The 115,343-nt window shown below is 33.4% G+C and carries 93 protein-coding genes, 1 tRNA gene and 1 pseudogene (1 of these 95 running past the window's edge); 5 read left to right on the top strand and 90 right to left on the bottom strand.

Translation table 11 applies throughout. The features are described from left to right. Both KQI85_RS05255 and KQI85_RS05250 read left to right on the top strand, forming a co-directional pair. Positions 1 to 1,365 carry the 3' portion of an ABC transporter ATP-binding protein gene (locus tag KQI85_RS05255; protein ID WP_216575050.1) on the top strand. The gene continues 477 nt to the left of window position 1, outside the view, so only the last 1,365 of its 1,842 coding nucleotides appear in the window; the start codon falls outside the window, past its left edge; it ends in the stop codon at positions 1,363 to 1,365. Positions 1,366 to 1,442: 77 nt separating this feature from the next. Then, positions 1,443 to 1,820 carry a hypothetical protein gene (locus KQI85_RS05250; protein WP_216575049.1) on the top strand — a complete coding sequence of 126 codons (378 nt, stop codon included), beginning with the start codon at positions 1,443 to 1,445 and terminating at the stop codon, positions 1,818 to 1,820. Positions 1,821 to 1,933: 113 nt separating this feature from the next. Here KQI85_RS05250 and KQI85_RS05245 read toward each other — a convergent pair whose 3' ends face one another. The 11 genes from KQI85_RS05245 to KQI85_RS05195 form a co-directional block, all read right to left on the bottom strand. Then, positions 1,934 to 3,091, bottom strand: coding sequence for an amidohydrolase (locus KQI85_RS05245; protein WP_371820552.1), 1,158 nt, complete (start codon positions 3,089 to 3,091; stop codon positions 1,934 to 1,936). Between the two features lie 96 nt (positions 3,092 to 3,187). Beyond that, positions 3,188 to 4,807 carry a tetratricopeptide repeat-containing diguanylate cyclase gene (locus KQI85_RS05240; RefSeq protein WP_216575047.1) on the bottom strand — a complete coding sequence of 540 codons (1,620 nt, stop codon included), beginning with the start codon at positions 4,805 to 4,807 and terminating at the stop codon, positions 3,188 to 3,190. 141 nt (positions 4,808 to 4,948) lie between these two features. Further along, complete coding sequence (locus KQI85_RS05235) at positions 4,949 to 6,568, bottom strand: bifunctional diguanylate cyclase/phosphodiesterase (protein WP_216575046.1); 1,620 nt, start codon at positions 6,566 to 6,568, stop codon at positions 4,949 to 4,951. A gap of 119 nt (positions 6,569 to 6,687) precedes the next feature. After that, positions 6,688 to 8,592, bottom strand: coding sequence for a GGDEF domain-containing phosphodiesterase (locus KQI85_RS05230; RefSeq protein WP_216575045.1), 1,905 nt, complete (start codon positions 8,590 to 8,592; stop codon positions 6,688 to 6,690). 43 nt (positions 8,593 to 8,635) lie between these two features. Further along, positions 8,636 to 9,454 carry a glycerophosphodiester phosphodiesterase family protein gene (locus KQI85_RS05225; RefSeq protein ID WP_216575044.1) on the bottom strand — a complete coding sequence of 273 codons (819 nt, stop codon included), beginning with the start codon at positions 9,452 to 9,454 and terminating at the stop codon, positions 8,636 to 8,638. Between the two features lie 25 nt (positions 9,455 to 9,479). Continuing rightward, positions 9,480 to 10,619, bottom strand: a complete 1,140-nt coding sequence (gene rlmD / locus KQI85_RS05220) for a 23S rRNA (uracil(1939)-C(5))-methyltransferase RlmD (protein WP_253293755.1) — start codon at positions 10,617 to 10,619, stop codon at positions 9,480 to 9,482. 434 nt (positions 10,620 to 11,053) lie between these two features. Next, positions 11,054 to 12,028 (bottom strand): family 43 glycosylhydrolase, encoded by a 975-nt coding sequence (locus KQI85_RS05215; protein ID WP_253293754.1) that lies wholly within the window; start codon positions 12,026 to 12,028, stop codon positions 11,054 to 11,056. A gap of 118 nt (positions 12,029 to 12,146) precedes the next feature. After that, the gene (locus KQI85_RS05210; RefSeq protein WP_216575042.1) at positions 12,147 to 12,779 is read right to left on the bottom strand and encodes a hypothetical protein; all 633 of its coding nucleotides are present in this window, start codon (positions 12,777 to 12,779) and stop codon (positions 12,147 to 12,149) included. Further along, positions 12,754 to 13,611, bottom strand: coding sequence for a phosphatidylserine decarboxylase (locus KQI85_RS05205; protein ID WP_216575041.1), 858 nt, complete (start codon positions 13,609 to 13,611; stop codon positions 12,754 to 12,756). The genes KQI85_RS05210 and KQI85_RS05205 overlap by 26 nt, the downstream gene beginning before the upstream one ends. Positions 13,612 to 13,613: 2 nt before the next feature. Next, positions 13,614 to 14,246, bottom strand: coding sequence for a phosphatidylcholine/phosphatidylserine synthase (locus tag KQI85_RS05200; RefSeq protein WP_216575040.1), 633 nt, complete (start codon positions 14,244 to 14,246; stop codon positions 13,614 to 13,616). 99 nt (positions 14,247 to 14,345) lie between these two features. Then, on the bottom strand, positions 14,346 to 15,968 hold the full coding sequence (locus tag KQI85_RS05195; protein WP_216575039.1) for a L,D-transpeptidase family protein: 1,623 nt from the start codon (positions 15,966 to 15,968) through the stop codon (positions 14,346 to 14,348). Positions 15,969 to 16,409: 441 nt separating this feature from the next. Here KQI85_RS05195 and KQI85_RS05190 point away from each other — a divergent pair, with 441 nt between their 5' ends. After that, positions 16,410 to 18,332: a cellulase family glycosylhydrolase gene (locus tag KQI85_RS05190; RefSeq protein WP_216575038.1), complete on the top strand. Its 1,923-nt coding sequence runs from the start codon at positions 16,410 to 16,412 to the stop codon at positions 18,330 to 18,332. 220 nt (positions 18,333 to 18,552) lie between these two features. On the opposite strand, the gene KQI85_RS05185 is transcribed toward KQI85_RS05190, so the two are convergent. The 13 genes from KQI85_RS05185 to KQI85_RS05125 form a co-directional block, all read right to left on the bottom strand. Beyond that, on the bottom strand, positions 18,553 to 19,332 hold the full coding sequence (locus tag KQI85_RS05185) for a hypothetical protein (protein ID WP_216575037.1): 780 nt from the start codon (positions 19,330 to 19,332) through the stop codon (positions 18,553 to 18,555). A gap of 9 nt (positions 19,333 to 19,341) precedes the next feature. Beyond that, positions 19,342 to 20,103 carry a hypothetical protein gene (locus KQI85_RS05180; RefSeq protein WP_216575036.1) on the bottom strand — a complete coding sequence of 254 codons (762 nt, stop codon included), beginning with the start codon at positions 20,101 to 20,103 and terminating at the stop codon, positions 19,342 to 19,344. Further along, complete coding sequence (locus KQI85_RS05175) at positions 20,103 to 21,011, bottom strand: ABC transporter ATP-binding protein (RefSeq protein WP_216575035.1); 909 nt, start codon at positions 21,009 to 21,011, stop codon at positions 20,103 to 20,105. Before KQI85_RS05175 ends, KQI85_RS05180 begins: the two co-directional genes overlap by 1 nt. A gap of 171 nt (positions 21,012 to 21,182) precedes the next feature. Beyond that, the gene (locus KQI85_RS05170; RefSeq protein WP_216575034.1) at positions 21,183 to 22,472 is read right to left on the bottom strand and encodes a sensor histidine kinase; all 1,290 of its coding nucleotides are present in this window, start codon (positions 22,470 to 22,472) and stop codon (positions 21,183 to 21,185) included. Then, a complete protein-coding gene (locus tag KQI85_RS05165; RefSeq protein WP_216575033.1) occupies positions 22,463 to 23,215 on the bottom strand; it encodes a LytTR family DNA-binding domain-containing protein in 753 nt (250 codons plus the stop codon). The genes KQI85_RS05170 and KQI85_RS05165 overlap by 10 nt, the downstream gene beginning before the upstream one ends. Positions 23,216 to 23,556: 341 nt before the next feature. Further along, positions 23,557 to 23,775: a PD-(D/E)XK nuclease domain-containing protein gene (locus tag KQI85_RS05160; protein ID WP_216575032.1), complete on the bottom strand. Its 219-nt coding sequence runs from the start codon at positions 23,773 to 23,775 to the stop codon at positions 23,557 to 23,559. Continuing rightward, positions 23,772 to 23,996, bottom strand: coding sequence for an AAA family ATPase (locus KQI85_RS05155; protein WP_216575031.1), 225 nt, complete (start codon positions 23,994 to 23,996; stop codon positions 23,772 to 23,774). The genes KQI85_RS05160 and KQI85_RS05155 overlap by 4 nt, the downstream gene beginning before the upstream one ends. Before the next feature lie 337 nt (positions 23,997 to 24,333). Beyond that, a complete protein-coding gene (gene eno / locus KQI85_RS05150) occupies positions 24,334 to 25,629 on the bottom strand; it encodes a phosphopyruvate hydratase (RefSeq protein ID WP_216575030.1) in 1,296 nt (431 codons plus the stop codon). Between the two features lie 419 nt (positions 25,630 to 26,048). Further along, entirely contained in the window at positions 26,049 to 26,969 is a 921-nt protein-coding gene (nadA, locus tag KQI85_RS05145; RefSeq protein ID WP_253293753.1) for a quinolinate synthase NadA, read from the bottom strand. A gap of 94 nt (positions 26,970 to 27,063) precedes the next feature. After that, the gene (locus KQI85_RS05140; RefSeq protein ID WP_216575028.1) at positions 27,064 to 27,852 is read right to left on the bottom strand and encodes a lysophospholipid acyltransferase family protein; all 789 of its coding nucleotides are present in this window, start codon (positions 27,850 to 27,852) and stop codon (positions 27,064 to 27,066) included. A gap of 147 nt (positions 27,853 to 27,999) precedes the next feature. Then, positions 28,000 to 28,878: a lysophospholipid acyltransferase family protein gene (locus tag KQI85_RS05135; RefSeq protein ID WP_216575027.1), complete on the bottom strand. Its 879-nt coding sequence runs from the start codon at positions 28,876 to 28,878 to the stop codon at positions 28,000 to 28,002. 17 nt (positions 28,879 to 28,895) lie between these two features. Then, positions 28,896 to 29,819, bottom strand: coding sequence for a glycosyltransferase family 8 protein (locus tag KQI85_RS05130; RefSeq protein ID WP_216575026.1), 924 nt, complete (start codon positions 29,817 to 29,819; stop codon positions 28,896 to 28,898). A 118-nt stretch (positions 29,820 to 29,937) separates the two neighbouring features. Further along, positions 29,938 to 30,774, bottom strand: coding sequence for a glycosyltransferase (locus KQI85_RS05125; protein ID WP_216575025.1), 837 nt, complete (start codon positions 30,772 to 30,774; stop codon positions 29,938 to 29,940). Positions 30,775 to 31,036: 262 nt separating this feature from the next. On the opposite strand from KQI85_RS05125, the gene KQI85_RS05120 reads away from it, so the two are divergent. Further along, positions 31,037 to 31,987, top strand: coding sequence for a glycoside hydrolase family 43 protein (locus KQI85_RS05120; protein WP_216575024.1), 951 nt, complete (start codon positions 31,037 to 31,039; stop codon positions 31,985 to 31,987). A gap of 119 nt (positions 31,988 to 32,106) precedes the next feature. Here KQI85_RS05120 and thrS read toward each other — a convergent pair whose 3' ends face one another. The 56 genes from thrS to KQI85_RS04840 form a co-directional block, all read right to left on the bottom strand. Continuing rightward, a complete protein-coding gene (gene thrS / locus KQI85_RS05115) occupies positions 32,107 to 33,873 on the bottom strand; it encodes a threonine--tRNA ligase (RefSeq protein ID WP_216575023.1) in 1,767 nt (588 codons plus the stop codon). A gap of 480 nt (positions 33,874 to 34,353) precedes the next feature. Beyond that, positions 34,354 to 35,190 carry a PRD domain-containing protein gene (locus tag KQI85_RS05110; protein WP_216575022.1) on the bottom strand — a complete coding sequence of 279 codons (837 nt, stop codon included), beginning with the start codon at positions 35,188 to 35,190 and terminating at the stop codon, positions 34,354 to 34,356. A gap of 32 nt (positions 35,191 to 35,222) precedes the next feature. After that, a complete protein-coding gene (locus KQI85_RS05105) occupies positions 35,223 to 37,472 on the bottom strand; it encodes a PTS transporter subunit IIABC (RefSeq protein WP_216575021.1) in 2,250 nt (749 codons plus the stop codon). A 275-nt stretch (positions 37,473 to 37,747) separates the two neighbouring features. Beyond that, a complete protein-coding gene (locus KQI85_RS05100) occupies positions 37,748 to 39,082 on the bottom strand; it encodes an MATE family efflux transporter (protein WP_216575020.1) in 1,335 nt (444 codons plus the stop codon). A 152-nt stretch (positions 39,083 to 39,234) separates the two neighbouring features. Then, positions 39,235 to 41,448, bottom strand: coding sequence for a radical SAM protein (locus KQI85_RS05095; RefSeq protein WP_216575019.1), 2,214 nt, complete (start codon positions 41,446 to 41,448; stop codon positions 39,235 to 39,237). A 245-nt stretch (positions 41,449 to 41,693) separates the two neighbouring features. Then, entirely contained in the window at positions 41,694 to 42,341 is a 648-nt protein-coding gene (locus KQI85_RS05090) for a cupin domain-containing protein (protein ID WP_216575018.1), read from the bottom strand. A 131-nt stretch (positions 42,342 to 42,472) separates the two neighbouring features. Beyond that, positions 42,473 to 43,261: an ABC transporter ATP-binding protein gene (locus KQI85_RS05085; RefSeq protein ID WP_216575017.1), complete on the bottom strand. Its 789-nt coding sequence runs from the start codon at positions 43,259 to 43,261 to the stop codon at positions 42,473 to 42,475. Beyond that, a complete protein-coding gene (locus KQI85_RS05080; RefSeq protein ID WP_216575016.1) occupies positions 43,258 to 44,286 on the bottom strand; it encodes an iron ABC transporter permease in 1,029 nt (342 codons plus the stop codon). The genes KQI85_RS05085 and KQI85_RS05080 overlap by 4 nt, the downstream gene beginning before the upstream one ends. Then, complete coding sequence (locus tag KQI85_RS05075; RefSeq protein WP_216575015.1) at positions 44,286 to 45,467, bottom strand: ABC transporter substrate-binding protein; 1,182 nt, start codon at positions 45,465 to 45,467, stop codon at positions 44,286 to 44,288. Before KQI85_RS05075 ends, KQI85_RS05080 begins: the two co-directional genes overlap by 1 nt. A 343-nt stretch (positions 45,468 to 45,810) precedes the next feature. Next, complete coding sequence (locus tag KQI85_RS05070) at positions 45,811 to 48,429, bottom strand: RICIN domain-containing protein (protein WP_216575014.1); 2,619 nt, start codon at positions 48,427 to 48,429, stop codon at positions 45,811 to 45,813. A gap of 339 nt (positions 48,430 to 48,768) precedes the next feature. Further along, positions 48,769 to 49,452, bottom strand: a complete 684-nt coding sequence (locus KQI85_RS05065; protein ID WP_216575013.1) for a Crp/Fnr family transcriptional regulator — start codon at positions 49,450 to 49,452, stop codon at positions 48,769 to 48,771. Positions 49,453 to 49,571: 119 nt separating this feature from the next. After that, the gene (locus KQI85_RS05060; protein WP_216575012.1) at positions 49,572 to 50,723 is read right to left on the bottom strand and encodes an AI-2E family transporter; all 1,152 of its coding nucleotides are present in this window, start codon (positions 50,721 to 50,723) and stop codon (positions 49,572 to 49,574) included. 196 nt (positions 50,724 to 50,919) lie between these two features. Further along, a complete protein-coding gene (locus KQI85_RS05055) occupies positions 50,920 to 51,618 on the bottom strand; it encodes a response regulator transcription factor (RefSeq protein ID WP_216575011.1) in 699 nt (232 codons plus the stop codon). 74 nt (positions 51,619 to 51,692) lie between these two features. Then, complete coding sequence (locus KQI85_RS05050; RefSeq protein ID WP_216575010.1) at positions 51,693 to 52,790, bottom strand: ATP-binding protein; 1,098 nt, start codon at positions 52,788 to 52,790, stop codon at positions 51,693 to 51,695. Positions 52,791 to 52,940: 150 nt separating this feature from the next. Further along, on the bottom strand, positions 52,941 to 53,588 hold the full coding sequence (locus KQI85_RS05045; protein WP_216575009.1) for a TrkA family potassium uptake protein: 648 nt from the start codon (positions 53,586 to 53,588) through the stop codon (positions 52,941 to 52,943). Positions 53,589 to 53,708: 120 nt separating this feature from the next. Further along, positions 53,709 to 55,064 carry a TrkH family potassium uptake protein gene (locus tag KQI85_RS05040; RefSeq protein WP_216575008.1) on the bottom strand — a complete coding sequence of 452 codons (1,356 nt, stop codon included), beginning with the start codon at positions 55,062 to 55,064 and terminating at the stop codon, positions 53,709 to 53,711. 278 nt (positions 55,065 to 55,342) lie between these two features. Next, on the bottom strand, positions 55,343 to 56,242 hold the full coding sequence (locus KQI85_RS05035) for a hypothetical protein (protein WP_216575007.1): 900 nt from the start codon (positions 56,240 to 56,242) through the stop codon (positions 55,343 to 55,345). A gap of 285 nt (positions 56,243 to 56,527) precedes the next feature. Further along, positions 56,528 to 57,859: an NYN domain-containing protein gene (locus KQI85_RS05030; protein WP_216575006.1), complete on the bottom strand. Its 1,332-nt coding sequence runs from the start codon at positions 57,857 to 57,859 to the stop codon at positions 56,528 to 56,530. A gap of 239 nt (positions 57,860 to 58,098) precedes the next feature. Beyond that, the gene (locus KQI85_RS05025) at positions 58,099 to 58,560 is read right to left on the bottom strand and encodes an Hsp20/alpha crystallin family protein (protein WP_216575005.1); all 462 of its coding nucleotides are present in this window, start codon (positions 58,558 to 58,560) and stop codon (positions 58,099 to 58,101) included. Positions 58,561 to 58,845: 285 nt separating this feature from the next. Beyond that, entirely contained in the window at positions 58,846 to 60,426 is a 1,581-nt protein-coding gene (locus tag KQI85_RS05020; protein WP_216575004.1) for an ABC transporter ATP-binding protein, read from the bottom strand. 33 nt (positions 60,427 to 60,459) lie between these two features. Further along, entirely contained in the window at positions 60,460 to 61,101 is a 642-nt protein-coding gene (locus tag KQI85_RS05015; RefSeq protein WP_216575003.1) for a hypothetical protein, read from the bottom strand. 18 nt (positions 61,102 to 61,119) lie between these two features. Further along, on the bottom strand, positions 61,120 to 61,602 hold the full coding sequence (locus KQI85_RS05010) for a hypothetical protein (protein ID WP_216575002.1): 483 nt from the start codon (positions 61,600 to 61,602) through the stop codon (positions 61,120 to 61,122). A 1,144-nt stretch (positions 61,603 to 62,746) separates the two neighbouring features. After that, positions 62,747 to 64,573, bottom strand: a complete 1,827-nt coding sequence (locus KQI85_RS05005; protein WP_216575001.1) for a helix-turn-helix transcriptional regulator — start codon at positions 64,571 to 64,573, stop codon at positions 62,747 to 62,749. Between the two features lie 179 nt (positions 64,574 to 64,752). Next, on the bottom strand, positions 64,753 to 66,042 hold the full coding sequence (locus KQI85_RS05000) for a nitrogenase component 1 (RefSeq protein WP_216575000.1): 1,290 nt from the start codon (positions 66,040 to 66,042) through the stop codon (positions 64,753 to 64,755). A 27-nt stretch (positions 66,043 to 66,069) separates the two neighbouring features. Then, on the bottom strand, positions 66,070 to 67,515 hold the full coding sequence (locus KQI85_RS04995) for a nitrogenase component 1 (protein WP_216574999.1): 1,446 nt from the start codon (positions 67,513 to 67,515) through the stop codon (positions 66,070 to 66,072). Positions 67,516 to 67,633: 118 nt separating this feature from the next. Further along, positions 67,634 to 68,617 (bottom strand): PLP-dependent cysteine synthase family protein, encoded by a 984-nt coding sequence (locus KQI85_RS04990; RefSeq protein WP_216574998.1) that lies wholly within the window; start codon positions 68,615 to 68,617, stop codon positions 67,634 to 67,636. 12 nt (positions 68,618 to 68,629) lie between these two features. Continuing rightward, a complete protein-coding gene (gene nifH, locus KQI85_RS04985; RefSeq protein ID WP_216574997.1) occupies positions 68,630 to 69,478 on the bottom strand; it encodes a nitrogenase iron protein in 849 nt (282 codons plus the stop codon). Between the two features lie 31 nt (positions 69,479 to 69,509). Next, positions 69,510 to 69,872 (bottom strand): NifB/NifX family molybdenum-iron cluster-binding protein, encoded by a 363-nt coding sequence (locus KQI85_RS04980; RefSeq protein WP_216574996.1) that lies wholly within the window; start codon positions 69,870 to 69,872, stop codon positions 69,510 to 69,512. Further along, on the bottom strand, positions 69,865 to 70,737 hold the full coding sequence (locus KQI85_RS04975) for a radical SAM protein (protein ID WP_216574995.1): 873 nt from the start codon (positions 70,735 to 70,737) through the stop codon (positions 69,865 to 69,867). Before KQI85_RS04975 ends, KQI85_RS04980 begins: the two co-directional genes overlap by 8 nt. Before the next feature lie 31 nt (positions 70,738 to 70,768). Next, positions 70,769 to 70,838, bottom strand: a tRNA-Cys gene (locus KQI85_RS04970). 237 nt (positions 70,839 to 71,075) lie between these two features. Then, a complete protein-coding gene (locus KQI85_RS04965) occupies positions 71,076 to 71,225 on the bottom strand; it encodes a YezD family protein (protein ID WP_216574994.1) in 150 nt (49 codons plus the stop codon). Positions 71,226 to 71,297: 72 nt separating this feature from the next. Continuing rightward, positions 71,298 to 72,236: a cysteine synthase A gene (gene cysK / locus KQI85_RS04960; RefSeq protein ID WP_216574993.1), complete on the bottom strand. Its 939-nt coding sequence runs from the start codon at positions 72,234 to 72,236 to the stop codon at positions 71,298 to 71,300. A 312-nt stretch (positions 72,237 to 72,548) separates the two neighbouring features. Next, positions 72,549 to 74,237 carry an ABC transporter ATP-binding protein gene (locus KQI85_RS04955; protein WP_216574992.1) on the bottom strand — a complete coding sequence of 563 codons (1,689 nt, stop codon included), beginning with the start codon at positions 74,235 to 74,237 and terminating at the stop codon, positions 72,549 to 72,551. Positions 74,238 to 74,752: 515 nt separating this feature from the next. Beyond that, positions 74,753 to 76,582 (bottom strand): helix-turn-helix transcriptional regulator, encoded by a 1,830-nt coding sequence (locus tag KQI85_RS04950; protein ID WP_216574991.1) that lies wholly within the window; start codon positions 76,580 to 76,582, stop codon positions 74,753 to 74,755. A gap of 185 nt (positions 76,583 to 76,767) precedes the next feature. Continuing rightward, positions 76,768 to 77,337 (bottom strand): accessory gene regulator B family protein, encoded by a 570-nt coding sequence (locus KQI85_RS04945; RefSeq protein WP_216574990.1) that lies wholly within the window; start codon positions 77,335 to 77,337, stop codon positions 76,768 to 76,770. Positions 77,338 to 77,339: 2 nt separating this feature from the next. Beyond that, positions 77,340 to 77,480 (bottom strand): cyclic lactone autoinducer peptide, encoded by a 141-nt coding sequence (locus KQI85_RS04940; protein ID WP_216574989.1) that lies wholly within the window; start codon positions 77,478 to 77,480, stop codon positions 77,340 to 77,342. Positions 77,481 to 77,959: 479 nt separating this feature from the next. Next, the gene (locus KQI85_RS04935; RefSeq protein ID WP_216574988.1) at positions 77,960 to 79,585 is read right to left on the bottom strand and encodes an ABC transporter ATP-binding protein; all 1,626 of its coding nucleotides are present in this window, start codon (positions 79,583 to 79,585) and stop codon (positions 77,960 to 77,962) included. Positions 79,586 to 79,968: 383 nt separating this feature from the next. Further along, entirely contained in the window at positions 79,969 to 83,424 is a 3,456-nt protein-coding gene (locus tag KQI85_RS04930; RefSeq protein ID WP_216574987.1) for a GLUG motif-containing protein, read from the bottom strand. After that, entirely contained in the window at positions 83,408 to 85,930 is a 2,523-nt protein-coding gene (locus KQI85_RS04925) for an RND family transporter (RefSeq protein WP_371820555.1), read from the bottom strand. The genes KQI85_RS04930 and KQI85_RS04925 overlap by 17 nt, the downstream gene beginning before the upstream one ends. Before the next feature lie 337 nt (positions 85,931 to 86,267). After that, complete coding sequence (locus KQI85_RS04920; protein ID WP_216574985.1) at positions 86,268 to 88,031, bottom strand: acetyl-CoA carboxylase carboxyltransferase subunit alpha; 1,764 nt, start codon at positions 88,029 to 88,031, stop codon at positions 86,268 to 86,270. After that, positions 88,021 to 89,364: an acetyl-CoA carboxylase biotin carboxylase subunit gene (locus KQI85_RS04915; RefSeq protein ID WP_216574984.1), complete on the bottom strand. Its 1,344-nt coding sequence runs from the start codon at positions 89,362 to 89,364 to the stop codon at positions 88,021 to 88,023. Before KQI85_RS04915 ends, KQI85_RS04920 begins: the two co-directional genes overlap by 11 nt. Positions 89,365 to 89,473: 109 nt before the next feature. After that, entirely contained in the window at positions 89,474 to 89,896 is a 423-nt protein-coding gene (gene fabZ / locus KQI85_RS04910; RefSeq protein ID WP_216574983.1) for a 3-hydroxyacyl-ACP dehydratase FabZ, read from the bottom strand. Between the two features lie 40 nt (positions 89,897 to 89,936). Then, positions 89,937 to 90,446 (bottom strand): acetyl-CoA carboxylase biotin carboxyl carrier protein, encoded by a 510-nt coding sequence (gene accB, locus KQI85_RS04905; RefSeq protein WP_216574982.1) that lies wholly within the window; start codon positions 90,444 to 90,446, stop codon positions 89,937 to 89,939. Positions 90,447 to 90,469: 23 nt separating this feature from the next. Beyond that, positions 90,470 to 91,708 carry a beta-ketoacyl-ACP synthase II gene (fabF, locus tag KQI85_RS04900; protein ID WP_216575124.1) on the bottom strand — a complete coding sequence of 413 codons (1,239 nt, stop codon included), beginning with the start codon at positions 91,706 to 91,708 and terminating at the stop codon, positions 90,470 to 90,472. Next, the gene (fabG, locus tag KQI85_RS04895) at positions 91,705 to 92,451 is read right to left on the bottom strand and encodes a 3-oxoacyl-[acyl-carrier-protein] reductase (RefSeq protein ID WP_216574981.1); all 747 of its coding nucleotides are present in this window, start codon (positions 92,449 to 92,451) and stop codon (positions 91,705 to 91,707) included. The genes fabF and fabG overlap by 4 nt, the downstream gene beginning before the upstream one ends. Before the next feature lies 1 nt (position 92,452). Next, the gene (fabD, locus tag KQI85_RS04890) at positions 92,453 to 93,391 is read right to left on the bottom strand and encodes an ACP S-malonyltransferase (RefSeq protein ID WP_216574980.1); all 939 of its coding nucleotides are present in this window, start codon (positions 93,389 to 93,391) and stop codon (positions 92,453 to 92,455) included. Beyond that, positions 93,376 to 94,323 carry an enoyl-[acyl-carrier-protein] reductase FabK gene (fabK, locus tag KQI85_RS04885; protein ID WP_216574979.1) on the bottom strand — a complete coding sequence of 316 codons (948 nt, stop codon included), beginning with the start codon at positions 94,321 to 94,323 and terminating at the stop codon, positions 93,376 to 93,378. Before fabK ends, fabD begins: the two co-directional genes overlap by 16 nt. Before the next feature lie 57 nt (positions 94,324 to 94,380). Beyond that, the gene (gene acpP, locus KQI85_RS04880; protein ID WP_216574978.1) at positions 94,381 to 94,611 is read right to left on the bottom strand and encodes an acyl carrier protein; all 231 of its coding nucleotides are present in this window, start codon (positions 94,609 to 94,611) and stop codon (positions 94,381 to 94,383) included. A gap of 91 nt (positions 94,612 to 94,702) precedes the next feature. Further along, positions 94,703 to 95,626 carry a beta-ketoacyl-ACP synthase III gene (locus KQI85_RS04875; protein ID WP_216574977.1) on the bottom strand — a complete coding sequence of 308 codons (924 nt, stop codon included), beginning with the start codon at positions 95,624 to 95,626 and terminating at the stop codon, positions 94,703 to 94,705. A gap of 206 nt (positions 95,627 to 95,832) precedes the next feature. Continuing rightward, positions 95,833 to 96,705 (bottom strand): hypothetical protein, encoded by an 873-nt coding sequence (locus KQI85_RS04870; RefSeq protein WP_216574976.1) that lies wholly within the window; start codon positions 96,703 to 96,705, stop codon positions 95,833 to 95,835. 187 nt (positions 96,706 to 96,892) lie between these two features. Then, entirely contained in the window at positions 96,893 to 97,402 is a 510-nt protein-coding gene (locus KQI85_RS04865; protein WP_216574975.1) for a GNAT family N-acetyltransferase, read from the bottom strand. Positions 97,403 to 97,457: 55 nt separating this feature from the next. Next, on the bottom strand, positions 97,458 to 97,889 hold the full coding sequence (locus tag KQI85_RS04860) for an N-acetyltransferase (protein WP_216574974.1): 432 nt from the start codon (positions 97,887 to 97,889) through the stop codon (positions 97,458 to 97,460). Between the two features lie 24 nt (positions 97,890 to 97,913). Continuing rightward, positions 97,914 to 98,471 carry a prolyl-tRNA synthetase associated domain-containing protein gene (locus KQI85_RS04855; protein WP_371820551.1) on the bottom strand — a complete coding sequence of 186 codons (558 nt, stop codon included), beginning with the start codon at positions 98,469 to 98,471 and terminating at the stop codon, positions 97,914 to 97,916. A 15-nt stretch (positions 98,472 to 98,486) separates the two neighbouring features. After that, a complete protein-coding gene (locus KQI85_RS04850) occupies positions 98,487 to 100,082 on the bottom strand; it encodes an AAA family ATPase (RefSeq protein ID WP_216574973.1) in 1,596 nt (531 codons plus the stop codon). A gap of 302 nt (positions 100,083 to 100,384) precedes the next feature. Then, the gene (locus KQI85_RS04845) at positions 100,385 to 102,685 is read right to left on the bottom strand and encodes a hypothetical protein (RefSeq protein ID WP_216574972.1); all 2,301 of its coding nucleotides are present in this window, start codon (positions 102,683 to 102,685) and stop codon (positions 100,385 to 100,387) included. Positions 102,686 to 103,101: 416 nt separating this feature from the next. Further along, complete coding sequence (locus tag KQI85_RS04840) at positions 103,102 to 103,728, bottom strand: lactate utilization protein (RefSeq protein ID WP_216574971.1); 627 nt, start codon at positions 103,726 to 103,728, stop codon at positions 103,102 to 103,104. Between the two features lie 107 nt (positions 103,729 to 103,835). On the opposite strand from KQI85_RS04840, the pseudogene KQI85_RS04835 reads away from it, so the two are divergent. Continuing rightward, positions 103,836 to 103,991, top strand: a pseudogene (locus KQI85_RS04835) (dihydroxy-acid dehydratase); the annotation flags it as partial. A gap of 7 nt (positions 103,992 to 103,998) precedes the next feature. Here KQI85_RS04835 and KQI85_RS04830 read toward each other — a convergent pair. The 10 genes from KQI85_RS04830 to KQI85_RS04785 all read right to left on the bottom strand — a co-directional run bounded on the left by KQI85_RS04830 (position 103,999) and on the right by KQI85_RS04785 (position 115,053). Further along, the gene (locus KQI85_RS04830) at positions 103,999 to 105,279 is read right to left on the bottom strand and encodes a cell wall metabolism sensor histidine kinase WalK (RefSeq protein ID WP_216574970.1); all 1,281 of its coding nucleotides are present in this window, start codon (positions 105,277 to 105,279) and stop codon (positions 103,999 to 104,001) included. 9 nt (positions 105,280 to 105,288) lie between these two features. Next, entirely contained in the window at positions 105,289 to 105,984 is a 696-nt protein-coding gene (locus KQI85_RS04825; RefSeq protein ID WP_216574969.1) for a response regulator transcription factor, read from the bottom strand. Positions 105,985 to 106,136: 152 nt separating this feature from the next. After that, the gene (locus KQI85_RS04820) at positions 106,137 to 106,706 is read right to left on the bottom strand and encodes a DUF4342 domain-containing protein (RefSeq protein WP_216574968.1); all 570 of its coding nucleotides are present in this window, start codon (positions 106,704 to 106,706) and stop codon (positions 106,137 to 106,139) included. 379 nt (positions 106,707 to 107,085) lie between these two features. After that, positions 107,086 to 108,405 (bottom strand): MFS transporter, encoded by a 1,320-nt coding sequence (locus tag KQI85_RS04815; RefSeq protein ID WP_216574967.1) that lies wholly within the window; start codon positions 108,403 to 108,405, stop codon positions 107,086 to 107,088. Positions 108,406 to 109,031: 626 nt separating this feature from the next. Beyond that, complete coding sequence (locus KQI85_RS04810; RefSeq protein WP_216574966.1) at positions 109,032 to 110,363, bottom strand: MATE family efflux transporter; 1,332 nt, start codon at positions 110,361 to 110,363, stop codon at positions 109,032 to 109,034. Further along, the gene (locus KQI85_RS04805; RefSeq protein WP_216574965.1) at positions 110,363 to 111,373 is read right to left on the bottom strand and encodes a LacI family DNA-binding transcriptional regulator; all 1,011 of its coding nucleotides are present in this window, start codon (positions 111,371 to 111,373) and stop codon (positions 110,363 to 110,365) included. The genes KQI85_RS04810 and KQI85_RS04805 overlap by 1 nt, the downstream gene beginning before the upstream one ends. A gap of 148 nt (positions 111,374 to 111,521) precedes the next feature. Next, positions 111,522 to 112,313 carry a hypothetical protein gene (locus tag KQI85_RS04800; protein WP_216574964.1) on the bottom strand — a complete coding sequence of 264 codons (792 nt, stop codon included), beginning with the start codon at positions 112,311 to 112,313 and terminating at the stop codon, positions 111,522 to 111,524. A gap of 50 nt (positions 112,314 to 112,363) precedes the next feature. Continuing rightward, complete coding sequence (locus KQI85_RS04795) at positions 112,364 to 113,617, bottom strand: ATP-binding protein (protein ID WP_216574963.1); 1,254 nt, start codon at positions 113,615 to 113,617, stop codon at positions 112,364 to 112,366. 204 nt (positions 113,618 to 113,821) lie between these two features. Then, positions 113,822 to 114,670, bottom strand: coding sequence for an amidohydrolase family protein (locus tag KQI85_RS04790; RefSeq protein WP_216574962.1), 849 nt, complete (start codon positions 114,668 to 114,670; stop codon positions 113,822 to 113,824). A gap of 44 nt (positions 114,671 to 114,714) precedes the next feature. Further along, on the bottom strand, positions 114,715 to 115,053 hold the full coding sequence (locus tag KQI85_RS04785; protein WP_253293750.1) for an alpha/beta fold hydrolase: 339 nt from the start codon (positions 115,051 to 115,053) through the stop codon (positions 114,715 to 114,717). Positions 115,054 to 115,343 lie beyond the last annotated feature (290 nt).

Here is a 115,343-nt window from a genome sequence, read left to right as displayed (position 1 = left end):
GTAACTAATGATGTCGAAGCCTTAAGTGAGATGTTCTCTGGTATCCTTGTAAAACTTTTCAAAAACTTTATAAAGATTATAGGACTTGCAACAGTTATGTTGTCAATCAATGTAAAACTTGCTCTGCTTGCATTTATTGTACTTCCTTTCGTTGTTATAATTACTATAATATTTAAGAAAATATCAAGAGCTACTTATCGTGTCACAAGAAGCAAAATAGCAATGCTTAATGCTTACCTGTCAGAACATATATCTGGTATGAAAGTAATTCAGATATTTGCAAAAGAAGTTTCAAAATATGATGAGTTCGAGAAAAAAAGTCTTGAATTATATAATGCCAATTACAGAGAAATGATGGTATTTGCAGTATTCAGACCTATCATATACTTTATATCAATAATCGCTCTTGTTACTGTTATTGGAACCGGCAGCCATGCATTTCTTAATGGAACTATTACAATAGGTACTTTATATATCTTTATTCAATATATAAGTTCATTCTTTGATCCAATTCAGGAACTGGCTGAACAGTTTGGTACACTTCAGTCTTCTATAGCTTCTGCTGAGAAGATATTCACACTTCTTGATGAGAAGCCTCAGATTGTTAATCCTTCTAACCCTATTCCGGTTAAAGAAGGTATTAACAAGATTGAATTTAAGCATGTATGGTTTGCTTATGATAATGAGAATTATATTCTAAGAGATGTAAGCTTTACTATCAATCCCGGTGAAAAGGTAGCTTTTGTCGGTGCAACAGGTGCTGGTAAGTCATCAATTCTTAACCTTATCGGAAGATATTATGATATTCAAAAAGGTGAGATCCTGATTGATGGAATTAATATAAAAGACATTGATAAAGATGCACTTAGAAAAAGAATTGGACAAGTTCAGCAGGATGTATTCATCTTCTCAGGTGATATTAAGAGCAATATCAGCCTTAACAATCCTGACATAAGTTATGAAGATGTTGTTAATGCAGCCAAATATGTCAATGCAGATCATTTTATAAGTAAACTTCCAGGCGGATATGATGAGCCTGTCACAGAACGTGGTCAGACATTATCACAAGGTGAGCGACAGCTTCTGTCATTCGCAAGAACACTTGCTTACAATCCTTCAATTCTTGTTATGGACGAAGCAACTGCCAATATCGATACAGAAACTGAGATTCTTATCGAAGAAGCTCTTAAGAAACTTATGTCAGGCCGTACAACTATTATGGTTGCACACAGACTCTCTACAATACAACATGCTGATAAGATTATGGTAATGCACAAAGGTAAGATTCGTGAATCAGGTACTCATCAGGAGTTGCTTGCAGCAGGTGGACTTTATAAAAAATTATATGAACTTCAGCAAAAATAATTTATATTATTTTAAGTTTCATTTTACTTTTTTAAGTTTTCGTCCGATATTCCTTCTATATAAAGGAGGGATACGCTTTGGGTAAGATTATCAAGCTGGAGTGTCCTGCCTGTCACCACTACGAGGAGATTATATTTAACAATGATAACAGTGATAAGGAACTTGGACAGATTATATCCAGATTATCAGATTATGAATTTGATATTGCACAGCAATGGCTTAAAGAGAATGAAATTAAATCCTACAAATCAGTTTCAGTTTTAACTTTTTGTCCAATATGCAAAAAACTTGAGACTTCAAATATACTAGAAATTACATCATTTAGTGGTAACAGAAAATCATTCGGTCTTAGGTGTGATACATGTCATACCGAAAAAGATATCATAGATATCGACAATTATATTCCATGTCCCGAATGTGAGAATAAAATGAAAATCGTGGAGATGGGCTATTAAAGCCTGTCTCCACGATTTTTTATTTTATCAAAAGTTCCATATTAAGAAATCAATATTGGTATGCCTGATGTTGCTACTTTTTCTATCTTCTTATATTTCTTATTCTACTTCTACTATCTTTTATATACAATCTCACTGCCTATAATTGTATATCTGACTTTTGTCTCGATATTAAATGGCACTCCATCTGTAATTACAAAGTCAGCATCTTTACCGACACTAATACTTCCAACTCTGTCTTCAATTCCAAGATGCCTTGCCGGATTAATTGTTATCGCTTTTAATGCATCAAATGGATCCATTCCCGATTCTACTGCAAGTCCTGCACATAATGGAAGATATTGAAGTGGAATTACAGGACAATCTGTTATTATTGATACATTAAGTCCGGCTTTTGACAATACTCCAGGTGTCTTAAAAGTCTTATTTTTAAGTTCTACTTTTGTAGCCTGACCAAATGAAGGTCCAACAGCAACCGGATAATTATCTTTTACAAGTTCATCTACAATAAGATGTCCTTCTGTACAATGCTCAAGTGTAAGATTAACATCAAGATCTTTTGCAATTCTTATTGCTGTAAATATATCATCTGCTCTATGTGCATGTGCTTTTAATGGAATCTCTTTATTAACAACCGGAAGAAGTGCCTCTAGCTTGTAATCAAATGCCGGCTTTTTACTTATATCTTCTCCTGCTTCTTTTATCTTAGCATTATACTCTTTTGCTTTATATAACATCTCTCTAAGTTTTGCTGCTGTTGTCATTCTTGAATATATACTCTTTGTCTTATAACATCTTTTTGGATTCTCACCAAATGCACATTTCATCGCAACTTTATCTTTGACAATCATATTATCAATACGCTTGCCATAAGTCTTAATCGCTGTGAATGTACCACCAATAACATTAGAACTTCCCGGACCTGTTGCTACAGTTGTAACTCCTGCTTCTCTTGCATATTCAAAAGCCTCATCAAAAGGATTAATTCCATCAATCGCATTAAGCTGTGGTGTTATAGGATCATTAAGTTCATTATAATCCTGACCTTCGTATCCTATTCCATACCCATCAAGTCCAATATGCCCATGTGCTTCAACAAATCCCGGATATATATGAAGACCTGTCGCATCAATAACTTCTACTTCTTTGCTATCTGCTACATCTACATTGCCCGAAATTGATATAATCTTTCCATTCTCACAGACAATATCTGCTGTATATGGTGTCTTATTAACCGCATCATGTACAAGTCCATTCTTAATAACTAACATAGCTTTCATCCTCTTTTCATGTCATTTATTATCAAAGTATACTACACTCAAAGCAAACGCCTTGGTGTTTATTGCTTAAATAGCATCTTATACTACTTAATTCTTCTTAAAATCATCTACAACTCTATAGCTGTTTTTGCCATATTTCTTAACTCTATATAATACATCATCTGCTTTACTCATAAAATCCCATAATTTATTCTGGCCATTAGGAACTTTTACGAATGCTCCCTGTGATAATGTAATATATTCATTAACTTTTGAATCTTCATTAACTATTGCAAGATCAGCTACTTTTTGTTTTATTCTTCTTACAACTTCTCTTATCTGACGTTGTTCCATTCCTGTAAATACTATTACAAATTCATCACCGCCATACCTCGCCGGATATACATGCTCATTCTTCTCTCCAAGAAGCACATGTGCAATAGATTTTAAGCATTCATCACCTTTTAGATGTCCATATCTGTCATTATACTGTTTAAAAAAGTCTACGTCTATAAGTGCAACACCATACAATGATTTTTCACTATATGCTTTTTCAAACGTCATCTCCGAATAATTATTATATCCCGTTCTGTTAGCAAGACCTGTAAGTTCGTCTGTCTCTGCTTTGATACGCATCTTCTCACTATATTCTTTAATCTCGTCTATCTCAACAATCGTATCATTAAGATTAGTTCTAAGATTAATTATATTCTTAATATCTTTGTTATGATTTTTAATCTTATTATCATAACTTGCAAGAAAAGCTTCTGAACATCCTATATACTCAGGAAACTTTTCCATCTTAAGATAGTATTTCATAAGAATTCTCTGCACACTCATCATACCATCCTGGAATTCTTCATCTTTACAATCTTTATAATAACTCATTATGTTCTCGAATTCATCATATCTATTTATTTCAAGAAGCATATCGCAGAACTTAAGTGAAGTTTCATATATCTCAATAACATATTCTTCAGTTTTCATTGCTTCAACAGCTAATGCTATATATCTGTCACGCTCTGCATCTTTACCTATCTTATGATCATATATTGATGCAAACATATATATTGGCACTTCATCAACACTTCTGTAACCATCTTCATGCACAGATATTAATTCAAGCAGCTCTTTTACTATTCTTCCTGCATCATCATATTCGCCCTGCAGCACATGAATCTCTGCTAATGACTGTAATACTGTAGCTTTGTTAAAATAGTAAAATTGATTCTGTTTTGCATACTCATAATATGCGAAACTCTCTTTGTAATATGACATTGACTTTTCATAATCCTGAATCTCAAAAAATAAAAGAGCAATATTACCTGTTACCATAGCATATTCATAAAAAAGTCCGGCTTTTTTGGCATATTCTGCTGACTTTAAGTAATTTTCAATAGCATAAGCATAATTCTCATCACTTCTATAGAGTATTCCCATAATATTATATGCTCTTGCTACTATATCTTTTGCATCAGCTCTTGTACCATACAATAGGCTTTTTCTTCCATATTCCATTGACTTTTCATAATTAGCCATATGATAATAATATTCACTCATATAATAATTACCATAAGCTAACAGCTTATCATCTTTTAATTTTTCTCCGATCATAATAAGACTGGAACAACTAGTGTTAACCCGGTCGTATGCTGATACTCTATCTTCCATTATCTTTTTGACTAAGTTTCGGACTTCTTTGTCGTAGTTTTCAAATCCTGATATCATTAAATCACCCTTTGTCTTTGTGTTTGAAATAATATTATGTCTTTAATTACGATGTAAATGTCCTATTAAAAACTTTTTATCCAATCTAAATAGTATTTATCAATTCTAGATATTATACAATTACATCTCATGTAATCTATTTTACAACATATTCTCAAACCTGTCAGTAGGAATTGGTTCACTAAAGAACATTCCCTGTCCTATCTTGCAATTCATATTTGATATAAATTCAATCTGTTCTCTTGTCTCAACACCTTCAACTACGACTTCCATATTAAGCGCATCTGCAAGATTAACTACATTGCGCATTACCATTGTATTTCTCTCAGCAAAATATTCTCCAAGAAGAAATTCTCTGTCAATCTTAAGCACATCAAAATTCAAATCTGTGAGAAGGTTAAGAGATGAATAACCTGTTCCAAAATCATCAATTGCAGTTGTAATATTATTATTCTTCAACTGGTTGATAGTCTCCCTAAGTCTCTCATATTCAGCAATATATGCTGTCTCTGTAAATTCTATCTCGATAAGGTTAAATGGTACATCGTATTTCCTCACTATATCAATTATCTTATCGGCAGTATCTGTATTTAATAAATGCTGTTTAGAAAAATTTACTGCAATTCGCACAAGTTTTTTACCTTCATGCTGCCATCTCTTTATATTACGACATACCTGCTCTAACATAAAAAAGTCTGTTGAACATACAAATCCATTACTCTCAAATAGTGGAATAAATTCTGCAGGTGTAAGTATTCTGCCTTCATATCTCCAACGAATAAGTGCTTCTGCTCCTACAAGTTCATTATCAGCAAGTCCTACTTTGGGCTGATAATATACCAGAAAATCTCCATGTTCAAGTGCTTTTTTCATGCTTCTCTCAAGCTCTGCAAGTATAAGATTCTTATGTCGTTCTTCTTCGCTATAATAAAATGCTTTTATGTTCTTATGTGCTTTAGCTACACTAAATGCATCAAGTACTTTTTCCATAATATCTGTAAAACTTGTATCATCTTTTTCAATATTACATATTCCTATATATGTTCCTATTGTAACAGTCTCTCCGTCAAGATTAACATCATACGCTTCAAGCATCTTAATATAATGTTCAAGATTATCTTTTTTTACAACTGCACAGAAGCTGTCACCACCTGTTCGGCAAAACATCTCTCCATCTCGCATCTTGTCTGACATCTCTGTTGCAAATTCTGCTATAATCTCTGTTCCTCTGTCATAACCATACATTCTATTAACTACTTTAAATCCACGAAGATTAATATATAATACTGCAAATTCAGTTCTAAGGCTTTCTTCATCTTTTAAAAGTCGGGTTAAGAATCTCTTAAAGCCATTATAATTAAATATACCTGTATCTAGATCAAGTACTATCGAATTCTCATATATGAGTTCAGCACGAAGTTTTGTTATAAGCCAGGCTGCGTATGCATCACATAGAAGATTAATAGTATCTGTATCTGGTAATCTGTCATCTTCCATATATGTTCTGAATATAACTTTTCTCAAATCTGTTACTTTATATTCTTTTGCAAACACTTGCTTTACTCCATCACTTTCGTAAAGTTCTCCATTATATATAAGATATTCTGCTGTATCCGTTTCTGATATAACATAACTTGCAACAATGCTCCTCACTCCTGCGTCTTCTGCCATTGTATTAAGTTTAAGCTTTAATCCATCTGTTAATGTTCCATCATCTAGTAATGTATCTAGCAGTGAAGTTGTTACTTTTCTTTTCTTCATATTACATCTCCATAATTTTATACGAATTATTCTACCCTTAGGGCAGAGTTTATACAAGGGGAAATATTTCCCATTTTTCAAGACGAATATGAGTTTTTAGAACTATATATGTATAACTACTATGCCTGCCTGCTTATAATTTCGATAAACTTGTATGTATCAACCGGTTTTGAATAATAATATCCCTGAATATCATCAACTCCCAGTTCATACATCTTCTCAGCCTGATCTTTTTCTTCTATTCCCTCTGCTACTATCTTAAGATTCATACTATGTAACATAGAAACTGCAAATTCAAATGCAATTTTTGCTTTTTCACTTTTAAAATAAGACCATACAAAATATTTATCAATCTTAACTATTGATATTGGTAATCCGATAACATAATTCATATTTGAGTATCCAGAACCATAATCATCTATTGTAAATGATGAACCTGCAGCTATAAGTTCATCCATATTCCTTATGAATATCTTTTCTGATTTTATCGCCGCTGTTTCTGTTATCTCAAGATTGATAAAAGAAGGTGATATACCATATTCATTCATTATATCAATCAATATTTTTGCAAGATTCTCCTGCATACACTGCACAACAGACAAGTTAACTTCAATATATTCTATTCCATACTTTGCCGGATTATAATCTCTTATCATCTGGCATACTTTTTCAAATACTACTTTGCCAATCTCAAGTATTCTTCCATTCTGTTCTGCTATCGGAATGAACAACTCAGGAGATACAAATCTGCCTTCCTCATCTCTTATCCTTACAAGAGCTTCTGCTGATATATATCTTTTTTTGGCATTGGAATAGATAGGCTGATAATATACATCTATACTTCGTTCTTCTATCGCCTTTTTCACTGCATACTCTGCCTTTGTTATCTCTCGTTTTTCTTTTAATTTTTCATCATCGATCTCGATTATGTTCTTATTACCGTCTTTTTTACATTTCATCAAAAAGTAGTTAAGTGTATCTGATATTACATCAGAATTGTCACAACGTTTTACATAGAGATAACATGCATTAAAATATACTTTTAATGATACTTCGTTTATCTTCCATGACTTTTCAAAGCGTTCTTTAATCACTTTAAGATGCTCTGTTAACATCTCCATATTGTCGTATACTATTGTAAATTCATTTTCCGTTCGTTTAAAAACTGTACAATTCTTATTTTTACATAAAAAATCTACTATCTTCTTTAGCATAATGCTGGCATTCCTGTATCCAAATGTCTCATTTATAAAGCTATAATCATCTATTGCAAATACAAGTACTGCCATTCCCTTATCTTCTCTATTTATCCTATTTGCAATATATGTATATAATGCATTTCTATTAAATGCACCGGTGTCTTTATCTATATTGCGCTCTGGATTCTCTATCTTCATATACATATAGACAAGTGAGACACTCATTGAATATCCAACAAGAAGCCTCTCGTTGTTAAAAAACTGTACTGTCGCAGTTACAACCCATACTACTATCAAAAAAAAGATAGAATATCTCTTATAATCCGGCATCATCTTCATATATTTTATCATATATGCTACTACTATACCTACATATACTATTACTGCCAAATATGTAAGCATAACTGCCGGTCCATACGTATATACTGTATTAATATCCTTATGATACTGTATTGGAAGGATACACTCTAATACTATATATATGATAAGAAATAATATATATACCATTTTTAATGTATTTTTTACATTTTTAAGTGTTCCAAACACTGAATATATTGTATACAAAAGCACAGATACTGCTACTGTTACTACTGATACAAGATACATCTTGCATATTATATCAGTAACTATATAAGGCATAGACTGCCTGTAATTAATTGCTATTACCGACAATATATCAAGGCACAAGCTTATATAGACTGAAGCAAAAAGTCGTAAAAAATATCCTTCACCCAAAAGATTGAGTGCTCTTTGTCTTGCATACATAATAAGTATTACTGTTAGTAAAATTATCCCTGCTATCTGAAACTGTATATTAAATACCATTTCTTCCTCCACTCATTCTCCGATTCTTATATAAAAAATTGTTCTATACCGGTCTAAAACCTTCAAATATAAACAAAGCAAATTTGTCTTTCACTTCATCAAGTTTCTGTTGTGAACGTATCGTCCATGCTACCGGAAGACTCTTGAATAACTTTTTGCATATTCTTCCTGACAATTCATCCGGATATTGACAGTCATAAGATATAAAATCCGGTCTTCCAAGAAAATTGAACATAAGATGTCCAAGCACAAACATATATGGTCTTTTATCTCCTGACTTATAAAAATCACTAGCAAGCTGACCTCTTAAAATATGTGGCACATTCTTCTTAAACCATCTCACTGCAAGTGGATGAAAAGATTCTATACAATATACTCCTTTATAATCTTTTAGTACTCTATATGCTTCTTCACATACTTTTGTATTACCATTTTCACACTTTATCTCGACTATAAGTGGTACTTTAGCATCAACTATATCTAATACTTCCTTAAGTTTTGGTATCCTTTCCTTAGAATTAAAAAGTTCAAATTGCATAAGTTCATCATATGTATAATCCCATATATATCCCGGCTGTTTAAGACCTCTTTGTATCTTCTCATCATGATATACAACCGGAATATTATCTTTAGTAATAAGCACATCTAATTCTATTCCATAACCATTTGCAACAGCAGCCTTAAATGCCGGTTTTGAATTCTCCGGTGCATCTGTATTATTGTCATGAAACCCTCTGTGTGCATAATAATGCTCCATAAATGGACTTCTGTCCGGTCCACCATTCACTCTTGGCATTATAAGTAACAGATATGAACCTGATAACATAAGCAATATCATAATTATGATTAATATTGTCTTCATAACTTTCTCCCATTCTCATACCATACTATTTCGTTAATATACATACAACTTCAACATGTTTTGTAAAACCGAACATATCTACCGGTGTACATTCCTTAACTCTGTAACCTTTTATTGTAAAATAATTAAGATCTCTTGCTAATGTCTCTGGATTGCATGATATATAAGCTATCTTATCTGGAGACATTCGTACTACTGAATCCATAAACTGTGTAGTACTGCCACTTCTTGGTGGATCCATTATCACTGCATCAATCCTCTTTCCCTCGCTTGCAAGCTCAAGCATATAATCACCTGCATCATCGCAGAAGAAACTGACATTCTTAATATTGTTTCGCTTTGCATTCTCTTTAGCATCTTTAACAGCTTCTAAGTTAAGTTCAACACCTATTACATATCTTGCATTCTTACTTACTGCCAGTGATATAGTTCCTATTCCACAATATGCGTCAATTACTGATTCTTTTCCTGTAAGACCAAGCCCATTAATAGCTGTCTTGTATAGCATCTCTGTCTGAGATTTGTTAACCTGATAAAAAGATCTCGCTGAGATTCTAAATGTATATCCCATAAGCGTATCTTCTATATATCCTTTTCCGTACAACACTTTCTCATAATTACCAAGTACCATACTTGTAGCTGCAGGATTAATACTCTGTATAACCGTTGTTATATCCGGATGTAATTCAAGCAGTTTGGCTACAAAATTTTTTCTTGAAGGGAAATTCTCTGTCGGTGTAACAAGAACTACCATTATCTGCCTGCTTGACGCACCACGTCTTACCATGACATGTCTTAAAAGACCTGTATGTCTGTCTTCATCATACGCCTGCATCTTGAATTCATTAGCTAAATTTCTGATTGTAAGAATTATTTCATCTGCCTTTTTATCATTAATAAGACACTTATCAATGGGAACAATCTCATGTGTTCCTTCCTTGTATATACCGGTTGTAATACCACCCTTTTGTGTTTTTCCAAAAGTTGAATGAACCTTGTTCCTGTAATTATAAGGATAGTACATTGATGAAATCTCATTTACTTTACAGAATTTTGATAAAAGTTCTTCTATATACTTCTTTTTCTCTCTGAGTGTCTGTTCGTATGACTTCTCACACATCATACATCCACCACATTTATCATATGTACATCTTCTTTGTTCCATAACTCTTAAATCTCCATTTCTAAAAGGCTTAGCCATGTAAAAAAATGTTATTTATTCCTTTTTTTTACAAAATAATTATTTCTAGGACAAGATTAACATATTGTTAAACGATTTGCAACTCATTGGTACTTCCAATTTTTTACATTTTAAGATTTTTGTATACTTTAGCAGAAATTTTTAACTTATAATACAATTCATAGGCTTTGAGCTTTTAGCAATTAACAGATATAAGCCAAAGCATAGACAAAATAATATGAAATTATATAAAATCGCATAAGTTCTATATTAATTGCGTCCGGATTGGTATATATCAACAAAAGTAATATAGCAGGCGTGTTTTTGTTGGCACATATCAATCCGGACGCAATTTTCAGATTACATTATTAAATTTTCAAATATATGTTTTAATAACTACAATAATTATATTGGATATATTATATCTGCATTATTATATTATCATAATCAAATACCGGACCTCTATCAGTCCACTCTACTCTCATAAGCATTGCATGTCTATTCGGATCTCTTAATGGATCTCCTTTTATCTCTTCGTATGTTCTTGCATGGAATATACATATATCATCACCATTCTCATCTTTAACAAATGAATTATGGCCAGGTCCATATATTCCTCTGTCATAATCAGTCTTAAGAACCGGATATCTTTCTTTTCTCCATATATGTGGATCTAACAGATCATCATTAATATCAGCACTTAATAAGCCCATACAATAGCAGGCACCTGTTGCACTTGCAGAGAACGTAAGATATATTTTATCATCTTTTATAAGTACTGCCGGACCTTCATTAACCCAGAATCCAACTCGCTCCCAATCATAATCAGGTGTTGTAAGAAGCACTTGTACTGTCTTAAGTTTATTAGGAGTATCCATCTTAGCAATATATAGATTAGATACCATCTTGCCTACGCCAGTCTTCTCTGCCCATACAAAATATCTCTCACCTTTTACTTCAAAAGTTGTCGCATCAAGTGAAAATGCCTTAAATGAAAACTCATCTTCATCAGCAGGCTGCATCATTCCTAGTTCTTCAAATTCATCCTTCATAGGATCTCCCTTACAACACAGTACATAAGGTCTTATCTCCCATATATCTTCAGCTTTACCTGCTGCAAAATATATATAGTAGCATCCATTAATATAATGAAGTTCCGGTGCCCATATATGTTCGCTCATTGGTCCGCTTACATGCTTCTCCCATATAACTCTTTCACCCGCATCTTTTAACCCATTAAGAGTATCTGAACATCTTAATATGATCTTATCATACGCCGGCACAGATGCTGTAAAATAATACTTTCCATTTATTCTTGTGACAAAGGGATCTGCTCTTTGGATAATAAAAGGTGTATTCCATTTATTCAATTCCCCATTAATATGTGCTTGCATAAAAATACCTCCGAATTCAATTATTTAACTAAATACTTAATTATTAAACATTTGTCTAAACTATAAGTATAGAATAATATTCGAAGGTACTATTGTCAATATGTTTTTTAGCTTTATTTTAATTATTATGTTTTTTTCTCAAATAAGCTAGTGGATATAGGCATATAACCATAATTAATGCTACTACAAAATCAATCACCGAATGTTGCTTTATAAAAAATGTTGAAAGGCATATACTAAATGCAAGAATAGTTGACGCTGTCTTTATTATAATCCCTTTTACACCTGTTATATATTGCGTCTTTAAAATTGCAAGATTCATAACAAGTGACACATAACAGTGAAGACTCGGACATACATTAACAGGTCTGTCATTCATATATATCACTCTTACAAGTTCTAAAAGTGCACCACTGCCTTCTATTGTATCCGGTCTAAAATCAATCGCAGTCGGATATATTATATATATCATAAGACTTAGTATATCACCCATAAGAAATAATAATGTAGCTTTCTTAAACTCCTCAGTTGATACTATTAACAGATATAAAAATACAACAACCACATATACATACCATAATACATAAGGTATTACAAAAAACTTCACAAAAGGAATCTTATAATCTATTGGCAGACTTATATAATTCCATCTTGTTACAAACTTCTGTAGCAAAAAATATATTACAGAATGTCCTATTAAAAAACTTAAAAGAAATATACCATATTTATACTTTTTCTTTAACTCTCCCAATTCTCTCCCCCGCTTTTACAACAGTCTCTATATTACTGTTACTATTATTAACTATTTCCTCATCAATTATTACTGTATCTTTTTTAACAAGAAGAACTATTGTCGAACCTCCAAACTCGAACTTTCCCTTCTCATAACCTCTTAACTGTTTACCACCACTATGAATGTTACTTATCTTACCTACTAACAATGCACCGACTTCAACCTGAATAATCGTTCCAAAGTTCTCTGTAAGAAGAACTGTATACTCTCTTGCATTTCTCTTATATACATTATAATGTTCAAAAGCTATCGGCTGTACTGTATGAAGTTCACCTTTTATAAATCTGTAACCATCTTCATAACAGTCATCTACATAAAAATATCTGTGATAATCATCTACACATAGTCTGAATATCATACATAGGCCACCTTCATATTCTGGCGCTGATATATCGCCATCTAGCAGATCATCTACTGTATAATATGAATCTTTAATCTTAAATACACTCTTTTCATCTATATTATATACAGATAATTTTGCATCACATGGGCTTACAAAACTTTTTGGTTCCCTATCAAATTCTCTGTTTGATCTTTTTATTTTTCTTGTAAAAAAATCATTAAAAGATTCATATTTCTTATCTTCATATTCAGAAAGATCTATATTGTTACGCTTTACCATACCAGGTATCAGGCACACAGAAAGCGGTGAATCTAAAATATGACCCACCGCTCTTGATATAATAGGAAGTGTAAGTATCTTCAATATACCTCTGCCTATAAATGTACCATATAAAAATCTAAGTATGGGATTAGCTTTATGTTGTGAAACTGTCTGTCTTTTTTGCATGATTAAATCCCTTTCTGTCTCATAATTGTCTTGATTATAAATACTACTGCACATATACCAACAGCAACCATTATTTTCATCATCTTCATATCCGGTTTTCTTATCTTAATCGGACTTATAAATGCAATCGCAATCATTCCAAGAACTATTGTATATGCAAGTGTAAAATGTATAAAATAGATTCTCAAGCAGAACAATAATGGAATTATAAGTGCTGATGCTGTAACAGGAAGCCCTTCATAATATTCTCTTACTTCACTTGTATTAGCTTGTCTCTCTTCTTCTGTAACATTATAATATGCAAGTCTTATAAGTGCATTAAGTACATATACGCACAGAACAAGTATCTGTATCGGTCTTCTCATTCCTATTGCATATCCTACCATTGCAGGCAATACACCAAAGCATACCAGATCACTTAATGAATCTATCTGAATTCCGAACTTTTTTTCTGCATCTGTTCTGTCTTTTTTAGTTCTTGCAACCTTACCATCGAACATATCACAAAAACCTGAAAAAAGCAGACATATTATCGAAATTACAGGATTACCTGATGCAGCCATACATATTCCCATAACTGCTGACACAAAACCTGCATAAGTTAATACTACCGTATAATTATAAAAACCAATCATCTTATTACCCTTTCATTCTCTCATTCTCCCGAATCATCGTACAATCCTAACAAACTATATCTATTTTGTAAATAGTCCTTTAGTCCGCAGTTAATATTATTACTGTGCGGGAGTCTCTTTAAGTGCTTTTAACTGTTCTTCTGCATTAACAAGTGTATCAATATTAGTTACATACTTCTTCGCAGTATCTGAAAGTGCATCATATTTGCTTCTTGCTGTCTTAATATCATTCTCACTCTCAAGAGTCACTTCTCCGATTGCCTTAATAAGTGCGATAACACTCTTTGCATTCTCTTGTGCAAGTGCTTCTTTATTCTCTGTTCCAGGAAGTCTATATACGATTACAGGATCTCCTTTTTCTATATATTGGAAAATCGTCTTTGCAACATCCGGTGGCAGATTGATACATCCATGTGAACCACTCTTCTGATATATAAATCCTCCAAACTTACTTCTCCATCCTGCATCATGAAGACCAATATCCATATTAAATGGCATCCAATATGATACTGGTGTTGAATAATTCTCACCATTAAGTGTTGCATCACGTTCCTTGTATGTTATCGAATATGTACCTGATGGAGTTGCATGTCCATTCGTCTCTGTTCCTGATACAAAATCTGACTCTATAATAAGCTTTCCATCAACATAAAAATATAAATGCTGTGCTGTTATATTAATCTCAACATATGTACTGCCATAATCTTTGTCACCATGTGACTCGGCTGTCTGCTTGTATTCCGGCTCTCTTGTAACCTGTTCTCCTGCTATTATAGAATCTTTGAGTTTCTGTGATTCAGTTATCTGATCCATCCACCAGCCATAATCTCCGCCTTCTACAGTTACAGTCTGTCCATAAGATGTCTTAAATTTTCTATTTGTAAATATTGTATTATATTTGCTTGCAAGACTCTGAATATAATTAGCAATCGCAGTATCATTAAGTGTAACATTGCCATCTTCATAAGATACCCACTCACTAATCATATCGCCATTAACTTCCTCTATCTTATCACCAAAAGTATATCTGATATCTGCTGATACATATTTATTAAGTATATCACATATATTCTTAAGATTCTCATCTTCTGATGTAATCTGTGGTGCTTCATAACAGCCTGCTGCATCAATATCAACTTCCTCACTAAGTGACAAAATCGCTGAATCAAGTGTCTCTTTAAGCCTGTCTTTATTAACAAGTGAACCCTGTTCTTGTGGTACGACTGTATACTGCCCATCAGAATAATCCGATATATGTGCATCTACAGGCTGTACTATTCTGCTCTCATCACTAAGGCACATAAGTCCTGATACAACATCTTCATATTTCATCTTATCATATACAATGAGTTTTTCAAGTTCTACATCCTTCTTCTTGAATAATGATACAATCCATCCTATTGTATTCTGCTTTTTAACATAATTACTAAGTGTATCATCGAATGTATTCTCAAGACCTATATCAGAACCAAATATCACTTCACTATTATCATTACGTTCATTAATCTTAATTGAATAATCAAGCAGCTGGCTGCTAATCATATCTTCAACCTGTTTAACTGTCTTACATGATACTTTCATTCCATTAACCTTTGTTCCAAATAAAAAACGATCTTTGAAATATACAGCTACCATTGAATATGCAAGCAATACAAATAATATTGCAATTGTAACTACTACTGTTATTATCTTGGTTTTATTATTCTTACCTTCCTTAACCATTACACTAATCCCCATTTCTATTTTATCTTCTCTATTTTCTTACAATATGCGTATAGTGTCAATCCATTTTTTTCTTAAGATTTCTTACAATTTTTTACAAAAAACACAATATTCATCATTTACAGGTTTACATAATCCGATATATGATATGATTATGTAAATTAAACTATCGTAACATCTCACTAAGCGTTTTTTTATAGCTTAGGAATTTAGCACCGTAAAAACCAGGAAACCGGTACTAGTTTTTTAGTACTTATTGACTATATCATTTAAATTTGCTTTTTGGGATAATGTTATAGAAGTGTGTCATATTTTTGTAATATTTCTGTAACATTCATGAAACTCGCAGACATTTGATATTGATATCAGTATGCGTAGCATGTTCGTTATGCTATTACTTACATCAATATTCACGTTATTCAAAATATGGAGGTTATAAACATGGTTGCAAAACTCAAAAAATTTCGTGCACTCATCGCTTTAGCCGTTGCATTAATTGTTATTACAGGTGTTGCTGTATCAACTAATGTATTCGCCGGTTCAGGTAATACAACTCTTCCGGATGGCGTAAGTGCAAGCGTAACTCAGGTTGGCGGCTGGGAATCTAATGGTGAGAATTACTATCAGTTACAGCTTACAATCAAGAATAGCTCATCTAAGAATATTAACAGTTGGGAATTCAATATTGATCTTCCAGATGGTGCTAAGATTAATCAGGACTGGTGCGGAAAAGGCTCAATTGAAGGTAACAGACTTACTGTAGCACCACTTGACTACAATAAGACAATATATACTAATAATGAAATAGTATATGGCTGTATTATCTCTTCAAAGAAAGCATATACACCAACTTATGAAGCTGTCAAATTAGACGGCAAAACTTATGTATTATGTGGTAAAGGTGAAGTAACAACAGAACCTGCCGGCACAGATACTGCTGAAGAAGTAACAACTGAAGCTGCTACAGAAGCACCTACATCATCATCAGGCGAGACACTTCCTGACGGACTTACATATTCACTCAATGTTACAGGTAGATGGCAGTCAGGTAATGATTATTTCTATCAGATGCAGTTAGTTATAGATAACAAATCTAACACTACAGTTAACAATTGGTCATTAGACATTACTATTCCAGGAAAAGGCAGCTTTTCACAGGGATGGTGTGCTAACTATACATATAATAATGGTATACTTAACGTAACACCTTTTGATTATAACAAATCAATCTCAGTTAATTCTAAGATTGACAACATTGGTTTCATTATCTCATCAGACAAAGAAGTTAAAAGCTTTGAATCAGCTTTAACTGTTGATGGTAAAAAATATGAAGCAGATGAAAAAGTAACAGAAGCTACTACTACAGCTTCTTCAACTGAAGCTACTACTGAAGCTAAAAAAGATGAACCTACACAGGCTCCAACAGAAGCTCCAACAGCTGCACCTGCAGTAAAACCTACAACTGGTACACCTGTTGCTAACCATGGTAAATTAAGTGTAAAAGGAACTTCAATCGTTGATAAAAACGGTGACAAATTCCAGCTTCGTGGTGTAAGTACACATGGTCTTGCATGGTTCCCACAGTATGATAACAAAGATGCTTTTGCATCATGGGAAGACTTCGGTGCTAATGTTGTAAGACTTGCTATGTACAGTGACAAGAATGCAGGCTTCTCAACATCTAACTATCAGTTAATCTACGATGGTGTTGACTATGCTACACAGCTTGGCATGTATGCAATAATCGACTGGCATATCTTAGGTGATGGTAACCCTAATACTAACAAAGCTGATGCAGTTAATTTCTTCAAGACAATGTCAGCTAAATATGCTAACTATGACAACGTAATCTATGAAATCTGTAATGAACCTAACGGATGTTCATGGAATAACGATATCAAACCTTATGCAGAAGATATAATTGATATTATTCGTGCTAATGATAAAGATGCTATCATCATCGTAGGTACACCAACATGGTCACAGGATGTTGATGAAGTATCAAGAAATCCTATCACTGGAGAATCTAATATTATGTATGCTCTCCACTTCTATGCTGCAACACATACAGATAATATAAGAAATAAAGCTCAGACTGCATTAAATAATGGTCTTCCATTATTCGTATCTGAATTCGGTATGTGTGATGCATCAGGTAATGGTGGCAATAACTTTACAGAAGCTTCAAAATGGATCTCATTCCTTGACAGCAACAATATAAGTTATGTATGTTGGAATCTTTCAAACAAAGCTGAGACAAGTGCACTTATCTCATCATCATGCAATAAGACAGGTAACTTTACTTTAAATGATTTATCAGAAAGTGGTAAGTGGTTTGCTAACATTCTTACAGAAAGAAAATAATATAAATCACATACAAATTCCACTTTAAATGTTTGTTGAAATATTAATTTGAAACACTTTTTACCGGCACTGCCAACTAATCCCCAGGCAGTGCCGGTATTTTAATTCTCTTTCCATGCAGTTCCACTATTTAATACTTTTATGTCATTTGCCTTAATCCATTCGATTAGGGCTTTTTCTTTGTTATATTGTTGTTCATACTTCTCATACCCACCATATCCTATAAATTTATTCTTTGAATTCTTCTTTTTCCAATTAAATAACAAATTAAGCCGATTAATAATACTACTAAAATACAATTTCCTAAGCTAAACAATGACTGGAACAGATTATTTCCTCCAGCTCCTGTTTCAATTTGACTAAACTCTCGCAAGATATTCCATGGTACGATGCGATTAAAAAAGTTATTACTTGGAAATATCCTTCCAATAAATATTACAATGATGAATGAAATAATTAATTTGTTCTTATCTGTAATATAAGTACTAATTCCATTTATAATCAACGGAATGAGTATACAATAAAAAAGAAACATCTCTACAATAAAAGCGACTACTTCAATATTATATCCTATTCCCAAGACCTTACCTGTTAAATCTGCTCCACCCGCAATGTATGTCAGATAATATATTGCAATACTTCCCACCATTTCAACGAAAAAAATTTTTGAAGCGACAATAATTGTAGCCAAAACCTTAGTTCTATATACGATTACCTTATCACATTTTTGACTCGTTATCCCAAAAAAGTGATTTTCAATTTCTTCTGAAAGGTTAATACCACTTACATAAGAAAATACAATCGGTGTCACATACATCATGCTATTCATAAAAATAGCAATACTGCACCAATATAACATGCTTTGATCTTTTGCTGCATACGGATCTGTCAAAAAAATGCTGTTTAACGCTAAAAGAATCGGTATAATAAGCAATATTATTGCCAACCCATAAATTCTTCGTTTTTTATATTTATACAATTCTGCCTTTATTCTATTCATACTTCTGCATCACTCCTTTCGCTTTTTTATCAATATCAATAAAATACCACTATACATTAAAATCTGTACAATAATACTTAAGTGAATATTTAAGTTAGCGTCTCTGCACAAACTGACAAAATGATCAGCGTTTTTATAGTTGCTCCAAATGCTTAAAAATGATATTCCTTGAGGCATAGCAATTCCTCTGTCCAAAAAATTAAATATAATCAGGAATACTACCGTTTTTACAGTACTCCACCTTTTTGAAAGCCATATAAACATGCTTGGAAAAAGAATACATTTATCCAAAATCCATATAAGCAAAATTTCCATGCCCGGTATCAGTTCCCCTGTATTCCATAATTTACCTGTTGCCATTATATTGTTGTTTCTGACAAAAAACCAATAGCAGACTACCGTTCCCACAATTACGGACAAGAATATCAGAAACAAATATCCCATTGAAGCAAAAGCCTTTGACAAATAGAACTGTTCTGGTAAAATACCCTTATTCTGAATCATTGAAAGATAACCTTTTCTCCGTTCATCACCAACAATTGTATTTACAATCATTGCAAACACCAAAGTTAAAATAAACGACTTTTCCATAGAAAAAAGCTGAATCAGAACCCACGACAGCATACTGTGTCCATTTTCAACCAAAACGATTTCATTTCGGCACGCCAGAATAGACCACATTACCGGATACAGAAAAAGCAACGCAATGAGCAATATATGATCCGATTTGCAGAGCTTATAAAATTCTGTTTTCACCAACCGTTTCATCATTACAGTTCCTCCCGTATTATTCTGTCAAAAAGTTCCTGAATTGATGTCTCTTTAACATATAATTTATCAATCATATTATCTTCTCCCAACCGATTCAATATTGTTCCCAGTATTTCTGTGTCTTCCACTTCAATTACCCCATCTCCATGTACTGTAATTTTTTCTTTTAGAGGAAATATACTCAAATAGCTTTTTAATTCCCCACCTTTTACTTTTAGTTGGATATGCACAGTCTGTCTTATTTCAAAAGTGTCATTGAAAACAATATTTCCATCTTTCATGATCACTACCCTGTCACATACTTTTTCAATCTCTTTCATATCATGTGAAGAAAGCAATACTGCCGTTCCGCTTTTCTGTGATTTTTCAAGAATCACTTTTTCCAGCATTTCTTTCCCCTCACTGTCCAATCCTACAAATGGTTCATCCAAAATCAAAATATCTTTTTCCCCTAAAATTGCCTGGGCAACTCCAAGCCTCTGTTGCTGGCCAAAAGAAAAGCCGGTAATATATTCTTCTCGCTTGTCATAAAGCTGGACGATTTTTAATACTTTAGGCACCAATATATCCAGTTCACTTTTAGGGATTCCCGCATAAGTTCCAAGAACTCTCAAGTTTTCCTCCGCAGTCAGGTATTCCAAAAAAGTTGCTTTTATCAAAAAGCCAATTTTGTTAAGCTCATGCCGGTTCTCTGATAAGTCTTTTCCATGAAACAGGATATCTCCTTCTGAAAATGGCACCATTCCTGCAATGCAGTTCATTAGTGTTGTTTTTCCGGCTCCATTTACCCCTAATAATCCAACTACTTCTCCTTTTTTGATTGTAAGATTAATATCTCTTAAAATTCTTTTCTCTCCATATGATTTTTTCAGATGAGAAATATTTACTAACACTTCCTTTTTCTTCATCTACTTTCCCTTCCTTCCAATCTTATCTTTATTTCTTCCTTGAACTGTCCTTATTGTAGCTGATATACTTATGCTCATGCTTCAAAAATGATATTTGGTTAAAAAGTCGTGATATTCTGTAAAAAAAGCCCTGCCTGATAGTCATAGTTACTTCTATCCGGCAGAGCGCCATTATCTCACTGATATATTTTGTATCGTTGTTTTCATTATAATTTTATCTGCTATAATTTCATATGAGAAATCCCCCTTATATTTTAACGTTGTTTCCCGAATAATGTCCATCCCTTTTCCATGAAGCTGCTTATCCTTTTTTGTAGTCTTAAATCTGTTTCCCACAACATCTAAAAAATTTTTATTATAATAATTCCATACGTCAATAATCAAATACCCCTTATTCTGATTAAAAATAACTTTTATCTTTTTCTTCTCCGAATCTATTACTTTCTGCGCCGCTTCAACTGCATTATCCAATAAGTTTGAAGTCAGGCTCAGCAGATCCATATTGTCCACTAAAATTTCAAGTTCAGGATTCCATTGGTTTTCAAAATCAAATTCAATCCCTAATTTCTTTGCTTTTTCTGCCTTTGAATAAATAAGCGCCCCAAGCCACTCTTTTTGCGGAATTGTAATCAACGCTATTCCCTCGACAATTGGAATTTTCCCAAGATATTGTTTTATTCCTTGCATATCATCTTTATCTGCAAGATAATTAATCATAAAAATATGATCTTTAATATCATGCCGTATTTTTGCAAGTTCCCGTGTCCTTGTGCTGATTACGTTCAAATAATTTCTTTCAAGATCCACCTGCTGTTCATACCTCATATTTTTCAGGACTTTTTGCGCTTCATTTTCAATATCGCCAAAAATGCTGATTACTAATATTACCAATATCACCAATAAAACAATCCTCATATTCCACAAAAGTTCGATATGAAGCATCTCTTCATTTAGCATAATATAAGAATTAGCAATCAACAACGCAATCGAAATTATAGATTTTATTAAAATATAACGATAGGCAGTCAATTCAAAATAATTGATTTTCTTTTGGTTACTATGTTTCCTTAAATATAAATAAACAAACATTCTGGTTGTCACTGTATAAGCTACAAAAATAACAAAAGTACTGTTTTTATTATCAATTCCTTTTATTTGATTAAGTATGCATGCACTCAGGAGATTTAGTACCGTCAGTGCTAAAAGCAATTTTAAATAACTGACAACCTTAATCCATGTATTCCCATAAAACAATGCTGCTATCAATGGCATTATCAAAACATATACAAAAAGTTGGCAAAACGGTATCTCCGGCAATGTATTGACAGCCAATGCACTAAGAGAAGTCAGTAGTATGATGTAGATATTCCCCTTTATACGTGATACTTTTAAGCGATACTCCATATTCAAATAGCAGTAAAATAAAAAAACATCTAAAAATACTGGTGTAATTACTCGCATGGCCCTCCTGCCTTTCTAAGAATATCATAAAATTTTTTCTTTGCTTCCGCTCTTTTTCCCCGACTAATCGGAATTACACATTCATTTTCCAAAACAAATACACTGCTCTCATATCTTTGTACATAGTTCAAGTTCACAATAAAAGACTGATGGCAACGATATAGCTTATCTGCCTTCAGCTCCACTACTTGATTCTCCAAATCTTTTAAGCTGGCATATACCTGGTATTCCTTAGATTGCGTTACAATGTTGCAAGTATTTTTTTCTTTTTCTATATAACAGATTGTTTCTGTTGGTATAGATATAATATCTCTATTTATCTCCACTTTAATCTTAGGACAATCAGAAACTGCCAAGCCGCCTGCCTTTTCATATTGCATAACACTTAAGATAATCTCTTTTACCTTTTCCAGTTTCAGCGGTTTTACCACATAATGGAATGGATGCACCTCATAAGCTGATAAAGAGTATTTTTCAAAGCTGGTGACAAATATAATCTGTATCATAGGGTTAATTTCTTTTATTTTTTTCCCTAATTCCAATCCTGAAATATATGGCATTTCAATATCTAAGAAAATAATCCCATATTCTTTTTTATTCTCTTCAACAGCGGTTAAACATGCTTTTGCAGAAGTAAATGTTCTGATGTTTCCACGCTTTTTTATAGCGACCAATGCCTCCTCAACAACAAATTCCTCCTGTATTACCACATCCTGGTTATCATCACAAATCAAAATATTCATATCTGGCACTCAAAATCCTTTACATCATCTTTTTATATATTCATTAAGTAATTATATGTACAAACGATAAAATTCACAAGCTTTAATAAGAGATTTACAATCTTCGATTGTTGGAATTACAATTTTGCTCCATATGCCATAATTCTGATGGGGATACACATATGTAGCATCTTCTATATTTAATACACAGTCCCACCAACCAAATACCTAGCCGTGCATCACTTCATCCCCATAGCAAGCTATGGGGGTTTTCCCCTCAAGTTTATAACATATTTTACTTTCCAAAAATATACTTATACAATACTCCTATATAAGATATCTGAGATTGCTTTTTTTAAGTTCTATCCTATAAGCACTTCCTTACCATCAAATGCGAATCCATAATGCAGTATTCTCTCCCTTTTTACTCCAAGAGTAAGTAATTCCTCATCATAGTTATTCTCTTCTATCTGTGTAAGTGCCGCCTTTACTGTCTCTTTGGGTGTTCTCTCCTTACGACTGCTTCTTACTTTAAATTCCATTATTATTCCAGGAAGTTCTTCTCTCTTTGGTATCATCATAACATCATATCTTCCAAATCCACTCTCTCTATAGAGAAAAAGCTTTTTAACATATCCATATTAAGAGTCTTACCAAAACGTCTTGGTCTTGTTATAAGTGTTACAATATCGCCCGATTCCCACCATTTCTTAATAAACAATGTTTTATCTATATAAAAATAATCATTTTTAATTATCTTTTCAAACTCCTGATTACCTATTGTTACTTTTGTCTGACTCATTTACTCACCTTTCTTTTATATTTTATCTTCAATTTTATCCATTACTTTTTTTCTAATCCAATATATGCTACTACAACTTTGCCACTACAATTCCCACCTATAACTTCATCTGATGCAGTTTCTATCGTCCAACTTCATATAATATATACTATCATACTACCATATCAATTTCCAATAAAAAATACCACATTCAGTAGCCCTCCTGAACGTGGTATTCTTATGAGTAAAAGGAAATAAAACGTATGGTTTATAATAAATTTTAAGCGATGCAAGAACTTAAAATTTATCTAAACTAATCTATAATCTGCGATGTTACTCGCATAAATCAAAGCCTATATTATTTTTTTATATTGAAGGCCTTAATTCCTGGATATACTGCTGAATCTTTAAGCTGTTCTTCGATTCTTAGAAGCTCATTGTACTTAGCAACACGTTCGCTTCTTGATGGAGCACCTGTCTTAATCTGACATGTATTAAGAGCAACTGCAAGATCAGCAATTGTTGTATCAGCTGTCTCACCTGAACGATGTGAGCTGATTGCTGTGTAACCGGCTTTGTGAGCCATCTTAATAGCTTCAAGTGTCTCTGATACTGAACCAATCTGATTAAGTTTGATAAGAATTGAGTTACCACAGCCAAGTTCAATACCTTTTTTAAGTCTCTCTGTATTAGTAACAAATAAATCATCGCCTACTAGCTGAACTTTATCTCCAAGTTCTTTAGTAAGTCTCTGCCATCCTTCCCAGTCTTCTTCATCAAGAGCATCTTCGATAGATACAATTGGATACTTCTCAACAAGAGCTTTCCAATGTGCAATAAGTTCATCTGATGTGAATTTAGTACCGGCTTTTGGAAGGATATATTCACCTTTTTTAGAACCTTTCCATTCACTTGATGCAGCATCCATTGCTATCATAAAGTCTTTGCCAGGTTCATAACCAGCTTTTTTAACAGCTTCAAGTATATATTCTATTGCTTCTTCATCAGATGCAAGGTCAGGTGCAAAACCACCCTCATCACCAACTGAAGTAGCAAGTCCTTTGCTCTTTAACAAAGCCTGAAGCGCATGAAATACTTCTGAGCACCATCTTAGACACTCTTTGAATGAAGGTGCACCAACAGGCATAATCATAAATTCCTGAACATCTACTGTATTAGCTGCATGAGCTCCACCATTTAAGATATTCATCATCGGAACTGGAAGTCTGTTACCATTAACACCGCCAAGGAAACGATATAATGGAATATCAAGTGCTACTGAAGCTGCTCTGCAACATGCAATCGAAACTGCAAGAATTGCATTAGCTCCAAGATTTGACTTGTCTTTAGTTCCATCTGCTTTGATCATCGCAGCATCAATTGCATATATATCAGATGCATCCATTCCTGTGAGTACATCATTTATAACTGTATTAATGTTGTTAACCGCTTTTGTAACACCTTTTCCAAGGAAACGGCTCTTGTCATTATCTCTAAGTTCAAGTGCTTCAAATTCACCAGTTGATGCACCACTTGGAGCTGTACCTCTTGCAACTGTTCCGTCTACAAGATACACTTCAGCCTCAACTGTTGGATTACCTCTTGAGTCAATTATCTCTCTGCCGATTACCTTTTCTATTTCTAAATAATTCATATGTCACCTTTCCCTTCGGTATTTTTTTATTTCCTCTCTGCCTCGCTCTGCATACAAGGCAGAAAGGAGAACACAAGATTTATTCACATTAGTTAGGTTTTTCTAACTGATATTAGATTAGCATAACTCATTTTGTTTTGCAAGTATAAAATTTGATAAACTTTTTTCAATATTACCTTTGCTTTACAAAGAGAAACTGCCTATAATAGCATCCTGTTATAATACTATTATAGGCAGTAAGGTAGGTATTTATTCAATTTTCTGCATCCATACTTTGTGCTTAAATAGCGCAAAAGATATGATAAGTCACACATCATCTAAATTCATGATACTTCTTACTAAAAATAGTCTTTGCAGCTATTATCTAAGCTACAAAGACTATTCTCATAAGATTATTATTGTTAATATATACTATATTCTTATAATGCCGCAAGTTCAAGCATTCTTGTAAGTGTCTCTTTTGCTTTATCGCATATAGCTTCATCCGGCAGTTCTACGGCATTCTCTCCTGTCTTTAGTACATTAAGCACATGATCAAGTGTAATCTTATCCATATTGACACATATTGGTGTTGTCTTAGGGAAATAGAACTTAGCATCAGGTCTTCCAATCTCTAATTTGTATATAACGCCATATACTGTTCCGATTATAAACTCATCTTCCTCAGGATGTTCAGCAGCATACTTAATAATTCCACTTGTTGAACCAATATAGTCAGCAATTTTTATTATATCAGGATTACACTCAGGATGTACTAATATCTTAGCATTAGGATGTTCTTCCTTAAGTTCTGCAATCTCTTTTGCTGACATGAATTCATGTCTTGGACAGAATCCTTCATTGTATATAAAATGTTTGTCAGGAACTTGTGAAGCAACATAATGTGCAAGATTACGATCTGGAATAAAAAGAATATTCTTATTAGGAAGATTCTTAACAATCTTAACTGCATTAGCAGAAGTTACACATACATCAGACCATGACTTAATCTCAGCAGTTGAATTAATATAACATACAACAGCCAGATCATCATATCTGTCCCTTGCATTATCAACCGTAATCTCATTAACCATATGTGCCATAGGGCAGTCAGCAGTTGGTTCTGGCATAAGAACTGTCTTATCAGGATTAAGAAGTTTGGCACTCTCTCCCATGAATGATACTCCACAGAATACAATTATAGGATTATCGAGTCCTACTGCAATCTTACTAAGATAATAGGAATCACCAATATAATCAGCAATCGCCTGCACTTCAGGCTTTACATAATAATGCGCAAGAATTACTGCATTTTTTTCTTCTTTAAGTCTCTTAATCTCCTCAATTTTCTCTTTATTCATCTCAATTTTCTCCATTTCACTCATTCTCCGTAACTAGTCAATGCACATAAAAGTGTACATTCTGACAATTATAAACGAAGTATAGCACATGTTCTTACAGCTGACAAGACACCTTATTCTCTTTCTTTACATATCTTATAACTTCCACATTACTATTCTTGGCTCTTTCACACATTGCATTATATACTTCATCTCTAAGTTTTCTCTGACGTTCCTTAGGCTTAAGCGTCTCATCCGGGTAGAATGGTCCATCAACGTATGTAACAATCTGCACTTTATTACCTTTCTTACCACGTCTTACATAACAATTCGTAAAACAAAACACCGGTGTCTTAAGCCTTACCGGATATTTAAAAGATACATCTTTAAATGGTCTTATTCCTGTATAATAAGGCCAGATATGTGCTTCCGGATATATAGTAACTGCACTATTTCTCTTAATCTTATTTTCAACAGAATTAAGAAATCCTTTCATTCCATTAATATTCGTAGGTATCGGAATCGCTCCAAGCATAGCGACAAGCCAGCCAATACCTTTTATTGATACATTAGCCGGATTAACTATAAAAAAATTACGCTTTGGATACATCATCAGACTTGGGATAAATGTATCAGCAAATGGCTGTGTATGATTGCCATATATGAAGTATCCCTGACTTTTATATGGTTTTACTTTCTCTTTGCCTATAAACTTAATTCTAAACTTCAGTTTCGCATATAGATACTTAATTGGCATGCTAAGAACATTTTGAATAACCAATGAACATTTATCCCAAAAAGGACCATGAATGAAAACATAGTTCTCATCAATAGTCCTTATATCTATCTGCGCACTGGAGAATTCATCATTAAGTTCATCTTCATAATATATTATCTTCTCCATATACACTCTTCCTTTTTAATTTTTATCTGCATATATAAGATATCATGCCAGCTATTTTACATTAACTACAACTATATAGAATCATAACAGATATCTTCTAACCTGCTCTCCATCTGATAGTTCTATAATTATAACGTTTTATATCTCTTACTCATCTTTCTTAATAGTCGTATAAGTAAGCGGAATCTTATAAAAATCTTCGTATATATTCTTCCATATCTCAAAATTCTTATCTCTCATCTGCTCTTTATTCTCTCTAACTGACAGATTAGCATCAGGATATATAGCCTCACTTATATTAACGATATATTTCTGAACCGGAAAGCCATCATCTCCTATAATATCGCTGTCCTGCATAGTTATAAATATAGGAATTACAGGCACTTTATGCATTGCTGCAAACTTAAATGCACCAATCTTAAGTGGCTTTGGCTTCTTATAATTCCACCATAGGCTCTGTTCCGGATATATCAGAATAAAATCTTCATCATTAAGTATAGTCTCAACAGCTTCCATAAATTCCATCATAGTCCTTCTATCCGAACTTAATGGAAGTGTATCACAGTTTCTAAAGAAGAATCCATATAATCCGGGAAAGTTCGTATAATTACCTTCTCTTATAACTTTATAAAGAGTCTTTGAACCTGCATGTTCTGACATTCTGAATACTTTTTCAATAGTGAGTGAGTCAAATGGATTAAAATGATTGCATGTAATAATCGCACCAGTCTTAACTCTGTTGAGATATTCAAGCCCATTAACTTCTTTTATTATAAGTTTATTAGTCTTTAAAATTTCATCAAGGAACTTCTCTCCTATCTTATTAGCGACCTTCGTCTTAACTTTGCTTGAACTTTTTGTTCTAAGATAATCAACTTTATCAGGAAGAAGAACTATTGTCGGTGGATCCTTTTCAGGATCTACATCAAATTTACCTTCAAGCTCAAGCTTCTCTATCTCCTTCATAATCTCTAATCTATCTGGTGATTTTTCAATAACCTGATTCGGGTCTTTCTTATGCTTCATAACTCCTCCGTTTTATCCTATTTTTCATAGCCAACACAGTCAGTCTGCTTAGCTGCAAGTTCTATAAGTTTCTGGTTACTTACTTCTCCTTTTATTCTATCTTCTTCTGTAAAATTCTTCTTGATAATCTCTATCTCATCAAGATATTCTGTCTCACCTGCATATTTCCAAAAATATTCCTGAAAAAGAATATTCTCAAAATGCCATGGTTTGAAAGCAAGATTGTAATGAACAAGTTTTACATGTTCTTTATCGGTATTTTCTTTTTCTATCGGCATTCTATTCCATTCATATGGCAGAATCTTAACTCTTCCTTTGCACATTCTATTAAGATAATCCTGATCCTGTGCAACCTCGTATTTTACAATACTTAACATATAGATAAACTTTTCTTCAAACTTGAATTCACGCATTGCTTCAAGATTCATAAGCATAACACCGGCATTAAAATATTTCTTATAAGAAGATACGCCTATAACTCTCTCAACATAATCAACGAACTCCGGTACAAGTGCAACTGTCATATCAGGTACAGCTCCTACAAGATTATCACCAAGATCAACATTATAAAGGTTAGCAATATCATCCACTACTACAATATCACTGTCTATATACAATGCTTTTTTCATATCTTTAAATAATTCCGGTATGAATAATCTAAAATATGTTGTCTTGCTATAATAATCTCTTGTATAAAGTTTATCATTAAGTGCGCCAACATATTCACTAAGATTAACAAAATCAATATGAATATTATCACTTTCATATTTTACAAGATGTTCCTTGTTATGCTCACTTATATATGTGTGCAGAATATGCAGATAATATGTATTATCCTTTGACGCATTATCAACTATTGACTGAATTGCCACTGCAAGGAATGGACAATATCTGTCATCAACTGAGAAAAAAACCTGTATATCACTATCTTTATACTTCATAATTAATTCTTCCTTTCATTTCTTTATTTTTTATAATTATATAACTATATTCTATAATAGTATATATTAAATATCTATTTTTATATTAATCTTAAATCTTACAATTAACTAATTTCATCTAAATATCTGTTTTTCTGCTCTCATACTCTTTTTTTAGCAAAAGATATTCATCCAGATCCCTATCAAAATAAAAACATTTAAGTTCTCTATGTATCTCATCCACATTCCACTGCTTATAATTCTCTGTATGTGGATATGGCAACAACATAAGTCTTTTACAGAAATGACATACAACTGTATCTTTTCTGTCAAACTTTGACTGCTCATTAAAACGTCTTGGTATGATCTTCTTCTTCGTTGTTGACCAATATATTGCATCCTGATCTGCAAAGAGCATCTTCTTCGTCTTAATTCTCTGTCTTGCTTTTGCCAAAAGGCCTGTCTCTTTTACTTTTTTCATATTGAATAACAACATTCCTGCATTAATATAATCCGGTCTTATAAGCCAACATCCATACTTTTCTTTAACAGCTGCATACTCATAATCACTTATATCAATATCATAAAGTTCTTTTATATCATTACCAATCATAATATCAATATCAAGATACAAAAGTTTATCCGGAATCTCATCTATAAGATCTGCAAGAAGTCTTAATAATGTATATGGTGTACAATATGCTGTCTCGTTGGCACATCCACCGAACTCTTTCTCATAAAGTTCAGTAACATCAAGTTTTATTACATCATTATCTTTATTCTTCCTCTTTATAACTTCTCTTAAGAATTCAACCTGACTATCTGTAATACTTAAAAAATCAGGATTAATTCTTGTTAATTCCATTGTCATTATATAACACTTTATCGTCTCGTCTGTCCTGTTTGTCATGGATATAAGCTGTGTAAGCGCACCATCAAACACTTTCTTATTCCCACATAAAAGTATATTTACCATAGATATCCTTTCATATTGCAATTAAATATTAATCAACTAAGTAATTGTCAAAAAATACTCTGTCAGTTAATGATTATATCCCATTTTTATTACTTGGTAAAGGATAATTTCTGTAGATATAGTATTTAGACTTTTGTATATTAATTTAACTTTAAATAGATTTTTACTGTGATATCTGATATAATCAGGTTATGCTTTATTAACAGTTTTGCATCAACTGTAATATCAATAAAACAAACTGACAGAGCTAAGGAGGATTTTTATGAGTGCTTATCTATTTGTACATTTTAAAGAAAAAAGAACACCTGACGGAGAACAAGTATACTTTGGAATAAGTAAAGATGGCTTTAACTGGGAAAGTGTCAACGATGGTAATCCTGTATTATGGAGTTATGAAGGCGATAAAGGTGTTCGTGACTTCACCATTACAAGAACCAAAGATAATAAATTCGTAATTATGGCAACAGACTTAAGTCTTGCTTATGGAATGCCATATAAATATGAAAATTCATGGACTAAAGTATCAAATGAAGGCAGCAAATGTCTGGTAATGTGGAAATCTGATGACCTTATTCACTGGTCTAATCAGACTATGGTAAAACTTGGCGATGAGAATTATGGATGTCTATGGGCACCTGATATTATATATGATAGTAAAAATAAAGATTATATAGTTCACTGGTCTTCATCACACAGCGATAACAACTTTGGTCCAAAAGGTATATTTTACTCAAGAACCAAAGATTTTAATACATTCTCAGCACCAAAACTTCTATACAGACGTGATAATGAAGGTCCTGTAATAGATTCTGCGATGTATGAAGAAGATGGAATATTCTATCTCTTTGTTAAAAGCGAAGCCAATCCTTCAAGAGTTATTCTTCTAAAGAGCGATAATGCAACCGGACCTTTTGAACGTATTACTGCTTTTGATGAGAGTATGAAAGATTTAGAAGAAGGATTATATGAAGCTCCAACAGCATTTAAGACATCCGATGGCAAATGGTGTCTTATGTTAGATTTTTATGGCTGTGGTGCTGAAGGTCAGGGATATATTCCATTCCTAAGCAATGATATCTCAACAGGCATTTTTACAAGAGCTGATAATGAATTTTCTTTCCCATACGGATTTAAACATGGTACAGTCCTTACAATCACAGACTCTGAATATGAACGTTTATCCAATTATCATAAGCCTGTATCTGAACGTTAAATATATTGATTTTTAAAAAATCCTCCTTATGGAAGAGAAGCATATATTACTTAATTATTCATCTGATACTTATAATTAAGAATATATGTCTTCTCTAACCATCTAAGGAGGATTAATTATTAATCAAGATCAAGTTTCTTAGTCTTAATAGCTTCTACCATCTTCTTTACGAAGTCTTTACAAGGAACAGTTGTTGTCTTCTGTGCTCCATGTAATCTATATGATATAGTCTTCTCATTCTTCTCATTGTTACCAAGTACAAGAAGATATGGAACTTTCTGAATCTGTGCTTCACGAAGACGATAACTTAACTTCTCTGCTCTCTCATCGCTCTCAACTCTTATACCTTCTGCATCTAACATATCATAGATCTCATGAACATAAGCTAGTAATTCTTCATCATCTGTTTTAACAGGAAGAATCTTAGCCTGTACAGGTGCAAGCCAAAGTGGAAGATTACCTTTTGTCTCTTCAAGAATATATGCCATGAATCTGTCAAGAGAACCAAGAATAGCTCTGTGAAGAACTACAGGTGTCTTCTTGCTTCCGTCCTTATCTACATAAGTTAAGTTGAACTTAGCTGGAAGACAGAAGTCTAACTGACATGTTGATAATGTATATTCATTACCTACAGCAGGCTTAACATTAACATCAAGTTTTGGTCCGTAGAATGCAGCTTCACCAATCTCTTCTGTATATTCAATTCCAAGATCATTAAGAACTCTTCTTAATGCATCTTCTGCTTTATTCCACATCTCATCATCATCATGATATTTTACTTTATCAGCTGGATCTCTTAATGAGAGTACGCAACGATAGTCTGTGATATTAAAGTCTTTATATACATCAAAGATTAAATCAACTACTTTTGAGAATTCTTCTTCAATCTGCTCTGGTGTAACAAAAAGATGTGCATCATTCTGACAGAAGTGTCTTCCTCTCTCAATACCTTTTAATGTTCCACTTGCTTCAAAACGGAAATCATGTGCGATCTCACCGATACGTATTGGAAGATCTTTGTATGAATGAAGTCTGTTAGCATATATCATCATATGATGTGGACAGTTCATTGGACGAAGTACGAATGATTCGCCTTCAACTTCCATTGCAGGGAACATATTATCTTTGTAATGATCCCAATGGCCTGATGTCTTATAGAGATTAACTGTACCTACACAAGGTGTCATTACATGAAGATATCCTAACTTTCTCTCTTTTGCTTTAATATAATTCTCAAGCTCCTGCCATACTGTATATCCTTTTGGAAGGAACATTGGAAGTCCACGTCCGATTAAGTCATCAACCATGAATAACTGCATGTCTTTGCCAATCTTTCTGTGGTCACGTTCTTTAGCTTCTTCTAATAATTTAAGATGTTCATCAAGTTCTTCCGGTGTTGGGAAACATACACCATAGATTCTTTGAAGTACTTTATTATTAGCATCGCCTTTCCAATATACACCTGAATGTTTAACTAACTTAAAGTTCTTACATAACTTAGTATTATCAACATGAGGTCCACGACAAAGATCTGTATAATCACCCTGATCATATACTGTAATATTGCCATCTTCAAGATCTGATATAAGATCTAACTTGTATTCGTCACCGGCAAAAAGTTCTAAAGCTTCAGCTTTTGATACTTCTCTTCTGTATATCTTCTTGCCTTCCTTACATACTTTTTTCATCTCTTTTTCTATTGCTGGAATGTCTTCATCTTTAATTACTGCATCACCAAGATCCACATCATAATAGAAACCTTCTGTTACAACAGGTCCTACCCAGAACTTTGCCTGTGGATATAAGTGCTTGATTGCCTGTGCCATTACATGTGCACATGAATGATTAAGTGTGTTAAGACGTTCGTCATTTTTAAAATCTACCATTTTTGTGTCTCCTTTTTATATTTTTTTAAAAATAGTATCCTTATTATGATATATACAAAAAGCCCCTTGTATAATATCATATATTACACAAGGGGCGAATATATCGTTCGCGGTTCCACCCTATTTCATTCCTGCTGCCAGTCTTATAATCCTATATATAGCTTATAACCTTATATATACCATATATTCTTATATCATTCTCTATATATAAGACTCACATTAAGGAATCTCTTAATGATTATAACGGAATCACCGGACCTTATTAGGGCCGCTCAGAGGTGGTCTTCCAAAGCTTCTGATCTGGTATACTCTCATCACATATATACCTTTCTGTTGATCTTCCACAGTGTACTCTTCTCATCAACACGTTATTTTTAATATAATCAAATTCTTTGTTAAAGTCAAGTAGTTTTTACGGATTAACAATTCTATTGCTCCATTATGTTTACTTGTAACATAATATCTCATATAAGCATATTGTTATTCGTTAATCTCATCATTAGTCACTCTCTCAATATGGATTGCAAGATAACCTATCTCCACTTCTTCAAAGCTACACTTTAGATTGGCTGCTATCTCGTCACATATTGTTCTGGCTGTTGCGAATGATCCTGGAAACTTCACTTCCATATAATCATTCATATTAACTTTAAGCTTCTCTCCAGTCATTGCTCTTGCTACCATATATCTTATATGATTCATAAGACGATTGTAAGATAATGACATTACATCTATAGGCTTCCTGGTTTCTTTTTCTACAAGTGTTATACACTCTCTTACTGCTCTTGCCATCTGCATTGCCTGTGATACATTCTCATCATTAATCGCTGAATGAACATGAAGTGCCACATAGCCTACTTCGTCATCATCAATATCTATATCATACATTTTTTTCAAAAGAGGTCTTATACATTCTGCTACCTTGTATTCCATATGAAAGAGTACTCTTATATCTTCTGTAAGCGGATTACTAAGCTGTTCATCATTCTTAATTCGCTTAACAGCAAATGCTATATGATCTGCAAGCGGGAATAATACAGTTTTGTCTATCTTGCCAAACTTAGCTTCTGCCTCGCTAAGAACTTTTGACGCAATCTCAAGAAATTGTGGTTGTATTGATTTTACTATATTCTTAGCACTTCCTCTGTCTGTATACTTATTAAGCGAATATACTTTATCTTCTTCTCTTATGTCAATCTCTTCTGTTATCTTACGTCCAAAGCCAATTCCTTTCCCCATTATAAGACATTCCTGCTTATTATCAGGATGAATGGCAATAACCGTATTATGGTTTAATACCTTCTCAATTCTGTACATAATCCTTCCCCACTCACATTTTATTTTTATACCTATTCTTCATAAGTATCAATCGCAAATAGTGGTTCACCTGCTTTAATACTTCCATCTCTAAGAAGTCTAATCTTCTGATTATCTTCAAGTTCTGTACATAATACAGGTGTTGCAATTGATGGTGCATGTTCTTTTAGATAATCAAGGTCAAGTTTTAACATCTTATCACCCTTTTTAACTTTCTGACCATTCTCAACATAGCACTCGAATCCTTTGCCTTCAAGCTTAACTGTATCAATACCAACATGAATTAACATGCTTATGCCTGTATCTGTCATAAATCCTATCGCATGTTTTGTGTCAAATACGAAGCATACTTCTCCATCTTCCGGTGCACTCACAATTACATCCTGTGGTGTTACAACTGCACCATCTCCCATCATTCTTCCTGCAAAAGCTTCATCAGGTGTTGTTGAAAGATCTGCTGCTATACCGCTTATTGGACTTGATATTATTACAGTTTCCTTAACCTTTTTATCTGTTTTTTCTATTTTACCACTATTAGCATCAACATTTCCACTATTTGTATCATTTATTTTTACTTTATCCACATTATTGTTGTTATCAGTGTTACTACTGTTAATATTACCAGTCTCCACAGTTTCTAATGGTGCATGTTCAAGATATTCTTCAAGATTAGCTTTAATAACAGTTACGCCCGGTCCATATATTATCTGTACACCCTGACCTTTATGGATAACACCTGATGCTTTTGTTGACTTTAGAAGTGCATCATCTACAAGCTTAGGCTCTCTTACTGTACATCTTAATCTTGTTGCACAACAGTCTACATCTTCTATATTAGCCGCTCCACCAAGTCCTCTTGTTATAATGGCACTTAATTCATCACTCTGATTAATACTATTATTGCTTACATCTGCATTGCCTTTTGCTGCTTCTCTCTTAGCATTAACATCAGCTTTTGTATATAATTTTGTCTCTTCGTCATCGTCTTCACGTCCCGGTGTCTTAAGATTTAACTTCTTAATAAGAACAGTGAATATTACATAATATAGTACAAAATATATAATTCCTACTGGAATAATTCTAAGCCAGCTAGTCTTAGCATTACCTTGTAATATACCAAATAATAATAGATCAAGGAAACCACCTGAGAATGTAAGTCCAACTGCAATATTAAGTATATGTGCAATCATATATGCACTTCCGGCAAGTATTACCTGAACTCCGAATAATACAGGTGCTACGAATAAGAATGAGAACTCAATAGGTTCTGTAATACCTGTTAACATACTTGTAAGAGCTGCTGATAACAAAAGTCCGCCTGCTGCTTTTCTCTTCTCAGGCTTAGCTGTACGATACATTGCAAGTGCTGCACCAGGAAGACCAAATATCATGAATATAAATTCACCTGAGAAATATCTTGTCGCATCTGCACTAAAATGTGTAATGTTAGCTGCATCTGCAAGCTGTGCAAAGAATATATTCTGTCCACCTGCTATAAGTTTTCCGCCAACTTCCATTGTTCCACCAACTGCTGTCTGCCAGAATGGAAGATAGAATACATGATGAAGTCCAAATGGGATTAATGCTCTTTTTATAATACCAAAAATAAGAGTTCCAAAATATCCTGTTCCTGTTACAAGTGATCCTAATGCATAGATTCCATTCTGTACAACAGGCCATACAAAATACATAAGTATTCCGACAAACATATATACAATTGTTGATATAATAGGTACAAATCTTGAACCTCCAAAGAATGATAAAGCGTTAGGCAATACAATCTTATGGAAACGATTATGAAGTGCTGCAACACCAAGACCGACTATAATACCTCCGAATACACCTATCTGTAATGTATTGATACCACATACAGATGTTATTGTTCCTTCAAGAACACCATCTGCTATACTTCCATCAGCAAGTACTTTACCAGTAAGTTCAAGCATCGCACTTATTGATATATTCATAACAAAATATGCGATAAGTGCTGAAAGAGCTGCGACTTCTTTTTCTTTTTTCGCCATACCTATCGCTACACCTACTGCGAATATCAATGGCAGATTATCGAATATTGCACTTCCGACCTTATTCATAATTACTAACAATGAGTGAAGTATTGTTCCATCTCCAAGTATTCCCTCAAGTCCATACGTTGCAATTGTTGTGGCATTGGTAAATGAACTTCCAAGGCCGAGCAACAGTCCTGCTACCGGAAGAATTGCTATAGGGAACATAAAGCTTCTTCCAATTCTCTGCAAAATACCAAAAATCTTGTCTTTCATAGTAATCTCTCCTTTTCAAAATATTAATATCCATACACGTGTGCCTTTATACTAAAATTCCAAAAATATATGCTTATTCATCATATATCTTCGAATAACTTATTTAATATTTTGACGCACAAAAAAGGCATTAACATGCATAAATATTGTGTGTTATTTATACATAGTTAATGCCTCGCAAAATAATCATATTCTGTAAGTTACATACTATAATAATATAGTAGCACTATGAATAATAATTGTCAAGTAAGTTTGAATTATTGAGATTCACTATATCACATCTTCTGCAACAAACGATAACTTTTTATAAAATATATTATCTCAAAGAATCCTGTGATTGCCCATGAGAATACATATAGAAGGTAGAGTGATGGAATTGTCTTAAAATATGCAAATATCGTATATACCCATACAACTCTGAACACGCATGAACCTATAATAACTATTACTGTTGGAACAAGACTCTTACCTATTCCTCTTGATGCTGCTATTGTACAGTCCATGAATGCACTTACACAATATGATAATCCCATTATCTTAATCTTCTCCATACCTGCATCTATTACCTCACTGCTATTAGTAAAGAATGAGAGAAACTCTCGTCCAAATATGAATAATAATCCACCAAGCAAAGCTCCTGTTGCAAATGAATAAAAAAGACTTATGAGATATGATTTCAATACTCTTTTTTTGTTGCCTGCACCAAGATTCTGTCCCATGAATGTCGAACATGCTGTATAGAATGCTGCCATAAGATTGTATATAAGCGTATCTGCATTAGTTGCTGCTGAATTGCCGGCGACTATTGTTGAATCGAATGAATTAATTCCAACCTGTATGAACAGATTTGCAATAGCAAATATCGCATTTTGCATACCTGCTGACAATCCCAGTATAAGTATCGCTCTTGAACGGCCTGAATATATTCTCACATTCTTAAAGTTAAAATTACATATTCCTTCATCTCTAATCATATGCCACATAATAAGCACTGCTGACACATACTGTGAGATGATACTTGCAAGTGCAACACCTGTTGCCGCCATGTTGCATACTATTACAAAGAATAGATTAAGCACAATATTAAGAACACCTGCTATCGTAAGATATGTAAGTGGTCTTTTGGTATCACCATTGGCACTTAGTACAGCATTACCAAAATTGAATATTCCAAGTGCCGGCATTCCAAGTGCATATACTCTAAAATACATTACTGCTCCATCTATAAGATTATCTTTAGTCTTAATCAATGTAAGTAATGGTGTTGCAAGTAACAGACATATCACTGTAATAATAATTCCTGCCGCAAGGCATATAAGAAATGCTGTATGTATTACCTGTGTTGCAGCTTTATGATCTTTAGCACCAAGATGCTTAGCAACTACTACATTAACACCACTTCCAAGCCCTATAAGAAATCCTGTAAAAAGCGTCACAAGTATTGTTGTCGAACCTACTGAACCAAGCGCATTGGCACTTGCAAATTTACCAACAACCGCAACATCTGCCATATTAAAAAATACCTGTAATACTTGTGACATCATAAGCGGCAGACTAAACAGAAGAATTTTTTTCATCAATGACCCACTTGTCATATCATAATCTTTCATATATTTGTCCTTTCCTTTTCTTTAGTATACTTTATTAATTCATTGCGCTACTATTGTTAATCAATAACGTATATTTACTTTATTTTTTTAACAAGCATTGCTTATTATATATCATATTTTTAGAAAAAGAAATTACATTTTAATTAGAAAAATTATATATTTTTTCGCATATACAATCTCGCCGGTCTATGACCTGCACCTGTCTGATATTCCTGTGTCTCAATTACATAATCAGCTATCTTCCTTCTAAAATTAGCTGGTGGTGTACTCTCGCCAAGAATAGTCTCCTGAATTGTCTGCAATGATGTAAGTGTGAACTTCTCCGGCAGAAAATCAAACAATACTTCAAAAGATTTAGCATTCTTCTTAAGTAATGAGTACGCTGATGCTATTATTGCAGCATGATCAAATGCTAACTCTCCTCTGTCTATTATCTCATATTCATAATTGCCAAACTTCTTACTCTTAAGTCTAAGCACTGCTGTAAGAACAACATTCTCTCTCTCAAGCTTAAGTTCATAATTACCATCCTCTGTCTGTTCAAAAGATATATTAAACCATCTTGCATCAATAGCATCATCGCCGCCCATAGCCTTAACTGTACTGCTATCAATGATAGTTGTATATGCATTAGAGATAATTCTCCCTCTCTTATCTCTGTCACATTCACTAAATGTTCCTACCGGCATAATAGCTGATGGTCTTACATTAGTCTCTTCTTCTATCTCACGAAGAGCGCACTCTGTAAGAGTCTCGTCCATCTTCATAAATCCACCTGGCAAAGCCCAATGATTCATATATGGATGCTCACCCCTCTTAATAAGAAGAAGTGATAATCTGTTACCTGTATTATCTCTGCGCCAATTCTTAGCCTTCTCATCTCTTACAGAAAATGCGACAATATCTGTTGTTACTGATGGTCTGTCATAGTCTTTGATATTATATGATGAGAGGAATAACTTCTCATCATTCTCCTCGTTACCAGTCTTACCTTTGAATACAGTCTTAAGCTCATTCTTAGAATAATCTGAGTAAAATAGTGGAATAACCCCGTTAATATAAGCTGAACCCCTCTCAGTAAGATATATTCTGTCACCTTTTATCTCCATAAGTCCATTATCTATGACATAACGTACCTCGTCCTTAAAGTGTTCTTTAAAATCAATGCCAAATCGTTTCTTAAAAGCTGCCATATCTACAAATCCAAAATAGAATGATACCGATACCATCTTTGCTATAGACTCCTCAATCGGAAGTCTGTATATATCCTGGAACGGAAGCTCTCCCCTGTTAATAGCTTCCTCATATCTCTCCATTCTCTTCTCTGCTGCACCAAGATTATATGCAAGGTAGTTCATTCCAAATGATTGAGCACCAAGTCCCATTCCTACATATGGAGTTCCCTCAATTACTCGTCTTGTAAGATAATCACTTGTGCCATAATCTCCCTCTATACGGCTGAATGTATTCTTGCCTATATTAGCATTGTAACCATGACAAGTAAGTGTACGATATGCTATTGTATACTGATACATTGCCTTATATATGGATACTCCGCCTGCTTCATATTCAATCTTAGTGCCTTTATACCTGTTTCTGTAAAGTGTTATATGATCCGGCTTAAGTCCTATTGCATATAAAAGAGTATTATCAAAATCTTTATCTGACTGATTAAGAAATCCATACATAAGATCTATGTTAAAAGATTCAAATCCCGCTTCTCTTATATTAGCAACTGCCTTCTCATATATACTCTTAGAACCATCCCTTCCAAGTTCCATAAGTAACCTCTCGGATACAGTCTGTACTCCCATACTTATCCTTCTATATCCCATCTCATACAGTGCATTAATCTTCTCAGGCTCCATAGCTGCTATAACCGGTGTAGTCTCAACACTTGCTATCACTCCCTCTTTGACATCAAAGTATTCATATACTGCATCTGTTATCTTCTTAAGATTCTCAACTGACAACTTAGATGGCGTGCCTCCTCCAAGATCATATCCTATTATCTTCTTCCCTCTTAAGATATCAGAATACATAGCCATCTCTTTTAATAGAAGTTCTACATACCTGTCTTCCACTGATTCATCCGGATTCTCAAGTACAACATATTCACAGAACTTGCATCGTGCTTTGCAAAATGGAATATGAATATAGATTGAAAGTTCATCTACATCTCTCCATTCTTCTTCTACAAACTTACGTATCTCTTTCCCGTCCTTAAGTCTGTACTGCATAAATGAAGCTGGTGTCAGTGGATACGCTGTATTCGCATAGTGATGATATAATAACCCTGTCTCATATACCTCTTCACAACTAAGTTTCTTTTCTTTCCCTTCATTATTAATTATCTCTCTCTTCATTAAATGGCACCTCTTCTTATTGGCTTTGATTTATATTTGTTATTCACATTTTGATAATATCACTTTGATAATAAGATGTCAAGCGCTTTTATACAAAAAAATTGCAACTCCGGATTTTTATCCAGAATTGCAATTTCCTTACTCTTATGTCCTATGATTTTATTATATAATTATTCCGATTACTACATGCCACATATAGTAAATTACTGCTTTCTCAATATAATATCTTCGTTCCCTTAATCAGATTATTCAAGAACTAATAATAATCCCATCTTGAACTTGCCATTAGCTGTTACACTGTGAAGTCCATCTTTTTCAAACCTAAAGTTCTCGCCTGCTGATATCTCATAATCTTTACCTTCGTATCCGATTACAGCCTTACCCTCAAGTGCAAATATAATCGCATTGCCAGGTGCTCTGTGTGGCTGTAAGCCTGTTCCTTCATCAAATGCCATAAGAACAAATTTCATTGTCGGATTACTTACAACATCAAGGTTGCTTATACTTCCTGTCTCATATGAGATAAGATCCTTTAATTTCATTACTTCGCCTGCTTTTACAATATTATTCATAATTATCTCCTTTTTAATAATAATCTCTGTATAAACTGCACCTGTTTCGCTTTCTGCTCCACATAGTGTTTTACCTGGTATAACAAGCAGATCACCCTTTGTAAGTTCTGCTTTTTTCTTGTCTTCACCGATTATAAAATCAGCTTTTCCTTCTGCGCCAATATAGATGGCTGTTACATCATACGTCTCCTGACTTATTGAAGTATTCGCTCCAAGTGAGAAGAATGTAACTGTATTCTCCAAACCAAGACCTGCATCCCTTGAGATTGTCATGTTATCTCTTATCGGACGTAACTGACTAACTGTGAATTTTCTCTCCATATAGTTTCCTTTCTATATCCATGGTCACATTGTTACTGCTTAATCATAATACTATACTTTTATGATATTTTCGGTTGCCACTGCAACTATTAATATAAAAAATCTATTAACCAAACATTAACTATCCTATTCTAAACCAGTGACACCGGCACTATATTTCTAATCACTTTATTATCATATCCAATCTCATCAACTACCACTTTTACATCAAATATTCCTGATATATTCTTTTCATTCAGTACATCAGAAGCTGCACCATAATAGCAATCTCCTCTACGATTAAGCATAAATGCCTCATCGGCTACACGCATAGCATTAGTCGGATAATGCGTATTCATAATAGCCCCAATACCATCATCATGTGCAAGACGCTCAATCATATTAAGAACAAGTATCTGATTATGAAAATCCAGCCCTGTCTCAGGTTCATCAAGTACAATAAGCTCAGGTTCATTGATTAAAGCTCTTGCGATAAGAACCATCTGAAGTTCCCCACCGCTCATATGATTACAGTCCTTATTCGCAAGTCTTGTTATCCCGACTCTCTCCATCATATTCTCTGCCATCTCAATTTCTTTTTTCCCCGGCTGTTCAAACATTCCAAGATGAGAACTCCTACCCATCATAACCATCTCAAGTCCGGTATATGAAAAAGCAAAACCATGAGTCTGTGGTATATATGATATCTTACTCCATATCTCTCTTGGCTTAAGACTCTTAATATCCACCCCATCAATATATGTCGCTCCATTAGTCCAATTAAGAAGCCCCATCATACATTTTAAAAGTGTAGTCTTACCTATTCCATTAGGTCCAAGCACAGAAAGTATATGTCCTTCTTCAAGCCTAAGATTAATATTCTTAAGTATCTCTTCCTGTTTTGGATAGCCAAAACATCCATTCTTTACTTCAAAAATCATCGCAATCCACTCCTGTTCTTCTTAAGCAAAGATATAAATACCGGTGCTCCAATAATCGCTGTAAGCACTGAAAGTGGAAGTTCTATGACACTGACAGTTCTTGAAAGCGTATCAATTATAATCATAAAACCTGCTCCAAGACTTATGCTAAGTGGAACAACATACCTGTTATTACTTCCAACCAACATTCTTGCACAATGTGGAATTAACAAACCTATCCATCCTACCTGTCCACACATCGATACTGCTGATGCTGTGATTATTGTTGATGCGACGATAAATATTATTCTCGTCTTTTTAATATCTATACCACTTGCTTTTGCTTCATCCTCACTAAGTGCAAGTATATTAAGTCTCCATCTGAATAACCATATTACAACTATTCCAATTAATATAAGCGGTGAACCTATTAATATCTTCTTATAAGTTGCACCTGTAAAACTCCCCATAAGCCAATAAGTAATCTCCGGAAGTTTATCCTGCGGATCTGCTGTATATTTGAGAAGAGAACCTATCGCATTAAAAAGTGATGACGCTATAACACCTGCAAGTACAAGATATACCATAGAACCATCTCTATTCTTACCTGCAACTTTCATAGTAAATAATACTGATGCAAGTCCAAATATAAGTGCTATTATCTGTGTAGGTACAATTCCACATGATAATATAATTGCAAGAATCGCACCCACACATGTTCCACTTGTTACTCCAAGTATGTCCGGTGTCGCAAGTGGATTAGAGAAAAGTGACTGGAATGTATTACCTGCACAGGTAAGACCTGCACCGACAATAACAGCCATAATAATTCTTGGAAGTCTTAAATTAATAATGATAGAATAATTCTTAATGTCATCTTTTTCTCCTGTAAAGACAGAAGCAATAGCCTTAATAACATCCCGAACCGGAACATTCATACGTCCTGCGCATATACAGATTATTGCTGTTATCAAGGGTATGATTATCATAAGAATGACAGCCTGTAATGTAAATTTACCTTTTTTTATCCAAAAATTATCCTTCATTAGTAATTCAACATCTCCTGCATATCTTCATCTGTCACATCATATCCATACCAAGTCTTGTAATATTCTCTTATAGTATCTTCAAGTGGATAATCTGCAAATGCTTCTGGATATGTCTTACATGCCATCCACGCATATACAAGTGGTGCATCAGGATTTGGTGTAAACCAATTCCACATACCAAGTGTTGTATTATATACTCTCTTATTATTAACTGCACTTAATGTCTGAAAATCTGCTCCCTCAACATTATTGTTAAGCACATCCTCGGTTGTAAGCGATAAAAGCCCCGGTCCATCAAGGAATAAGATATCAGTATCCCAACTATATAGCTGTTCCATATTAACCTGTGTAAATCCTTTGGCATCTGCTGCCACAACATCTGTAACACCAAGGTGTTTTAACCAGAATGTACCAAATGTACCTGCTCCTGATACCTGTGGAATTCCATCTGCATATTTCCATAGAATCATTGCAGTTGGTCTTTCTGATTCAGGAATTGCATTAATTCTATCTTCTACATCAGTAATTATCTTATTACCGGCTTCTTTGAATTCATCAGTCTTGCCCTCTTCTCCAAATACATCTTCAAGAAGATTAAGCCATTCCTGATATCTTACAAGAGGATCTGCATCTGTGCTTGCACCAACTGTTGCAAATCCTATACATGGTATTCCACTTGCTTTTAGGACTTGTGCATGCTGTGCATTACCTGCATTATAGAGAATAACATCCGGTTCAAGTTTCATAATCTCTTCAATATTAAGATCGCTCTGCGCATATACTGTATCTGATGATTCCATAAGTTCTGGTGCTATATCTTTTAACACAGTCTTAGTTATTGTATCCTTAAAAGAACCACAATATCCGACAATATTAGGTGCTGAGCCTTCAAAATATGACATATATGTTGACAAAATAGGTATCTGATCTATTACAACTTTAGTTATCTTATTAGGAACTTCTACTGTATTGCCACCATGGTCAACTACTGTATGTGTTCCATTCTCATCTAAAGTATCTTTTGTATCCTCTTCTTTACTGCTCTTATTAACTTCACTTTCTGCTGCAACCTGTGATTCCTTAGTTGTTGCATTATCTGTCGCTTTACTACCTGAACATCCTGCAAATAATGACACTGTCATACAAGCTGCAAGAAGTACTGTTAAACTTTTTCTCATAATATCCTCCTGTTATTACAAATGCTTTATTTATATACAACTTATTTTTATTAGTTATTTCTAACTCACGTTTGTGAATTATAACATAAGATTATTCTTCTGTCCGTTGCCATGGCAACAAATATTCAGATATATTTTGAGAAAAATTATCATATTTAGGCTGATACTTCTCTTAGTTGCCTCTCCTAATAGATACACTTCTAAAAGGAACTTACTGCTTTATTTATCTTCTATACACTTCTCTTTTTGATATATTTTATATAAAAAAAGAAGCCTAAACAAATTAGACTTCTTTTTCTTATCGATGATTTATTTTTAATTGGATGATTTACTTATCTTCTCATTACTTCACAGTAACTTTAAAATTACTAAATGAAGCATTATTAGAATTCCACCATGAATAAAAATTCAGGTATCCGATATTGCTATAATGTGACAAATCAACTGTCACCGTATTAGCATTAGTATATGAATAATCAGCACTTCCAAGCCATCCACCATTAGATGTATATACATGTGCTGCACCATTACCGGTTGAATTAGCTGATACATTGAATGTAAGAGCTGTTATTGTCTTACCTGCATATGCGCTAAGATCAATCTTGCCATCTACTAACTGTACATCATAAGTTCCTGCTGATGCACCAGATGTATTATTACCAGCATTAGTTCCATTATTACTTCCAGAATTATTAGCCGGTGCATCACAAGGTTCGAATATCCATAACTGATTAGTACTTCCTTTACATTCGTACTCACAGACATTAGTTCCTCTTACATTCTTAGCACCTGCTACATCTATACATGATCTTGCATCTGAACATACTGTAAGAATAGCATACTGTCCATCTGTACTAGTCTTACCAATCATATATTTTTGTGCTGTAGCCTGATTAGCTGTATATAACTGAACATTAGTTGAATTATCAGCTCGTCCATAGTCAATATCAAGCATATATCCAGAACCATTCATAAGAGTAAATACTCCATCCGGTTCATTCTTAAGATACCATCTCTGACCTGTTGCGCCATCACCATCGCCAATCTGAACATTAGTATTATTACTCATTACAGATGAATCATCTGCTTCAAGATATTTCTGTGATTTAACACCTTTTATATAGTACCATCCATCCTGAAGCACTTTATTAGTTGACTTTGTAACTCCTGATGTTGCCGTATTATTGTTGCTTGTATTACTGTTGTTACCTGTATTTGTATTATTACCTGTATTACTGTTGTTACCTGTATTTGTATTATTACCTGTATTACTGTTATTGCCTGTATTCGCATTGTTTCCTGCATTAGCATTGCCAGTATTACTATTATTACCAGAATTAGAAACATTACCCGTTGTAACACCTTTTCTAAAAGGACTTACATTCTTCTGGCTAACAAACTTACTCATTGCACTATCAGTAATATATACATAATATTTATCTGTATTCTTGCATCCTGCATAAGCATTACAAAAATACTTAGTATTATAATTATAATTCTCTGTTGTCTTAATCAATTCATATCCATAATTCTCTGTAGAAGGATTCCATGACGCTACATTATAAGCTGAATTATATGAATATGTACCAGCTGTACTATTCTCATTAGCCGCAGTATAATTGCCTGCTTCTCTATATGATGCCTTTTTATCAATAGCAACTTCTTTTCCTTGTACACCTGCAAAATAGCAATTCTCAACAAGGAAAGTAGCTCCTTCTCCTGCGATTACCTGTGATGTACCGGAATCTATATTAGAAGAAGTATTAACATAATAATTATTATAAATATGGGCATAACCATTACCAAGCTGTGGACATCTTCTTACACAATCACGCCACATATTGTACATTACAGACGTTCTGCATCTTGAAGTCTCTGAATTCTGTGTTCCATAAGCTACAGTCCAATAACGGTTCTTAAACACATTATAAGATAAAGTTATATAATCAGGACTTCTCTTTAGATCCTTTGCATCATAATAACTCGCATAAGGTGTATTAACCCATATAAACTTACCGACTTCATCTTTACTTCTTGTAAGTGTACTATTAAATGTACAATGATCAATCCAGATATTTCTTGATGACCAGATCTGAACAAGAATCTTATTAGCATTCTTCTTCGCAAGGAAATTAACATTACGGATAACAATATTATCACTTGGTTCATCCTTACCATACTCATTATTTGTTCTTAACTGGCAATCATTAATAACAGGTGTTGAATATGCTCCAACAAGAGTCTTATTATCTCTTATTCTCATATATCCAGCCTGTGAACAATCAATATTACCATTAACAACTATTGTAAGTGGTTCTGTTAAATTAAGATATTTCTTCAAATCATTAACATTTGAAGCATATACTGTCTTACCAAACAATCCGCCAACTGTTCCAGCTTTCTGACCATTAGCTGTATTACAATTAGCTGCAAATCCTTCAAGTCCATCAAGATTAATCTTAAAAAGCTGATAATCGTTCCCCGTATAATTCTCAACTCTTATACTATTGTCAGCAGCATTAAAAGTTAAAGCTTTTGATGAATCACTGCTGTTTACAATCCTGTAAAAAAGATAGTAGCCTTCATAATCTTTCTTCACGCCTTCTATCTTCCATCTCTGCGAATTATCGTGCTTATTCTGTGCTATGACAGCAGTTCCATTATTATTGGTAATAACATAACCTGTCTTAACATTGACAATCTCATAGACACCTTCCTGCACATAATTCAAGTACCATTTTTCATTATCTTCGCCATTCTCGTTCCAGGTGTTCAACTTAGAACCATCTGAAAAACCAGATATATTGACATTATTAACCGTATCTCCTACTCCGATTCTAAACTTAGAAATTGGATAACCCGTTGCCGCATTAACAGTTCTTCCCGGTATTACAATAGCCAAACATACTGTCATAACAAGACATACTGCTACTAACAATGTTAGCAAACGCTTCTTTTTCATTACTATTTTTCTCCTTTACAACAACCAAAAAACACTGAAAAAACATTACTATTTTTACCTGTTTCTTAGGAAACTACACACTGGATCCTCATATGCATAAACACATTAACATTTTTTTATAAATTATTCAAGGTTTTTTTATACTTTTAATTTATTTATTAATACAGCTAATATGTCCTTTTGTGCTAGTTTATTTTAAAGCATTGAAAAATATAGCATTGTACTCGTTTGCATATTTTAAGTTTTCTATTAATTTTTATTCATTTATTTTATTTTAGCAGTAAGTTAATATACTGAACTAATGCATAAAACCTATTTTATGCATTAGTTCACCAGAAACTATTTTAAAAAACTCTTATCAACCATCGTAATCTGCATACCATTTACAAGTATTATATTCTCATCTCTCATTCTACTAAGTTCTCTTGAGAGTGCACTCCTGTCAACATATAAGAATTCTGCCATCTTATTTCTTGTAAAGGGAAGCTCAATTATTCCATTTTCATCCATCTTCTGTGTCTGAAGAAATACTTTAATCTTATCACGAAGTTTCTTTTGGCTTAATATTCTCACTTTTACATTGAATAGATTAACCTGACTTGCAAGTTCCTGTAACAGATTCGCTGTAACTTGCATTCTGCATGGACAAGTAAGAGTATTCGTAGACATAAGACTTCCAAAATCAAGAAGAAGAACACTTGAATTCTCTGTTGCTTCAAGACTAAACTGACTTGCAAGTGATCTGCTGCATGCAAGCTCTGCACCAAATATGTCTCCTGGTGCAAGCCTTCTTATAATAACCGGAGTCGAATTCTCATCATAGATAAATTCTTCAAGCCCTCCACTAAGCACAATTCCTGCCAGGTAATTAGTATCTCCTTCTGTCACTAACGAATTACCCGTATTATAATCAGCAATCTTGGCATCTAAGCATGACAACACATTCTTATACTTATCTTCACTAATTCCTTCAAACAGACCAGACTCCCTGAAACATTCTATATATCTTCTATAATCTATCATATATCTTACTCTCCATTAACAAGCCTTTCATATCTATATCTTACTGACTCTCTATCAACAAGCCTTATCTAATTCTTACCGACCCTCTATCAATAAGCCATATCATATACAATACTTAATTATTCCTGACTCTCCACAATCTTATTCTCTCTTCTTATAACGCTCTCTCTTATAAGAGCATATACTGTTGATAGAAGCGGAATAAACACAAGCATACCTGCTATTCCAAACAGACTTCCGCCAATACTTACAGCGAATAATACCCATATAGCAGGAAGACCTACTGAACTTCCAACAACTCTTGGATATATAAGATTGCCTTCAATCTGCTGCAGCACAAGGAATAATATAACAAAACCGACTGCCATCATTGGATTCTCAAGAAGTATAAGAAAAGCTCCGACAACACATCCTATAAATGCACCGACAATAGGAATAAGTGCAGTAAAAGCAATAAGAATTCCAATCATAACCGCATAAGGCATACGGAATATAAGCATCGATACAACAAACATCGAACCGAGTATTACAGCCTCAACACACTGTCCTGTAATAAAACTGCTAAAATTCTTATTCATTATCGCACACACTTTAAGAAAACTATTTCTTGGTTTTTCGGGTATATAAGCCTTAAATATTCTCATAAACTGACTTCCAAGCTTCTCTTTCTGTGCAAGAATATATATGCTGAACACAAAAGCTATAATAAAACTTGTAACAACAGTTATTATACTTCCTGCAACACCAATAGTTGTATTAAGTACACTTCCAATACCACTTTGCATAAAAGAACCAACACCTGCAATTATCTTCTGCCAATTATTCTTAAGTTCAGTAATCGTACCTGCAGAATTCTTAAGTGCAGGATACTTATTGCTAAGTTCATTAGCAATATCCATAAGTTCTTCAAAAAACTTTGGTATCTTGCCAGCAACATCTGCTATAGCCGATGATATCTGTGGAACAACAATTGCTATTAAAAGTCCAATTAAAAATATTACAAATAATATTGTAAGAAATATACTCACAATACGTTTGAAACTATCTGCCGACTTGCCAGTCCACTTCTTAAGTATTGTATTCTCAATAAAATTCATTGGAATGTTAAGAACGAATGCCATTGCCGCACCGGCTATAAAAGGTGCTATTATCGCAATCGTAAGATCAACTGCCTTTAATATATCTTTGCAGTATATAACCATCATAATAAGTAATGTAGCAAATACCATAAGTAATGCTATCTGTCGCATCTTTGTCTTGCTAAAATCCATATTCTTCCTCCCGTAATCTCTTCATTTATAATATCAGAGTAGATTATTGACTATTTTAAATTTTGCCAATGTTAAATATACTCACAATTATTACTATTCTATCACGAAATATATGGTTCTTAAAGCCAGATATTATATTTTATATTTTTTTCATATTATATGATACCTTTTGACCATCCTATACATATTGTATTGTCTAATCGACTCTTATCATTCTATATCCAATCCCAACATGCGTCTGTATATACTGCACTGACATACTCTCTTTATCTATCTTCTTCCTTAAAGTTGCCATAAATACTCTTAACGAAGCAACATCATTCTCCCAACTATGTCCCCATATCTTCTGTGTAAGATATGTATGTGTAAGCACTTTACCTACATTGCTGGCAAGAAGACATAATAGCTTATATTCTATAGGAGTAAGATGAAGCTCTTTTTCATCAATATAAGCACAGCCTGATGAATAATCAATCTTAAGTTTACCATTTACAAATATATTAGATTCATTCTGTTCACGCCTGTTAAATACAATTCTTCGTTCTGTAACTCTGATCCTTGCTAATAATTCTTCTACCGAAAAAGGCTTTGTAAGATAATCATCTGCACCTGCATCAAGTGCCTCTACTTTATCAGAATCTTCACTTCTTGCACTTATAATAATAATCGGAACATCAGACCATGTTCTTATCTTTTTAATAACTTCCATACCATCTATATCAGGCAATCCAAGATCCAACAGAATTATATCCGGATTATGTGTGGCTGCTTCCATAATTGCTATTTCGCCATTAACTGCTACTATATACCTGTAATTACAGGTTTTTAACGTTGTTGTCATAAGATTTTGTACTGTCCTGTCATCCTCAACAACTAATATCAATGTTTTATTCATACAATTCGCTTCCTCACTTATACATTGTTAATATCATATAGTAATCTATATTAGCAGCAACTTTAATATATATCCTATACACAATCAACCTTTTCTATTGGTAATTCTATTATAAACACTGTTCCTGTCGGTTTATTATCCTTAACTTCAATATTTCCATCATGCATATTAACTATCGCTTTACATAAAAATAAACCAAGTCCAAGACTTCTTCTGCTGTCTGCTATATTTCTATGTTCACTATAAAACATATCAAATATCTGTGCCTTTGCCTCATCACTTATTCCAGGTCCATTATCTGTAATTGTAATTATAGCTTTATCTTCCGTTTTCTTTGTTCTGATATCTATTATAGAACCTTTTTGCGTATATTTTATAGCATTATCAACAATATTAATTATAACCTGCATCATAAGCCTTGCGTCAACTTTTACAAGAATAATCTCTTCTTCATAATTAATATTAATTGTATGCTCCTCCTGTTTTATTCCAACATGCTTAAGTGCTTCACTTATTATCTCATCAAGCAGCTCAACATTCATCTGTATATTAAGTTTGCCATCTTCAATCTTTGTTATAGCAAGCAGATTCTCTACAAGCTTTATAAGCCACATTGAATCATCATATATATCTTTGCAAATCTGTTTTCTGCTGTCCTCATCAATCATCTCTGAATTATATAAAAGATTACTTGCATTACCTGATATCGATGTAAGAGGTGTTCTAAGATCATGTGAGATAGTTCTTAACAGATTAGCTCTTAATCTCTCTTTCTCAGCTCTAAGCTCCGCCTTTGATGACTCAATTGTCTGTATCTTAAGTCTCTTAGTAAGTGTACCTGTAAGAAAAGCAACTATGAACATCGTTACAAATGTAACTGAATATGCATCATTATAAGCAAGAAGTGTATACCTTGGCTCAGCAAAAAGAAAATTAAATAAAAATACATTAACTCCAGACACCACAAGACTATATATCTGATGTCCTGTTATAAGTGCAGCTATGTATGCACCAAGAATATATATCATAATAATATTAGACTCTTCTATTCCTATATCAAAAAATACTATACCTATAAAACTAGTTACAATAATAACTCCTGTACATTTTAATATATCCATAATATTATCTTTAATCTTATTATTATCATCTGTCTTCTTATTATAGTACATATATAACTCTCACTTTCTTATAACTATACATTAAATACTACAATATCTTACTTATATTAGTATGTCAAATCATATATCAGTATTCCAACCATCAGTATCATATCCCTATATTCAACCGTTAGCAGCCTCAATATATCATACTTAAAAATCTTATATATGAAAACAGTTTTGTATATCTCTTGTCTTACCAAGTACCATAAGTGCTTCACCTGATGCAAATCTTGTATCGGCAGTTATATTAAGATTCATATTTCCATCTCTTTTTACAGCCATTATATTAACATTATATTTCTTCCTTATATCTATCTCTGCAATAGTCTTACCAATCCATTGTTCAGGCATCTCAACTTCAAATATAGAATAATCATCTGATAATTCTATATAGTCTAAAATATGCTCCGATGTATAACGTATAGCTGTCCAATCAGCAAGCTGCTTCTCAGGATATACTACATCATCTGCACCATTACGCAAGAGAAACTTCGCCTGTACATCACGTTCTGCTCTTGATACTACTCTCTTTGCACCAAGTTCTTTTAGCAATGAAGTTGTCTCAAGTGATGCCTGAAAATCATTAGCTATTGCAACTATACATAGATCAAAATTACCAATTCCCAATGTTCGTAAAAAATTCTCATTAGTACTATCACCAATCTGTGCATTAACGACATAAGGTAAGATTGCTTCTATCTTCTCTTCACTTTTATCTATCGCCATGACTTCGTGATTCATCTTACCAAGTTTCATAGCCACATGCTTTCCAAATCTTCCAAGTCCAATCAATAATATTGTCTTCATCTATATCTCTCCTTTTTCTACTCTATTGTCAGATATTTATCAAACACTTGTTACTATCTTATATATCAGTTTCTTCCTATCCAACTATCACCTGTTACTATCCTATATATCAGTTTCTTCCTATCCAACTGTCACTTTCTCCTTTGGATACTTAGAACCTTTCTTTACACTCTCCGATACTGTTGCAAATATAAGTGTAAGTCCACCAACACGTCCTATATACATAAGAATAATTAATACTATCTTTGATACAATACCAAGCCCAGGTGTTATACCAAGCGTAAGTCCAACTGTTGCAACTGCTGATGCAGTCTCAAAAATACAATCAAGCATAGGAAGCTTCTCTGCAATACTGATTATTACAGCTCCACCAATACACAGACTTGCATACATCATAATAAGCGTTGCTGCACTCTTTACAACACTATCTTCAATTCTTCTTCCATAGCACTCTATATCGCCTTTTCTTTTAAAAACAGTAATCATATTCGTAAACAAAATAGCTAGCGTTGTAAGCTTCATTCCACCTGCTGTAGAGCCCGGTGCTCCACCTACTAGCATAAGAAGAATCATAATTGTAATTCCGGCTTCACTGATTTTAGTCAAATCAACTGTATTAAACCCGGCAGTTCGTGGTGTTACAGTCTGGAAAAGTGATGCAAGAATCTTATCTTTTTCCGACATATTACCCCATCTGCCAGACTCAAATTCTCCAAAATAATAATAAAGTGCAGGTATTACTACAAGAACAAGTGTTGTCACAAGAATTATCTTTGTCTGTAATCTATATTTTTTTAAAGCATTCTTATTAGTAACAATATCATTCCATGTTGTAAACCCGATTCCTCCAATGAGTATCAGCATGATTATCGTTATATTAATAATCACATTACTGCTATAACCTGTAAGTGATGCATATCCATTACCCGGTCTCCCCATAAGATCAAAGCCAGCATTACAAAATGCCGATACAGAATGAAAAACCGAATACCATAATCCTTTTAATATTCCAAAATCTTTAATAAATACAGGCATCATAATTACACTTCCTGCAACCTCAAACAGTATTATCCCTTTTATTATAAAACTTGTCATTCTCACAATTCCACCAACTGTCGGAGCTGCTATAGATTCCTGCATAGTACTTCTTTGTATAAGCCCAATCTTTCGTCCTGACAATCTTGTTATACATATTGACAATGTCACAACACCCATACCACCGGTCTGTATCAACATAAGAATAACAAACTGACCAAACGCTGACCAATATGTTGCTGTATCATGAAGCACAAGACCTGTAACACATGTTGCTGAAGTCGCAGTAAACAGTGCATCAAGAAATGGTGTAACTGTTCTCGTTCTGCTTGACAGTGGTAACATAAGCAAAATTGTACCTGCAATAATAACAATAATAAAGCCTATTATTATTATATTAAACGTTGTAAATTTTATTTTTCCATTAATTTTCCTTTCCATAATTATATCTCCTAAATCTAATATTCACAGATTGTTATAGTATAGTACTCTCTGTTTAAAGTTTGTATAAAAAAATAACTTATAGTATTAAGATTGTATAAAGATTAGCAAGTAAAAAATCTATCTGGTTTTCATCCCATAGGCAAGTCTATGGGGCGCCACAATTTTATAACATACTAATACCATATATTTATTCACATTATCTGATAATATTAAAAAGCTTTCCATACAACTAATTATAAATATAATTCTGTTGTATAGAAAGCTACTATTATATCTTATTCAAAGAACCCTGTCATCGCAATCCAGCTCTCTGTGAGTCCCGGCAATAATCGTCTGTTATCTTTAATAAACTCCTCGAGTTCTCTCTTATAGATAAAATGAATATTATCGCACTGATTCTTAATATACTTCTCACCTGTCGAGAACAGATATACCTGTGCTGTCGGTTCAAGCTCAACCGCATCCATATAACTCTCTGCTCTTACAACTACAGTTCCATTCTTAACCTGTGGATATGCAAGGATTCCTTCTCTATTAATCATTGTACATTCATACTTCCATGCTGAATATTTCATAGTTGTTGAATATATATGAAATCCTTTCTCCATCTGCAGATACAAAAGTACAATCTCTTCCACACACTCCGATGGAAGTACACTCCATATATCCGATTTTTTCTCCGGCTTCTTATAATATACAATCTTACTGTGTTTGTTCCATATATGCTTTGATATATCTTCAATATCAGATATACTCTGAATGACTGCTGCTGTTCTGAAACTGCTGACTGCTTTCTCCGGTACAAGCTCCTCCATTCCAATCTTAAGCCATTCTGCACTGACATAATTAGACACTTCAAGCTGATCGTGCATCTCACCGGGTGTACTATCTTTCCACAATCCGGTTACCCTGCACAGATAATATATATTATCAATTCGTGCCCATATCAAATCATCTTCCTTAATCTTTCTCATAGAATTAACAGCTTTCATCGCTGCTGTCGCATCAGGATATACGAGAGCCTCCTTCTTAATTGCAAGTTCCGAGTCCTCTCTTGTCTTAATATCGCTCCAGCCAACGCCAATAAGCTTATTGTCTATGCAAAAATTAAGCAGATCCTCCATTGTGTATTCTTCTGCTATATCATTTTTAAGGTGTATTCTCCATACCTTCATAATTCCAACCTACCTTTTATAAAGTTTTTTTACTAATAGGTGTATACTTCTTAGTATCAAAAAGTTTCGCTTGCTTATATGTATATATATCGGTCAGATTGAAAAGTTCATAATTTATTATATATCATATCTATCATCTTCTCTTTAGTATACCTTCTGATTTTAACACAAAAGAGGATAGAAAACAAATTACATTTTTTAGTTTTTGTCTTTTTTATAAAAAAAATACTATATATGCGCCTTCGTTATTCATTATACACAACACTTTTTATGAAAAATAGTTTCCTAGTCAGCAACTTCTACATAAAAAACCCCATCTTCGTTGATTTTTAGTCTCATTGTCTTAATATACTTGTTATAAAAATTATCTATCTCAGCTTCTGTAGTAGTAATCCTTGTATCACCATACAGTTTTCTGGCAAGTTCCCTGCCATTCATTCCAACAATCTGTGGAGCATACGACTTTAGTTTATCAATTAATACTGCTTTTTTTAAATCAGTGGCATTACCGGTACAAAAATCATCCATCGCACAATTAAGTATATCATGTTCCTCTAATGCTTCCTTAATAGGGTTACCACATTTACTATATTCGTACATAACAAGGAAATTAGCTTCAGGAAGTGAAGATATAAGTCCCCAGAAGTCAGAATCACTTGAACATATAATAAATGAATCTATTCCATCCTTATAGAATGCTGTACATACACCGGCTGTCATCTTAATATCAACAAGTGACTTAAGTTCTGTCACTCTGTTAACTTCAATATACTCAACCGGTATCTTAGTGAACTTAGACAGCCACTCCCATGCAGTCGATGTATGATAATCATCATATAGCATAATCTTCTCAATTCTTGCAAGTTCATCCGGATTAAGATTCTTAAGAACACCATATAACTTGAATACATCAGAATTCTCACAATCAACTGCTATCGCAACTTTATAACCCTCTCTTATGAATTCATATATATCTGCTTTGGTATCTTCATCTGCATCTTTTACTTTGGATTTATCCCAAAAATAATCTTTATGCTGAGTATATATTATACTTAAGAATTTATCATCATTAAAAAGTATATTGCCACGTTCCCTAGGCTCCCAGTATATATACATCTGGAAAGGATAATTATTGAGATTTTTCATATATTTTTCAAATTCTGATTTAAATACATTTTTCTTGGTGTGTTTTGGTATACAGAACAGTTCCCTGATATATTCGAACTTTACCCAGTCGTGAAAAAGATATTCACATTTATCAATATTCTCATTAATTAATCTTGTGAAATCTTCCATGTATTTCTCTGATGAATAATTAACCTGTATTATCGGAATCCCCCAGCTCTCAAGCTTCTTAATATTATCCGTATCATACCATTCCTCTAATCTGTCAAGATTAGAAAGATTGTACTTCATCTCATAATCTGTCTTCTTAAACTTCTGAAATAAGGTTGTCCTTAACTTGCACAGATACCTTATTGTTGTAGCGTTCTGGTCATTATAAAGTGTCTCTAATAATTCACTGCATGACTCTTCATAATACTTATTCAGTGTCTCTTTTCGTACACCAATCATATACGCTACAGTAGCCACTACGTCTCTCTTGTCTACTGTCATATAAAGCCCTCCTTATAAAAATATAATATAAAATAATGTTGTATATATCCCGCAACGTTATTAGTATATCACACAATTAACGCAGAAAAAAGGGAACTTTTATATATATGAACTAAATCATATATAAAAGTTCCCTTTTTCTACTCTAAACATCTAGTATATCATTTTCTAAATAACTATACCAATCACATCGGATGCTGATTCAATTGTGCAGGTATAAAAACACAATCAGAACATCATTATCCTTCAATAGCTATATATTTATCTTCCTTAACTGCCGGTTTTGCTTCTTTCTTTGGTACAAAAAGTGTAAGTATACCATGTTTAAATTCACCTTTTATATCTTCCTTAGTAATATTATCACCTACATAGAAGCTTCTCTGCATTGCACCTGCATAACGTTCACGTCTTATATATCTGCCAGAATCTTTTTCTTTTTCATCCTTATCAAGACCTTTGGCAGCTTCAATTGTCATATATCCATTCTCTAATGATACTTTTACTTCATCTTTCTTAAATCCCGGAAGATCAATGACAACTTCATAACCATTATCTTTCTCTTTAACATCAGTCTTCATAAGATTCTTAGCATGGCGTCCGTACAACTTCTTCTCTACCTTATCACCCATTCTGTCTTCATAGAATGGAAAATCAAACCAATCATCAAATAAATCTTCTCCAAAAATACTAGGCATTAACATAAGTCATCTCTCCTTTTTTATATCAGGTATTCACTTTGTGAATATCTCATGCTTGTTTACCTTGTTTCCTGGAACTGGGATGTTTAAGGAATTCTTTTTATCCTCTTCCTTTGTTCTACGTATGTTATAGCACTTATTATTAGCACTGTCAAGGGGTGAGTGCTATTTTTTTTGTGAACTTTCTGTGAACTTTATATTTAACAGACAACTCACGCTAAAATACTATACAAAAAGCCATTCGCAATCAGTACAAATTCTCATGCAAATGACTTTTTTCTTGCTAAATTAATTTTTATCTTGCAATTCAATCAACTTACCATTCTTTAATTCAAGTATAACATCATACTTTTCCATTAATTCTTTTATTGGTTTATGTGATACATTAATCATTCCTGTACCTATACCATTCAACAAAGCATCTTCTACTCTTATTGCATTATCCCTGTCTAATGATGATGTTACTTCATCTAATATAATAAAATCCTTAACATCTGCAAGTGCTCTCGCCAATGAAACTCTTTGTTTCTCACCACCTGACAATACTGTAGCATCTTCTTTGTCTAATAAATCGCTGATATTAAGCTTAACTCCAACATTTTTTATAATATCATCATCAAGTTTTTTATCCATTTTAATATTTTCAATCACTGTATCGTATAACATAAATGCTTCCTGATGTACTATATTTATATGTGAAAAATAATCTTTTTCACTAATATTTGCAAGTGACTTTCCATCTATCAAAACATCTCCTATGTAATTATCCTGTTCCATGCTAAGTATCTTTAATAATGTACTTTTTCCAGAACCACTCTCTCCCATTATTAAATATTTATTATTAGCATCAAACGTATAATCAACTTCATCCAACACAACTTTATCTTCAAATCTAATAGATAATTTCTTTAATTCTATTTTATTTATTCGATTAATTTGTTTATATACTTTATCTTGCTTTATACTCATTATCTGATTCAATTCATCAACAACAGGTTTTACACTATTTCTAATTGAAAATAATGATGCCAAATACGTAATCGGAGTTGACATAACGGATGCTAAACTTACTGCTGCAAGAAGTTGTCCCGCTGTCATATTTCCCTCTTTTATCATTGATACCCCTATAAGTATTATCATAACATCCTGTATTTTTTGTAGGATAATTACAGTCGCATTAACTTTGCAGTTAATTCTCCCTCTTTTTGTCATACTTTTATTAATATTTTCGCTTTGTCCTGTGAGTCTGCTAAGAAATTTCTTAATATATCCATATTCTCTAATCACAGACATTCCTTCAAGGAATTCTTTTAATAGGCCATTATACTTTTTTAAGTTATCAGTAAGCTCCATTCGCACTTTCTGACTTGATTTTTTAAAAAATTGCGGTGCTATTGCTATCAGTATACAAGTTGTAAATATTATCATTCCAATTGCAATATTAATCTGGCAAAGTGCAGTAACTGACATAAGTGCAGTAATCATACAACCACATATATCAACTGCATTAAGATAATAATCTTCATATACCATATCTATTTCATTATTAAATATCGAAACATATCTAGCATTTTCATCGACTGTAAAATCTTGCAATTTTTTATTTGTAAGACCAACAAGTAATTTTCCTCTAAGCTCATGCTTTACTGCATTTTCAAATGCTACTTCGAATACCACTCTTAGCATTGCAACAATTACGGTCAGAACACTCAACATTATAACTATTTTTAACTTATCATACATAACTATATATTCTTTTTCAATTACTGCATCTACACATTTCTGAATTATAAGTGGTAATTTCACACTCATAAAAGCCATAATTGCAAGTGATATAATTGACAAAACAAAATATACTTTCTTTTTCATTTATGCTATTCTCCTATCATCTTCTAAAGTATTTTACATTAATATACACTTTGTTCCACACATCGTATATACATCGACATTTTCATGTTTAATTATATTGTCACTTGTTATATCTCCAATCATACATTCTTTACTTTCTGTCATTGCACACGGATATATGTTGCCATATTCATTTATATACCATATAAATTTTCCTGCACCACACTCTATTTGTGAATCATGCTTATTTATTGTTTCAATATATATATACTCTTTATATTTTTCTTTTAAACTATCCAATTTTTCTTTTACATTTTCAAATTTTTCCAACGGAATTTCATATTTGTTATTATTTTCTAGTTTTCCCTTTGCTACCATTGTTCCAAATTTTACAAATGTTGCTCCCCACAATATAGCTAGTTTTACTATATTTTCTATATCATCATATGTGCCTGGTGTCACAATAAATGAATATCCAAATTTTATGTTATTATTCTTTAATTGTTCTGAAAAACTTCGAATTTTTTCAAACGAATTATTATTAGCACAAAACTCATTATGTTTCTCCATATTTGAGGCATATAGCGATATTTGAAAAGCATCAATTTTTTTTAATGTACTAATTTCAATTTTCGAATTAGCAACTCCAGACGTTGATATTGATATATGATAATGTTCTGAATACTTTTCTAACAATTCGGCTATTTGACTATATTATAAAGGCTCTCCACCTGTTAATTGCAAATATGGAACTTTTCCTTGCATTTTATCTAGAAATTTTTCTAATTTTTCAATATTAATTCTTTTTAATATACCTTTTTCTCCCTTATAGCAATGTTTACAATCATGCAAGCACTCATTTGTTAAAGATATTATCAAATTATATGGATAATTTTCTCCTTTTTTACCGCTAACCATGACATCTCTTTCATCTTTTCTGTAATCCAATTCTAAAAAGGTTTGATAATTTTTTATAAACATACTTAAAAAGGTTTTTACTACATCTTCAATAAGTTCTTTGTTTTCATTACAAATCAACACTACTAACTTATCAATATTTCTTTCTTTTATTATATACTCCATTAAAAAAGTTTCCACTTCATTTAACTTATAATATTCCTCATTTTTTCCAATAATATATATATTATCGCCCCAATAATGCATTTGCTGCATATCTTCACTAAATCTAATAAACATTTCTTTTTCCTCCCAATACTTTAAATAATCTCTCGGAATCTTTAAGCCAGTAAATATAAGGCTTTCAGATTCCTTTTTATTAAAATCCCCCACTTTTTTGGTCAAAAACACTTGACAAATTCATCGAAAAATGCGGTGCTTCACACCCTTGTTTATAGGACATATTTTTCGATTGGAGGCGATTTTATCTGTTAACTGTGGCAGTCATTCTGACTACCAAAACTTTGTAGTCAAAAATTTACGTAAATATTATCCTAACTCTGATTCCAAATATGAAAGAACAGTTTACCTTGTCACAAAGGACAATCCACGATTAATCAACATATCGCCACGTAACAGTGACGAATGGAAAACGGAATTTAATGCAAGAACTTCTGTAGAACGTTCCAATAAACGTAAGAAATATGACTTTTATTAGAAAACGGCTGACACCGCTCTAGTGGGATGTGGTACTGTCGCCTCTATAACATCATGCTGCTGCAACATCTTGATGCATGGAATCTGCCCTTTGAATCTACCCTACGAAAGTTGATTTTAGAAGTGGCATAATCCTATGATTATTATACACCTTTTTAAGGCATAGCAGCAGTTATGTCTGTTTCTCATGTTCATTTTTATTCATTTCGAATAATATTCACTTTTCAATGTTCATCACTAACTGTGCTGGATATAATCACTCAGGATTCCGAGAGATTATTTAATATAAAAGAATTGTACCAAAACATTTTTTTGATACAACCCTTTTACATTATCATTTTTTAAGCTATAACTACATTATCGATACAACTCTGTATGGATTTCCTCCTGGACATGCTACGCCATCTGGTGAAATCTTCTTTAATTCATATGATTGAATTAATGCTAACATTATTCATCTGACCCCTTTTTTATTATTATTTCAAAGTCGCTATTTTTATCATGTTAACGCTTTGACTTATTCCATTATACCATGTCGTTTGATTAAAAGCCATGACGTTTTGTGCAATTTTTTTTGCATGAAACGTCATGGTTTTTTTAATATTTTTATGTTATAATATCTATTTTTATACTAACACATTATAGATAAAGACCATAGTATCTTTTAACACTATGATCTTTATTATTTACATCTTACACTATATGAAATTCATCAAAACCAACAGCATTAATACCATTTAACATTCGGATCCACTTTATGCATATAATAATCTTTATATGTCTTACTCCAATTATTATATCCGAATAGATCACACAAATATATTGCTCTAATATACCACTCTCTATATTCTTTATCATTTTTGTCACTACGTTCAAGTGCATATCCTATCAAATTAGAACACTGTGCTATAAATTCAGTTTGATAATTCTCCATATCTGTCTTTATTACAGAAATACTCTCTTTAACACATTCTGCATAATCTTTCATATCCGCACATAATTCTGCTCGCAATTTTTTTATCATAAGCGTATCGTTTGGACACTTCAAACTCCGTCTATCCATATTTTTTAAACTTACATCAATAAGTTCTTCTGCTTCTTCGACATTTCCATCATTCTTATATTCCATAACCAACTGATATATTATTTCAAGTTCAGTTTTTGTATAATATCTTTTCACTTCACTTATTTCCATTCCTTCCATAGTTATCTCTATAAGATGTTTATATTCTTTAACTATTTGTTCTCCTGTTATTTTATTATCTTTTCTTTGTAATATTAATTTTATCAAACCTATATACTGCTTATTCTCAGTACAAGTCATATCAAGTCTTGATTCTAATACTCTTAGTATTGCCTTAGCTTCATTATATTCACTATTATACATCATACTTCTTTGTTTTGTCATCATTAGCAGCATAGTATAATCATCTGTAACAATTTGACTTCTGTAATTCATCCAATTTGCTCCAAGACGTTCTCTTATCTTGTCATAATTTTTTTTACTTACCGCTCTCTTACCCGTTTCTATTCTTGAATACGTTTCTACAGCACATATTCCCGAGCTTATCTCTTCTTGCGTAAGACCCTTGTGTCTCCTCTCCGCACTAACATATTCTCTAAATACTTTTGCTTGTATATCTCCACCTTTCCATTCTTCTATGTGATATTCATCACTCACTCCACATATATTCATTACATAGCAAAGTGTATTAAACTGCACTTGGCGTTTATCTGCTTCACTTTTCTCACCTACTTCATTAAGATCATATATATACATTTTAAGAATCTCTGTTATATCATTCATCGCCGAAGCATTGTTAAGAATCCTTAAAGCTTTTCGCTCATTATCAATTCGTGTATGTATATCTATCTTAGAACCTATAAGTTCCATTTTTACGCATACCATTCTTGGATATATTTTTGCAAGTTCAAATTTATCGTCAATCCTATTATCTATATATCTCTCTAGTTTCTCTAATATATTTTTTAATTCTCTATCTTTCATGATATGATTCTTCTGTATTCCATATAGATACATATATATCAAATGAATCTCAAATGCCCCTAATATAATATCTTCTATTCCATGTTGACATTTTGGCAACGTACATTCTAACGCTCTCTTTATGTGTTCATAAAATCCCAATATATTATTATGGCATCTTAACTCTATTATTGCGTCAAGATATTCATTATATTGCATTTTTAACACATAATTTACTTCCGCTATCTCATTTACTTTACTATTTCTTAATTGTACAAGCCTATTCCATTTCTTCTCTCTAACAGCATCATATGTTGCCATCCTCCATCTGTAATAATCTTCTTCTGTTCCTTTTAATACTACATCATATCTTCTTGCTGATATTCCAAGTCTCTGCATTAATGCATAGAATGTAAGACCATCTGGTTCCATAAGTCCATTTTCATATCTTGATAATGTTGATTCTTTACATATTCCCCTACAAAGCCTTGATATCGATATATTTTTATTTCTTCGTGTATTTAATATTATTTCACCAATACTCCTATTCTCTCTGTCTACTCGCATACGTTATCTCCTGTTGTCCCTACTTTTAGTCAAATTTATATCTTTATCAATGTATCACTTTTTTCAAGTAAAGTCAAGTAATGCAGGACATATGCCTATGTTATTAATTTGTACTTTATTAATTTGTAACCTATTAATTTATAACTGCTACCACAGGCAAGCCTATGGTAGCAGTCAGATTATAGATTATCATATAAGTCTTCTGTAAATGTAAGACTTCCTCGATAACCTGCGTATGTACGATTGAATATAAGTCGCTCATTAACCGGGAATGCTCCAAGTATGAACTGAATATCTTTTTCAAGTGCAACTTCTCTTTCATTACTACTGCCAATCAGAAGTGTTATCTCTTCTTCTTCATTTCTTATAGCTTCATTAATCTCATATTGATCTGTTGCAAATATTACTTTTGGTGGTCTGGCATATTCAAGTCTGCTAATCTCATTAATAATTCGTTTTTTATCTTCCGGTCTGAATATCGGTTCTGATATTATTACAAGAACTGGTGTAAAGCTAAAGTCATTCGCAAGGTATCTTGTTATACCTACTGCATTAGACGCATCTGCCACTACTGCATATCTCTTCCAACTTACTACACCTATTGCCTGTGCAAGATAACTGTATACATAATCTTCTTCTTTTTTTATTACGCTTTCTGTAAGTTCTCTATCAAGATCAAGTGCATCACTTACCTGTCTTACAAATGCTGTTGTATCTGTAGCTCCGACAAATAATCCCGGTACTCTTATACTCTTTACACCGAATTTATCTTCAAATCTCTTCGCAGGTCCTTTGAATAGCCATGGATTAATAATTATATTAAGTGCTGCTGCTGAACAGTTCTCTATATCTTTAATTCCTTGATGTTTTGTAAAAAATGTATTTACTCTGAGTCCAAGCTGTGTAAGTATACGTTCTATCTCTTCTAATGTTCCACTCCAGAATGGATCATGATAAGGAACTATTCCAAAGATATTTACAAGTCTGTCATCTTTTTGCACATCTTTTTTAATAACCTTATCTATAAGTGTATTCCATATAATCTCATATCCCAGATTGCTATCTCCTGCGAATCCCGGTGTCTCGATAGGATATACTTTATATCCTTCCTGTGTGAATTCTTCTGTTACACTTACTATATCATCACCAATTATTCCGGCTGTACAGCCTGTTAATACAAAATACGCATCTGCATCTATTATATCTATTGCACCTTTTATTGTACTTCTTAATTTATCTGTTCCACCAAATACAACTTCTTTTTCAAGCATATTGCTTGACGGAATGGATACACTGCTTACAAAACATGAATTCTTATGCCCTGATTGTCCCTGATCTGCTGCTGTTGTCTGCATACAGCAACCCGGACCTGAATGATATACCGGACATACTCTGTCTATTGCACCAAGAACAGCATTGATTCCTGCAAGTACACATCCGCCTTTTGGATTCTCCATTATCTGTGACATATTATAGCCTGCCTTTCATCTACATATTTATCTGGTTATATATTTAAATGGATCTTCTTCGTACCAACTATCTTTGTATGGAAGTCTTACATGTTCTGCAAGTTTCTTATTAAATCCCGGATTCTGTAACTGATCTGCTATCTTATTACCAAGGAATAATAATCCGTCATATCCCATTGTTGGTCGCTTGCCATCAAGTACATGTGTTGTTGGTATTCCAAGTTTAGCTGCCCACTCAGGCACACCGATGAATGCATCCGGTTGTAATCTTTTTATAAGATTAACCTGTTCAAATGGCTGCATATTCGCAATATCTACAACGAAATCTTTATGTATTCCATTAAGATATTCTATGTCAACCTGTGCATCTTCATCATAAGTTGGTGTCTCAAGTCCAACAAGTTCCATTCCAAAATCATCTATAAGTGCTGCTGCCGCAAATGAACGTCCTGTTCCTCCACAGATGAATACTCTCTTTCCGCTTAATCTCTCTCTTAACTTCTGTACAAGTGGTTCTATTCTCTCATGTTCTTTTTTTATTATCTCTTCTACTTCTGCTTCTTTTCCAAGAACTTTGGCTATTCCTCTGTACCAGATATCTGTATTACGAATTCCAATCGGCATAACTGTATGTGAATATGGTATGCCATAATCTTCCCATAATGTCTTCATGAATTCATCAGCAAATACTTTACATATAGAAGTTGATGCTTTAGCTGCCGGTATCTTCTTAATCTTATCAAGAGAACTGTAAAATGGTATATAATTAACTCTCGCTCCTATAAGAGATAACATTCTCTCCATCTCTTTTTGATCCGCATAACTTACTGTGGTTGGTGCAAATAGATTAACAAGATCATCTTCTTTTGGAACTTTTTCTTTTTTTAATATATATTTGTTAATTGCTATAAAAGCAGCATCAAATCCAGATGCGCATATCTTAGATTTAAAACCTTCACAATGTATCGGAACCATTAATGTATCCGGATATTCATAACCAAGATCTGCTGCTATAGCATCTATATCATCTCCAATAATTCCTGACGCACATGAAGCATATATAAATGCTATCTTTGGATTGTATCTGTCAACTGCTTTTTTTACAGCTTCTCTAAGCTTATTCTCTCCACCAAATACTACACTTTTCTGATCTATATTAGTCACTATTATTCTGGGATTCTTAATATTCTTAATTCCTCTGTGTGCCTGACCTACTCTGTACATATCAACGGCCATAATCGCACAGCCTACACAGCCTTGTGGTGAATGTGATATAAATACAGAGTCTTCAAGTGACATTAATGCTGCCATACTGTTAATCTGCTGACATTGTAATCCTTGGGCGAAAGTTCTGTCAGCTCTCTTTAGACATCCTTTTTCATAATTCTCCTTGACTTCTCTTCCGGTTGTTCCAAGATCATTAACTCTTCCCGGATGACTTTCCCTGACTCCGGAATACTGTTTACTAGCCATACATTCATTTCCTTTCTTCTTCCTTATATAATCTCAATATATGATTACACTCATATAATCACATAACTATTATCTATTTAAGAAGTATCTTTATCTTATCTTTGTACTTATAATAAGCCTACTCAAACAGATTAGTAGACAGATATCTTAATCCTGTATCCGGAAGAATTACTACTATGGTCTTACCTCTGTTCTCTTCTCTTTTAGCTACTTCCACTGCTGCATATAATGCCGCACCTGATGATGTTCCAACAAGAAATCCTTCTGTCTTTGCAAGATCTCTGGCTACCTTGTATGCATCTTCTGTCTCTACTTCAAATCTCTCATCATATACATTAAGATCCATTGTCTCAGGAACCTGTTCTGCCGGTATTCCTTCGAATGGATGTACACCTGTTATCTCCTCTGGTTCGGGATTATCATCACTTGGAATTGAACCTTTTCCCGGTTGAATTGCAACAACTTTTATATCAGGATTCTTACTCTTTAAGTATCTTCCTGTTCCTGATATTGTTCCACCTGTTCCAACACCTGCAACGAGTATATCTACTTCACCGTCTGTATCTTCCCATATCTCCGGACCTGTTGTTAATTCATGTATTCTTGGATTAGCCGGATTAGCTAACTGGTCTGCAAAAAATATATTCTTATCTTCTTTTAATACCTGCTCCTTAAGAGCTTTTACTGCTGCTACAAAGTCCCCATTAGTCTTATCTAACGTCTCTGCTACTACCGGTACTTCCGATAACTTGATTGTCTCTCCGCCAAGTGCTCTTATCGTCTTGAATCGTTCTTCACTTACCTGATCCTGAAGATATACTCTGAACTTATAGCCTTTAGCTGCTGCCACTGATGCAAGTCCTATTCCTGTATTACCACTTGTAGTCTCTACTATTGTATCCCCTGGTTTTAATATCCCCTGTCTTTGTGCTTCTTCAACCATAGATAATGCAGTTCTGTCTTTTACACTCTGGTTAGGGTTAAAATATTCAAGTTTTACTAATATTCTTGCATCTATTCCATGTTTTTTCTCATAATTTTTAATCTCTAAAAGTGGTGTATTACCAACAAGCTCCAATATTGAATTATATATTCTAGCCATAATTACCTCCCGTTAAATGTTATAATCATCTGCACTATCCATAAGTCCATATTCAAGAAGTATCTCTTCAAGTCGCTCCTGTGTCATAGGTGTAGGAATTGCAAAGTTTGTATTATCTATTACTGCCTGCGCAAGGTTTCTATATTCCTGTGCCTGATTAGAATCCGGCTTATATTCTATTACTGTCTTCTTGTTAATCTCTGCTCTCTGAACGATATTATCTCTTGGTACAAAATAAAGTAATTGTGTTCCAAGTTCTTTGGCAAATGCTCTTAAAAGATCAAGTTCTCTATCTACATTTCTTGAATTACATATAATACCACCTAATCTTACGCCACCGCTTTTCGCATATCTTTTAATACCTTTTGCAATATTATTAGCTGCATATAACGCCATCATCTCACCACTTGCAACTATATATATCTCCTTTGCTTTGCCTTCTCTTATTGGCATCGCAAAACCACCACATACAACATCACCTAATACATCATAGAATACATAATCAAGGTCATCTGTATATGCGCCAAGATTCTCCAGCATATTAATAGATGTAATAATTCCACGTCCTGCACAACCAACACCAGGTTCAGGTCCACCTGATTCTACACATTTTGTTCCTCCAAAACCATCTCTTACTATTCTTGAAAGCTCGATATCTTCACCTTCATCTCTGATAGTATCAAGAACTGTCTTTTGTGCAAGTCCTCCAAGCAGAAGTCTTGTAGAATCAGCCTTTGGATCACATCCTACAACCATAACTTTCTTGCCATGTTCAACAAGTCCTGCTGTAAGATTCTGTGTTGTTGTTGATTTACCAATTCCACCTTTTCCATAGATTGCAATCTGTCTTATTTCTCCCATTTTTTCATTTCCTCCTAGTATTATAAACTTTTTAGATCTCAAACAAGTTAAGAAGTCCTTCATATTCTATAAGCCTGTCGATTGCATCATATATATATCCCGCAATCTCAAATGATTTTATTCCATTCTGTGATAGTACTCCTGCTGCTCCTTCACCAACCTTGGCTGCAATAATATATCCGCAATCGGCGAACTTCTCTACTCCTCTTTGCATCTCATCTTTGTAATGATATCCACCTTTACATATAGGCTCAACGTGTCTTACTTCTCTTAATTCTACATATCCATCACTGTCTGCATCATATATATAGAACTGATCTGCTCTTCCAAAGTGTGTATCCGACATCTCTCCATCTGTTGTCGCAACTGCAATTGTGTATATCTTATCAGCCATGCGAAAAAGTCTCCTTTATCTGTAATGTTCTTCCATATACCTGTTCTTTGTATTCTGTTCTGCCCGGAACACCTATAGCATCTGCTCGACATCTCTTACAGTGTCTGAATACATCTATGTATTTGCCGGCTTTTACTCTGGCTGCATCAATCTCAGCACATACAGGTGCTCTCATATCAGATAATTCATATTGTGGTATAAGTGGAATTATATTATATATAGATGCTCCTGCCTTACTCACTGTCTTGGCAATTGTCTCGATATGTTCTCCATTAATCTCCGGTACAAGAACAGTATTAACTTTAACTGTTATCCCTGCATCTGATATCTTCTTAATTCCTCTTAACTGATTAGCTATAAGAATTGCTGCACCTTCTTCACCATCATATCTCTTACCATGATAGATAATATATTTATTAAGTTGTGCTTCAATCGCTGGATTAACTGCATTAACTGTAACTGTAAGAGAATCTATTCCAATATCAATTATCTCATCTGCTCTCTCATATAGAAGAAGTCCATTAGTACTCATACATTTTATAAGATTTGGATAATGTTCTTTAACTTTTCTAAAAGTATCAAGTGCATAATCTGTTGCAAGTGTATCACCAGGACCTGCTATGCCTGCCACTGTAATCTCCGGACATATCTTAAGGGCTTTTGCAAGTACTTCAATGCTCTCATCCGGAGTTATCACCTTAGATGTAACACCCGGTCTATTCTCTGTATCACTTATAACTCTGTCACAGAATCTACATGCAATATTACAACCCGGACTTACAGGAAGATGAATTCTTCCAACATTATTCTTATGATTACCAAAGCATGGGTGCGATTCTTTTAAATCGTTATATGTATTAGCCATAATGGCACCTTCTTTCTTAATATAATTATAGTGATACCGGGTGGACTCGAACCACCAACTTCAGTTTTGCAAACTTATGCCCTTCCTGCGGCTACGGCATCAGATACACAAAAAAACAGAGATTTGCTAAAATTATTAATTATTATTATAATTATTTGGCTATTATTTGTTATATAATTACAATAATATCTTCTAGCAAACCTCTGGTTTTCCAGTCAGTTTATATTTAATATTTTTATTTTAATATATTTGTTTTAGTATGCCTATTTTTTATATTAATATTTTATTATATTAATATTTTAATATATTTATTCAGGTTAATAGTTCTAGAATATAACCTATTCTCTAATTCTGTACTTTTCTGTCTTATCTATCTGTACTATCTTGCCATCTTGCACGATTATGGTTATATTACCAAATTTCATATCATCAAGCAATTTTTCAAGAGTTATCAAATGTGCATCTTTTATTTTACGTTCTTTCTCCATTTCCCTCACTCCTGACTGTTATGTAGATATCATGCTATCATTTTATTCATCAACATTAAATTAAACTATATATTAGTTATTGCTGAATAATGGTGTTGAAAGATATCTATCACCTGAATCAGGTAAAAGTGCTACAATTGTCTTGCCTGCATTCTCTGGACGCTTTGCAAGTATTGCTGCTGCTTTAAGTGCTGCACCTGATGAGATACCTACAAGAATACCTTCACTTACAGCGAATGTTCTTCCTTCTGTGAATGCATCTTCATTCTCAATTGGAAGTACTTCATCATATATCTTAGTATTAAGAACTTCCGGTACGAATCCTGCACCAATACCCTGAATCTTATGTGCTCCTGATGTTCCTTTTGATAAAACAGGGCTTGTTGCCGGTTCTACTGCAACTATCTTAATATTAGGATTCTTCTCTTTAAGATATTCACCTACACCTGTTATAGTTCCGCCTGTACCAACACCTGCTACGAATATATCAACTTTGCCATCTGTCTGTTCCCATATCTCAGGACCTGTTGTGGCTTTATGAACTGCAGGATTAGCCGGGTTAACAAACTGTCCAAGAATAACTGCACCTTCAATTGAATCTCTTAATTCTTCAGCTTTTGCAATAGCACCTTTCATACCTTTTGCACCTTCTGTAAGTACAAGTTCTGCACCATATGCTTTAAGAAGATTTCTTCTCTCAACACTCATAGTATCAGGTAATGTAAGGATTGTTCTGTATCCTTTGGCTGCTGCTACTGCTGCAAGACCGATACCTGTATTACCACTTGTTGGTTCAATAATTGTTGCACCTTCCTTTAAGATACCTTTCTTCTCTGCATCTTCAATCATAGCTGCTGCTACTCTGTCTTTAACAGAGCCTGCTGGATTAAGATACTCAAGTTTTGCAAGTATTGTAGCCTGTGTTACTCCTGCTTTTTTAGAATAATTGTTAAGTTTTAAAATTGGTGTTCCACCGATTAATTCAAGTGCGCTTTCTTTGATCTGACTCATAATATCATCCTCCATATATCTTATTATATACATTGTTATATTCTGTCATCTACAGAATCATATGTTTTTGGTTAACAGTTACTTTTTCTATATTCCTACTGTAACAATAGGATTAATAGGATTTCCAACTTATGAACTGATTATAGCCTTATGGATAAAAAAAGTCAATATACTTTTAACGCTTTGGTAATAGGTATTTTTGTAGTATCAGTTATAGATTTTGACTATAACTGATACCATCTTGTTAGAACACAATATAGTTATCTAAGATAAATAGATTTTTATAGATACATTTAATACAACGTTATCATTTTATTCATGATTTACAATATAGAACCCGTAAAAATATCCTTTTTGCTGCATGAGTTCATTAAAACTTCCTTTTTCAGCTATCCTGCCATCTCTAAGTACGATAATCTCATCACACCTGTTTAACAGATTAGGATTAAGTCTATGTGTTATAATAATACTTCCAACCGAACTAATATCAAGGATAGTATTCTCAATCTGATTCTCCATAATAGCATCAAGACTTGCTGTAACTTCATCAAGAACAAGGTACTTAGCTCCACTTAGAAGTGCTCTTGCTATACCTATTCTCTGTTTTTCTCCACCGGAGAGATTACTTCCATTCTCGCTTACCAAAGTCAACAATCCATCAGGTAATGAATCTACAAGTTCTCTAAGCCCTGCTCTATCTATCACATCTTCTACACATTCACTGTCATATTTTTTATATAATGTAATATTATTATATAGACTATCTGCGAACAAAAATACATCCTGCTGCATATAATTAAGGCTTCCATAGAGTTGTTCCCTTTTATAATCAGCAAGTTCTACACCATCAAGTTTTATCTCGCCAAAATTATCATAAAATCCCATAATAAGCTTGGCAAGTGTAGATTTACCACTTCCACTTTCTCCGACAATCACATACTTCTTACCCGGTTCAAACTGCACGCTTATATCTTCAATCTGATTAACTTCTCCGTCATACGAAAATGACACATTAGAAAGGCTAAGTCCTGTATTGTCACCCATTATATCAGCTTTGTCTGTCTCTCTCTCTTCGCTTACATCTAGCATACTGTTAATCTTCTCTTTAAGATCCCCTACAGACTTATATTCAGCCACATACATCGGAAGTTCCTCAAATGGCGATAATATTCCACCAATAAGCTGCGATATCATAAGCACCATACCTGCTGTCATACTTCCTCTTAATACAAGCCATGTTCCAACAACGATTGTAAGAACATAACTAAGAGAAGTGCATAGCATCGATATCCAACCTACATAATAATTAAGCATATTACTCTTATATGTACTGTCTTCCTGTGCAACATTAGCTACATTAACTTTATCCATTATCTTATTCTGTATATTAAAGAGTTTGATAGTCGAAAAGCCACCAAATGAATCTTTTATATCTCTTATATAATTCTCTGCATTATTAGATGCATTATTCTGTGCATCATTAAGCTTTCTCTCGAATCTTCCGGGGATTATGACTGATAACAGACCTACTGCTATATTAAGCAGTGCTATATACGGACTTATAAATACAAGTGTGACAAAAGTAACTGCAAAACATACTGCTACACGATATATTCCACATAATGCATCAAAATAGCTTTCACACATCTGATATACATCTCTATTAAGAATATTCATATAATATGAACTTCCTTTTGAACTAAAAGTAACAATATCTTTCTTAAATATTCCTGCGAATATATCTTTCTTCACATCTTTTAAAAAAGCTGCTCGATACTTCTCTTTTGAACGTTTACATAATGCAGTTGCAGTCATATCAAGAATTGCAAAACATATTGCAAGAATTGAATATTTTGCAAAATCTTTCTGTTTACCTGTAAGTACAATATCAAGAACAGGCTGAAGCGCTTTGCAAAATAAAATCGACATAATCGCCATAATTGGCACTGTTAATAGGTACATTATAAATTCTTTTTTATTACTGTATAGATATTTTTTCATGTTTCACCTCATATCTGTGAATTAAATATAGTATAAATATATCCAATTCACCATAATAATGGAGCTACATACATAAGAATTGCTATGACATATATATTAAATATATATTATCACAGCAATTCCATAAAATAATGCATCTAATATATTAAGGTGCATCTGCAGGTCCATTAACAATTCATGCAGGACGACCTGCTGTTGTTAATTGTTACGCCATTATCTAGTTATCTGCTTGAGTTCCTTACGAATACCATATTAACACCTCCTGCCTGTATATCCAAAGTGGTAACTATACTATAATAGTATTCTCTGTTGCGTTACCGCTTTGATAAGTTGATTATAACATAATTTTTTTTTAAAAACCATGACGTTTTGTGAAAAATTTTATTTCACAAAACGTCATGTTCTTTTTATATTAAATAATAGCTTAACTTCATCTTTTGTTAATACAATATACTTCTTTAAGCGACTTAGAAATATTTTCTATTATCAAAAGCATAATCATTTTTAGTATTTATTTAATACAATTCAATATCATGATCTATATTCTGCTTATAATATTCTTTGTATTCTCTACTACGTTTATTATAGCCTAACAGATCACACATATATATTGCAATGCGATACCACTGTCCATATACTGTTACATCACTCTTTCCTTCTAACTCAAGTGCCTGCCCTATAAGATTAACACACTGTGGAATATATTCCGCTTGTTGAATCTTAATCTCCATTCTAATCACTTCCATGCTCTCGCTGATACTCTCCGCATATCTATGTGTATCGATATATATCTTTGCTCTTATTACTCTCATTAATATCGTATCATTATAATGCTTTAAGCTATGTCGTTCAACATTATTTATTGCCGCATCCACAATCTCTAATGCTTTATCATATTCATTCTGTTTTCGATATTCCATAGCTATCATGTACAATATCTCTAGTTCTGTCTTTGTATAGTATCTTTTAATTTTACTTACTTTCTTATCATCAATTGTCAATCTAAGAAGTTGCCTATACTCTACAATCATCTTCTCCGGCGATATATGAGCAGCTCTACTATGCAATATGAGTTTCATCATCTCTACATATTGTATATTCTTTATATGTTCCATATTAAGCTCTTTTTTTAGCTGTTCCAATAATCCATATGCTTCATCATATCGTTCATTAATCATGGCAATTCTCTGTTTTGTCATCAGCAAAAGCATACCAGGATTATTAGTAACTATCTGACCTTCGTACATTCTCCAGTTTGCACACAATCTTTCTCTCAATTTTGTATAATTTCTTCTGCTTACTGCCTGCTTTCCATTCTCTATTCTTGAATACGTCTCCACTGCACATATTTTATAGCTTACCTGTTCCTGTGTAAGATCTCTATATTCTCTCTGCGCACTGACATATTCACTAAATATTCTCATCTGACTATCTCTAATATTCCACATTTCGATTCTATATTCCTGATGTGTTATACCACATCTATCCATAAGATCTATTAATGCTTCTAATTGTATTGCTGCCTTTTTTGCTTCATTTATTTTTCCAATTATATGCAAATCTTTTACATACCATTTAAGCAATTCTATTATATTAGCAAATTCTAATGTATCCTTTAGAACACTCATTGCTTTTTGCTCATACAATATTCTCATATTGACATTAATATCGTCTCCCACCGTTTCTAACATTGCACATATTATCTCAGGATATACTCTCGATTTTTCCAATATATCTTCTATATTTTCGCATACATATTTTTCTACTTTATCAAATATATTTTTAATGTCTTTCACTGGCATAATATTATTTTTTCTAGCGCCATACAGATACATACACATAAGATGTAACTCAAAAGAGCTTAAAAAACATATTCCAATTGATTCTTCACAAGTTGGAACTGTATATTCAATAGCTTTCTTAGAATATTCGTAAAATTTTACCATATTATTATTACACCTTAATTCTAATACAGCCTTTAGATATGTATGATATTGTTCCTGAAGTACATTGTTCATCTCTATGTTAACTCTATTGTCTATAATTTTCCTTAATTCATTCCATCTCTTACATCGTATTGCGTGAAGTGTAGCTTCTCTCCACTTATAATACTCTTCTTCTCTTCCACTAAGTATCACATCGAATCTATCAGGAGATATTCCTAATCTCTGCATTAATGCATAGAAAGTAAGACTATCTGGCATGCTACGTTCATTCTCATATCTCCATAATGTCGTTTCCCCACATATTCCACTACACAATTCTGATATTTTTATATTTTTGCTATTCCTTATATTTACTATAAGTTTATTCTCTATTAGTCTGCTATCTATATTTTTCGTCATATGCATTCTCCTGATGTCTCTACTAATAATTATATTACTAATAGTTTTATTTTTAGTCATAAATAGTACTTATTTCTATGCTCAATTTTATTAATTATAAATAGAACTTGTTTCTACGGTTAATTTTATTAATGTAAAAACAAGTTCCACTTATTTATTTTAATTTCACACAACTCAATCCCCAACTACTCTTGTCTAGATATCTCCACCCAAATCATAATAAGACAAACAGTAGGATACATTATTATACATGAAGCCATTGTACTCTCCACTAAAGTACATAGCCCAAAAGCAATTATATCAATTGCCAATATTGAATATACTATTTTTCTGTTCCTGTTATATTGATATCTGGCAAGCGGATGTTTCTTATTGTCATATGGTGCAATAATTGCAAGTCCAATCACAGCAATTATTCCGATTATTATTGCATATCTGTTAGTATATAATTCAGGTAGGAGTCTATATATACCAGCCAACACAATATATAATCCCAAAGACAATATATAACATCTGCTGCTATCTTTGGCATGATACCCACCGGCAAATATTCTTATTGGAATATAGAACAGAATATATCCCACGAATAACATGAGACAATTACCGATAATACTTATTCCTAATATTGACAATAGAAGAATAAGATTCATAAGTATCACTTCTATGCTGTATGCATATACATCCCAGTTGTCAACATCAAGTATTTTACGCATTACAAGAAACAGTACTATCTCCTCTGTCAAATATTCGAACAATATTATTCACCTGCTTCTTTTTCTTTTTTGACAAGCTGTTTTGGTAATTCAGGTTCATAAAAACCTATACATGAAGTTGTCTCACTTGTTGCTTCTGCAACAGCAAAAAGTATCTTTTTAATTATACTGTCATTGTTTTTCATAGTTAATCACCTCCTTGTTATTATGGGCGTGCATATTCACATATGCACTTGGTCAGTTTTTACTTTTCTTTCGTACACACTTATATTTTACTACAAACAATTTAAAAAATCTCGCATTTTGCGTACTTTGCACTTATTCTTGCGTACTTTGCATTTTTAATAGTTTGTCCATATTTTTTTTACTGTTTGTTTACTGTTTGTTTACTGTTTATCCATATCTTGTTCGTATGTCTGTTCTATTTTATGAGATTTTATTTTATTTTGTTAAAGTTTTTACAGATATTTTAAGTAAATTGTGTATTCGCCATTTTGAAACTTTTTTTGATACTTTTGCTAATTTTATGATTGATACTTTGCTCTTAGATTTGCCATTTCGTTCTCTTTATATGTTCGAACTTTTCTTTTTAGTTTTACTTTTTATGTTTTCTCAATAATCAAAAATGGAGTTGCTTAACTCTAGCAACTCCATTTATAATCATCTATGATGCAAGTTTTGTCAATTCAACTTTATAATCACATTCATCCGCTACTTGTGGATCATGTGTTACTATTATTACTATATGATCTTTCTTTACTTTATCAATAGTTTCAACAAATAGCTTTACAGCATCTGTATCCATATTAGCTGTAGGTTCATCAAGCAATAATATCTCTCTTTCATAATATAATGCCCTTGCAAGACTAATCTGTTGTGCCTGACCACTTGATACAGATTTACCTGATTCATTCAACTGTGTTTCGTAGTTTTGGTCTTTTGAATCAGCTATTTCACTTATTTTGGTCAATTTTTCTATTTTTTTAATCTTCTCTGCATCATAATTATCCGAAAACAGAGTAATATTATCTATCAAACTGCCAAAAAATATCTGTTCATCTGCTGAAAGCAATGATACATATGATCTCGTATTTTTTTCTATCTTTCCATCATTTTTAACAATATATACATCTCCTTCATCTTGTTTATACAAGCCTGATAAGATATTTAATAAAGTTGTCTTTCCACATCCATTCTCTCCAACTATACAATAGGACTTGCCTTTCTCAAATTTTATATTCTGATTTTCTAATATCTTATTATCTCCATAAGCAAATCCCAGATTTTCAACTATAAGCTGATCCACATCAACTGTTCTATGCTCATCTTCTGTAAGTTCAACATTACTTTCAACAAGTTCCTTAATTCTCTCGGCTGATACTTTGGATTGAGTTATCTTAGACATTCCATCTGCAAGATTTGAAAATGGTGCTGTAACATAGTTTAGTAACTGCACTATAGCAATCAATGAACCAATTGTAGCTTTTCCATTTAATACAAAATATGTTCCAAGACCAAGTGTCACAAGAAGCATTACATTTCCTATAAGGCTATTTAAAAATGATGCTATACCTTCCCATATACTAAATACTATTTTTTTATGGTATACATCTTTATAATCTTTTTCGTACTGTCTGACAAATCTATCCTGCACATGATACAAACGAATTGTTTTTAACTTTAATATATATTCCTGAAGCAAAACTCTATTACGCTCTTCGCTCTCTTTCTTTTTCTCATCAGCTTTTCCTATAGGTGCATTGAATAAACTTATCAAAAATATTAAAACTGGCATTGCTATTAATAATGCTATTGCTATTCTATAACTCAACGCAAACAATGCTATTATTGCCATAGCTACTAAGAATATATTCAATATAAAATTACCTATTATGTAACTATAGACACTTGATATTGTTCTTATGTCTTCTGTCATCTTATTAAATATATCACCACTATGTATTTGTTCTATATCCTGATATTTTCCATACATGATATGCCCTAAGACATCTTTTCTAAGATTTAATTCACACTTTGCCTGAATCTTAGTCTCTATAATCTTTGCTGATATCTCTATAAAACCACTTGCAAGCAGAACAACAACCGATATTATAACAACATTTCTAAAACTAAGATCAGTATCACCTGTAGCTACATCTATGAACAATTTAAGAACGTATGCTATTGCTACATTAACTATCGCAGCCAATATAACTAAGAACGTATATATTGCCAATGTTAATTTAGATGCTTTCATTTTCTTAATTATCCATTTTAAATTTTTATTCATTTTGCATTCTCCTCTCATCTAGTAGCGTTGTCATCTTTTATCACTTCAGTGCAATTAATTATACCATTTTTTTTTTTAGTTTCAACTTTTATTTTTAATTATAAATAGTTTTTTCAATTATCGTTTTCTTATTATAAATAATTCTTATTTATTTTAATTCTACATAATTTAATTCCCAATTAATCTTAGATTTACTATTTTGTTCTCTTTATATATATCCATTATTCCATTTTTATTTTTCATGTTTCTCAATAAGCAAAAATGGAATTCTCTACTTTTACAAACATCCTAAAACTAAAAGAGCAGTAACACCAAATTCTAATCATATCATTTAGTGATTCCTGCTCTTTCTTTTTATTTTATAATACTAATATCTGCCAGCATTAATTCTTTTTACTTTTTTTCTTTTGTTTTGTCTTTCTCTTATTCTCCGCTTCTTCGTTTTTCTTAGGTTCTTCGCTTTTCTTAGCTTCTTCGTTTTTCTTAAGTTCTTCGTTTTTCTTGGCTTCTTCGTTTTTCTTAAGTTTATCTTTTTCTTGTTCAATATCAGTTGTTTGAGTATATATAGTTTTGTCTTTGTATATTTTTTTATTTTTATCAGTCTTATTTTTTATTCTTAATATTATAATGACTGCCGCTACGCATATTATTGCTATTATAATCCATATAATATAATTGCTGTCGCCAGCTATACAATATACAGCTTCACTTCCTTTTAATTCGGTCTGCATATAGCTTCCTCTTGTCTTCACTGTACATTCCTGCCATTCTCCATCTGTAAGAACATATAACTTCTGATTCTTATATACATTCTTAATTCTTAACTGTGTCACAGAGTCTTCACTAAGATTACCTTCTTCGACTCTTATCTTATATATACTATACTTAGATACACCATCCGGAGCTTTTATAGTATTATCTTTGCTTGCAAGAAGTCTTGTATTACCTGTGAATTTACCCTCTATTAATGCAACGCTTGTCTCTTTTGCATTATTTACAACTTTCTCATCACTCTCAACAACGGTCATAGTGTCTTTATATTCGCCCTGAACTACCATATTACCTTTCATAGTCTCACCTGTAAGGTTTGGCCATTCACCATAATATCCTTCCTTATCAGGTATATCAGGGTAATTAAGATCCTTAAGATCTGCTCCATACGCAACTTCTTCAGTTCCAAGGAAATTGTCATCCACTCTATATGTAACTGTAAGATGTGCAAAATCTGCTGCAAGTCCCGGTATCTGCATAATCTCATTGTATGTAATCTCATTTGCCATACCGGAATAACTTATTCCATCAATTCCTTTTACATCATTAGTAACAAAATAATTATTACTTACAACTGCATCTGAATTCTCATCATAATTCTCAAAGGCATCTATCTGTCCTGCTATAGAACCTTTTCTTCCACCGGTTGCACTTACCTGTGTCATAGCATAGCAGTCTGAAAGCGATGTTGCAAATCCTGCTATTCCTCCTACATATTTGCCACCTGTAACCTGACATAATGCATTACTGTTCTTAATAACTGTAAGTGATTGACCTACTATTCCTCCGGCATAATCGCCTTCTGTACACTCAACACTTCCTCTTGAGATAGTATTAATAACAATTCCTACTTTCTCATATCCTACTATTCCTCCGGCACCATTTTTCTTAGCTGACACATATCCATTATTCTTACTATTATTAACAATACACTTAGTTATGTATGTATTACGGATTGATATATCTGTGCTTCCTGCTGCATTGCCTTCAAGGTCTTCATCATCTATTGCCATTGCTCCTGCTATTCCTCCGGCATTAATGTCCCCTGCAACATTGCCTTTATTAATACAGCTATCTATCTTACCTGTAATAGTATTCTCTATATCTGTCTCTGATGCATCTGTATATATATTGTCTCCTGTAAGGTTCTCTATTGTATCTACTTTATCAATAATTATATTGAATATAACATTTATCTGGTCATTGACTGCAAGCAGATCATTATTGACTGCATCTGAATATGACTTAGCATTATTTTGAAGTGATGAAAGGCTTGATGTTATTCCTTTTAGCTCACTATTAAGACTTGCTCTGTCATTGCTTATACTGTCATCAATCTTACTGAACTTGATATCTTCCTGTGCATTGAGATAGTTAATTATATCTCTGACTCCGTTAGTTATATCTTTAAGATAGCCATTACTCTTATCTGCATCATTCTTCATTCGCTCTATAATAACATCTGCATTAGATGACGCATCTGACAGGTATGGTCTTATAATATCTGCTATCGCATTAACTGCACTTAAGATATCATCAATATCATCTTCAACATCTGATGCATGTTCTAACATATTAAGAAGTTCTGTCATTACTTCTTCTCGTTCCTCTTTTGTCAGATCGCTAAAGTTCTTAGTACTGCCATCAGGATTAGTCATAATGTCTTTTATCTTCTTGGCTGAATCTGAATTGCTTATTGTATCATTAATATGCTTAACTGCTTCATCAAGTTTGTTTTTTTGTTCATTATATCTGTCATAATCAGCCTGATTATCCTTAAGTTTCTGAATAACATTAATAGCATCTGTAAGGTCTTTCAGATCATTATTAAGTGTAGTTAATGAATCTGTAAACAGATTAACATTATCTATTACTCCCGGTATATTGTCTGATACATAATCAAGCCTTGCTGCTATCTGATTAAGTGATTCCATATTGGTGTCTGTAAAGTTCTGTATCTTACCTGCTATCTGATCTGTTGTGTCTATCAGTTTATCTGTATAATCAAGCATTGACTGTGCGTCACCTGATAATGCATCTGTTCCGCTCTGAATGTCTCTTATAGTCTTATCTACAAGATCATGCAGTTTGTTAACTTCTGTCTTTAGGCTCTCACTTTGTACTACTTCTATATATGGTTCTAACTGTCCTACAACACCACCTACGTCTTTTCTTCCGTTGATAATTCCATTATTAACGCATAATGACATAAGTCCTGACTGTCTTCCGGCTATGCCGCCTATATTGTAGCCTGTATGCTCATATCCTATATCACCGTAGTTAGTACATCTTGTTATAACGCCATCTGAGTAGCCTGTTATACCGCCTGTGTCAACACCACTGTATATATTAACTTCTTTTGAATCATCTGTTATGGTTGAGATTATGTCTGAATTCTGTTCATCATCTTCTTCAACCCAGCTTGTATCATTATTAATTCCACTTTTATTAACACTATTTAATATTGAACCATGGTTCTTGCCAGATATTCCTCCTGTGTAATAATATCCTGCTATTTTACCTTCTGTTTTACAATTCTTAATTGTTCCATTAGCTTCATTAATTCCTGCAATTCCACCAATAGTCTTCTGTCCTTTTACAGTTCCATTGAATGTACAATTCTTGATTGTTCCATAGTTAATTCCTACAATTCCACCGATACATTCTTTTTCACCTGTTGAAGATATCATGCCTTTTATATTAAGTTCTTTTATCATGCCATCTTTTTCAACATAACGAAACAGTCCTGTAACATATCCGCTTCCAATGTAACTTATATTGGATATTGTATGATTATTGCCTTCAAATGTTCCATTAAAAACAGATATTATAACCGGCTCTTTGCCTAACATATCAATATCATTATTAAGTATTATTCTCTTACCTGTTGACCATGAATCATCCTGGCAGTTAGCTGCAAGTGTTATCAGGTCTTCATATCTATTAATATATATTACATTATTATCTTCAGCATGTACTCTCTTTGCCGGAAATATGCTAACTGTAAGAATTAATGCAAGCAATAGCGATACTGCTTTTAAGTATCTTTTTTTATTCATCATCTTCATCTGCATCTTCCCCGCTTTCTATATTGTTATCTACCAGTTTTGCAAGCTCCTCACCGGTATCTGTAAGTTCCTGTGCCTTACCTGTATTAATAAGAAGATTAGCATTACCTCTTATATATCCATGAACTTCACCAACTATTATACCATCAACCTGTCCCTGAATACGTCCATCGACTCTTATAAGACCTGTTGTCTTCTCCATCTTTAATGGAATTGATACAGCAAATGATGTCTTATCTATTATTTTTTCACCAAGAAGGAGTATCTGTGGCAGGCAGAACATAACGATTATAATAGATATTATTGTTCCTCGTCCAAGGCACTGTCCGATACCACATATCGCACCATCTGATGACATCTGTCCAATAAGGATTCCTGCTAATGCAAGCATTGAACCTGATGTTACGATTGTAGGGAATGCAAAGTTCATAGTCTCTATTATCGCATCTTCTTTTGACATCTTATCTTTAAGTTCCATATATCGTCCTGATATTACAATCGCATAGTCGATATTAGCACCCATCTGAATTGAACTTACGATAAGATAACTCATAAAGAACAGATTCTTCTGCTGTATTGCAGGGAATGCAAAGTTAATCCATATCGCACCCTGAATTACAAGTATAAGAAGTACCGGCATACCTGCTGACTTGAATGTAAATAGAAGAACTACAAGTACTGCAAGTATTGACACTACGTTAACAACTGTATTATCAACCTGGAATGTCTTATATAGATCATATTGGCTTGTTGATTCTCCGGGTGTAAGAATATTCGCATCTTCACCATAATAACCTTTTGCTATGTCATGTATCTTATCTATAAATGCAAATGTCTCATCGCCTTCTTCAGGAAGTGTAAGATATACAAGTATTCGGTCATTGTCTTCACCTTCAAGCTGATCTTTAGCTATCTGTATCTTAGAATGTGCATCTTCAAGTGTATTCATAAGTTCATCATCAAGTGTTACATATCCTTCATCGACTTCTTCATATAAGAAATTAATTATATCTATAAGTGGAACGCTATAAGTTCCAAATCCATTAACTATCTTCGCATAATTCTCATCATTAACTGCATAAGCCATATATAAGAATTCTGCCACTTCATAATCAAGTTCCATAAGTTCTGAGAATTGTCTTGCTGTAAGTTTGTCAGCAAGCATATATCCGTCCATGGCTTCTGTATTGACTATTCCCATTGTATAATCAACTTCATCATATTTCTCAAGTTCTGCACAGAGTTTTCTCTCATTATCATAACTTCCTGATGGAACTATAAGTGCAAGCATATTAGAAGATCCAAAGCTTTCTTCTATCATTGCATCAACTTCCTGTGCATCACTTTGTATTGGTGTCTCTATCTGAGAATAACCATATACATAAGGACATTTGGATGATACAAAATATGCTCCTATTATAAGTACAAGGAATAATACCGGCATGACATATCTTGTCTTGTATGCAAACTTTCCTACAAATGGTATCTTAGGAATGAAGCTCTTGTGATATGTCTTGTCCATCGCTTTACCAAATAGCATTATAAGTCCCGGCATTAACAAGAATACTGCAAGCAGACTTAGTAATATCGCTCTTATAAGACATAATGCCATATCACTTCCTATTCCAAATTGCATGAACATCATCGCTATAAGACCACCTATTGTAGTAAGTGAACTTGATGATATCTCAGGTATCGCTTTACTAAGTGCTACAATATCAGCTTCTCTTATCGGAAGATTCTGATGTTCCTCTTTGTATCTGTTACAGAATATTACTGCATAGTCAATTGATAATGCAAGCTGTAATACTATTGTTACTGAATTAGATACAAATGATATTGTACCCATTATAAAGTTAGTTCCCTTAGTTATAAGTGCTGCTGCTATAAATGTAAGCAACAGTACTGGTACTTCTGCCCATGTCTGTGATGTGAGTAATAATACTGATACTACTATTATTGCTACAAGTACACTTATTACACTCATCTCGCTCGCTATCTGTTCGGCAGATGCATCACCCATTGAAGTTGACACATATATGTCATAATCTTTATATTGTTCTTTTACTTCATCTAGTGCATCAAGCGCTCTTTCATCATCTTCCGGATATGCAAATGTTATATTAATAAGTGCCGAAAAATTATTATAATGTTCTGCGGAATTATCAAATGTTACCATCGAAACTGTATCACGTTTTTCTAACTCTTCTGATATATTAAGCGCATCTTCATACGAGATATTGGCAATTAATAATTCTGCTGTTCCGTATGTTATGAACTCATCTTCCATAACATTAAGTCCCTTACTCGTCTCTGTGGTATCCGGAAGATATGCCGACATCGCATTTTCAACTGATACCCAGTTCATTGATACAAGAGAGAATATAATTGCTATACCAAATAAAAGAAAAAACAGATTTCTTCTATCTACTATAAATGTTGCAACCTTAATCATAAAATTTCCATTGTCTTTTTCCTTTTCATTACTATTAGCCAATCTCTTCACCTTCCTTATCTTATTCTTATCTACAATACACTTCGACATTATGCCCTTATTATCTGCCTTTTATCTCCCATTCTATATACTTTATATGCTATTTTACTTCTGTATTATTATGATATGCATATATTCTTATAGTGAAGTCAGTTGTAGATCAGGCAGTATTATACTCCATTACAGTTTTAATTTATATATTCATTTTGCGCAAATCGTCAAATATTTCTATCATCTGCCACCTGCATGTCATCTTACTAATATATATTTTGCAAAACGCTTATATACAAAAAAAGCCTATATTACTAATATCGTTACTAATATGAGTATTATAAGCTTTTTCTAATTATTAAAATTTTCTAAAACGGTTGTATCTATTGTCTATCAGTTCTTCTACAGACTTACTCTGATATTGTATCATAAAGTCGGCTATCTTACGCTTCATATACATCATTACGTGATTCATTGTATCAGCATTAAGCACAGGAAATTCAGGAATTATTCGTTCAATTATTCCAAGTTCTTTAAGGTCTGCTGCTGTCATCTTCATCTTCTCTGCTGCTTCATGGGCTCTTGTATTATCTTTCCATAGAATTGAAGCAAATCCTTCCGGTGAGAGTACTGAGTATACTGAGTTCTCCATCATCCAGACTTCATCTGTGAGTGCAAGTGCAAGTGCTCCTCCACTTCCTCCTTCACCTGTTATTATTGATAAAAGTGGTGTCTTGACAGTAGACAGTTCAAACAGATTATTAGCTATGGCTCTTCCTTGCCCTCTCTCTTCTGCACCTATTCCAGGATATGCACCCGGTGTATCAACGAAGAAGATTATTGGTCTCCTAAATTTTTCTGCCTGTTTTATAAGTCTTAGAGATTTGCGATATCCTTCAGGATTAGACATACCAAAGTTACGCTTTATATTCTCTTTGGTTGTTGTTCCCTTTTGATGACCTATTACTGTAACCGGCTGGCCACCAAACATTGCTATTCCTCCGACTATTGATCCGTCATCACTATATAGCCTGTCTCCATGAAGTTCGTAGAAGTCTTTTGTAAGAGAATATATATAATCAAGTGCTGTCGGTCTGTCACTGCTTCTTGCGATTTCAACTCTATCCCATGCTGTATCTTTGCTGCTTTTTCGTTGTTTTTCTATATCTCTTTCTTCTTTATCTTCATCTATCTTCTTATGATAGATATCATCTAGATATTCCTTATACTTTCTCATAGAATCTCTCTTAGCAGACGTATGTAGTCTTAGCAGTTTTGCTAGTGTATCCCTTAGTTCTTCACGCTTTACTATATTATCAATAAAGCCATGTTCAAGAAGAAATTCTGATCTTTGAAATCCCTCTGGCAGTTCTTTACCTATTGTCTGTTTTATTACTCGTGGACCTGCAAATCCAACAAGTGCTTTTGGCTCTGCAAGAATTATATCACCAAGCATTGCAAAACTTGCTGTAACTCCACCGGTTGTCGGATCTGTGAGTACTGTTATGTAGAGTAATCCTGCATCTGAATGTCTCTTTAATGCCGCTGATGTCTTAGCCATCTGCATTAATGATACCATTCCTTCCTGCATTCTTGCACCACCAGAACATGTAAATATTATCACAGGCAACCTCATACTTGTCGCACGTTCAACTGCTCTTGTGAGTTTTTCACCTACTACATGTCCCATACTTCCCATAAGAAATCTTGTATCACATATACCAATTACAGTTTCTTTATCATCTATTTTTGCAACTCCTGTAACTATTGCTTCATCAATACCTGTATTTTCTTTTAGCTTTTCTATCTTTTTCAGATATCCGTCATATTCACACGGATTGTTCTCTATTAATCCCTTATCCCATTCTTCAAATGTTCCATTATCTACGATCATAGATATTCTCTGATATGCTCCAAGTTTAAAATAGTGACCACACTTTGGGCAGACCATATTTCCTGAATACAGATCTTCTGTCAGAATCATCTCATGGCATTTTTCACAGGCTGTATATAATCCGTCTGGAACACTTGGAATGTCTTCTGTTTTATAAATATTATTTTTTTGATTATTATTTTCTATTTCGTTATTTTTTTTAAATAATTCTTTTAATTTAATAGCCATAATTATCTTTTATAAAATCAGTTGTGATTTTACCCCCTGCAAAATTCTTATTATTCAAAATGTCATATTGGAAATCGAGATTGGTATCAATACCTTCTATTATTATCTCACCAAGAACACTTTTCAATTTGTTAATTACTTGTTCTCTGTCAGTATCGTATGCCATTACTTTTAATATCATAGAATCGTAATATGGCGGTATTGAATATCCTGTATATACTGCTGTATCAATTCTTACTCCATTACCTCCCGGTATGTGAAGTGTCTTTATCGTTCCCGGACATGGTGCAAAGTTTCTCTCAGGATTCTCAGCATTAATTCTTACTTCCATTGCATGTCCTCTAAGTTTTATATCTGATTGTGTATAATTAAGCTTCTCACCTGATGCTATCTTAATCTGTTCTTTTATAAGATCAAGCCCTGTTACTAATTCTGTAACACCATGTTCCACCTGTATTCTTGTATTTATCTCAATAAAATAAAAGTTATTATTTTTATCAAGAAGAAATTCTACTGTTCCGGCATTGGTATATCCTACAGCTTTGGCTGCCTTTATGGCTGTCTCACCCATCTTCTTACGAAGTTTTTCATCAATTGCATCTGATGGTGATTCTTCTATCATCTTCTGGTGTCGTCTTTGAACCGAACAATCTCTCTCACCAAGATGTATCACGTTACCATAATTGTCTGCAAGTATCTGAAATTCAACGTGTCTTGGATGTTCTATATATTTCTCTATATACATTGAATTGTCGCCAAAACCTTTAATAGTCTCTTGTTGGGCACTATTAAAATTTGCTATAAAATCTTCAGCGTTATATACAACCCTCATACCTTTTCCGCCACCACCAAGTGCGGCTTTTATCATAACCGGATATCCTATATCATCTGCAAACTTCTTGGCTAAGTGTGCTTCAAACAGTGGTTCATCTGTTCCTTCTATTATAGGTATTCCGGCTTTCTTCATCGTATTTCTGGCTTCTGATTTATTGCCCATCTTCGCAATTATATCTGATGATGGACCGACAAATGTTATATTACATTTCTCACATAGACCTACGAATTTGCTGTTCTCTGATAGAAAACCAAATCCAGGATGTATAGCATCTGCACCACTTGCTATCGTTGCACTTAATATTCTCTCCATATTAAGGTAACTGTCTGTGGCAGCAGCTTTGCCTATACATATAGATTCATCAGCAAGCTGCGTATGAAGTGAGTCTGCGTCTGCTTGTGAGTATACTGCTACTGTCTTTATTCCCATCTCTCTGCATGCTCTTATAATTCTAACAGCAATCTCGCCTCTATTTGCTATCAATAATTTGTTTATCATCCTCCATCTGCCACTCCTTCCCTATTAATCAATTGTTAAGTATTTGCAAAACTTTGCATTTTTATATTTTATGAAATCATAAATATAGTAAACTTTGCGTTTTTATATTTTATGAAATCATAAATGTAAGTTCTGCTTCTAATACTTTTTCATTATCTACATAAGCTTCTGCTTTGCCTATGCCTACCGGTCCTTTGCTTCTTATTATACTGACACTCATCTTAAGTTTGTCTCCCGGTACGACTTTTCTCTTGAATTTCGCTTTATTAATTCCTCCAAAATATGCTGTCTTGCCTTTATTTTCTTCTAATGACAGCATCGCAACTGCTCCAACCTGTGCACATGCTTCTATCTGAAGTACCCCCGGCATAACCGGTTCTTTTGGAAAATGTCCGGCAAAATATGGTTCGTCATATGTAATGCACTTATATCCTGTTGCTCTGACTCCCGGTTCTAATTCTTCTATTACATCCACTAAGAGAAATGGATGTCTGTGTGGAATTATCTCCATTATTTCCTTTGTTGTAAGCATAATTTAACCTTATCCTTTCTATATAGTAGATACCAATTATTTAATCTATAATGAATAATGGCTGTCCATATTCCACCATGTCTTCATTATTAACAAGAATCTGCTTTACTACACCATCATATTCGCTCTCTATCTCATTCATAAGTTTCATAGCTTCAATAATGCCTATTACCTGTCCTTTTTTTACTGTATCACCAACTTTAACCATTGGTTCATCTTCTGGTGATCCTGCTGTATAAAAAGTTCCAACAAGTGGAGATGTTATCTCTTTGCCTGATACTATCTCAGGTTCTGTCTTGCTATTATCAGCTGTTGTATCATTGTCTGCTGTCTCATTATTATTTATATTGTGCTTATTATTATCACAATTTACATTATTGTAATTATACAGATTATTCTCCAGGCTTTTTATTAATTCTGGATTGCTGCTTATATCCATTTTTTTGTCTGTCTCAAAATTCAGCTTTATATTACCATCATCAAGTGAAAAACTGCTAAGCGATGATTCTGATACAGCATCTATTAGTTTTAAAATATTATTTAAATCCATATCCATCAGCCTTTCTTACCTATCTATCCGTTATATTTTACTGCAAGAATACATGCGTTGTGTCCGCCAAATCCAAGTGAATTAGACATCGCTACATTAACATCCATATTAATTCCACAGTCTTTTACATAATCAAGATCCATCTCTTCTTCAGTCTCTTTAAGTCCTACATTAGGATGTATATATCCGTCTGTAATGGATTTTACCATTGTGATAAATTCTACTGCTCCGGCTGCTCCTAAGAGATGTCCTATCATAGATTTTGTTGAACTTATCTTCACATTCTTTGCTTCTTCCTTAAATGCAAGTTTTATAGCTCTTGTCTCAAATAAGTCATTATGATGTGTACTTGTTCCATGTGCATTGATATAATCAACTTCTGCCGGTGTAACACCTGCTTCTGTCATTGCTTTTTCCATTGCTTTTGCTGCTCCTTCACCATGTTCTTCTGGTGATGTTATATGATATGCATCACTTGTACAGCCATATCCTTTTATCTCTGCATATATCTTAGCACCTCTTTTTAGTGCATGTTCTAATTCTTCAATAACTACAATTCCTGCTCCTTCACCCATTACAAATCCATTTCTGTCTTTGTCAAATGGTATTGATGCTCTTAGTGGATCTTCGCTTGTAGATAATGCTGTAAGTGCATCAAATCCGCCAATTCCAAGTGGTGTTATATTACCTTCTGTTCCTCCTGCAAGGAATACATCTGCTTCACCACACTGTATACTTCTATATGCTTCTCCAATACTATTAGTTCCTGTAGCACATGCTGTTACTACATTGATACTCTTTCCTTTTAAGCCAAACTGTATAGCAACATTACCTGCTGCCATATTAGTTATCATAAGTGGTACTAAAAGCGGATTGATTCTAGATGGTCCTCTTTCAAGAAGTTTTTTGTGTTCTTTTTCCATTATGTCAAGGCTTCCAATACCTGATCCTATCGATGTTCCTATCATATATGGATCTTCTTGTGATATATTAAGTCCTGCATCTTCTATCGCTTCTTTTGCTGCTGCAACTGCGAATTGACTGAATCTCTCCATTCTCTTTGCTGATTTAAAATCCATATATTCTCTTGCGTCAAATCCTTTTACTTCTGCTGCAAGATGTGTCTTGAATTCAGTTGCATCAAACTGTGTTATTTTGTCAATTCCAACCTGTCCCTTTTTTACAGAGTTCCAAAATTCATCAACTGAAAGTCCTATAGGAGTTATCGCTCCCATGCCTGTTACTACAACTCTTCTCATTATATATTCATACCTCCGTCTACCGAGATTACCTGTCCTGTTATGTATGATGCTTCATCTGATACTAAAAATGCTACTGTCTTTGCTATGTCAGCTACATCTCCCATTCTTTTTAGTGGAATTGTTGCAAGAACTGATTCTTTGACATTATCACTAAGAACTTTTGTCATATCTGTATCTATATACCCCGGTGCTATTGCATTAACTGTAATTCCTTTTGATGCAAGTTCTTTTGCTGCCGATTTAGTAATTCCTATAACTCCTGCCTTAGATGCTGCATAGTTAACCTGTCCTGCATTACCTGCAATTCCTACAACTGAAGACATATTCACAATTCGTCCTTCCTTCTGCTTTAGCATCTGTCTTGATACATGTCTTATTGTATTAAAAGTTCCTTTTAAATTCACATTAATAACACTGTCAAAATCTTCTTCTGACATTCTCATAATAAGTCCATCTCTTGTAATTCCTGCATTATTAACAAGAATATCTATTCTTCCATATCTATTAATAATATCCTTAATCATATCTTCTACGGCTTTAAAATCTGCCACATCACACTTATATATCTCCCCATTGCCACAAGCATCTTTGATAGACTTAAGTGTATTAGCTGCGGCTTCTTCATTACCACCATAATTAATTATTACAGTTGCTCCGTTTTTTGCCAGTTCTTTTGCTACTGCTGCTCCAATTCCTCTGCCTGCACCTGTTATAAGAGCAACTTTACCTGATAAATCCACCATGTTATCTTCCCTCTCTTATTTTTTCCACATCTTCCACATTCTCTATATTAAAAGTATGTATATTATCTGCTCCCATATCTTTTGCTATTTTTTTAACAAATCCAGTCAAAATCTTACCTGGTCCTGCTTCTATATATTCTGTAACTCCATCTGTAATAAGTCTTCTTACTGACTGTTCAAATCTTACTGATGAATATACCTGTTTTGCCAAAAGTTCTTTTATATTTTTTGTATCATATATATATTCTGCATTATAATTAGCAATATATGGTGTTGTTATCTCATGTAATTCTATACTTTCAAGTTCTCTCTCAAGTTTGTCACCTGCACCTTTTAACATTACTGAATGAAAAGGTCCGCTTACATTAAGTTCTATAACTCTTCTTGCTCCGGCTGCTTTTAATGCTTCCATGCACTTTAATAACTGTTCCTTCTCTCCTGATATTACTATCTGTCCAGGGCAATTATAATTAGCTGCTGTAACTTTATCAAAACCACCATCATTAATACATTTTATAAGTTCCTCAGGTTTCATTCCTATTACTGCTGCCATTGAACCAAGTCCATGTGGTACTTCGTTCTCCATATATATTCCACGTTTTCTTACTATCTTACATCCATCTTCATACAGGATTGCTCCTGATGCTGTAATGGCACTGTATTCTCCAAGTGACAGACCTATATTGACATCTGATATAATTCCATTCTCTTTGAGTGCTCTAAGAATTGCTACTTCTGTTGTATATAGTGCAATCTGTGTATATTCTGTTTTGTTAAGAAGGTCATTTTCTTCAAATATAAGTTTTGTCATATCAATGCCCGTTACATCTGTCGCTATGTCAAAACATTCTTTACTGCATGCATAACTATCATAGAATGTTTTTCCCATTCCTGTATATTGTGCTCCCTGTCCCGGAAACATTATTACCGTCTTAGCCATTCCTCTGCCCTCTTTCTTATCACGTCTTCTGCTTCACTTACAACCTCTGTTATTATCTCTTTGCATGTTCGTTCTTCATTAACAAGTCCTGATATCTGACCTGCCATAACTGTTCCGTTCTTAACATCTCCCTCAACAACTGCTCTTCTTAATGATCCAAGAGTCATCCTCTCTAATGTCTCGAATTCTACTCCCTCTTTTTCAAGACGCTGATATTCTCTTGTCATTGTATTTCTAAGTGAACGGATTGGATGACCAAGGCTGCTGCCTGTTATAGTTGAGTCTATGTCTTTAGCTTTTATAACTCTCTCCTTATACTCTCTACTTACAGTTGACTCTTTTGCTACTATGAATGCTGTTCCCATCTGAACACCTTCTGCTCCAAGCATAAAAGCTGCTGCCATTCCTCTGCCATCTGCAATTCCGCCTGCTGCTATAACAGGAATATTAACTGCACTTACAACCTGTGGAACAAGTGCCATTGTTGTAAGCTCGCCTATATGACCACCTGATTCCATTCCTTCTGCTACAACAGCATCTGCACCAGCTCTCTCCATTATCTTCGCAAGTGCAACAGACGCTACAACAGGAATAACTTTAATTCCTGCTTCTTTCCATGCTTTCATATATTTTGCAGGATTACCTGCACCAGTTGTAACAGCATCAACTTTTTCTTCTATAACCACTTTAGCTATATCATCTGCATAATCGCTTAGAAGCATGATATTAACTCCTATTGGCTTGTCTGTTATCTGTCTTGCTATATGTATCTGTTCCCTTACCCACTCAGCAGGAGCATTGGCAGCACCGATGAAACCGATACCACCTGCTTCTGATACATTGGCTGACAGATTAGCATTAGCTACCCATGCCATTCCCCCTTGAATGACCGGATATTCTATATTTAACAATTCACATATTCTTGATCTCACTATACTATCCTGCCTTCCTCATTTATTCGTCTAATTAATAATTGTCATATTCTAGTCTTATTCAATTCCTTTAGCTGCAAGATAATCGCATACATCCTGAACAGTTGCAATCTTCTCAAGGTCTTCTGATGGAATCTCAATTGAATATTCTTCTTCAAGTGCCATAACAAACTGGAATAGATCTAATGAGTCTGCACCAAGGTCATTCTTAAAATCAGATTCTGGTCTAATCTCCGCTGTATCTACGTTTAACTGTTCTGCAATAATCTCTTTCATTCTTTCTAACATAATTAATTCTCCTTTTAATCTTATTCTACTATTTGTAATTACTAAGCTCATATTCACAAGCTAATTATCAGACATCCTGCTATATTGCAAGCTACCATTCTACTAATATTGCTCCCCAACTTAATCCTGCTCCGAATCCGGATATTATAGTCTTATCACCGGCTTTAATTCTTCCATTCTTCTTAAGTTCGTCTAAAAGTATTGGAATACTTGCTGCTGATGTATTACCATATTCCGACAGGTTCATAGGAAATCTTGTGATATCAACTTTAAGTTTCTTAGCTATTGCTTCTATTATTCTTCTGTTTGCCTGATGCAAGATAAACATTGTAACATCATTAATGTCTGTGCCTGTGTTTTGTAACACTTCCATTATCACCTGTGGCACTGTCCTTACAGCAAATGTAAAGACTTCTCTTCCATCCATTACTATATTATCTTTGTTGCATCTTAATACATCCGCCTGACTTCCGTCACTGTGAATCGTGACTGTTCCAACTGTATCTGACTTATCGCTGCTTATAACTGCAGCACCGGCACCATCGCCAAATAGGACACATACACTTCTATCGCTCCAGTCAAGATGCTGTGACATGACTTCTGCACCTATTATAAGAACATTCTTATATATACCTGCTCTAATATAAGCATCAGCTATACTATATGCATATATAAATCCTGTACATGCAACGCTTATATCAAAACATGCTGCTCTTAATGCACCGATCTCTCTTTGCACTAATGCTGCTGTGCTTGGAAATGGATAATCGGGACTTGATGTTGCGACAATTATCATATCAATATCAAGTACATCTATTCCGCAATCTGCAACTGCCATCTTACCTGCTTTTGATGCCATATAAGAAGTAGTCATATTATCTGCGATATGTCTGTTATGTATTCCCGTTCTGCTGCTTATCCATTCATCACTTGTATCAACAGTCTTTGCCAGGTCATCATTCGTTACAGTCTTAGGTGGAATAAATGCTCCTGTTCCTATAATTCTGACTCCCATCTCGCTCCTTCTCGCATTATCAGCCTAATCTCTTTGCAACTGATATGCTCTCTTTAATTGTATAGTTTGAATATCATATATTTTGATATTCAAACTATATTCAGTTATAATATGTTTTTCATGGATTGTCAAGAGTATTTTGATATTCAAACTATTTTTTGATTAAAAAAACTTGATGATTTGATTATATTGCAAATTATTAACTATCAATGTATTTTTTGATGCTTATTCCTATATATAGTACTCATTACCATAGCCCCAAGGCTTATTATCACGATTATCACAGCTTGTACAGTTTCTGTTCTTCTACTATCATACGTCTGAGGTGCTATATGAACATTCATATCACTTTGCTCTATATTAGTTGTTGTATTCTCACAAGACTCTATACTGTATATTTCAGCTTGCACATCTTCCCTGGTATCTTCTATTGTTGAAGTCTGTGTCTTATAATCTACTGTCTGAGTGCTTTCGATGTCATATACTTTATTATTATATACATTATCAGTTCCATCTGTATCTTTCTCATTATTAGATTGAGTGTTTGAAGCAATATTACTATTATTAATATTCTCTCTACTATTATCAGTGCTATTATTATCCTTGTTTAATTCTGCATTGCTTATATCACTATTTGATTCTGATGTAATTATCTCTACGTTTTCTTTTATATCTTTTACATTTTGAGTACTATTCTCTTTTTCTTCTGCCCTTTTATACTCTATATTATTATGAGTATCTTCTGAATAATTGTTACTATTATATGCCGGTATAAGTACACTTGAAAGTGCTGCTCTCTTATTAGCATCCTCGTCTATGAATATTGAGCCACATGCACAGATATAATATTCTATATTGCCACATCTATAAGCTGTTGGCTCGTTTGCTGGAATCTTCTTAATTATTACATGAATATGTGTCTCTTCCACATTAGTATCTGCTGCTTTATTATTCTGTGTTCTATCATTTTTAGCTGACACCATTATCATATTACTGTCTGCTATTATAACTATCATTATAGCAGGCAGTATTATTACCGATATTATGTATACTATAATAGCAGTCAATCGCTTTACCATAGTCTTCACCTTTCTCTTCTAACTTTCATTTGATAATTGCAAATCTTATATTAGTCATAGTTATCAACTGTGCATTTTTACATTATTACAGGCAACAGTCTTTTCAGTTTCAGTCTATGTATATTATCGGTATTATAAGATGATGGTTTGATGATTGTGTTTTACTATTTTTAAGATAGTAGATTAATTATAGCATTTTACTATCTTTTATCGTATCTGCTATATTTTTTAATGCTGCTTCATCATATTCAAAGTATTCTCTTCCTGTCTCTCTCTTAGCTCCTATCTTGTTATAAAATCCAATTGATGGCATGTTCCAATCAAGACAGCTCCATTCCATTCCTGTATATCCTTCTGATATTATTATCTCTGATATCTTTGCAAAAAAACGTCTGCCTAGTCCATTACCTCTAAATTGTTCTTTTATATAAAAATCTTCAAGATGTACTTTTGCTCTTGCTGCAAATGATGCGAATATCGGATAATATATTGCATATCCTATTACCTCTTCATCCCTCTCCATTAAAAGTACAGTTGCTATATTTCTCTCAAATAACTGATATCTTAGTTCTTCGATAGTTGCTGTCATATCCTGTGGTCTTTTTTCATACTCTGCAAGTCCCATTATCATCTTTTTTATTGTATCTATATCTTCTGGCATTGCTTTTCTGATAATTATATTGTCTTTATGTGTCATATTAATCTCCAATCTTATTTTTATATAAATTTTTCATTTTTTATATAGGATATTTTTATAATTTTTTTCTCATAATAATCTCATCTTCATCTGTTTCTACAATTATAAATCCCAGATTCTCATACAATCGTTTAGCAGCTATATTTCCTTCAATATAACATAATACAACTTCTGAATATCTTCCTTCTTCTTTCATTTTTTCTAAAATAAGCTTCACTGCTTTTTTTCCATATCCCTTTTGTTGATATCTTTTATCTATAAACAATTGACTAAAATCATAAGCATTAAGTTCTTCACAATCATAGTACAGTGCCATTCCTAATGGTATATTGTCATCATAGATTATACAAGCATAACTATTTTCATTACGGTAAGCATATGCTCTTGCTAATAATCCTGCCTGACTTGACACATAATCCTGCTGTTCTTCAGCTACTTTTAATTCTATTCGCCAATTATCCGGTGTTATCTCTTCTAATCGTACCATCTTAATATCTCCAGTTCTATTTTTTTATTCTTCTCCAACTAATTTTACGACTGTCATATCGTGGTGCATTGCCTTAAGCAGTGAACCAAACATATCTTTTGTACGTATCTTAAGACTTGAAGTATTAATGCATGGATGGCATCCTACATATTCACCTTTTAATACATCTTCATCTACTATAAGCCTCACTGCATTATCTTTATCATTCATAAGACCAAGTATGCTTACTGAACCAGGTGTAATATCAAGATACTGTAACATATATTGGGGTTCTGCAAAGCTTAATCTTGAACAACCAAGCTGACCTGTAAGTTCTTTTGTCTTAAATATCTTATCTCCAGGCATCATTAACAGATAGAATTGTGTATGTTGTCTGTTACATAAGAATAGATTTTTACATACTACAGCTTCTAATATTGCATCAATCCGAAGGCAGTCTTCCATTGTATTGGCATTAGCATCCGGATGATCACATCTATAATACTCGAGGTTTAAACTGTCTAATAATTCATAGCATCTTTTTTCCTTATCAAGTCTTGTGTCCACGTTAAGTGGTCTTCCTTTTTCAAGTTTCAATTCCATTTTTGTCCTCTTCTTTCATATATCAGCTTTTTGTATTTTTTCTATTATACATTGATGTTTTTTTGTTTTTTTATCATAATTTATTCCTACAAGTAAAATTTTTCCTGTATATCTGCTTATTGAATTTGGATATTTATTATCTTTTATCTGCATTATAGCTGTTTTGGCATCTTTATTCCATTTTAATTCTACTATAAGTGCAGGATAATCTTCTATATATTCCGGTTTTGGAAGAAATACAAAATCTGCAAAACCTCTTCCCGAAGGTAATTCTCTTACAGGTTTAAAATAATATTGCATAGCACTTAGATATCCTATTGATAATATGCCACTTAATGAGTTTTCACTATTGTAATGAATTGCAGAAGCGTAATCCATGTGTATCTCTTCTATATATTCTGCTACCATATCAGAATCCATATCAAGTGTTGCATCTAATAAATTTTGAGATTTTTGCCAGAATTCTATCATCTCAGTCCATTTTCTTCGTTTTGTGGCTCTTGTAAATTCTTCTCGTATCTCTTCATTAGGTATAAAAGCTTCCTTCATCTTAGCATCATAAGCAAGATAGCCAAGATGTATAAGATATGTAAGTACATCATTCTTATCCAAAAAATTGACTGTATCATTTTGAAATGATGTTACATCTACTTCCACTGAATTACCTGATAGCATCTCAATTATATCTGCTCTCAATCCATCAAAGTCCATATTTATAAGTGGAACTATTGTCTCATACGAACCGGTAACAGACCAATAACTTTGGTATTCTCCAGAAAGCATTAGACCTACTATTGCATTTGGATTATATAAATGATATCCTGCTAATTGATAACCATCATACCATATTTTGGCTTTTTCAAAGTCCTGATTATACTTCTCACATAATTTTTTTACTTCGTCTTCCGTAAAACCTACATATGGCGATATCGCTCCTGCATTAAGCATTGAAAATTGTGAAAAATTATTTAGTGCTGACTGTGTTTTTAATTTTTTTATTGGTAAAATTCCCGTTAAATATGCCAATTTTATATATTTAGTCGGTTCTGTTCCTTTAAACATTCCTCTAAGAAAATTAATATACGCCTCCTGTATTCTTTCATTACCTGATTCATCACGAATAAGTACATCCCACTCATCAATGATTATTATGAATTTTCTTCCTGTCTTATCATTAATACATGCTAGTGCCTCGGGTAATGATTGTATCTGCTTTGGCAATTCTTCTGAATATATGTCTTTTAATTCTTTTAGCACCTTCTCTACAATATATGACACAACATTCTCTGCTCCTCCCGCCGGTTCCATACACCATTGGACATCAAAATGTATAACATCATATTTGTTAATATGTTTTTCAAAATCCTCACTTTTTGATATCTGCAGATTTTCAAACAGTTTCTTAGAATCGCATCCTCTGCTATAATAAGCTGTAAGCATATTGGCTGTAATGGATTTGCCAAACCTTCTTGGTCTGCTATTACATATATATCCCTGCAGTGTATCCATTACTTTGTTGGTATAATCTAATAAACCTGTCTTATCAACATATATCTCAGAATTAAGTGCAACTTTCCATGCTTCGTTTCCTGAATTAACAAACATTCCCATTCTATATCACTCCCCATCTTCCTAGATTTTTTCTCTTTTATCTTTTTATATTTTAACTTTATTTTTAATGTTTGTCTAGTTAACTCACAAAAACATATATTAACTAAATTAGTTTTTTAGCTTTCAATCTAAGATTTCTAATTATATATGTGGCTATTATATATTGTATTTTTTCTATTTAGATATAAGAATTTAGATGTAAAAATTTAGATACAAAAAATTTAGACATAAAAATTAGATATAAACAATTATATATAAAAAAGGGAAGTGATTAGTTCTCACTTCCGCTTTTTATTCATATTCTATTTTGTAATCTGAAATGTTCTTGTTATTGGGGCTGCCTGATAATTACCGCCCACTGTTACTACTGTAACCACATAACGTCCTGCCTGTGTTGGAGCTGTTGTTGTACTTGAATATATCTTACCTTTACTTGTAAATCCACTGTAAAGATATCTTACATTATCCTGAACAATATCTGTATTACCTTCGTATGATACTGTTGCTCCAAAATCAAATTCTAATGCCTCAGACTCTGTCATCTTACCCTGAATCTGCTCATTCCAGTTTAATTTTACACCTTTAGTACGCATCTTTAACCTTAATATTCCGACTCCAAGTCCTGTATTATAGTTCTTGCTGTCTGTAATAGTTGTTACATTATATACCCCTGCTCTATTTGGTGTGCCAAATCCTACTCTTATTCCATCTGCAACTGATGGCATCTTATTGATTATTGTCATAATCTGTCCTAGTATACCTGTGTCAATATTAAGTTTGTCAAGAATATCTAAAAGTTCCTGTGTATTAAAGATCTCTCTTAATTCTCCAACTGTAACTCCATCCTGCATCATCTGTGAAAATGTCTTGCCATATATCTTCTCCATCACTGGATCTAATAACTTTAATACAGCTGTACTTGTATATTTCTCTGGAAGTTCAAGATATACTCCAAGATTAACATTACTTGATACTCCTGTATATACTGTATAGATGTCAAATCTATCTGCCGGATTAGTTGTCACCATATCTGTAACTGTCTCATCTGCATATAAAGTCTTACTATTTACTTTTACTTTTACCTTAGCTTTTGCTACTGTTACTGCTGCCTCTGTAGCCTGACTTGCACGATACTGTGCATTACCTTTATATGTAAGACGAATTTTTTGCTCACCTGCGCTAAGATTCTCGTATGTAAGAAAGTTAACCGTTCCACCTTCAATTGGTGCCCACTGTTTAACTCCACCAGAGATTCCGCCTACTGTATTCTCACCATAATATTCCATTGTAAAATCATCTATTGTAAGTGTATCTTTATCTGGAAGTGTACTATTCTCCCAATCAATTACATTATCAAATATCTGCTGTTTTACAACATCTGCATCCATATTGTAAGTAAATGTAACATTCTCTTTACATAAAACTGCACTGTTAAGACGATTATCATTAAGCTCAACATTAACTTCTACTGATGTTCCTTTGTATTCTCTGTTTCCTGCCCATGATATCTGAATTGTCCAATTACCTGGTCCAAACTTAGTGAATGTACTTGTCCAATCTGTTGTATTAAGTGGCTGCCAATTCTTGATTATATCTGTTCCGGCATTATATTTTATAACAACATCTTCATAATTAACTGTCTCAGGTGTTACTGATTCAATTACTGCATCATAGATTACTCTTGCAGTTGCATCATAATCATAATTAGTTGCATCACTGAATTTGAAATCTACTTTATATGGTGCTTCTGCTACATTAAAAGATGATTCTTCACGTCCTTTTACTGTTAATGTTGTCTCTGCCTGTGCTTTAAAATATTCTTCATTACCAGCATAAGTTATACGAATTCTCTGCTCGCCTTCTGGAAGTCCTGGATATTCAAGTCCATTAACTTTACCACCTTCTACTGGTACCCATGCACGTCCAAGGTTACCTACTGCACCTGTCTTGGCTGTTGCATAATATTCTATTGTTATGTCTGAAAGTGTAAGTCCTTCTGGTATAGTATTATCTGTATCTACTGTATTCTCAAAGATCTCTTCAAGAAGTCTGTCATAATCTACACTTAAGTCTTCATTATATGTAAGTGCTACTGATACATTGTCCTTTAATATGATTGATGTTTGTAATTTCGCTGCTTTTTCAAATTTTACTTCTGTTGTTGTTCCTGCGATACGAACACTGTATGTTCCATCTGAATTATCGCTAAGTGCCTTGTGTGTAAATGTTACTTTTGAAAAACCAATCTTCTTCTCAGATGTAAAGCCATTAATACTTCCCCATGCTGTATTAGTTGTGAGTGCTCCAAGTTTACCTGTTCCTTCACATGAATATTCCCATTCAATGCTCTGAAGATCTACTTCATCTGCGTTCTTGATTAACGCCTTGCCAAGTATCTCTTTAACTAATGACTCATCTGCTCCTTCCGGAATTATTCCTATTCCATCCTGAAGTTCTAACTGTGTGTCTACACTATACTGTGTAATTACGTTCGTAGTTGTTGTGATTGCCTCTGCTGCGAATGTAGTCTGTTCTAATGGCTGAACTAACATTGCTGTTGTCAGTGTAACAGCCACCGCTTTGGTAATTTTTCTCTTTTGCATATTTCTTTCCTATTCTTTCTTTGATTTTTACTTCTACTTTATTCATTTAATATTTTTAGCATATCTGATATCTAAATGAATAAGTGAGTATAACAAGATTGTTAGCACCTATGACATTATACTATATTTTTTATTTAATACAAGGGTTATCTTAATAAATTTTGTATTAATTTGATAAAATATTTCTGAATATATTGTAAACAAAATGATTATTTTCGTTATTTTAGTTATATTTTATTAATTTTTGTATTTTTACGTTTTTTTATCATAATTCTTTTCAATTAGCAATTATATAAATTAAAAAGAGACTTCCATATTGATATGTAACTTGCCTGCTTGACATATGGCATATCATACGAAGTCTCTTTTATGCTATTTATTATATCCTTTGTCAACTTATCTTTATCAACTATATATTAATATCCAATCTCATCATTAACAAGAATTACATGTATTCTGTCTGTATGTCTTGAATATCTTGTTATAAGGAACTGACAGCATATTGTATCAGGTGATTTACAGTCAAAACATTTACCTGTCGTTTTACAAGGTGTCTTTATATCGAATCTCTGGGCATTAGCCGGAGCTGCAACATTTCTGGCACGTTTCATAGCACTATCAAGATCTGGGCATACTTTATTGATACCTACTATGAAGATTACTTTTCTTGGTCCTTGTGCTATACATGATACACGATTTGAATTACCATCTATATTGACAAGTATTCCATCATCTGTAATCGCATTGGCACTTGAAAGGAATATATCTGCATCATAAGCTGCCATAAGTCCTGCTCTTGCATCTTGCTTAGAACGATCTATGTAATTATAATCACCTTCTTTGAGGCTATCAATTAAGCCTATATCTGTGGCGCTCATACATCCTCCCATTGCTATTGTACTACCTTCTGGAATCAGCTCTAATGCCTGTTTTAATGCATCTTCTTTGTCTTTTGCATAGTATCCTGTCATATTACGGGATTCTAATCCTTTTATTACTGTCTTCGCAAGCTGTTCATTTCTCTTTTTCATATTTTCTGTCATACGTCTTACATCCTTTCTTAATAATATTAATCTTTTACTCTCTTTAAGCATTGTTAATCTTTTATTCAGATTATAGCACTGCTTAATCAGGCTTTCAAGGCAAGAGGATCGCTCTTATTATCGATGGAAGATTCTCTGGTGCATCAACCGGACCTGTAATTGGACATTGCAGTCCTGAAGCAGTTGATGGTGGTCCTATTGCACTGGTTGAAGATGGAGATCTTATTGAGATTGATGTAGAAGAACGAAAGCTGAATATTATCTTTCTTTTCACTGTGGCAATACTACTCGAAATCTGCTTCCAAGTCCTTCTCTGCTTATAATCTCATAGTATCCATTATGCTTGTCAACTATCCATTTTGCTATTGCAAGTCCTAGTCCTGTACCACCGGTCTTACTATTTCTTACTTCATCTGCACGATAGAATCTGTCAAATGCACGCTCTACATCCTGTTTTTTCATTCCTATACCATCATCCTGAATCTCATAGAATGGTACATCTATCATTTTTTCATTATTAAAGACACCAACACGAATAATTATATCCTGCCCTTTAGCAGTATATTTGGCTGCATTATCTATAAGTATTCTGACTGACTGTTTAAGCATATCTGCATCTGCTAATACTTTTGCTTCACCTTTTTCTTCATATATATAATGGTGTTCTTCATCAATCATTAATGACTCTTCATATACTTCTCTCATTATGTCATTAAGACTGCATATTTTTTTATCAAGCACCTGTCTGTTTGAATCTCCTCTCGCTAAAAAAAGTAACTGTTCTACGAGTTTTTGCATATGTGAAGCCTCATTCTTAATCGCATCAATAGATTCTATTAATATAGCTTCATCATCTTTTCCCCACCTGTCAAGCATATTTACATATCCTTGAATAACAGCTATAGGTGTTCTAAGTTCATGTGAAGCATCTGATACAAATTGTACCTGTTGTCTATATGAAGCTCTCATTCTGTCAATAAGATCATTAAGTGCATTCTCGATTCCCTGAAGTTCTTTATCGTTCATCTTAAGTTTTGCATCTTCTTTATCTACGCTTAAGCTGCTGATAGCATCTTCAAGATCATGATATTTTTTCTCATCAAATCCAGATGTTTCGAAAGCCATTTCGCTAAGTTCTCTGGCTTTTTTAGCAAGTTCGTTCAACGGACTAAGTTCTCTTCTTACTCTGTAAGTTCCTCTTGTTATCTTTTTAAGGATATCAATAAGTTCCATAACTAATATGATTATTCCGCCATTTATTAACCATGCAAGCCACCTGCCTATCTCCACACTATAGTAACTTGAAGTTCCTATATATCCTACTTCATATATAGTATCTCTTATCGTCTTACCAAGTGTTATATTTCTTGGCAAAGTAATGTCTAATGAACCTATATATTCTACATCAAGTCCATATACTGCCACTGCCGCCACAACAAGGCATATTAAAATATCTATTATCAGATATGACCATATAAGTTCCAACACATTATTAAGATTAATCTTTCGGGCAATGGAAGTAACTCTCTTTTCTTCTTTTTTCTCACTCATATATTATCCTCACTCATCATCACGAATTACATAACCAACTCCTCGCACTGTCTGAATCCATTTTACTTTATATATATCGTCAAGCTTGCTTCTAAGATATCTTACATATACATCGATTATGTTAGTCTCTCCAAGGTAATCATATCCACATACTTTTTCTAATAATTTTTCTCTTGATATAACAATATTCTTGTTCTCTAATAATACTCTTAACATCTCAAATTCTCTATGAGTAAGTTCTATCTTATCTGTGTTATATGTAACTTCATATCGCTGTATATCCATTGTAAGTCCTCTACAGCTTAATATGTTACCTGTATTTACTGATATGTTATTATTCTTCTTTTTAAGTGCAAGACGAATTCTTGCTAATAATTCTTCTATTGCAAAAGGCTTTGTCATGTAATCATCTGCACCTCCATCAAGGCCTGCAACTTTATCCATGACAGTATCTCTTGCTGTAAGCATAATTACTGGCATATCTGACACTTTTCTAAGTCTTCTAAGAACTTCAAATCCATTAAGTTCCGGTAACATTACATCAAGAATCATAAGTGCATATCTCTCTGAAAGTGCTTTTTCAAGTCCATCTCTTCCATTATACGATTTTACAACTTCATAACCCTCATGTGACAATTCAAGTTCAAGAAATCTTGCTATCTTGTCTTCGTCTTCAATTATTAATATTCTGTTATTGTTATCCATAATTCTTCTCCCTCGTTAATTAATAATATATGTCAGTATCTATACCTACTCTCATCCATCAGATTATCCAAATAGCTTTTTGTCATATATATGAATTATACTTCACATTCATTGTAACACGCAAATAAGGCGCATATTCTGCGCCTTTTGCTCTATTTGTGCTCTCTGTGTTCTTCTTCGTTAGCTACTGCCTGATTGAATTCATTCTTAATATTCTCTGCTGTTGATGATGCATTATCCATTGCTTTATTTATTACAAGTTCAACTGTCTCTGTCTGCATGTCCGGTCCCTGAAAATAATATTTCATACGACAGAATAGTCCAATAATTAATAATGGAACTATTACCCAGAATGCAAAGAATGTTGCTATTACTAATACTGTTACCGGCACTTTAAGAATCTCTTTATTATCTCTTTCAATGCAGAAGTTGTTACGGTTGCCTTTATCTATTATTTTAATACACCACTTGCCAAAGCGTTTTAATAGATCTGCAATTCCACCTTTATCTTTGCAATTTTTATCTTCTTTTAAATCCCAGTCGCATCTTTCATTTTTTGTAGAATAATCTGCTTTATCATCTTCTTTTACTTTACCAGTCTTTTCAAGATATATCATTGCATCAAGAATATCCCAGTCGCTACGTTCTAATGCTTCTTTTGCCTCTTCGTAACTTACATTTGCATGTTGTCTTAATTTTTCAACTTTCTCAAAATTATCCATAATATACTCTCCTATCTGTTCCTATTAGTCTTAACAGACATATCAGGTTACTTGTAATGGTCGTGCACAGCCATCAGTTCACCTAAACGATTAGTCTTAACAGACATATCAGGCTACCTGTAATGTATGTCTGTCTTATGCCTGTCTGTCATCTGATGGTACTAGTGTAATATATCTTCTTAAAAGAAAACTATAAGAAAGATTAAAAACAGATTAATGTTTAATGCTTTTATATTAATTTATACTATATTTTTATTCTACTCTCAAGGTAATTTTTATAACTACTCCTATAGGCTTGCCTGTTGGCTTTTCGCCACTAATTTATAATAAAAGAGACTTCACTCTCTAAGAATGAAGTCCCTAATATATAAACTTTATATTACTTTTCTTCTTTTGTTCTATATTTTTCCAAAAGTTCTTCTACTTTAAAAAAGTGTAATAACACAACCATTACAATAAGGCATAACACTGGTATTCCAATAAATCCAATATTAATAAAGAGCTTTTCAGTATCTGTCTGTTGCTGATTAGGAACATATCCACCAAGACTCATAAGTGCTGTAAACAATGTTACATTCAATCCAAATGTAAGTTTTGCCACAAAACTATCAAGTGAAGAAAGTATTCCTGCTGCCTGAATTCCAGATTTTAATTCACAATAATCAACAACATCTGCTAAAAGTGAAAATCTCATTCCCATAAGGAATCCTAAAGCTGACCAGACAAGTGCTGTTCCGACAATCAGTAATATCACATTATTAAGTGAGAATATAAAAACAACATTTCCAATAAATGCTATTCCTGCCATAATATACATACATTTTTTCTTTCCAACTCTACTAACAAGCATTGGAAGACTTGCCTGACTTGCAATCATTGATATAGATGTTACTGCTGCCTGAATAGGAATAAGATCTACTCTTTCAGCTACATAAGTATAATAATATACTACTCCGGCCTGTTTTACTGCAAAACCAAGCATAAATACAAACATAATTATAATGAACAATATATATTGACCATTTACTGCTTTAATTCCCTGTCTGAATGTTACTTTTTCTGCTTTGACTGATTCTTCTGACTCTTTTGTATTCATAAATGCAAATAAAAATAATACAACTGCTATCACTGCAAATACAATCATTGTATAACAATAGCTATCTGCATTACTATTACCGCCAAATTTATTGATAATCGGTGTCGCAAATGTTGTTACGCAAAAACCTCCAATTGCTGCCATAATCATTCTGAATGTAACTAATACATTACGCTCATGCATATCATGTGTAAGACTTGGTAAAATCGCTGACAATGGTGTATTTACTATTGTATATCCTGTACTTACCAGATTAAAAGTAACAAATGCATATATTACTTTTTTCATATTGCTGTCAAAATTCGGCATATAAAAAGTTATAATTGCAAAAAATGCTAATGGAATCGCACCAAAGAGAAAATATGGTCTACATTTTCCCCATCTGGTTCTTGTTCTATCAACAATAACTCCCATCATAACATCTGTACATGCATCTACAAATTTGGAAATAAGCATAATCATTCCGACTGTAACAGCACCTATTCCAGCAACATCTGTATAAAATACAGCAAGATAGGTCGTTATCATTGACCATACAAAATTACTTCCCATGTCAGCAGCTCCGTATCCAAAACGCTGACGCATCTTAAATCTTTTACCCATTTCTTTAAATCTCCATATTTCATCATAATTACATTCAAACTTTCTTTTTTCAAAATATATTGGAACGAAAGTTTTATGACATATGCCACATTGAATGGAATTATAGCACAAAAAATGGTATAATTTCAATGGAAACGTTTCCACTTTTTTATAAAATAAGCAATTTCGTTAATTTTTTATCATTTCCTCTTCTATATCATTAACTTTTTAGCTATTTTTCACAAACTGATGTATGATTGTTTCTCTTGTGTTTATAATAGCAATCTATAATATTTTCTCTATTTTACCAATCACAGGTTGATAATTGCTTATCACAAAATAGGAATAATCGCCTTTTCCATGTTTCATTATTGTTTGGTTTGTGTAAAAATATTAGGTTTCCTGTCTGTTGTCATTTTGGCAAACTGGAATTTTGTGTTTCCAATTTGATTTATAAATATTTAACATTATCCCAAACAGGAACGCACAGCGATTTATTTGGAAAGTAAGAAAATGCACTTGGTACAATGCCTAGTGCATTTTTCTTTCCGCAGAAATGAAAAAGCACCCACTATCTTCTTCACTTCATTGATGTGCTCATTATCTACGCCATTCTCCAATAAGTATTTCTTAAACACCATATTAATTTATGATAAACTAATCATCCACTTGCGTCTCTTAAAAATAACAAGCGATACAACCAATCTGAATATTTCTTCTGTGGTAAGCAGTGTATACACACCAACTATGCCCCACTTAAATATATACGCTGCAAGCAGACACAGTGGAATTCCGATACACCATGTGCCAACAATATCAATCACCATGATAATTTTTGTATTACCACCACTTCTTATAATTCCGCCACCAAGTATCATATTCTCAACCTTGACCGGAGCATATAGTGCAAATACGATAAGCAGTATCTTTCCAAGCTCTTTTACGCTGCCATCTACACGATACAGTCTGGTATATACTCCTGCAAGAAGAATGAGCAATGTCGATACGGCTACCGCTCCGGCTAAGCCTGCATACATTATCTTCTTCGATTCTGTATAAGCCTCATCATATTCTTTTTTTCCAAGCCTCTTGCCGACCATTACACCGGCAGCTGCCGACAATCCGCTAAGTGCTCCTACGATAAGCCCCTGTATAGGAGATGTAAGTGTATATGCCGCAAGGTTTGATGTTCCAAGGTGCCCATAGACAGCAGACTCCACATTTTGTCCAAGACTCCATAGAAATTCACTGATTAAAATCGGCATAATCATTATCAGATAATCCTTAATAGTAATTTTACTAAAATGCAATGACCATACTGGTTTATCTCCATCTTTTCTGATACATAAGACAAATCCGAGGGCAATAAATATGAGATTAAACAACTGTGAAATAAGTGTCGCAATCGCAGCTCCCTTTATTCCCATACATGGTAATCCGAATTTTCCAAATATCAGCAGATAATTAAGACCTGTATTTACAATAACTGCCCCAAAGCTTGCTAAAAATGGTATAGTTGCATGCTCCTTGCATCTAAGCCATGAGGATAAAATATTACTGACTGCCATTGGGATATATGTGAATGCTACAATTCTAAAGTATATTGCACCGGCACTTATAATTCCCATATCCTTAGTATAAAGTCCAAGAATCTGTGTTGAAAAGCCACCTGCTGCAAAGAGGAACAATGCTGATATCATAATTCCACAGATAAGGCTCACATCAAAGCTGCGCCATGCCTCTTTTGTATCTTCTGCACCAATAAACTGTGCTATTAGTATTCCCGCAACTGTGCTTACTGCACCAATTACCACCGAAAAAATAAGTGAAAAATTTCCACATAATCCAACTGCTGATATATTAGTTTCGCCTAACTGGCCAATCATAATCTGGTCAACAATTGAAAATGATGCCTGCAGCATACTTTGCAATGTTACAGGAATTGCTATTTTACATAATGTTTTCATAAACTTTGACATTATAACACCCCCGTACTTTCTCTTTTTATTAATTCAACCGGTAATACAATTTCAGTTTCACACTCCGCCCCATCACGCATCGCCTCAAGACACTTGATTGCAGTTTTTGCCCTAAGAGATGCATCCTGATGAATCGTCGTAAGAGAAGGATTGCTTTCCTTGCTTGCCATATTATCATCAAAACCGATTATCTGGATATCCTTTGGAATCTGTATACCTTTTCCCTGCAAAAATCGCATAAATTCGAGTGCATAAAAATCTGACACTGCAAAAACAGCGGTAATATTACTCTTTAACAACCATGCATATTTACCTTCATAAAAGCTCATTCTTTCATTTTCGGTCTTTGGTATCTCCCATCTTAATGTTTCTCCCGGTTCAAAGGCTTTGCTAAAGCCCTCTATGCGTTCTTTGTCCATGCATATGAAATTATCTGCTATGCACAATGCCTTTTTATGTCCAAGCTCCTTTAAATATTTTCCTGCCTGATAACCACCGTCATAATGATTGATTACCAGATTGACTACCTTTGAACATTTTTCAAAATAACCATCATACACTACAAATGATATTCTCATCTGGTTTCTTAGTTTCTCATAATCGGCTTCACAAAAGCCCATCAAAATCAGCCCATCCATATTCCACATGGATGCAAATACCGGAATTTCTCTGATGTCAGATGTCGTTTTTATCATCAGAAAATATCCTTTTTCATTAACCTCATGAGAAAGAGCATTAAACGATGACATCACAAATCCATCCTCTAAAACTCTGCCCTCATACTTTTCATGGTCATTTACCACCACTCCGATAATTCTTGAATTATTTCTTGCAAGCAGAATGCCTGCCATATTTGGAATATACCCTGAGCGTTCAAGCTCCTGCTGGACACGTTTTACCGTCTCATCCGAAATCTTTTCTGTTTTGCCATGAATCACATTTGAGACAGTCGCTGTACTAAGACCTAATGCATCTGCGACATCTGCTATTCTAACCCTGTTCTGTGCCATATCAATCTCCCCTTTTTTCTGATATTCTAATTATATGGTACAACAGAAAGGTTGGATTTACAAAGGTTAAGCGTATAACCCATTACAAAATCTGCGTTTGTTTTTTGTGACATTTTACTAGAGGATGTTTATAATTCTATACAATTTATCATAAATTCAAATATGTAATCGGATTTTGTGCCGATTGATTAAGTTTCAATCTGGCTATCGACTTTCCCAAATAGAACTCTTCATTCTCATCAAGTGGAAGTCCCTGTTCGTATCTTTCATCTACGAAGAACACTCTGTTTTCATTGTTTGGTGTAAGAACGATATCCTGTCTTGGAAGTTTGTCCTTTGCCTCTTTACAGACAAACCACTCTGATGGCTTATATACAGCAACAATCAAAGCATTGTAAACACCGAAAACATACTCAATTTTCTTTACTTTTTCTTTTGATGCTCTCCAGACACCACGAACAGCATCATATAATACTTTCTCGTCCATATCTCTTTGGTAAAGCCTGTTTATTTTTATAACAAGAATTCTGTGCTTGATATCTTTTTCTTCAAGTTCAACTGCACCATATATTCTTTCGTATTCATCAACTGATAATGCCTCTGTAGAATGATGTCCGGCAACTATATTAGTTAGTCTGGCATCGCTGACATAATTAAAGGCATTAATTAATGATGCCTCTGCAGCAAATGCCTCTTCCTCAGTAAGATTTGAATTGATGATAATCTTTTGAACTTCAAGTCCGGCATCCTTGATTTCTGATATTGTCTTAAGTTTTAGTTTCTCGCTTTCAGGGCTGCCTTTGCTTTCCTTCTCGTGTTCAAACACTCTGTTTTTTGTACCCTTTCCAATATAGAAGATTTGCTTATTGCGAGGATCTATAAGTCCATATACATAATAATCTCCAAGTGAAAGAAGGCTCTTTTCTGAAAATCTATCCATCTTTTCCTCCTAATTCTAATGAACAATCTAGTATATTATCTTCTTCCATACTAAAACTCTAAACTATCCACATTAAGCAGAAAATACTTCATTCCCATAATTACAAAGCCTTCATCATTCCTCCACGGCTTTTTAGTTCCATTTACTATCACAATCTTCTTAAATGAATCCGGTATATTCCTAAATGAATTAAGTTCCTGTGTCTGCTTTTCCTCAGAAGCCATATCATACGCTACTTGAATATAGTATCTCTGACTGCCCTGGTTTACTACGAAATCAACCTCTAACTGCTTATGAATTCTCTTTCCTTCACCATTCTTTGCAAAAACATCAACTATACCAACATCCACATTATAACCTCTGATAAGCAACTCGTTATACACGATATTCTCCATAATATGAGTAGGCTCCTGCTGCCTGAAATTCAGTCTGGCATTTCTAAGTCCTATATCTGAAAAATAGTATTTCAGATTTGCCCCCACATATTTCCTACCTTTAATATCATACCGATTCGCTTTAGAAATCAAAAATGCTTCTGCAAGATAATCTATATGGTTGGATATAGTCTTATTACTGTAATTGATACCCCGTTCACTTTTAAAGGTATTTGATATTTTAGTTGGATTGGTTGGTGCTCCTATTGCAGAAGCGAGAATATCAACCAAAGTAGCAATTTCATCAACATTTTGAATCCTGTTTCGCTCTACTACATCTTTAATATAAACATTTGTGAAAATATTTTTCAGATACTCAGCTTTTTGACGTTCTACAGAAAACTGTGCCACCTGTGGCAATCCACCATATATCATATACTCTTCCCAAGCATCATCATAATCCCCATCGAAAGCTGCATAGAACTCGGCAAATGATAAGGGATAAATTCTTATCTCATCTCCCCTGCCTCTAAATTCTGTTACTATATCACTTGATAAAAATTTAGAATTACTTCCAGTCACATATACATCAATATTACTGATACGAAGCAAGCTGTTCAACACTTCCTCAAATCGTGGCATAAACTGTACTTCATCCAAAAGTAGATAATATTTCTGCTCGTCTTTCATTGTATCCTTGATATACTGATAGCACTTCTTTGGATCTCTTAGTTCCTCATTTTCAATACCATCTAAGGCAATCTCAATAATGTGGTCATTATCTACACCGCTCTCCAATAAATATTTCTTAAACAACACAAATAGCAGGAATGATTTGCCGCACCTTCTAATTCCCGTAATAATCTTTATCATGCCATTATCTTTTCTTATCTTTAACTGTTCAAGGTAGGACTCTCTCTTAATCTCCATAATATCGCTCCTTATTTTTGTGCATTGCACGAATTTTAGTAATGTTATTTTATCACTAAATCTTCTTTGCATCAATAGCTATTACTATTTTTTGTGATATTTTACTAAAACATATTTATAATTCTATAACAATTTATCATAGATAAACCTTTTGGTTGCCAAATTGTTGACATTTTATTATGGCAAAAGTAAATCCTTTATGTGTTACCTTTTTATCATATTCATTATATTATATCTGCATATTTTTTCAGCTTCCTCATATGTAAAATCCATTTTATTAAGTATATCAAAATACTTATTATATATCTCATCAGGTTTTAAACTGCGACTATCCGGATAATCTGTTGCAAATACAAGTTTTTCAATACCAAACTCTCGCAATATATTATTAGTCTTTTTTATGCCATATTCATTCACATAATCTGGCAAAATAGCTGATATGTTAAAACATGCATTAATATCATATAATTGTTCATATTGAAATCCACCCATATGCGCTATCGAAACTTTCAGATTACTATATTTTTTTATTACATTTTTAATTCTTGATGGTGAACATACATCATCATTAATATGTGTCCTTGGGTATGAATGTATTTCTACCAATACGTTATTATCACTTGCCCATTTAAAAATTTTATCATAATACTCTCCATCAATTGGATATCCTGTATTAGTTGGATGAATTTTTATACCTAAAAACATCGTTTTATTTATAATTTTATTTAACTCTGAAATATTTTTATCTAGATTTTTTCTAATATCAATATCTGCAAAACTATATAACCTTCCATTACTCATATTACACATATTATAGAGATTGCTATGAACTGACTCTAATGTAAAGTCCATCGAAAGCATATATGGATCATTAAATGGCATAATAAATGCTGTAGTAATATTATATTTATCCATTAATTTTATATACTCACTAACATCACCATAATCAGCAAACTTCTCTCCTATATTTGCCTCTATCACGTCTTGCGGCATCAAATGTATATGTGCATCTATCTTCGGTATAGTAAACCAATCTAGTCTTTTCTCTTCCACTTTAATCTCTCCTATTATAATTTTTGCTTTTACATTAATTTATACTATATTTTCATTTTACTCTCAAGGTAATATTTAAAATTTTCAATAGGCTTGATCTTAATATGACAACTGCTGCCATTAAGGAAGATAAAAATTTCACAAAGCCATTGTGCCATGTCAGACAGACTATAATTATTCGTAAATGGTCTTGATAACGCATGTGATGGTGCATCCCATACAAACACATTCTGTTTTTTCTCAAAATATTCTATCTGCTTTTCAAAAAGCCTGTGATCTGCTGTAAGCCCAGGTAAAAATACTAAAGTATTTTTTTGTTTATCTATTATATTTACAAAATAATGGATGCAGCCACTAGGTGTCTTATAACTGTTTTCTGTCATTTTCCGTCCCCTTTCCATAAACCATTTCCCAATGATTTATCATTTCCAGATACTCCTGCTCAAAAACAGTTACATCATAATTTCCTGTTCTGTACCAATGTTTAAGCATCCCGTCTGAAGCATACAGAATTTCTTTATATATACGAACAAACTCTATATCCTTGCGGATGACCTAAAGAGAATTCATTTTAAACTTGGCACAACACTTAACTTAACATTTCACCTATAATTTTTTCTGCTTCAGAATATATCTCAAGATTCTTATACTTGCCACACAAACTCTTTTTTAT

The sequence above is a fragment of the Falcatimonas sp. MSJ-15 genome (assembly GCF_018918265.1).
Lineage (GTDB): Bacteria > Bacillota > Clostridia > Lachnospirales > Lachnospiraceae > Falcatimonas.
Note: the sequence above shows the minus strand (reverse complement) of the source record. Positions and strands in the feature narration are given on the sequence as shown.

Excerpts from the sequence above, each read along its gene's own strand:
- KQI85_RS05245 (WP_371820552.1), bottom strand. The coding sequence starts at position 3,091 with ATGTTAGTTATTAAGAATGGACTTGTACATGATGCGGTTAATAAGACA.
- KQI85_RS05240 (WP_216575047.1), bottom strand. The coding sequence starts at position 4,807 with ATGATATCAGGATTTGAAAACTACGACAAAGAAGTCCGAAACTTAGTC.
- KQI85_RS05235 (WP_216575046.1), bottom strand. The coding sequence starts at position 6,568 with ATGAAGAAAAGAAAAGTAACAACTTCACTGCTAGATACATTACTAGAT.
- KQI85_RS05230 (WP_216575045.1), bottom strand. The coding sequence starts at position 8,592 with ATGGTATTTAATATACAGTTTCAGATAGCAGGGATAATTTTACTAACA.
- KQI85_RS05225 (WP_216575044.1), bottom strand. The coding sequence starts at position 9,454 with ATGAAGACAATATTAATCATAATTATGATATTGCTTATGTTATCAGGT.
- rlmD (WP_253293755.1), bottom strand. The coding sequence starts at position 10,619 with ATGGAACAAAGAAGATGTACATATGATAAATGTGGTGGATGTATGATG.
- KQI85_RS05215 (WP_253293754.1), bottom strand. The coding sequence starts at position 12,028 with ATGCAAGCACATATTAATGGGGAATTGAATAAATGGAATACACCTTTT.
- KQI85_RS05205 (WP_216575041.1), bottom strand. The coding sequence starts at position 13,611 with ATGCAAAAAAGACAGACAGTTTCACAACATAAAGCTAATCCCATACTT.
- KQI85_RS05200 (WP_216575040.1), bottom strand. The coding sequence starts at position 14,246 with ATGATTGGTTTTTATAATTATACGGTAGTATTAACTTATGCAGGTTTT.
- KQI85_RS05195 (WP_216575039.1), bottom strand. The coding sequence starts at position 15,968 with ATGGTTAAGGAAGGTAAGAATAATAAAACCAAGATAATAACAGTAGTA.
- KQI85_RS05190 (WP_216575038.1), top strand. The coding sequence starts at position 16,410 with ATGGTTGCAAAACTCAAAAAATTTCGTGCACTCATCGCTTTAGCCGTT.
- KQI85_RS05185 (WP_216575037.1), bottom strand. The coding sequence starts at position 19,332 with ATGAATAGAATAAAGGCAGAATTGTATAAATATAAAAAACGAAGAATT.
- KQI85_RS05180 (WP_216575036.1), bottom strand. The coding sequence starts at position 20,103 with ATGATGAAACGGTTGGTGAAAACAGAATTTTATAAGCTCTGCAAATCG.
- KQI85_RS05175 (WP_216575035.1), bottom strand. The coding sequence starts at position 21,011 with ATGAAGAAAAAGGAAGTGTTAGTAAATATTTCTCATCTGAAAAAATCA.
- KQI85_RS05170 (WP_216575034.1), bottom strand. The coding sequence starts at position 22,472 with ATGCGAGTAATTACACCAGTATTTTTAGATGTTTTTTTATTTTACTGC.
- KQI85_RS05165 (WP_216575033.1), bottom strand. The coding sequence starts at position 23,215 with ATGAATATTTTGATTTGTGATGATAACCAGGATGTGGTAATACAGGAG.
- KQI85_RS05160 (WP_216575032.1), bottom strand. The coding sequence starts at position 23,775 with ATGATGATACCAAAGAGAGAAGAACTTCCTGGAATAATAATGGAATTT.
- KQI85_RS05155 (WP_216575031.1), bottom strand. The coding sequence starts at position 23,996 with ATGAGTCAGACAAAAGTAACAATAGGTAATCAGGAGTTTGAAAAGATA.
- eno (WP_216575030.1), bottom strand. The coding sequence starts at position 25,629 with ATGAATTATTTAGAAATAGAAAAGGTAATCGGCAGAGAGATAATTGAC.
- nadA (WP_253293753.1), bottom strand. The coding sequence starts at position 26,969 with ATGAATAAAGAGAAAATTGAGGAGATTAAGAGACTTAAAGAAGAAAAA.
- KQI85_RS05140 (WP_216575028.1), bottom strand. The coding sequence starts at position 27,852 with ATGGAGAAGATAATATATTATGAAGATGAACTTAATGATGAATTCTCC.
- KQI85_RS05135 (WP_216575027.1), bottom strand. The coding sequence starts at position 28,878 with ATGAAGCATAAGAAAGACCCGAATCAGGTTATTGAAAAATCACCAGAT.
- KQI85_RS05130 (WP_216575026.1), bottom strand. The coding sequence starts at position 29,819 with ATGAAGTATAAAGATAGTGATATACAGGTTTTTTTCTCAGTTGATGAC.
- KQI85_RS05125 (WP_216575025.1), bottom strand. The coding sequence starts at position 30,774 with ATGGTAAATATACTTTTATGTGGGAATAAGAAAGTGTTTGATGGTGCG.
- KQI85_RS05120 (WP_216575024.1), top strand. The coding sequence starts at position 31,037 with ATGAGTGCTTATCTATTTGTACATTTTAAAGAAAAAAGAACACCTGAC.
- thrS (WP_216575023.1), bottom strand. The coding sequence starts at position 33,873 with ATGGTAGATTTTAAAAATGACGAACGTCTTAACACACTTAATCATTCA.
- KQI85_RS05110 (WP_216575022.1), bottom strand. The coding sequence starts at position 35,190 with ATGTACAGAATTGAGAAGGTATTAAACCATAATACGGTTATTGCCATT.
- KQI85_RS05105 (WP_216575021.1), bottom strand. The coding sequence starts at position 37,472 with ATGAAAGACAAGATTTTTGGTATTTTGCAGAGAATTGGAAGAAGCTTT.
- KQI85_RS05100 (WP_216575020.1), bottom strand. The coding sequence starts at position 39,082 with ATGAAAGATTATGATATGACAAGTGGGTCATTGATGAAAAAAATTCTT.
- KQI85_RS05095 (WP_216575019.1), bottom strand. The coding sequence starts at position 41,448 with ATGAAGAGAGAGATAATTAATAATGAAGGGAAAGAAAAGAAACTTAGT.
- KQI85_RS05090 (WP_216575018.1), bottom strand. The coding sequence starts at position 42,341 with ATGGAGAGAAAATTCACAGTTAGTCAGTTACGTCCGATAAGAGATAAC.
- KQI85_RS05085 (WP_216575017.1), bottom strand. The coding sequence starts at position 43,261 with ATGATTTTTGAAGTAAAGAATGGATGTTTTGGCTATCCAAAACAGGAA.
- KQI85_RS05080 (WP_216575016.1), bottom strand. The coding sequence starts at position 44,286 with ATGAAGGATAATTTTTGGATAAAAAAAGGTAAATTTACATTACAGGCT.
- KQI85_RS05075 (WP_216575015.1), bottom strand. The coding sequence starts at position 45,467 with ATGAGAAAAAGTTTAACAGTACTTCTTGCAGCTTGTATGACAGTGTCA.
- KQI85_RS05070 (WP_216575014.1), bottom strand. The coding sequence starts at position 48,429 with ATGAAAAAGAAGCGTTTGCTAACATTGTTAGTAGCAGTATGTCTTGTT.
- KQI85_RS05065 (WP_216575013.1), bottom strand. The coding sequence starts at position 49,452 with ATGATAGATTATAGAAGATATATAGAATGTTTCAGGGAGTCTGGTCTG.
- KQI85_RS05060 (WP_216575012.1), bottom strand. The coding sequence starts at position 50,723 with ATGGATTTTAGCAAGACAAAGATGCGACAGATAGCATTACTTATGGTA.
- KQI85_RS05055 (WP_216575011.1), bottom strand. The coding sequence starts at position 51,618 with ATGAATAAAACATTGATATTAGTTGTTGAGGATGACAGGACAGTACAA.
- KQI85_RS05050 (WP_216575010.1), bottom strand. The coding sequence starts at position 52,790 with ATGTACTATAATAAGAAGACAGATGATAATAATAAGATTAAAGATAAT.
- KQI85_RS05045 (WP_216575009.1), bottom strand. The coding sequence starts at position 53,588 with ATGAAGACAATATTATTGATTGGACTTGGAAGATTTGGAAAGCATGTG.
- KQI85_RS05040 (WP_216575008.1), bottom strand. The coding sequence starts at position 55,064 with ATGGAAAGGAAAATTAATGGAAAAATAAAATTTACAACGTTTAATATA.
- KQI85_RS05035 (WP_216575007.1), bottom strand. The coding sequence starts at position 56,242 with ATGAAGGTATGGAGAATACACCTTAAAAATGATATAGCAGAAGAATAC.
- KQI85_RS05030 (WP_216575006.1), bottom strand. The coding sequence starts at position 57,859 with ATGACAGTAGACAAGAGAGACGTAGTGGCTACTGTAGCGTATATGATT.
- KQI85_RS05025 (WP_216575005.1), bottom strand. The coding sequence starts at position 58,560 with ATGTTAATGCCTAGTATTTTTGGAGAAGATTTATTTGATGATTGGTTT.
- KQI85_RS05020 (WP_216575004.1), bottom strand. The coding sequence starts at position 60,426 with ATGAAAAAGAAAGTATATTTTGTTTTGTCAATTATATCACTTGCAATT.
- KQI85_RS05010 (WP_216575002.1), bottom strand. The coding sequence starts at position 61,602 with ATGTTTATTAGATTTAGTGAAGATATGCAGCAAATGCATTATTGGGGC.
- KQI85_RS05005 (WP_216575001.1), bottom strand. The coding sequence starts at position 64,573 with ATGCGAGTAGACAGAGAGAATAGGAGTATTGGTGAAATAATATTAAAT.
- KQI85_RS05000 (WP_216575000.1), bottom strand. The coding sequence starts at position 66,042 with ATGTCACAGATAATGGAGAATCCAAAAGGCGGATGTGTACTTGCAGGA.
- KQI85_RS04995 (WP_216574999.1), bottom strand. The coding sequence starts at position 67,515 with ATGGCTAGTAAACAGTATTCCGGAGTCAGGGAAAGTCATCCGGGAAGA.
- KQI85_RS04990 (WP_216574998.1), bottom strand. The coding sequence starts at position 68,617 with ATGGCTAGAATATATAATTCAATATTGGAGCTTGTTGGTAATACACCA.
- nifH (WP_216574997.1), bottom strand. The coding sequence starts at position 69,478 with ATGGGAGAAATAAGACAGATTGCAATCTATGGAAAAGGTGGAATTGGT.
- KQI85_RS04980 (WP_216574996.1), bottom strand. The coding sequence starts at position 69,872 with ATGGCTGATAAGATATACACAATTGCAGTTGCGACAACAGATGGAGAG.
- KQI85_RS04975 (WP_216574995.1), bottom strand. The coding sequence starts at position 70,737 with ATGGCTAATACATATAACGATTTAAAAGAATCGCACCCATGCTTTGGT.
- KQI85_RS04965 (WP_216574994.1), bottom strand. The coding sequence starts at position 71,225 with ATGGAGAAAGAACGTAAAATAAAAGATGCACATTTGATAACTCTTGAA.
- cysK (WP_216574993.1), bottom strand. The coding sequence starts at position 72,236 with ATGAGTCAGATCAAAGAAAGCGCACTTGAATTAATCGGTGGAACACCA.
- KQI85_RS04955 (WP_216574992.1), bottom strand. The coding sequence starts at position 74,237 with ATGAAAAAATATCTATACAGTAATAAAAAAGAATTTATAATGTACCTA.
- KQI85_RS04950 (WP_216574991.1), bottom strand. The coding sequence starts at position 76,582 with ATGACGAAAAATATAGATAGCAGACTAATAGAGAATAAACTTATAGTA.
- KQI85_RS04940 (WP_216574989.1), bottom strand. The coding sequence starts at position 77,480 with ATGAAAAACAATGACAGTATAATTAAAAAGATACTTTTTGCTGTTGCA.
- KQI85_RS04935 (WP_216574988.1), bottom strand. The coding sequence starts at position 79,585 with ATGAATAAAAATTTAAAATGGATAATTAAGAAAATGAAAGCATCTAAA.
- KQI85_RS04930 (WP_216574987.1), bottom strand. The coding sequence starts at position 83,424 with ATGAAGATGATGAATAAAAAAAGATACTTAAAAGCAGTATCGCTATTG.
- KQI85_RS04920 (WP_216574985.1), bottom strand. The coding sequence starts at position 88,031 with ATGGCTATTAAATTAAAAGAATTATTTAAAAAAAATAACGAAATAGAA.
- KQI85_RS04915 (WP_216574984.1), bottom strand. The coding sequence starts at position 89,364 with ATGATAAACAAATTATTGATAGCAAATAGAGGCGAGATTGCTGTTAGA.
- fabZ (WP_216574983.1), bottom strand. The coding sequence starts at position 89,896 with ATGCTTACAACAAAGGAAATAATGGAGATAATTCCACACAGACATCCA.
- accB (WP_216574982.1), bottom strand. The coding sequence starts at position 90,446 with ATGGATTTAAATAATATTTTAAAACTAATAGATGCTGTATCAGAATCA.
- fabG (WP_216574981.1), bottom strand. The coding sequence starts at position 92,451 with ATGGTGGATTTATCAGGTAAAGTTGCTCTTATAACAGGTGCAGGCAGA.
- fabD (WP_216574980.1), bottom strand. The coding sequence starts at position 93,391 with ATGGCTAAGACGGTAATAATGTTTCCGGGACAGGGAGCACAATATACA.
- acpP (WP_216574978.1), bottom strand. The coding sequence starts at position 94,611 with ATGTTAGAAAGAATGAAAGAGATTATTGCAGAACAGTTAAACGTAGAT.
- KQI85_RS04875 (WP_216574977.1), bottom strand. The coding sequence starts at position 95,626 with ATGGGAGTCAGAATTATAGGAACAGGAGCATTTATTCCACCTAAGACT.
- KQI85_RS04870 (WP_216574976.1), bottom strand. The coding sequence starts at position 96,705 with ATGGTAAAGCGATTGACTGCTATTATAGTATACATAATATCGGTAATA.
- KQI85_RS04865 (WP_216574975.1), bottom strand. The coding sequence starts at position 97,402 with ATGACACATAAAGACAATATAATTATCAGAAAAGCAATGCCAGAAGAT.
- KQI85_RS04860 (WP_216574974.1), bottom strand. The coding sequence starts at position 97,889 with ATGGTACGATTAGAAGAGATAACACCGGATAATTGGCGAATAGAATTA.
- KQI85_RS04855 (WP_371820551.1), bottom strand. The coding sequence starts at position 98,471 with ATGGAATTGAAACTTGAAAAAGGAAGACCACTTAACGTGGACACAAGA.
- KQI85_RS04850 (WP_216574973.1), bottom strand. The coding sequence starts at position 100,082 with ATGGGAATGTTTGTTAATTCAGGAAACGAAGCATGGAAAGTTGCACTT.
- KQI85_RS04845 (WP_216574972.1), bottom strand. The coding sequence starts at position 102,685 with ATGCAAAAGAGAAAAATTACCAAAGCGGTGGCTGTTACACTGACAACA.
- KQI85_RS04840 (WP_216574971.1), bottom strand. The coding sequence starts at position 103,728 with ATGACAGAAAATATGAAAAAGAGAAATGAACAGCTTGCGAAGACAGTA.
- KQI85_RS04830 (WP_216574970.1), bottom strand. The coding sequence starts at position 105,279 with ATGAGTGAGAAAAAAGAAGAAAAGAGAGTTACTTCCATTGCCCGAAAG.
- KQI85_RS04825 (WP_216574969.1), bottom strand. The coding sequence starts at position 105,984 with ATGGATAACAATAACAGAATATTAATAATTGAAGACGAAGACAAGATA.
- KQI85_RS04820 (WP_216574968.1), bottom strand. The coding sequence starts at position 106,706 with ATGGATAATTTTGAGAAAGTTGAAAAATTAAGACAACATGCAAATGTA.
- KQI85_RS04815 (WP_216574967.1), bottom strand. The coding sequence starts at position 108,405 with ATGGGTAAAAGATTTAAGATGCGTCAGCGTTTTGGATACGGAGCTGCT.
- KQI85_RS04810 (WP_216574966.1), bottom strand. The coding sequence starts at position 110,363 with ATGTCAAAGTTTATGAAAACATTATGTAAAATAGCAATTCCTGTAACA.
- KQI85_RS04805 (WP_216574965.1), bottom strand. The coding sequence starts at position 111,373 with ATGGCACAGAACAGGGTTAGAATAGCAGATGTCGCAGATGCATTAGGT.
- KQI85_RS04800 (WP_216574964.1), bottom strand. The coding sequence starts at position 112,313 with ATGGATAGATTTTCAGAAAAGAGCCTTCTTTCACTTGGAGATTATTAT.
- KQI85_RS04795 (WP_216574963.1), bottom strand. The coding sequence starts at position 113,617 with ATGGAGATTAAGAGAGAGTCCTACCTTGAACAGTTAAAGATAAGAAAA.
- KQI85_RS04785 (WP_253293750.1), bottom strand. The coding sequence starts at position 115,053 with ATGACAGAAAACAGTTATAAGACACCTAGTGGCTGCATCCATTATTTT.